106 protein-coding genes and 2 tRNA genes (2 of these 108 cut by a window edge) are annotated in these 114,139 nt (G+C 64.8%); 56 read left to right on the plus strand and 52 right to left on the minus strand.

What is annotated here, in order from left to right:
• The 4 genes from astD to AWB83_RS06855 all read left to right on the plus strand — a co-directional run.
• A protein-coding gene (gene astD / locus AWB83_RS06840; protein ID WP_087043587.1) for a succinylglutamate-semialdehyde dehydrogenase crosses the window boundary here: on the plus strand, positions 1-118 show its 3' portion. It extends 1,355 nt beyond the left edge of the window; the window shows 118 of its 1,473 coding nt (coding positions 1,356-1,473); its start codon lies beyond the left edge, outside the window; its stop codon occupies positions 116-118.
• Positions 119-133: 15 nt separating this feature from the next.
• Positions 134-1,483: an N-succinylarginine dihydrolase gene (gene astB, locus AWB83_RS06845; RefSeq protein ID WP_087043589.1), complete on the plus strand. Its 1,350-nt coding sequence runs from the start codon at positions 134-136 to the stop codon at positions 1,481-1,483.
• On the plus strand, positions 1,467-2,483 hold the full coding sequence (gene astE / locus AWB83_RS06850; protein WP_087043591.1) for a succinylglutamate desuccinylase: 1,017 nt from the start codon (positions 1,467-1,469) through the stop codon (positions 2,481-2,483). The genes astB and astE overlap by 17 nt, the downstream gene beginning before the upstream one ends.
• 290 nt (positions 2,484-2,773) lie before the next feature.
• Complete coding sequence (locus tag AWB83_RS06855) at positions 2,774-3,586, plus strand: ABC transporter substrate-binding protein (protein WP_096059357.1); 813 nt, start codon at positions 2,774-2,776, stop codon at positions 3,584-3,586.
• Between the two features lie 75 nt (positions 3,587-3,661).
• On the opposite strand, the gene AWB83_RS06860 is transcribed toward AWB83_RS06855, so the two are convergent.
• Both AWB83_RS06860 and AWB83_RS06865 read right to left on the minus strand, forming a co-directional pair.
• Positions 3,662-3,907: a hypothetical protein gene (locus AWB83_RS06860; RefSeq protein ID WP_087043593.1), complete on the minus strand. Its 246-nt coding sequence runs from the start codon at positions 3,905-3,907 to the stop codon at positions 3,662-3,664.
• A gap of 114 nt (positions 3,908-4,021) precedes the next feature.
• Positions 4,022-5,530 carry an MFS transporter gene (locus AWB83_RS06865; protein ID WP_087043595.1) on the minus strand — a complete coding sequence of 503 codons (1,509 nt, stop codon included), beginning with the start codon at positions 5,528-5,530 and terminating at the stop codon, positions 4,022-4,024.
• A 111-nt stretch (positions 5,531-5,641) separates the two neighbouring features.
• Between AWB83_RS06865 and AWB83_RS06870 the strand changes: the two genes are divergently transcribed.
• Positions 5,642-6,547, plus strand: coding sequence for a LysR family transcriptional regulator (locus AWB83_RS06870; protein ID WP_087043597.1), 906 nt, complete (start codon positions 5,642-5,644; stop codon positions 6,545-6,547).
• Between the two features lie 15 nt (positions 6,548-6,562).
• On the opposite strand, the gene AWB83_RS06875 is transcribed toward AWB83_RS06870, so the two are convergent.
• From AWB83_RS06875 to AWB83_RS06890, 4 genes are read right to left on the minus strand one after another with little or no spacing between them, the layout of a single operon-like run.
• A complete protein-coding gene (locus AWB83_RS06875) occupies positions 6,563-7,426 on the minus strand; it encodes an efflux RND transporter periplasmic adaptor subunit (RefSeq protein ID WP_087043599.1) in 864 nt (287 codons plus the stop codon).
• A 39-nt stretch (positions 7,427-7,465) separates the two neighbouring features.
• Positions 7,466-7,669 carry a DUF1656 domain-containing protein gene (locus AWB83_RS06880; protein ID WP_087043602.1) on the minus strand — a complete coding sequence of 68 codons (204 nt, stop codon included), beginning with the start codon at positions 7,667-7,669 and terminating at the stop codon, positions 7,466-7,468.
• Positions 7,656-9,857 carry an FUSC family protein gene (locus AWB83_RS06885; protein WP_087043604.1) on the minus strand — a complete coding sequence of 734 codons (2,202 nt, stop codon included), beginning with the start codon at positions 9,855-9,857 and terminating at the stop codon, positions 7,656-7,658. Before AWB83_RS06885 ends, AWB83_RS06880 begins: the two co-directional genes overlap by 14 nt.
• A gap of 11 nt (positions 9,858-9,868) precedes the next feature.
• Positions 9,869-11,398 (minus strand): efflux transporter outer membrane subunit, encoded by a 1,530-nt coding sequence (locus AWB83_RS06890; RefSeq protein ID WP_087043606.1) that lies wholly within the window; start codon positions 11,396-11,398, stop codon positions 9,869-9,871.
• A gap of 180 nt (positions 11,399-11,578) precedes the next feature.
• Between AWB83_RS06890 and AWB83_RS06895 the strand changes: the two genes are divergently transcribed.
• Positions 11,579-12,517, plus strand: coding sequence for a LysR family transcriptional regulator (locus AWB83_RS06895; RefSeq protein WP_087043609.1), 939 nt, complete (start codon positions 11,579-11,581; stop codon positions 12,515-12,517).
• Positions 12,518-12,639: 122 nt separating this feature from the next.
• Complete coding sequence (locus AWB83_RS06900; protein WP_087043611.1) at positions 12,640-12,828, plus strand: hypothetical protein; 189 nt, start codon at positions 12,640-12,642, stop codon at positions 12,826-12,828.
• Between the two features lie 24 nt (positions 12,829-12,852).
• On the opposite strand, the gene AWB83_RS06905 is transcribed toward AWB83_RS06900, so the two are convergent.
• From AWB83_RS06905 to wrbA, 5 genes are all read right to left on the minus strand, one after another.
• Positions 12,853-13,563, minus strand: a complete 711-nt coding sequence (locus AWB83_RS06905) for an SOS response-associated peptidase (RefSeq protein ID WP_087043613.1) — start codon at positions 13,561-13,563, stop codon at positions 12,853-12,855.
• A 62-nt stretch (positions 13,564-13,625) separates the two neighbouring features.
• The gene (locus AWB83_RS06910; RefSeq protein ID WP_087043615.1) at positions 13,626-14,429 is read right to left on the minus strand and encodes a metallophosphoesterase; all 804 of its coding nucleotides are present in this window, start codon (positions 14,427-14,429) and stop codon (positions 13,626-13,628) included.
• Positions 14,426-15,880 (minus strand): FAD-binding oxidoreductase, encoded by a 1,455-nt coding sequence (locus AWB83_RS06915; RefSeq protein ID WP_087043617.1) that lies wholly within the window; start codon positions 15,878-15,880, stop codon positions 14,426-14,428. Before AWB83_RS06915 ends, AWB83_RS06910 begins: the two co-directional genes overlap by 4 nt.
• A 161-nt stretch (positions 15,881-16,041) precedes the next feature.
• On the minus strand, positions 16,042-16,440 hold the full coding sequence (locus tag AWB83_RS06920) for a DUF2069 domain-containing protein (RefSeq protein ID WP_087043909.1): 399 nt from the start codon (positions 16,438-16,440) through the stop codon (positions 16,042-16,044).
• An 8-nt stretch (positions 16,441-16,448) separates the two neighbouring features.
• A complete protein-coding gene (wrbA, locus tag AWB83_RS06925; protein WP_087043618.1) occupies positions 16,449-17,069 on the minus strand; it encodes an NAD(P)H:quinone oxidoreductase in 621 nt (206 codons plus the stop codon).
• 99 nt (positions 17,070-17,168) lie between these two features.
• Here wrbA and AWB83_RS06930 point away from each other — a divergent pair, with 99 nt between their 5' ends.
• Positions 17,169-18,476, plus strand: coding sequence for a YihY family inner membrane protein (locus tag AWB83_RS06930; RefSeq protein ID WP_087043620.1), 1,308 nt, complete (start codon positions 17,169-17,171; stop codon positions 18,474-18,476).
• Between the two features lie 4 nt (positions 18,477-18,480).
• Here AWB83_RS06930 and AWB83_RS06935 read toward each other — a convergent pair whose 3' ends face one another.
• The 3 genes from AWB83_RS06935 to AWB83_RS06945 all read right to left on the minus strand — a co-directional run bounded on the left by AWB83_RS06935 (position 18,481) and on the right by AWB83_RS06945 (position 21,125).
• Entirely contained in the window at positions 18,481-18,801 is a 321-nt protein-coding gene (locus AWB83_RS06935) for an Mpo1-like protein (protein ID WP_087043622.1), read from the minus strand.
• Positions 18,802-18,948: 147 nt separating this feature from the next.
• Entirely contained in the window at positions 18,949-19,791 is an 843-nt protein-coding gene (locus tag AWB83_RS06940; protein ID WP_087043624.1) for an alpha/beta fold hydrolase, read from the minus strand.
• Positions 19,788-21,125: an O-acetylhomoserine aminocarboxypropyltransferase gene (locus AWB83_RS06945; RefSeq protein ID WP_087043911.1), complete on the minus strand. Its 1,338-nt coding sequence runs from the start codon at positions 21,123-21,125 to the stop codon at positions 19,788-19,790. Before AWB83_RS06945 ends, AWB83_RS06940 begins: the two co-directional genes overlap by 4 nt.
• Positions 21,126-21,377: 252 nt before the next feature.
• On the opposite strand from AWB83_RS06945, the gene AWB83_RS06950 reads away from it, so the two are divergent.
• The 3 genes from AWB83_RS06950 to aroC all read left to right on the plus strand — a co-directional run bounded on the left by AWB83_RS06950 (position 21,378) and on the right by aroC (position 25,178).
• Entirely contained in the window at positions 21,378-21,830 is a 453-nt protein-coding gene (locus AWB83_RS06950) for a CBS domain-containing protein (RefSeq protein ID WP_087043626.1), read from the plus strand.
• A 242-nt stretch (positions 21,831-22,072) separates the two neighbouring features.
• The gene (locus tag AWB83_RS06955) at positions 22,073-24,013 is read left to right on the plus strand and encodes an MFS transporter (protein WP_087043913.1); all 1,941 of its coding nucleotides are present in this window, start codon (positions 22,073-22,075) and stop codon (positions 24,011-24,013) included.
• A gap of 58 nt (positions 24,014-24,071) precedes the next feature.
• The gene (aroC, locus tag AWB83_RS06960; protein WP_087043628.1) at positions 24,072-25,178 is read left to right on the plus strand and encodes a chorismate synthase; all 1,107 of its coding nucleotides are present in this window, start codon (positions 24,072-24,074) and stop codon (positions 25,176-25,178) included.
• A 67-nt stretch (positions 25,179-25,245) separates the two neighbouring features.
• On the opposite strand, the gene AWB83_RS06965 is transcribed toward aroC, so the two are convergent.
• The gene (locus tag AWB83_RS06965) at positions 25,246-26,919 is read right to left on the minus strand and encodes an electron transfer flavoprotein-ubiquinone oxidoreductase (RefSeq protein ID WP_087043630.1); all 1,674 of its coding nucleotides are present in this window, start codon (positions 26,917-26,919) and stop codon (positions 25,246-25,248) included.
• A gap of 204 nt (positions 26,920-27,123) precedes the next feature.
• On the opposite strand from AWB83_RS06965, the gene AWB83_RS06970 reads away from it, so the two are divergent.
• Both AWB83_RS06970 and AWB83_RS06975 read left to right on the plus strand, forming a co-directional pair.
• The gene (locus AWB83_RS06970; protein WP_050328344.1) at positions 27,124-27,897 is read left to right on the plus strand and encodes an SDR family oxidoreductase; all 774 of its coding nucleotides are present in this window, start codon (positions 27,124-27,126) and stop codon (positions 27,895-27,897) included.
• A 57-nt stretch (positions 27,898-27,954) separates the two neighbouring features.
• Positions 27,955-28,392, plus strand: a complete 438-nt coding sequence (locus AWB83_RS06975) for an acyl-CoA thioesterase (RefSeq protein ID WP_087043632.1) — start codon at positions 27,955-27,957, stop codon at positions 28,390-28,392.
• Positions 28,393-28,402: 10 nt separating this feature from the next.
• On the opposite strand, the gene AWB83_RS06980 is transcribed toward AWB83_RS06975, so the two are convergent.
• Positions 28,403-28,948, minus strand: coding sequence for a LuxR C-terminal-related transcriptional regulator (locus tag AWB83_RS06980; RefSeq protein ID WP_087043634.1), 546 nt, complete (start codon positions 28,946-28,948; stop codon positions 28,403-28,405).
• A gap of 219 nt (positions 28,949-29,167) precedes the next feature.
• On the opposite strand from AWB83_RS06980, the gene AWB83_RS06985 reads away from it, so the two are divergent.
• The 15 genes from AWB83_RS06985 to AWB83_RS07060 all read left to right on the plus strand — a co-directional run bounded on the left by AWB83_RS06985 (position 29,168) and on the right by AWB83_RS07060 (position 43,574).
• Positions 29,168-29,872 (plus strand): CoA transferase subunit A, encoded by a 705-nt coding sequence (locus tag AWB83_RS06985; protein ID WP_087043635.1) that lies wholly within the window; start codon positions 29,168-29,170, stop codon positions 29,870-29,872.
• Between the two features lie 2 nt (positions 29,873-29,874).
• Entirely contained in the window at positions 29,875-30,516 is a 642-nt protein-coding gene (locus AWB83_RS06990) for a CoA transferase subunit B (protein WP_087043637.1), read from the plus strand.
• Positions 30,517-30,718: 202 nt separating this feature from the next.
• Entirely contained in the window at positions 30,719-31,639 is a 921-nt protein-coding gene (locus AWB83_RS06995; RefSeq protein WP_087043640.1) for an alpha/beta fold hydrolase, read from the plus strand.
• A gap of 62 nt (positions 31,640-31,701) precedes the next feature.
• A complete protein-coding gene (locus AWB83_RS07000; protein WP_087043642.1) occupies positions 31,702-32,055 on the plus strand; it encodes a RidA family protein in 354 nt (117 codons plus the stop codon).
• 42 nt (positions 32,056-32,097) lie between these two features.
• A complete protein-coding gene (locus AWB83_RS07005) occupies positions 32,098-34,317 on the plus strand; it encodes a RelA/SpoT family protein (RefSeq protein ID WP_087043644.1) in 2,220 nt (739 codons plus the stop codon).
• A 140-nt stretch (positions 34,318-34,457) separates the two neighbouring features.
• Positions 34,458-34,534 (plus strand) — tRNA-Val (locus tag AWB83_RS07010).
• A 292-nt stretch (positions 34,535-34,826) separates the two neighbouring features.
• Positions 34,827-36,734: a threonine--tRNA ligase gene (thrS, locus tag AWB83_RS07020; RefSeq protein WP_087043646.1), complete on the plus strand. Its 1,908-nt coding sequence runs from the start codon at positions 34,827-34,829 to the stop codon at positions 36,732-36,734.
• A 47-nt stretch (positions 36,735-36,781) separates the two neighbouring features.
• Positions 36,782-37,315, plus strand: a complete 534-nt coding sequence (infC, locus tag AWB83_RS07025) for a translation initiation factor IF-3 (protein WP_087043648.1) — start codon at positions 36,782-36,784, stop codon at positions 37,313-37,315.
• Positions 37,316-37,539: 224 nt separating this feature from the next.
• The gene (gene rpmI, locus AWB83_RS07030) at positions 37,540-37,737 is read left to right on the plus strand and encodes a 50S ribosomal protein L35 (protein ID WP_087043650.1); all 198 of its coding nucleotides are present in this window, start codon (positions 37,540-37,542) and stop codon (positions 37,735-37,737) included.
• 28 nt (positions 37,738-37,765) lie between these two features.
• Complete coding sequence (gene rplT, locus AWB83_RS07035) at positions 37,766-38,125, plus strand: 50S ribosomal protein L20 (RefSeq protein ID WP_050328332.1); 360 nt, start codon at positions 37,766-37,768, stop codon at positions 38,123-38,125.
• Between the two features lie 189 nt (positions 38,126-38,314).
• A complete protein-coding gene (pheS, locus tag AWB83_RS07040; protein WP_167389082.1) occupies positions 38,315-39,328 on the plus strand; it encodes a phenylalanine--tRNA ligase subunit alpha in 1,014 nt (337 codons plus the stop codon).
• An 83-nt stretch (positions 39,329-39,411) separates the two neighbouring features.
• Complete coding sequence (gene pheT, locus AWB83_RS07045; protein ID WP_087043654.1) at positions 39,412-41,844, plus strand: phenylalanine--tRNA ligase subunit beta; 2,433 nt, start codon at positions 39,412-39,414, stop codon at positions 41,842-41,844.
• 64 nt (positions 41,845-41,908) lie between these two features.
• Positions 41,909-42,319, plus strand: a complete 411-nt coding sequence (locus AWB83_RS07050) for an integration host factor subunit alpha (RefSeq protein ID WP_087043656.1) — start codon at positions 41,909-41,911, stop codon at positions 42,317-42,319.
• Positions 42,320-42,405: 86 nt separating this feature from the next.
• Complete coding sequence (locus AWB83_RS07055; protein WP_087043658.1) at positions 42,406-42,786, plus strand: MerR family transcriptional regulator; 381 nt, start codon at positions 42,406-42,408, stop codon at positions 42,784-42,786.
• Positions 42,787-42,974: 188 nt separating this feature from the next.
• Complete coding sequence (locus AWB83_RS07060) at positions 42,975-43,574, plus strand: short chain dehydrogenase (RefSeq protein ID WP_087043916.1); 600 nt, start codon at positions 42,975-42,977, stop codon at positions 43,572-43,574.
• On the opposite strand, the gene AWB83_RS07065 is transcribed toward AWB83_RS07060, so the two are convergent.
• The 10 genes from AWB83_RS07065 to AWB83_RS07110 all read right to left on the minus strand — a co-directional run bounded on the left by AWB83_RS07065 (position 43,564) and on the right by AWB83_RS07110 (position 54,590).
• Positions 43,564-43,848 carry a hypothetical protein gene (locus AWB83_RS07065; protein ID WP_087043660.1) on the minus strand — a complete coding sequence of 95 codons (285 nt, stop codon included), beginning with the start codon at positions 43,846-43,848 and terminating at the stop codon, positions 43,564-43,566. The genes AWB83_RS07060 and AWB83_RS07065 overlap by 11 nt on opposite strands.
• 204 nt (positions 43,849-44,052) lie before the next feature.
• Positions 44,053-44,295 (minus strand): hypothetical protein, encoded by a 243-nt coding sequence (locus AWB83_RS07070; protein WP_087043662.1) that lies wholly within the window; start codon positions 44,293-44,295, stop codon positions 44,053-44,055.
• 197 nt (positions 44,296-44,492) lie between these two features.
• Positions 44,493-46,574, minus strand: a complete 2,082-nt coding sequence (locus AWB83_RS07075) for a glycosyltransferase (RefSeq protein ID WP_087043664.1) — start codon at positions 46,572-46,574, stop codon at positions 44,493-44,495.
• Positions 46,564-48,153, minus strand: a complete 1,590-nt coding sequence (locus AWB83_RS07080) for a class I SAM-dependent methyltransferase (protein WP_087043666.1) — start codon at positions 48,151-48,153, stop codon at positions 46,564-46,566. Before AWB83_RS07080 ends, AWB83_RS07075 begins: the two co-directional genes overlap by 11 nt.
• Before the next feature lie 59 nt (positions 48,154-48,212).
• Complete coding sequence (locus tag AWB83_RS07085; RefSeq protein ID WP_087043668.1) at positions 48,213-49,937, minus strand: acyltransferase family protein; 1,725 nt, start codon at positions 49,935-49,937, stop codon at positions 48,213-48,215.
• A gap of 478 nt (positions 49,938-50,415) precedes the next feature.
• Positions 50,416-51,555: an acyltransferase family protein gene (locus AWB83_RS07090; protein WP_087043670.1), complete on the minus strand. Its 1,140-nt coding sequence runs from the start codon at positions 51,553-51,555 to the stop codon at positions 50,416-50,418.
• A 46-nt stretch (positions 51,556-51,601) separates the two neighbouring features.
• Positions 51,602-52,690 carry a hypothetical protein gene (locus AWB83_RS07095; RefSeq protein WP_087043672.1) on the minus strand — a complete coding sequence of 363 codons (1,089 nt, stop codon included), beginning with the start codon at positions 52,688-52,690 and terminating at the stop codon, positions 51,602-51,604.
• Between the two features lie 278 nt (positions 52,691-52,968).
• A tRNA-Pro gene (locus AWB83_RS07100) sits at positions 52,969-53,045 on the minus strand.
• Between the two features lie 89 nt (positions 53,046-53,134).
• The gene (locus AWB83_RS07105; protein WP_244197611.1) at positions 53,135-53,608 is read right to left on the minus strand and encodes a hypothetical protein; all 474 of its coding nucleotides are present in this window, start codon (positions 53,606-53,608) and stop codon (positions 53,135-53,137) included.
• A gap of 91 nt (positions 53,609-53,699) precedes the next feature.
• Positions 53,700-54,590 carry a LysR family transcriptional regulator gene (locus AWB83_RS07110; protein ID WP_087043675.1) on the minus strand — a complete coding sequence of 297 codons (891 nt, stop codon included), beginning with the start codon at positions 54,588-54,590 and terminating at the stop codon, positions 53,700-53,702.
• Positions 54,591-54,692: 102 nt separating this feature from the next.
• Between AWB83_RS07110 and AWB83_RS07115 the strand changes: the two genes are divergently transcribed.
• Positions 54,693-55,106 (plus strand): DoxX family protein, encoded by a 414-nt coding sequence (locus tag AWB83_RS07115; protein WP_087043677.1) that lies wholly within the window; start codon positions 54,693-54,695, stop codon positions 55,104-55,106.
• A 3-nt stretch (positions 55,107-55,109) separates the two neighbouring features.
• On the opposite strand, the gene AWB83_RS07120 is transcribed toward AWB83_RS07115, so the two are convergent.
• Together AWB83_RS07120 and AWB83_RS07125 are read right to left on the minus strand one after the other, a co-directional pair.
• Positions 55,110-56,033 carry a LysR family transcriptional regulator gene (locus AWB83_RS07120; RefSeq protein WP_087043679.1) on the minus strand — a complete coding sequence of 308 codons (924 nt, stop codon included), beginning with the start codon at positions 56,031-56,033 and terminating at the stop codon, positions 55,110-55,112.
• A 104-nt stretch (positions 56,034-56,137) separates the two neighbouring features.
• The gene (locus AWB83_RS07125) at positions 56,138-56,956 is read right to left on the minus strand and encodes an IclR family transcriptional regulator (RefSeq protein WP_087043681.1); all 819 of its coding nucleotides are present in this window, start codon (positions 56,954-56,956) and stop codon (positions 56,138-56,140) included.
• Between the two features lie 229 nt (positions 56,957-57,185).
• Between AWB83_RS07125 and AWB83_RS07130 the strand changes: the two genes are divergently transcribed.
• Genes AWB83_RS07130 through pcaC form a run of 6 tightly spaced genes read left to right on the plus strand, consistent with a single transcriptional unit; the run spans position 57,186 to position 62,329 of the window.
• Entirely contained in the window at positions 57,186-57,878 is a 693-nt protein-coding gene (locus AWB83_RS07130) for a 3-oxoacid CoA-transferase subunit A (RefSeq protein ID WP_087043683.1), read from the plus strand.
• 15 nt (positions 57,879-57,893) lie between these two features.
• Positions 57,894-58,550: a 3-oxoacid CoA-transferase subunit B gene (locus AWB83_RS07135; RefSeq protein ID WP_087043686.1), complete on the plus strand. Its 657-nt coding sequence runs from the start codon at positions 57,894-57,896 to the stop codon at positions 58,548-58,550.
• Between the two features lie 26 nt (positions 58,551-58,576).
• Positions 58,577-59,779 carry a 3-oxoadipyl-CoA thiolase gene (gene pcaF, locus AWB83_RS07140; protein WP_087043687.1) on the plus strand — a complete coding sequence of 401 codons (1,203 nt, stop codon included), beginning with the start codon at positions 58,577-58,579 and terminating at the stop codon, positions 59,777-59,779.
• 4 nt (positions 59,780-59,783) lie between these two features.
• Positions 59,784-61,151 (plus strand): 3-carboxy-cis,cis-muconate cycloisomerase, encoded by a 1,368-nt coding sequence (locus AWB83_RS07145; RefSeq protein WP_087043689.1) that lies wholly within the window; start codon positions 59,784-59,786, stop codon positions 61,149-61,151.
• Between the two features lie 3 nt (positions 61,152-61,154).
• Positions 61,155-61,943: a 3-oxoadipate enol-lactonase gene (gene pcaD / locus AWB83_RS07150; RefSeq protein ID WP_087043691.1), complete on the plus strand. Its 789-nt coding sequence runs from the start codon at positions 61,155-61,157 to the stop codon at positions 61,941-61,943.
• Positions 61,944-61,945: 2 nt separating this feature from the next.
• Positions 61,946-62,329 (plus strand): 4-carboxymuconolactone decarboxylase, encoded by a 384-nt coding sequence (gene pcaC / locus AWB83_RS07155; RefSeq protein WP_087043693.1) that lies wholly within the window; start codon positions 61,946-61,948, stop codon positions 62,327-62,329.
• Positions 62,330-62,408: 79 nt separating this feature from the next.
• Here pcaC and AWB83_RS07160 read toward each other — a convergent pair whose 3' ends face one another.
• Positions 62,409-63,689: a DUF3443 domain-containing protein gene (locus AWB83_RS07160; protein ID WP_087043696.1), complete on the minus strand. Its 1,281-nt coding sequence runs from the start codon at positions 63,687-63,689 to the stop codon at positions 62,409-62,411.
• A gap of 8 nt (positions 63,690-63,697) precedes the next feature.
• Positions 63,698-64,159: a DUF2844 domain-containing protein gene (locus AWB83_RS07165; RefSeq protein WP_244197612.1), complete on the minus strand. Its 462-nt coding sequence runs from the start codon at positions 64,157-64,159 to the stop codon at positions 63,698-63,700.
• A 415-nt stretch (positions 64,160-64,574) separates the two neighbouring features.
• Here AWB83_RS07165 and bamC point away from each other — a divergent pair, with 415 nt between their 5' ends.
• Positions 64,575-65,792 carry an NlpB/DapX family lipoprotein gene (gene bamC / locus AWB83_RS07170; RefSeq protein WP_087043700.1) on the plus strand — a complete coding sequence of 406 codons (1,218 nt, stop codon included), beginning with the start codon at positions 64,575-64,577 and terminating at the stop codon, positions 65,790-65,792.
• A gap of 488 nt (positions 65,793-66,280) precedes the next feature.
• Positions 66,281-66,571, plus strand: coding sequence for a putative quinol monooxygenase (locus tag AWB83_RS07175; RefSeq protein ID WP_087043702.1), 291 nt, complete (start codon positions 66,281-66,283; stop codon positions 66,569-66,571).
• Between the two features lie 17 nt (positions 66,572-66,588).
• Here the strand turns inward: AWB83_RS07175 and AWB83_RS07180 are convergent, their stop codons facing one another.
• The 3 genes from AWB83_RS07180 to AWB83_RS07190 form a co-directional block, all read right to left on the minus strand.
• The gene (locus tag AWB83_RS07180) at positions 66,589-66,849 is read right to left on the minus strand and encodes a DNA-binding protein (protein ID WP_087043920.1); all 261 of its coding nucleotides are present in this window, start codon (positions 66,847-66,849) and stop codon (positions 66,589-66,591) included.
• Positions 66,850-66,993: 144 nt separating this feature from the next.
• Complete coding sequence (gene aceB / locus AWB83_RS07185; RefSeq protein ID WP_087043704.1) at positions 66,994-68,604, minus strand: malate synthase A; 1,611 nt, start codon at positions 68,602-68,604, stop codon at positions 66,994-66,996.
• A 77-nt stretch (positions 68,605-68,681) separates the two neighbouring features.
• Positions 68,682-69,485 (minus strand): haloacid dehalogenase type II, encoded by an 804-nt coding sequence (locus AWB83_RS07190; protein ID WP_087043706.1) that lies wholly within the window; start codon positions 69,483-69,485, stop codon positions 68,682-68,684.
• 138 nt (positions 69,486-69,623) lie between these two features.
• Here AWB83_RS07190 and AWB83_RS07195 point away from each other — a divergent pair, with 138 nt between their 5' ends.
• Both AWB83_RS07195 and AWB83_RS07200 read left to right on the plus strand, forming a co-directional pair.
• The gene (locus AWB83_RS07195) at positions 69,624-70,526 is read left to right on the plus strand and encodes a LysR family transcriptional regulator (protein ID WP_087043708.1); all 903 of its coding nucleotides are present in this window, start codon (positions 69,624-69,626) and stop codon (positions 70,524-70,526) included.
• A gap of 275 nt (positions 70,527-70,801) precedes the next feature.
• Positions 70,802-71,236, plus strand: coding sequence for a universal stress protein (locus tag AWB83_RS07200; protein ID WP_087043709.1), 435 nt, complete (start codon positions 70,802-70,804; stop codon positions 71,234-71,236).
• Between the two features lie 136 nt (positions 71,237-71,372).
• On the opposite strand, the gene aceA is transcribed toward AWB83_RS07200, so the two are convergent.
• The 3 genes from aceA to AWB83_RS07215 all read right to left on the minus strand — a co-directional run bounded on the left by aceA (position 71,373) and on the right by AWB83_RS07215 (position 75,413).
• Positions 71,373-72,680, minus strand: a complete 1,308-nt coding sequence (aceA, locus tag AWB83_RS07205; RefSeq protein WP_087043711.1) for an isocitrate lyase — start codon at positions 72,678-72,680, stop codon at positions 71,373-71,375.
• Between the two features lie 392 nt (positions 72,681-73,072).
• Positions 73,073-74,680, minus strand: a complete 1,608-nt coding sequence (locus tag AWB83_RS07210) for a DEAD/DEAH box helicase (protein WP_087043712.1) — start codon at positions 74,678-74,680, stop codon at positions 73,073-73,075.
• A gap of 463 nt (positions 74,681-75,143) precedes the next feature.
• Complete coding sequence (locus tag AWB83_RS07215) at positions 75,144-75,413, minus strand: acyl-CoA-binding protein (protein ID WP_087043714.1); 270 nt, start codon at positions 75,411-75,413, stop codon at positions 75,144-75,146.
• 168 nt (positions 75,414-75,581) lie between these two features.
• Between AWB83_RS07215 and tsaB the strand changes: the two genes are divergently transcribed.
• From tsaB to AWB83_RS07235, 4 genes are read left to right on the plus strand one after another with little or no spacing between them, the layout of a single operon-like run.
• A complete protein-coding gene (gene tsaB / locus AWB83_RS07220; protein WP_087043716.1) occupies positions 75,582-76,361 on the plus strand; it encodes a tRNA (adenosine(37)-N6)-threonylcarbamoyltransferase complex dimerization subunit type 1 TsaB in 780 nt (259 codons plus the stop codon).
• Positions 76,358-76,852 carry a ribosomal protein S18-alanine N-acetyltransferase gene (gene rimI / locus AWB83_RS07225; RefSeq protein ID WP_087043718.1) on the plus strand — a complete coding sequence of 165 codons (495 nt, stop codon included), beginning with the start codon at positions 76,358-76,360 and terminating at the stop codon, positions 76,850-76,852. Before tsaB ends, rimI begins: the two co-directional genes overlap by 4 nt.
• The gene (locus AWB83_RS07230; RefSeq protein WP_087043719.1) at positions 76,839-77,753 is read left to right on the plus strand and encodes a uracil-DNA glycosylase; all 915 of its coding nucleotides are present in this window, start codon (positions 76,839-76,841) and stop codon (positions 77,751-77,753) included. The genes rimI and AWB83_RS07230 overlap by 14 nt, the downstream gene beginning before the upstream one ends.
• Positions 77,753-78,730 carry a DUF1853 family protein gene (locus tag AWB83_RS07235; RefSeq protein WP_087043721.1) on the plus strand — a complete coding sequence of 326 codons (978 nt, stop codon included), beginning with the start codon at positions 77,753-77,755 and terminating at the stop codon, positions 78,728-78,730. The genes AWB83_RS07230 and AWB83_RS07235 overlap by 1 nt, the downstream gene beginning before the upstream one ends.
• Before the next feature lie 12 nt (positions 78,731-78,742).
• Here AWB83_RS07235 and thiD read toward each other — a convergent pair whose 3' ends face one another.
• The 4 genes from thiD to lplT are packed head-to-tail and all read right to left on the minus strand — an operon-like array spanning position 78,743 to position 82,383.
• Positions 78,743-79,555 carry a bifunctional hydroxymethylpyrimidine kinase/phosphomethylpyrimidine kinase gene (thiD, locus tag AWB83_RS07240; RefSeq protein ID WP_087043724.1) on the minus strand — a complete coding sequence of 271 codons (813 nt, stop codon included), beginning with the start codon at positions 79,553-79,555 and terminating at the stop codon, positions 78,743-78,745.
• 7 nt (positions 79,556-79,562) lie between these two features.
• Positions 79,563-80,210: a thiamine phosphate synthase gene (gene thiE, locus AWB83_RS07245; protein ID WP_087043726.1), complete on the minus strand. Its 648-nt coding sequence runs from the start codon at positions 80,208-80,210 to the stop codon at positions 79,563-79,565.
• A 14-nt stretch (positions 80,211-80,224) separates the two neighbouring features.
• The gene (gene thiM, locus AWB83_RS07250; protein ID WP_087043728.1) at positions 80,225-81,040 is read right to left on the minus strand and encodes a hydroxyethylthiazole kinase; all 816 of its coding nucleotides are present in this window, start codon (positions 81,038-81,040) and stop codon (positions 80,225-80,227) included.
• A gap of 35 nt (positions 81,041-81,075) precedes the next feature.
• Positions 81,076-82,383 (minus strand): lysophospholipid transporter LplT, encoded by a 1,308-nt coding sequence (gene lplT / locus AWB83_RS07255; protein WP_087043730.1) that lies wholly within the window; start codon positions 82,381-82,383, stop codon positions 81,076-81,078.
• Between the two features lie 280 nt (positions 82,384-82,663).
• Here lplT and alr point away from each other — a divergent pair, with 280 nt between their 5' ends.
• From alr to AWB83_RS07270, 3 genes are all read left to right on the plus strand, one after another.
• Positions 82,664-83,734, plus strand: coding sequence for an alanine racemase (gene alr, locus AWB83_RS07260; RefSeq protein WP_087043732.1), 1,071 nt, complete (start codon positions 82,664-82,666; stop codon positions 83,732-83,734).
• Positions 83,735-83,768: 34 nt separating this feature from the next.
• Complete coding sequence (gene radA / locus AWB83_RS07265) at positions 83,769-85,154, plus strand: DNA repair protein RadA (RefSeq protein WP_087043734.1); 1,386 nt, start codon at positions 83,769-83,771, stop codon at positions 85,152-85,154.
• Positions 85,155-85,353: 199 nt separating this feature from the next.
• Entirely contained in the window at positions 85,354-85,617 is a 264-nt protein-coding gene (locus AWB83_RS07270; RefSeq protein ID WP_087043736.1) for a DUF2866 domain-containing protein, read from the plus strand.
• On the opposite strand, the gene AWB83_RS07275 is transcribed toward AWB83_RS07270, so the two are convergent.
• Together AWB83_RS07275 and AWB83_RS07280 are read right to left on the minus strand one after the other, a co-directional pair.
• On the minus strand, positions 85,614-86,645 hold the full coding sequence (locus tag AWB83_RS07275; protein WP_096059360.1) for a CaiB/BaiF CoA transferase family protein: 1,032 nt from the start codon (positions 86,643-86,645) through the stop codon (positions 85,614-85,616). The two genes, AWB83_RS07270 and AWB83_RS07275, sit on opposite strands and share 4 nt — an antisense overlap.
• Before the next feature lie 35 nt (positions 86,646-86,680).
• The gene (locus tag AWB83_RS07280; protein ID WP_087043740.1) at positions 86,681-88,621 is read right to left on the minus strand and encodes an ATP-binding cassette domain-containing protein; all 1,941 of its coding nucleotides are present in this window, start codon (positions 88,619-88,621) and stop codon (positions 86,681-86,683) included.
• Positions 88,622-88,792: 171 nt separating this feature from the next.
• Between AWB83_RS07280 and AWB83_RS07285 the strand changes: the two genes are divergently transcribed.
• On the plus strand, positions 88,793-89,284 hold the full coding sequence (locus AWB83_RS07285; protein WP_087043741.1) for a glutathione peroxidase: 492 nt from the start codon (positions 88,793-88,795) through the stop codon (positions 89,282-89,284).
• Positions 89,285-89,297: 13 nt separating this feature from the next.
• On the opposite strand, the gene cls is transcribed toward AWB83_RS07285, so the two are convergent.
• From cls to dapC, 6 genes are all read right to left on the minus strand, one after another.
• Entirely contained in the window at positions 89,298-90,788 is a 1,491-nt protein-coding gene (cls, locus tag AWB83_RS07290; protein WP_087043743.1) for a cardiolipin synthase, read from the minus strand.
• A 122-nt stretch (positions 90,789-90,910) separates the two neighbouring features.
• Positions 90,911-91,795 (minus strand): 50S ribosomal protein L3 N(5)-glutamine methyltransferase, encoded by an 885-nt coding sequence (prmB, locus tag AWB83_RS07295; protein WP_087043744.1) that lies wholly within the window; start codon positions 91,793-91,795, stop codon positions 90,911-90,913.
• Between the two features lie 41 nt (positions 91,796-91,836).
• Positions 91,837-92,973, minus strand: a complete 1,137-nt coding sequence (gene dapE / locus AWB83_RS07300) for a succinyl-diaminopimelate desuccinylase (RefSeq protein ID WP_087043746.1) — start codon at positions 92,971-92,973, stop codon at positions 91,837-91,839.
• Between the two features lie 97 nt (positions 92,974-93,070).
• Entirely contained in the window at positions 93,071-93,430 is a 360-nt protein-coding gene (locus tag AWB83_RS07305) for an ArsC family reductase (RefSeq protein WP_374729092.1), read from the minus strand.
• A gap of 2 nt (positions 93,431-93,432) precedes the next feature.
• On the minus strand, positions 93,433-94,260 hold the full coding sequence (gene dapD, locus AWB83_RS07310; RefSeq protein WP_087043748.1) for a 2,3,4,5-tetrahydropyridine-2,6-dicarboxylate N-succinyltransferase: 828 nt from the start codon (positions 94,258-94,260) through the stop codon (positions 93,433-93,435).
• Between the two features lie 43 nt (positions 94,261-94,303).
• Positions 94,304-95,521, minus strand: a complete 1,218-nt coding sequence (gene dapC / locus AWB83_RS07315; RefSeq protein WP_087043750.1) for a succinyldiaminopimelate transaminase — start codon at positions 95,519-95,521, stop codon at positions 94,304-94,306.
• 230 nt (positions 95,522-95,751) lie between these two features.
• Here dapC and AWB83_RS07320 point away from each other — a divergent pair, with 230 nt between their 5' ends.
• The 5 genes from AWB83_RS07320 to def all read left to right on the plus strand — a co-directional run bounded on the left by AWB83_RS07320 (position 95,752) and on the right by def (position 104,615).
• Complete coding sequence (locus tag AWB83_RS07320; RefSeq protein WP_087043752.1) at positions 95,752-96,729, plus strand: DMT family transporter; 978 nt, start codon at positions 95,752-95,754, stop codon at positions 96,727-96,729.
• 123 nt (positions 96,730-96,852) lie between these two features.
• Entirely contained in the window at positions 96,853-100,368 is a 3,516-nt protein-coding gene (gene smc / locus AWB83_RS07325; RefSeq protein ID WP_087043754.1) for a chromosome segregation protein SMC, read from the plus strand.
• Between the two features lie 178 nt (positions 100,369-100,546).
• Positions 100,547-101,812, plus strand: a complete 1,266-nt coding sequence (locus tag AWB83_RS07330; RefSeq protein WP_087043756.1) for a cell division protein ZipA C-terminal FtsZ-binding domain-containing protein — start codon at positions 100,547-100,549, stop codon at positions 101,810-101,812.
• Between the two features lie 194 nt (positions 101,813-102,006).
• Entirely contained in the window at positions 102,007-104,085 is a 2,079-nt protein-coding gene (gene ligA, locus AWB83_RS07335) for an NAD-dependent DNA ligase LigA (RefSeq protein ID WP_087043758.1), read from the plus strand.
• Positions 104,082-104,615, plus strand: a complete 534-nt coding sequence (gene def / locus AWB83_RS07340) for a peptide deformylase (RefSeq protein WP_087043760.1) — start codon at positions 104,082-104,084, stop codon at positions 104,613-104,615. Before ligA ends, def begins: the two co-directional genes overlap by 4 nt.
• Before the next feature lie 68 nt (positions 104,616-104,683).
• On the opposite strand, the gene AWB83_RS07345 is transcribed toward def, so the two are convergent.
• The 4 genes from AWB83_RS07345 to map all read right to left on the minus strand — a co-directional run bounded on the left by AWB83_RS07345 (position 104,684) and on the right by map (position 110,506).
• The gene (locus AWB83_RS07345; protein ID WP_062606840.1) at positions 104,684-104,920 is read right to left on the minus strand and encodes a hypothetical protein; all 237 of its coding nucleotides are present in this window, start codon (positions 104,918-104,920) and stop codon (positions 104,684-104,686) included.
• Between the two features lie 258 nt (positions 104,921-105,178).
• A complete protein-coding gene (locus tag AWB83_RS37830; protein ID WP_087043762.1) occupies positions 105,179-107,032 on the minus strand; it encodes a pseudouridine synthase in 1,854 nt (617 codons plus the stop codon).
• Positions 107,033-107,038: 6 nt separating this feature from the next.
• On the minus strand, positions 107,039-109,624 hold the full coding sequence (locus AWB83_RS07355) for a [protein-PII] uridylyltransferase (RefSeq protein WP_087043764.1): 2,586 nt from the start codon (positions 109,622-109,624) through the stop codon (positions 107,039-107,041).
• 72 nt (positions 109,625-109,696) lie between these two features.
• Positions 109,697-110,506: a type I methionyl aminopeptidase gene (gene map, locus AWB83_RS07360; protein ID WP_087043766.1), complete on the minus strand. Its 810-nt coding sequence runs from the start codon at positions 110,504-110,506 to the stop codon at positions 109,697-109,699.
• A 397-nt stretch (positions 110,507-110,903) separates the two neighbouring features.
• Between map and rpsB the strand changes: the two genes are divergently transcribed.
• The 4 genes from rpsB to frr form a co-directional block, all read left to right on the plus strand.
• Entirely contained in the window at positions 110,904-111,656 is a 753-nt protein-coding gene (gene rpsB, locus AWB83_RS07365) for a 30S ribosomal protein S2 (RefSeq protein ID WP_087043768.1), read from the plus strand.
• Between the two features lie 142 nt (positions 111,657-111,798).
• Positions 111,799-112,680, plus strand: a complete 882-nt coding sequence (gene tsf / locus AWB83_RS07370; protein ID WP_087043923.1) for a translation elongation factor Ts — start codon at positions 111,799-111,801, stop codon at positions 112,678-112,680.
• Between the two features lie 242 nt (positions 112,681-112,922).
• A complete protein-coding gene (gene pyrH, locus AWB83_RS07375; RefSeq protein WP_087043770.1) occupies positions 112,923-113,636 on the plus strand; it encodes a UMP kinase in 714 nt (237 codons plus the stop codon).
• An 88-nt stretch (positions 113,637-113,724) separates the two neighbouring features.
• Positions 113,725-114,139, plus strand: partial view of a ribosome recycling factor gene (gene frr / locus AWB83_RS07380; RefSeq protein WP_087043772.1) — the 5' portion only. The gene runs 146 nt beyond the window's last position; the window shows 415 of its 561 coding nt (coding positions 1-415); it begins with the start codon at positions 113,725-113,727; its stop codon lies beyond the right edge, outside the window.

The raw sequence follows: 114,139 nt of genomic DNA on the forward strand, positions 1-114,139 counted from the left end.
GGGCAATCAGCGGCCGAGCGCGTATTACGCGGCGGACTATTGCTCGTACCCGATGGCCTCCGTCGAAAGCGCGCAATTGCAGATGCCGGCGAGCGTGTCGCCGGGCCTTACGTTCTGACAAGCGGGATTGCATATGCAGGCATCGAAAGCAAACGAGGCGAACTTCGACGGGCTGGTCGGCCCGACGCACAACTACGCGGGACTCTCGTTCGGCAACGTCGCGTCGCGCAACAACGAGAAGTCGGTGGCCAATCCGAAGGCCGCGGCGAAGCAGGGCTTGCGCAAGATGAAGCGGCTCGCGGATCTCGGCTTTGATCAGGGCGTGCTGCCGCCGCTCGAACGGCCGTCGCTCAGGCTGTTGCGCGATGTCGGCTTCAGCGGCGACGACGCCACCGTGATCGCGCGCGCCGCGCGTGAAGCGCCCGAGCTGCTCGCGGCGGCAAGCTCGGCGTCGGCGATGTGGACGGCGAATGCCGCGACCGTCAGCCCGTCGGCGGATACGGAAGACGGCCGCGTGCATTTCACGCCCGCGAATCTCGCCGCGAAGCTGCATCGCGCGATCGAGCATGGCGAAACGCGCCGCTCGCTCGCCGCGATCTTCGCCGATGAAGCGCGCTTTCGCATTCATCATGCGCTGCCCGGCACGCCCGCGCTCGGCGACGAAGGCGCGGCCAACCATACGCGCTTCGCTCGCGAGTACGGCGAAAAGGGCGTCGAGTTCTTCGTCTATGGGCGCAGCGAGTACGGCCAAGGCCCGCAGCCGCAGCGCTATCCCGCGCGCCAGACGCTCGAGGCGAGCCGCGCGGTCGCGCGTCTGCACGGCCTCGCCGACGATGCGACCGTGTTCGCGCAACAGTCGCCCGAAGTGATCGATGCCGGCGTGTTTCACAACGACGTGATCGCGGTCGGCAATCGCACGACGCTCTTTTGCCACGAGCGCGCGTTCGTCGACCAGCACAAGGTCTACGACGAGCTGCGTGCGAAGCTCGAAGCGCATGGCTCGCCGTTTGCCGCGCTCGAAGTGCCGGAAAGCGAAGTGAGCGTGGCAGACGCGGTTTCGTCGTATCTCTTCAACAGCCAGTTGCTTTCGAGCGCGGACGGACGTCAGGTGCTCGTCGTGCCGCAGGAGTGCCGCGAGAACGCGCGCGTGGCGGCGTATCTCGATTCGCTCGCCTCGCGTGCGACACCGATCGACGAAGTGCTCGTCTTCGATCTGCGCGAAAGCATGAAGAACGGCGGCGGTCCGGCTTGCCTGCGCCTGCGCGTCGTGCTGAACGAGGCCGAGCGCGCCGCGGTCAATGCGCGCGTGTGGATGAACGACGCGCTGTTCACGCAACTCGATGCGTGGATCGACACGCACTATCGCGACCGTCTCTCTCCCGCGGATCTCGCCGACCCGAAGCTGCTCGACGAATCGCGCGCCGCGCTCGACGAACTGACGACCCTTCTCGGACTTGGTGCCGTGTATGACTTCCAGCGCTGATACACGTCTGCTCGAAGACTTCCTCGCATTCACGCTCGCGGGCGAGCGTCCGGCGGCGAGCTCCGGAACCGCGCCTTCGGGCGTGCGCTGGACGTGGCAGGGCGAGGGTGTGCTGTTGCTGGAACCCGCACGAGCGCCGACATCGAGCGTGCTCGCATCCGCGGGCGTTCATGGCGATGAAACCGCGCCCATCGAGATGCTGTCGCGTCTGGTCGCCGATATCGGCAATGGCCGCGCCCCGCTCGCCGCGCGCGTGCTCGTGATCCTCGGCAACATCCGCGCGATGCGCGCGGGCGACCGTTATATCGACGACGATCTCAATCGCCTCTTCAGCGGCCGCCACACGAGTCTGCGCGATAGCCGCGAAGCGCCGCGCGCCGCCGAACTGGAAAACGCCGCGTTGCGATTCTTCGATGACGCCGCGCATCCGAAGTGGCACATCGACATGCACACGGCGATTCGCGCGTCGGTGTTCGAGCAGTTCGCGTTGCTGCCGCACACGGGCGAGCCGCTCGCACGCGCGATGTTCGACTGGCTGCGCGATGCCCGCCTGCAGGCGGTGCTGCTGCATCGGGAGAAGGGCAACACGTTCACGCACTTCACGGCGCAGGCGGCGGGCGCGCTCGCGTGCACGCTGGAACTCGGCAAGGTGCGGCCGTTCGGCCAGAACGATCTCGCGCGTTTCGCGGCATCGGATGCGGCGTTGCGCCGTCTGATCGCGGGAGAGCCAGCGGCCGAAAGCGCGCCGCTGCGTGTGTTCACCGTCGTCGCGCAGATCGACAAGCACAGCGAGCACTTCATTCTGAACGTCGCGAGCGACGTGCCCAACTTCACCGCGTTCCCCGCGGGCACCGAACTGGCGCGCGACGGCGATTATCGCTATCGCGTGTCGCACGACGAAGAGCGCATCGTGTTCCCGAATCCGAAGGTGAAGCCGGGTTTGCGCGCCGGACTGATGGTCGTCGATACCACCGACGCGACGCTCGAATCGCTCGGCTGACACTGACACTTTCTTCATCCGCTCACGCGAGTCACACACTTGCATGAGCGCGACACCGGTTTGCCAAATCACTTTCTCAGTTCGTTCATGCGCCGGGGCCTCGCGTTCGCCGCGCGCCTCGGGCGTCGCGGGGTTCGCGCGCGCTACAATCGCGCCCCAGTGTTTGATGCGATGCATCAATTCGCGGCCCCGGGTTTGAGCGTGGATTTTTGTGCCGCGATGCTTCACGGGCTGCAATGAGCCGCATCAGGACACGTGTATCGAACTGCAATGGAAGGAGAGGGAAGTTGATGAATTCGCATAGGATCAGCCGCAAGCTCGCCGCATTCGCGGTGCTGGGCGCCACGATTGCCACGGGCATCGCCACGCTGAACGCGCAGGCGGCCGATAACATGAAGGAACTGCGCTTCGGCGTCGAGGCGTCTTACGCACCGTTCGAATCGAAATCGCCGAGCGGCGAGCTGATGGGCTTCGATATCGACATCGGCAATGCGGTGTGCGCGAAGCTGAAAATGAAGTGCGTATGGGTCGAGAACTCGTTCGATGGGCTGATTCCCGCCTTGCAGGCGCGCAAGTTCGACGGCATCAACTCGGACATGACGATCACCGACAAGCGCAAGCTCGCCGTCGACTTCACCGATCCGATCTACACGATCCCCAACCAGCTGATCGCGAAGAAGGGCAGCGCGATCCAGCCGACCGTCGACGGGCTGAAGGGCAAGCGCGTGGGCGTGCTGCAGGGCTCGATCCAGGAGACGTACGCGAAGGCGAAGTGGGCGCCCGCGGGCATCGACGTCGAGTCGTATCAGGCGCAGGACCAGATCTACGCCGATCTGGCGTCGGGCCGTCTGGATGCGGCGTTTCAGGATGCCGAGGCGGCGTCGAAGGGTTTTCTGAAGCAGCCGCAGGGCGCGGGTTTCGCCTTCGCGGGCCCGGCCGTCACGGATGACAAGCTGCTCGGCTCCGGCGTGGGCTTCGGCGTGCGCAAGAACGACAAGGCGCTCCAGGAAGCGCTCAATCGCGCGCTGAAGGAACTGAAGGACGACGGGACCATCGATCGCTTCGCCGCGAAGTACTTCGACGTGAAGGTGGTGCTGAAGTAACGCCGTAGATGCGCCAGCCGCGCCCGCTCCGGCGAAAGCCGGCGCGGGCGCGGCGCGTGTGCTGAAGCGGATCGCTTACTGATCCGGCGGCGACGGTTCGTCCTGGACGAACAGCATCGAAATATAGAGAACGGTGGAGACGGCGATTATCCCGACGCCCACCAGGACTTTCGTTCGATTGAATTCCAGGCCGCCGTTGATCGCGATGCCGATTCCGACGCAGGCGGCCAATGTTCCGGCGGCGGCAAGTCCGACATGCGCCTTGCTCAGGAACAGTCGGCGCCGTCTGCGGCCCGCCTCGCTGAACGGTCCTCGTTTCATCGCATCCTCCGATTGAGTCAGCCGCGTCCCGGGCCACCTGGCTTTGCATCACCAATATCACAATTGTGATCGGGGTTCTCAGGCGTCCGTCGCCGGCGCTCCGGTGCCGGCATGTCAGGTGTCGGCCGCGGTACTTGCGACCCTTCCCGTCGCGCCGAACACGATGAAACTCAGCGCCGCAAGCGCCCACACCGCAGCCCCTCCATAAAGCAGGACCCAGCCGAAGCCATGCACGAGCGCATCGTGCGCCACGGCATGATCGAGCGGGACGGCGTGCCCGGCGGCAAGGGCTTCCCCGAGCGCATGGAGTTGCGTCGCGTCGTGCCCGCCCGCTGGCGTGCGCATCAGAAACGCCTCGATGCCTGCCCCGAGAATGAACCCCATCAGCGCGATGTTGATCGCGAGGGCGATCATTCTCGCGCTCATGTCGATGCCCGAGGCCATGCCTGCCCGCGCGCTCGACACGGCACCCGTCGTCGTATTCGTGACGGTGGTGTTGGTGAGACCGAGCCCGATGCCCGCGACGACGCAGCCGGGCAGCATCGTCAGCCAGCTGGCGTGTTCCGCGCCGCTGCCCGCGCGCATCAGAAAGAAGCCCAGCCCGATGGTGAACAATCCGCCCGGTATGACATAGCCGGGACGATAGCGATGCGCGAGCCGCTCCGCCACGGGCGGCACGATCAGCGTAGGCAGCGTATAGGCGAGCAGCGCGAGGCCCGCGCCGACGTCGCCGTAGCCGAGCGCCTCGTGGAAGTACACGGGCAGATAGATCATGAACGGCCAGAAGCTGAAGTTCATGGCCGCCGATCCGATGAGCGCGCCCGAGAAATTGCGGATGCGGAATACGGAAAAGTCGAACATCGGATGGGGGCTCAGGTTTTCGGCGATGACGAACGCGCTCAGGCAGAGCGCGCTCGCGGCGACGATGCCGAGCGCGCCTGGACTGGTGAACCCCAGATCCGGGCACTGAGTGATGTAGAAGGCCAGACCGAACACGGCGAGCGACAAGGTCACGACGCCCCATGCATCGAGTCTTTGCGCATGCGGATCGCGCGATTCGCCGACGCCCGCGAGCGCGAGCGCGAGTGTCGCCAGCGCGAGCGGTGCGTGCACGAGAAAGACCCATTGCCAGCCGGCGAGCGCGGCCATCGCGCTGCCGATGATCGGACCGAACCCAAGCCCGATGCCGAAAATGATGCCCCACGCGGCGAACGCCCTGACGCGCGCACGTCCCTGCTGAAACTGATGCGACAGCACGGCGACCTGGCAGATCAGCATCGCGCCGCCGCTCGCGCCTTGCAGGGCACGGCCGGCAATCAGCACGGCCATGGTCGACGCCAGTCCGCACAGCAAGGACGTGATGCCGAACAGGGCGATGCTGATCATGAACACGCGCCTGCGGCCGAAGCGGTCGGCGAATGTGCCCGTCGCCATCAGCACGGTGGTGCAGGCGATCGTATAGGCGTTCATGACCCACTGGATGTCCTTGAAGCCTCCGTGCAATACCTGTTCGAGCGCCGGCAGGATGGCGGGAACGCTGGATATCTCGAGACCGAACATGAGGGACGACAGACAGGCGGCCAGCAGGGCAAGCGTGTTCTTGCGCGGAGGAGAGAAAGGCATGTCGGCAAGCGCGAAATGAGGAAGAGCGCTTAATATATCGGGAATGGTGGTCCCGATTGGCGCGCTGAAATCGGATGAATGTGTCTGCTATGGAACCAATGAGACAAGGCGATGAATGAGCGGCTAAACGGCGTGGAGACGTTCGTGCAGGTCGTGGAGGCGGGCAGCTTCGCGCTCGCCGCCGATCGGCTGAACCTCACGCGTTCGGCCGTGGGGAAGATCATTGCACGCCTGGAGACACGCCTGGGCGTGCGCCTGATCCATCGCACGACGCGCAGCCAAAGCCTCACCGAGGACGGCCAGGCGTACTACGAGCGCTGCGTGCGCGCGCTGACCGAACTCGACGCCGCCGAGGCCGAGCTTGACGGCGGCCGCCGCATGCCGCGCGGGCGCCTGCGGGTGAGTCTGCCGCTCGCCTTCGGCCAGTTGTGCGCCGCGCCCGTGCTGATGGATCTGGTGCAAGCGCATCCGCAATTGCAGATCGACATGTCGTTCACCGACCGGATGGTCGATCTCGTGGACGAGGGCTTCGATCTCGCCGTTCGCATCGGCGAACTGCGGGACAGCGCGAGTCTCGCGGCGCGGCGCCTCGGCGTGCAGCACACCTGCATCTGCGCGTCGCCGGCGTATCTGGCGCGTCACGGCACGCCAGATACGCTCGACGACCTGAACGGCCACGCCGGCGTCGTGTATTCGCGCGCGGGCATGCTCCTGCCGTGGGATCTGCGCGACGAAGAAGGGCGGGTGAAGCGCGTCGACATTCGCGCGCGGGTGAGCCTGGACGACGTGCAGGCCATCGCTTCCGCCGCGGTGGCGGGCTTCGGGCTTGCGCGCATCCCGTCATGGCTGCTCGCGCGCTATCTGAAAACCGGTGAGCTCGTGCTGGTCCGCGGCCAGTGCAGCCTGCCGCCGCAGGAGATCAACGTAGTCTGGCCGCAGACGCGCTACATGCCTTCGAAAACGCGCTGCGCGATCGATGCGCTCGTCGCCGGAATTCCCGCATTGATCGATGCATGAACGTGCCTCCCGCGGCTACATCGACGGCGCAATCACCACGGTCGCCGTCGTCCCTGCACTCAGCAGCACGCCATCCGGCACTTCGTCGATATGCACCCGCACCGGCACGCGCTGCGCGAGCCGCACCCAGTTGAAGGTCGGGTTCACGTCCGCGAGCAGCTCGCGGCTTTGCGGATTGTCGCGATCATAGATGCCGCGCGAAATGCTCTCCACGTGCCCCTTCAGCTCGCCGCCGCTCATCAGCCGAATCGACGCCTTGTCGCCCACGCGCACGTGCGGCAGCTTGGTTTCCTCGAAGTAGCCGTACACCCAGAACGAGTGACTGTCGACGATCGCGAGCTTCGCCGCGCCCGCCGTCGCATAGTCGCCGCGGAACACGTTCAGGTTGGTCACGTAGCCGTCCACCGGCGAGTACACCTTCGTGCGCTCGAGGTTGAGCTTCGCGGCATCGAGCGCCGCCTGCGCCTGCTGCAACTGCGCCTCGGCGGTCGATGCGGTCTGCAGCGCGTTCTCGCGCGCTTCCTTCGACACGACGAGACTGTCCATGTCGGCCCGGCGCGCGGCGTCCGCACGGCGCATGCGCAGCTCGGCCGCGCGCGCCGCGACGTTCGCCTGCGCCTGCTCGACCGCGATCTGATAGTGCGACGGATCAATCTCCATCAGCAGATCGCCTTTCTTCACGAGCTGGTTGTCGCGGACCGGCAACTGTACGACCGCGCCCGACACGTCCGGCGCCACGTTGACGACGTCCGCGCGCACGCGGCCGTCGCGCGTCCATGGCTCGTCCATGTAGTGCACCCACAGCACGCGCCCGATGATGAGCGCGGCGGCGAAGATGGCGATCGTCAAGACAAGGCCGATGATTTTCCTGAGAATCATGATGCAACTCTTTTTCAGCTTGTATGAATGTGATACTGCTCAGCGATACGCGACGAGCCCGAGCGTCCCGCAGATGCAGACGAGCAGGCTCGCGCGAAACAGCGCGGGATGCCAGACCACGCGATAGAGGCCGGTCAGCGCGAGCAGGCGGTCGACGATCCAGGTGATCATCGCGCCGGCGATGAACAGCAACAGGATGGTCGGCACATAGGCTTCGAGGATCGCGACGTTACGCGGCAGCATGGGGCGCTCCTTCGGTCGTTGGGTTCCGGGCAGGCGCGAACTGCGCGAACGGTGATTCGTGATCGAGCAGCGCGGCCCGGATGAAATGCAGGTGACTCACGATGCGCTGCAGCCGGTGTCTTTCCTCGCGCGGCGGGCCGAGCCGGGCAAGCAGGTCCTGGGTGTGGCCGATCGCGCGCCCGGTCGCCGCGAGGGCGGCGTCGAAGCGCGCGGCCTTCGGGCGATCGAAGAGCCGCGCGACGGCATCGAGCGTCGCGTCGACCGAGCGGCGCCACGGCATCGACGCGGCATGGTGCGGCGTGCTCGGCAGCCCGGCGATCTCGTGCCGCAGGTCGATGACCGCATTGCCGAACTCGAGCACGGCGAAGAGCCACTGCAGCGCGTCGCGTTGCAGATCGGGACGGCCGCCCGCGAGCGCGTTGATCTGCGAAAGCAGGTCGCGCGTGCGGCTCTCGAAGTGCGTCTTGAGGCGGGCGAGACGTCCGCGGCGCGCGCTCACCACCTCGCGGCGCAAGTCGCCGAGCAGGAGATGCCGCAGCCACGGCGCATCGGTCGGCAGCAGCACGGCGAAGGCGATCGCCGCGACGATCATCGACAGCACGAGCGCGAGCGCATCGTTCATGAAGCCGGTCGGATCGTAGTGGACGAGATTGTCCGGCCCCGCGAGAAAGCAGAAGAAGATGCAGAAGCCTACGCCCACGCCCGCGAGCGCGCTCCGCGTGCTGAGATACGCGCCGAGCAGCAGCGCGGGCGCGAGCGCGGCGCACATCAGCGCGAAGCCGTCGATGTGGGGAAACACGCCGAACACGACGATCATCCCGATGACGGCCGCGAGCATCGTGCCGATCGCCATTTGCGCGGACATGAGCGTCGGGCGCGGCGACGACGACGCGAGCGCGCACACGGCGGCCGCGTTGAGCACCATCGTGCCGCCGCTCGGCCACGCGGTCCCGATCCAGAACGCGGAGAGAATGAACATCACGACCGCGCCGCGCAGCCCGGAGATGGCCGCGGCGAACATGTTGGTCTTCGGCACGTAGCGCGCGACCCAGCGCTCGCGCGCGTGCGAGGGCGACGTCAGCGACGCATAGGTTTCGGCGTACGCGAGCATGTCGTCGACGAAGCGGTACAGCAGTTCCGCCGCGGTATCGAACTCCAGCAGCACGAAGTCCGGATTCGCCTCGAGCGCGGCGCGGGCCGCGCGCACGCGCCTCGGCAGGGCCGCCTTGTACCCGCGCAGCTGCGCGGCGGCGTGCGCGGCATCGGCGGCGTTGCGCACGGGTTCGCCCGCGATCGAGAAAAGCGGCGGCACTTCACGGAAGAACGGTTCGAGTGCGGCGATGGTCGTGACCGACCCATTCTCGCGCAGCCGGTTCATCAACTGATGCAGCGCGTGAAAGCGCGTGGACGCGCTCATGAACTCGCTGTTCAGGCGCGCGAGCCGGCCGCCGCGCATGCGCGACTCGGGATTCTCGAATACCGCGACGCTGCGCGCGGCCTCGAAGCCGACGATGTCCGACACGAACGCGAGATTGGTCCGCTCGATCTGCGAACGCTCCATGTTGCCGGAGAGCGCGCGGCACACGTAATCGACGAACTGCGTGAAGCCGCGCCTGACCGTTGCGCGGACCTGCTCGCCCGCATGTTGCGGAAAGACGAGCGCGCTCACGGCGCCCGCGCACACGATGCCGAGCGTCACTTCGCCGACGCGCGTGAGCGCCGAGAGATACGCGCCTTCCGGATGCTGCGCGGCCGGTATGCCGATCAGCGCGGCCGTGTAGCCCGCGAGCACGAAACCGTACGAGCGGAAATTGCGGTTGCGCGCCGCGCCCGCCGTGCAGACGCCGACCCAGAGCGCGGTCGCCGAGAGGAACAGCACCGGCTGCTGCGAGAACAGGCTGATGAGGATCATCATTACCACGAGACCCACCATCGTGCCGCAGAAGCGGTAGAAGCTCTTGGCCAGCACCATGCCGCTTTGCGGCTGCATGACGACGAACACGGTGGTCATCGCGGTGCGCGGCTGCTGCATGTCGAGGCGCATCGCGATCCAGAGCGACAGCAGCGCCGCGAGCACGGCCTTGAAGATGTAGACCCACGCGAGGCCGTCGGTGCGCGCCCAGACAGCGAAGGCTTGGGCGAGCGACTCGCGCGGCGGTTTGTCGAAGGTTGTGGAAGGAGTGGACATCTGCGTTGGCCTTACTTCTGCGCGCTCTTCGCTTCGTTCTTCGCTTCGCTCGGGCGGCTGAACGGACCGATGTGCTTCGATGGCGCGAGCGCGATCTCCTCGGGTCCGTTCGACGGATCGTCGATGCCGCCGCCGAGCGCGGAAGTGAGCGTCGCGTAAGCGGCGAGCCGTTGCGCCCGCACGCGCGCCTGGCCGTCCTCGGCGCGCAGCAATTGCGTCTGCGCGATGAGCACGTTCAGATAATCGGTGAGCCCGCGCCTGTAGCCTTCGTTCGCGAGCTCGTAGTTCTTGCGCGCGGCGGCCACCGACCGGCCGGAGGCTTCGAGCTGCGTGTCGAGCGAATGCACGCGCACGACCTGATCGGCGATGTCCTTCAGCGCCGCGACGAGCGTGGCGTTGTAGTGATCGACGGCCTGATCGTATTGCGCCGACGCCGCGCCGAGCTGCGCGCGCAGGCGTCCGCCTTCGAAGATCGGCAGCGAGATCGCCGGACCGAAACTGTAGCCCGACGCCTTGCTCGTCAGGAAGCTCAGCAGCGCGCCGCCCGCGAACGCCTGCGAGAGCGACGCCGCGAGATTGATGTTCGGATAGAAGCCGGCCTTCGCGACGTCGATGCCGCGCGCCTGCGCCGCGACCATCCAGCGCGCCGCGACGATATCGGGCCGATGGCCGACCAGTTCGGCCGGCAGCGCGGAGGGCAGGGGCAGCGGGGTCGCGAGCGACAGTTGCGGACGCGTGAGCGCTTCGCCCGCGCCAGGACCTTCGCCGGCGAGTGCGGCCAGCTGGTTGCGCGCGAGCTGGATCTCCTCCTTGTAGACATCGACCTGACGCTCGTATTCGGGTAACGGCGCTTCGGCCTGGCTCACCTCGAGCTGCGTGCCGATGCCGCCCTGCAGGCGCCGCCGCGCGAGATCCGCGATGCGCTCCTGCTGCTCGAGCGTTTCCTGTGCGATGTCCAGCAGCGCGAAGGCCTGCGAGAAACCGATGTATGCGCGCACGACGTTCGTCTCGAGCTCGAGCTGCGCGGCGCGTGCATCGGCGGCGCGCACGTGGGCGACGTCGAGCGCGCGCTCGGCGTTGTTGTCGTCGCGGCCCCACAGGTCGAGGTTGTACGAGAGGTTGAGGCCGGCCGTATTGTCCCAGGTCGTCGTGTCGGCGTACGGACCGGGGCCGTAGAAGTCGTTATCGGGCCAGTTCTTGCGCGAGACGCTCATTGCGGCGTCCACATGCGGATACAGCTCGGAACGGGCGACGCCAGCCTGTTCGCGCGCTTCACGCACCCGCGCCGCCGCCATGGCGAGCGTGGGACTGCCGCTGGTCGCCCGCGTGATCCACTGGTCGAGCTGCGGGTCGCGATAGGCGCGCCACCATTCCTGCCCGGGCCATTGGGCGTCCGCGTTGGCCGCGCGGATGGCGCTGCCGGCGTCGAGGGTCGATGCATCCTTGAGCGAGTCCTGCGGCGCGATCTTGCCGGTGCTGGCGCACCCGGCAATTGTTAAGATTGCTGTAAGAACCGCGGCTGAAGCAGTCTTACGGAACACTCGCCCTCGCACGATTCACTCCCGAATTCGAATTAGATTCCAGGAGCTGATTATATTTTTGCGAGGATTGTCGAATAACCAGTAAGGATGTAAAGCATTTTTACGCGCAATGTGATAATCGTTGTTGCTAGTCGTGCAACAATTCAGCCACAAACAAGTCTCTAGAGTCGGAAAAGCGCTATGGACACGCTTCAAAACATGCGCGTATTCGTGCGCGTCGTCGAAGCCGGCAGTTTCACGGCGGCCGCGCAACATCTCAATACGACGACGGCGTACGCTTCGCGGGCCGTGTCGGATCTCGAAGCGCATCTGCGCACGCGCTTGCTCAATCGCACGACCCGCCGCATCGCGCTCACGGAGGCGGGCGAGCGCTATCTGCAACGCTGCGAGCAGATCCTCGCCTATGTGGATCAGGCGGAAGCCGAGGCGAGCGACGCCCACGCGCGCCCGTCCGGCAAGCTCAAGGTCCATTCGATGACGAGCTTCGGCCAGCACTACATCGTGCCGATGATCTCGCGCTATCAGCAGCGCCATGCGTCGGTGCAGGTGGATCTGACGCTCGCGCAGCGCGTGCCGGATCTGCTCGACGAAGGCTACGACGTCTCGGTGGTGCTTGCCTCCGATCTGCCCGATTCCGGGCTCGTCTCGGCGCGGCTCGGCTCGGTGTTCAGCATCGCGTGCGCGTCGCCGGCCTATATCGAAAGGCACGGCGCGCCGCACGTGCTCTCCGATCTCGTGCGCCACACCTGCCTGCACCTGATGACGCCGGTTTTTCCGCCGGATCGCTGGGTGTTCGACGGCCCGAACGGTCAGGAGACGGTGAGCCTCGGCCCGTCCACCTTCACGGTGAACGTCGCCGAGGCGATGGTGGTGGCGATCCGCGAGAGCATGGGCATCGGCGTGCTGCCGACTTCGTCCGCGCTGCCGGGCCTGCGCGCGGGCACGCTCGTGCGCGTGCTGCCGCAATACACGATGCAGGAGCTGAACGTGTACGCGCTCTATCCGTCGCGCCAGTATCTCGACGCGAAGATCCGCACGTGGGTGGAATTTCTGCGCGAAGCGCTGCCCGACACGCTCGCCGCCGATGCCGAGTCGCTCAAGGAGTTCGTTGTTACCTGAGAGACGGGCGAATGCGCGTTGTTACGAAAAAAGCGGCGGAGCAACACTTGCTTACCCACGGTTTGTCCGCAGCTTGATACTTTCAGCACTCGATCATTCGCCTCTCTTATCGGGAAAGTCATATGAGTACGCCACTTCTCCTCGCACTCGCCGCGCTCTTGGTGCTGATCGCCGTTCCGGCCTCGCGCGATCTCCTCAACGCCATCCGCGCCCAGTCGCCGCGCGACGCGAAACGGCGTCTCGTGCCGGTGCGCATCGACGATGACCGCGACGCGCGTGCGCGCCGCATGCGCGATCCGTACGAGCGCTGAGCCCTTACCTTACGCGGGGCGCGTTCAGAGCAGCGATTCCAGCGGCTCGATGAGCCGCGGTTCGTCGTTGGTCGCGCGAGTCACGTCGTCCGACACGCGATGCCAGACGAAGTGCGACGCCGGCACGCCCTCGGACTTGGCGAGCACGGCGAGACTCTCGGGCGACGCGCCGGGATCGAGCCAGCGCCGCGCGGCGGCGGGCGCGAACACGAGCGGACGGCGATCGTGCACGTCGACGAGACCTTCATCGGCGGCGGCCGTCACGATGACGAAGCCGGCACCGGGCACGGCGGCGTCCTCGTCGCGCATGACGCTCGTGAGCGCGGCGAGAAACATCGGCTCACCGTCCGCGCGTTGAATGAAGTAGGGCTGCTTGAGGGGCGTCGCCGCCGCGTCGCCGGGGCGCGGCTCGATGCGCCATTCGAACCAGCCGTCCGCCGGCACCAGAATGCGCGCTTTTTTCCACAGATGCTTGAAATATGCGCTCGTCGCGGCGGTTTCGACGCGCGCATTGATCGTCTGCGGCAGTTTTTTCTGAATGGCCCAGGGCGGGCAATAGCCCCAGTGCACCGCGCGGATGGTTTCGTCGGGATAGACGGCGAGCGGATGCGTGCCGGGCGAGAGGTTATAGCCTGGACGCCTGTCTGCGGCATCCACGAGCACGAACGGTTTTTTCAGATGCAGACGTTGCGCGTAATGCATCGGCAGTCGGTACTGGCTGATTCGGCCGCACATGGCGTTCCTCCGCAAGGTCCAACAGAGTTCCGTGCTTCCTCGTTCGTCGCTGCTCTTTGCTCTTATATCTCGACGACCTTGTCCCACGCGAATTGCTCGTTTTCCCAGCGTCCGCTGCGACGGTGGAAGTATCCGCGCGGATTGCATACGATGCGCGTGCCGTCGACGACATAATCGAACGACGTATGCGTATGGCCATGAATCCACAGCGACGCGGGGGCGCGCGCGAGCGTCGGCAGGTGATTGACGAAGCCCGCCGACACGAGATCTTCGGCATAGCGCGGCGCGAGGCTCTCGCGCATCGGCGCGTGATGCGTGACGACGATCGTCTGTCCCGCGAAGGGCTTAGCAAGTTCGCCTTCGAGCCAGGCGCGCGCCTGTTCGTGTAGCGCGAGCGAATCGTCGGGGGCGAACTCGCGCGGCTCGCCGTCCGGTTCCGGCCAGGCAAGTTGAATCAGGCCGCGATAGTCCAGCATCACTTTCGCGCAAGCCTCTTTTGCCTTCTCGAGGTCCGCCTCGCCCGGACCGAACAGCGCAAAGCCGGTCCAGAGCGTCGTGCCGAGCACGCGCCACGCGCCCCTGCGATCGACGAGCGCCGCGTTGTTCAGATAGTGCACGTTATCGACGCTGCGCGCGGCGTCCTGCATCGCCGCTTCCATCGCGCCGAATTCGGCGTCGTAGTACTCGTGATTGCCGGGCACGTAGACGACGGGCACATCCGGATCGAAATTCTCCGCCGCCCAGCGCAAGCCTTCGGCGTGGTTGTGGATGTCGCCCGCGAGCACGACGAGGTCGGCCTCCGCATACGGAATCGCAAGCGGCTCGTCGCACTCCAGATGCAGGTCCGACAGCACGCGAATCTTCATGCGAGGTTCTCCGTGGGCGAAGTCGCGTTCCAGCGCACGACCTTGCCGGGGTTCATCAGGTTGTCCGGATCGAGCGCGGCCTTGATGGCCTGCATGAGCCGCACCTCGACCGGCGATTTGTAGTGCATCGCCTCGTCCACCTTCAACTGGCCGAGCCCGTGCTCCGCGCTGATGCTGCCGCGATGCCGGTGCACCTGGTCATAGACGAGCGCGTTGACGGGCGTCTGGAATTCGGCGAGGAACCGCCTTGCATCGACGCCCTCGGGCGCCTGCACGTTGTAATGCAGATTGCCGTCGCCGAGATGGCCGAACGTCACCATGCGCGCGCCGGGCGCGGCTTTCGCGATGATCGCGTCGGTTTCGTCGATGAAGCGGCCGATGCTCGAGATCGGCACGGCGATGTCGTGCTTGATGTTCAGCCCTTCCTCGGCCTGCGCGAGCGGAATGTGCTCGCGCAGATCCCAGAACGCCTGCGACTGCGCGAGACTCTCCGCGACCACCGCGTTTTCCACGATGCCTTTTTCCAGCGCTTCTTCCATCAGCCGCTCGAAGAGGGCGCGCGCGTGCTCGTCGCTTTCGCTGTCGGAGAGTTCGAGGAGCACGGTCTGGGCGTGCGGCTCGCCGAACGGATAGCGCAGTTGCGGAAAATGCCGGCCGACGAGGCGCATCGAGAAATCGGACATCAGTTCGAAGCCCGTCAGGAGGGCGCCCGCATGATGCTGCGCCATCGAAAGAAAATCGAGCGCGGCGTGCGGCGAGGCGAGCCCGGCCAGCGCCGTGACCTTCGCGACCGGCGCGGGATGCAGCTTCATGACGGCCGCCGTGATGATGCCGAGCGTGCCTTCCGCGCCGATGAAGAGATCGCGCAGATCGTAGCCGGTGTTGTCCTTGCGCAGCCCGCGCAGGCCGTCCCAGATTTCGCCTTGCGGCGTCACGACTTCGAGCCCGAGACAGAGCTCGCGCGTGCTGCCGTAGCGCAGCACGCCGGTGCCGCCCGCGTTCGTCGAAAGATTGCCGCCGATCGTGCAGCTGCCTTCGGCGGCGAGGCTCAAGGGGAACAGGCGCTGCTCGCTTTCGGCGCGCGCCTGGATGTCCGCCAGCACCACGCCGGCTTCGACCGTGATCGTGTTGTTGTGCGGATCGACGCCGCGGATGCGGTTGAGCCGCTTCAGGCTGATGACCGCCTGCGCGCCGCTGGCGTCGGGCGTCGCGCCCCCGGCGAGCCCGGTGTTGCCGCCTTGCGGAACGATCGCGATGCGATGCGCGCGCGCGAGACGCACGATCGCGGCGACCTGCTCCGTGTCGGCGGGCAGAAGCACGGCGCACGCGCTGCCGCGATAGCGCTTGCGCCAGTCGACGAGATAGGGCTCGGTGTCGTGGGCGTCGGTCAGTACGTGCGGCGTGCCGAGCAGTTCGGCGCAGGCGGCAGTGAAAGCTTGAGATGCGGTCATGGGCAATGAGGCAAGGGATTACGGTAGAGCGTAGACCACAGTATCGCGCAGGGATGCCGCGCGCGAATCTCGTCCGAATGGCATAGGCACGCGCGCGGCGCGTGGTTTCGTGCTACAAAGCATCACGTCACGGCGGCGCAGCCGTCAAAAAAGCGAACGCGTCAGCTTTTTCTCGCACGCGCGTTCAAGCGGGCGGCCCGCTTGAAGGGCGCGACGTAAGCCAGCGCGAAGGCGAAGAACGCGAGCGCAAGCAGCGCTTCGAGCCAGCCGAGCGACGCCGCGAGGCGCGCATCGGTCATGCCGCGCACGATGCCTTCGGCGAGATAGAGCAGCACGAGCATCGAGGCCCATTGCAGCGTGTAGACGTTTCTGCGCGCGACGCCCGGCAGCGCGTATGCGAGCGGCAGCGCCTTCAGCGCGAGCGCCCAGGCGCCGGGGTGCAGCGGCGCGAGCCAGAGCTCCCAGAGCAGCGCGAGCACGATGAGCGCGGCGAGGCTTGCGAGCGCGCCCAGTGCGCATGCGGCGTTGGGCCGTGATCCGGAAGCGGCGGGCGCGTTCATCGTCCGGCTCATGCGGCGCGCGCGCCGCGCACTAGATCGAGCGCGGTGCGGGCGAGGCGCGCACCCAGCGCGATGGCGAGCGCCTTCTCGTCGGCGGAGATGCCGTGGCGCTGGTTTTCGTCGCCGCCCGCGCGCGCATGATGCGACGCGCCGTAAGGCGTGCCGCCGCTTTGCGTCGTGGTGAGGCGCGACTCCGTGTACGGAATGCCGACGATCAGCATGCCGTGGTGCAGAAGCGGCAGCATCATCGAGAGCAGGGTGCTTTCCTGGCCGCCGTGCAGGCTGCCGGTGGACGTGAAGACGCTCGCCGGCTTGCCTACCAGGGCGCCTGCGAGCCACTGCGGCGTGGTGCCGTCGAGGAAATACTTGAGCGGCGCGGCCATGTTGCCGAAACGCGTCGGCGAGCCGAGCGCGAGACCGGCGCACTCCTCGAGATCGCGCAATTCGGCGTAGGGCGGGCCGTCCGCGGGAATGTCGGGCCGGGTCGCTTCGCAGACGGTCGAGACCGGCGGCACCGTGCGCACGCGCGCCTGCATGCCGGGCACGCTGTCGACGCCCTGGGCGATCGCGAGCGCAAGCTCGCGGGTCGCGCCATGGCGGCTGTAATAGAGCACGAGGATGTCGTTCATAAGGCTTTTTTAGTGAACGGCTATTATAGGTATTGGGGTGATTTTCGTGGCGTGGCGCTTCGTTGCGTAGGGAATCGAGCCACGACGAGGAGAACGCGTTTGCAGCACTTTTCCATCGATCTCGCGGCAGTCAAGCGTCTGGCCGGCTTCGTTGCGCGGCGTTTCGGCGAGGACCGCGTCGCGCAAGTGGCGGGCAGCCTCACGTTCACGAGCGTGCTGTCGCTCGTGCCGCTCGCGACGGTCGCCTTCGCGCTCTTCACCGCGTTTCCGATCTTCGGCTCGTTCCAGGCGTCGCTGCAGGATTTCCTCGCGGTGCACCTGATGCCGCCGCAGATCAACGACCAGATCTTCAAGTATCTGAACCAGTTCGCGTCGAAGGCGAAGGGACTCACGACCGTCGGCATGATCATCCTGTTCGTGACCTCCGTCATGACCATGATGACGGTCGAGTCCGCGCTCAACGTGATCTGGCGCGTGCGCAAGGCGCGCCCGTTCGCGCAGCGCGTGCTCGTCTACTGGTCGATCATCACGCTCGGGCCGATTCTCTTCGGCTGCAGCCTGTCGATCTCGTCGTATGTGTTCGCGCATTCGGTCGCGTTCGCGGGCTCGCACAACCTGATGCCGCCGATCCTCGAATGGGCGCTGACGGGCGTCTCGCTGCCCCTCACCGTGGTCGCCTTCACGATCATTTACGTGTACATGCCGAACTGCAAGGTCGCGTGGCGCGATGCGCTCGTCGGCGGCCTGATCGCGGCGGTCGCGTTCGAACTCGGCAAGCGCGGCTTCGGCTATTACGTGCGGCGCATTCCCACCTATACGGCCGTGTACGGCGCATTCGCCGCGCTGCCGGTGTTTCTGCTCTGGGTGTATCTCTGCTGGATGATCGCGCTCGTCGGCGCGATGGTGACCTCCGCGCTGCCCGCCATTCGCACCGGGCAGTATCATCGGCGCGATTTTCCCGGCAGCGATCTGCTCGACGCGCTGGAAATCCTCGCGCGGCTCGTCGAGGCGCGCGAGGAGGGCAAGCCCGGCTACACGGCATTGCAGCTTTCCACGATGGCGCGCTGCGATCTCGACACGTCGACGCGTCTCATTGCGCGGCTCGACGCGCTCGGCTGGATCGGCCGGCTGGAGGATGCGAGCATGCCGCGCTATGTGCTGATCGCCAATCCGCATCAGATCACGGTGACGATGTTGTTCGAGCAGTTCGTGATCGACCGCGCCGAACTGGAGTATCAGTTGAAGCTGGACGCGGCGCAGGTGGATTGCGCCGCGCTCATGAATGCGCTCGACAACGAGAAATTGGAGATCACGCTCGGCTCGCTGATCGCCGCGCGCGCTTCGGCGCTGACGAATGCGCGGCTGCGCGAGGCGCCGCGCTCCTCGATGCCGCAGCAGACGGCATGAGCCCTCAAAGCGAAATCTTGCCGGTGCAGATGTCCCTGAACATCACCCAGTCGCCCATCAGGCTATAGACCGGATGGCGAAACGTGGCGGGGCGATTCTTCTCGAAGAAGAAATGGCCGACCCACGCGAAGCCGTAGCCGCACACGACGGCGGCGGGCAGCCAGAGCCAGTCGCCCGTCGCGATCGCCATCGCGAGGCAGCCGATCACGCCGAGCGAACCGACGAAATGCAGCCTGCGCGAGACCGGATTGCGGTGTTCCTCGAGATAATAGGGATAGAACTCGGCGAAGTTCGCGAAATGTTCTCCGTGTACGGTGTGCGCCATGACGGCCTCCCTGTTGATGCCCGCTGGTGTCGCGCAAGGCGGATCGCGCCTGTCTGACCACTACCCCGGCAAGAATCATTCTGCGACCGCGAATCGCGCCATGCAAGCGGGCGCGGCAGGTTTCGGCGGCCTGCCGCACGCGCCATTTCAGCTGGATTTCGCTTCCGCCCCGACGCATGTGAGCGCAAAGGCGAACAGCGCGTCGAGGGTGGCGTCCGGCTGCTCGGACATGAGCGCGTGCCCGGCATCCAGCTCCACCGTCTGCACCGAAGCGCCGGCTTTCCTCAGCGCATCGACGACGGGCCGTGCGGCGCGCGGCGGCGTCATCACATCGCGCCTGCCGCTCACGACGCACACCGGGCAACGCACGGCGGCGGCGCGTTCGAGCGCATCCGCGTAGGTATTGCAGGCGCTGAAATCGGTATGGAAAAGCTGCGCTTCGCCGAGCAGGCTCACGCGCTCCATGAGCCGCTGATTCACGCCTTGCAGCCAGAAGCCCGGCGCTGGGCTCGACGGCTTCGCGGCGATCGTCGAATGCGACCACTGGTTGACCATGTCGATCGCCTCGGGCTCGTGCTCGCGGGCGGCGTCGAGCAGCGTGTCGGAGACGGCCATGGGCGCGGCGGTCGCCAGGAGCGCGAGGCCCGCCGCGCGCGCGGGATGACGGGCCGCCGCATCGAGCGCGATCAGCGAGCCCATGCTGTGACCGACGAAGATCGCCCTTTGCACATTCGCCGCGTCGAGCACGCCGATGGCCCAGTCGGCGAGCGCGCCGAGGGTGGAAAGCGCCGGCCCTTCGCTGCGTCCGTGCCCCGGGAGATCGAGCGCCAGCACGCCGAAGCCGTGGTGCGCGAAATAGCGCGTCTGCAAGGCCCAGACGCTATGATCGTGCTCGGCGCCGTGAATGAACACGACGGCGGGCCGCGCGGCGTCGAAAGGCTTGCCGCCGGTATAGGCGTAGGCGGCGCGGCCGTGGATGTCGAGGATCATGCGCGACTCCCGGGCGGCGCGGCGGCGCCCGCGTCCTGGCCGCTTTCGGCCGCTTTCTGCGCGGCCTTCAACCCGCGCTTGAGATCGTCGATCAGGTCGTCCGGATCTTCCAGTCCGATCGAAAGACGAATGCGCCCCGGCCCGATGCCCGCGGCGGCGAGCGCGGCGGCATCCATCCGGAAATGCGTCGTCGAGGCGGGATGGATCACGAGCGAGCGCGCGTCGCCGACATTCGCGAGATGCGAGAACAGCGTGAGCGTCTCGATGAAGCGCCGCGCCGCCGGCACGCCGCCCTTCAGGTCGAAGCTGAACACCGCGCCCGCGCCGCGCGGCAGCAGGCGCTCGGCGAGCGCGTGATCGCGGTGCGTCGGCAGTTCGGGGTAGGCCACGCCCTCGACCGCGGGCGAGCCCAGCAGGAATTCGATCACCTTGCGCGTATTGGCGACATGGCGATCCATGCGCAACGGCAGGGTTTCGATGCCTTGAACCAACTGCCACGCCGCTTGCGGATGCAGGCAGGCGCCGAAATCGCGCAGGCCTTCGCGCCTGGCGCGCAAGAGGAATGGCGCGACGGTGCTTTCCTCGGCGAACACCATGCCGTGAAAGCCGTCGTAAGGCTCGGTGAACTCCGGGAAGCGTCCGCTGGCCGCGAAATCGAAGGTGCCGCCGTCGACGAGCACGCCGCCGATCGTCGTGCCGTGCCCGCCGAGGAACTTGGTCGCCGAGTGATAGACGAGGTCGGCGCCGTGCTCGAACGGACGCAGCAGATAGGGTGTCGTGAAGGTGGAATCGACGAGCAGCGGCACGCCGTGCTCGTGCGCGATCTCGGCGACGCCCGCGATATCCAGCACGTCGAGGCCCGGATTGCCGAGCGTCTCGCCGAAAAACAGCCGCGTTTCCGGCCGCGCCGCCACGCGCCATGCATCGAGATCGTGCGGCGGCACGAACGTCGTCTCGATGCCGAAGCGCCGCAGCGTGTAATGCAGCAGATTGTGCGAGCCGCCGTAGAGCGCGCTCGACGCGACGATATGCGAGCCCGCGCCCATCAGCGTGGCGATCGCCAGATGCAGCGCGGCCTGGCCGCTCGCCGTGCCGATCGCGCCGACGCCGCCTTCGAGCGCGGCCACGCGCTCCTCGAACACCGCGACGGTCGGGTTCGAGATCCGCGAGTACACGTGCCCGGAGCGCTCCATGTTGAAGAGCGCGGCTGCGTGATCGGTGTCGCGGAAAGTGAACGAGGTGGTCTGATAAATGGGCGTCGCGCGGGCGCCGGTGGCGGGATCGGGCGCGGCGCCCGCGTGCAGCGCGAGCGTGTCGAAACGGTTGGCTGGCATCATAGGCGGCCGGCGCGCGGGGCGGCGCCGGCATGCGGCGGAAATGAGGGTCAATCATCGTAACATCGGATGCGCGTGCCCAAACCTAGGGCGAACGCGGGCCGCCGAATCGCGCAAAGCCTTGTCCGTTCGGCCGGCGCGGGCGGATCGGCGGCCCGGTCGGCTTTCCTTTTGCGGGCCTTTCCGATAGCATCGAAGCATGGTTTCATCAACGTTTTGGCATCTGCACAGGCATTTCGCGAGGAGACAGTCATGCGAGTCAGCGACATTCTGAAGGTGAAGGGCAACACCCTGTTCACCGTGACACCCGATACGCCGCTCACCGACGCAGTCGACACGATGGCGGCGCACGACATCGGCTCGCTCGTCGTGATGGAGTATGGCGACCTGGTCGGCATGCTGACCTTCCGCGAGATCATCCTGACCTTGCGCGACAACGGCGGCTCGGTCGGCACGACGACCATCCGCAAGATCATGGACGACCATCCGCTCACCTGCACCCCGGAGACGGACGTAAACGAGGTGCGGCGCATGATGCTCGAGCATCACGTGCGTTATCTGCCGGTCATGGAAAAGCGTGCGCTGATGGGCGTCATCTCGTTCTATGACGTGGCCAAGGCGGTCGTGGAAGAGCAGGGCTTCGAGAATCGCATGCTGAAGGCCTATATCCGCGACTGGCCCGAGCAGCAGGAAGAGGCACGCTGAGATTCGTCGCCATGCCGCGGGGCTTTGCGCTTCGCGGGGTCGCCGATGCATTGCTCAAAGTCAGCGATTTGTTCGTTCCCGTCATCCGCAGCGCGCCCGAACGGCGCGCTTTTTTTCGTCCGGCCTGAGGGTTGCGATTGCAGCTTCAGGCCCCGTTCTCGTTCCATTCGGATTCGATCGCGGCGCGCGCGCGACGTGCGTTCATCCTGCGGTCGACACCGAAGCTCGATATCCCGAAAGACATGAGTGACAACCCGCTGCGCGCTCAATCGCGCGCTTCCCGACGTTCGCACGCCGAAGGCGAAAGCCAGTTTCGTCTGTTGCGCGAGCGCCGTTTCGCCCCGTTCTTCTGGACGCAGTTTCTGGGCGCGATGAACGACAACGTCTTCAAGGTGGGCTTCACGTCGCTCGTGACGTTTCAGGCCGCGCGCTTCTCGGGCGTCGATCCGAAGATGGCCGCGTTCCTCATCTCCGCCATTTTCATCGTGCCGTTCGTGCTCTTTTCCGCGACGTCCGGCCAGGTTGCCGACAAATACGACAAGGCCGTGCTCGCGCGCCTCGTGAAGAGCTTCGAGATCGTCGTGATGCTGGTCGGCGCCGCGGGCTTCCTGTTGCACAGCGCGCCGCTGCTCTACGCGTGCACGTTCCTGATGGGCGTGCATTCGACGGTCTTCGGCCCGGTGAAATACGCCTATCTGCCGCAGCATCTCGATTCGACGGAGCTCGTCGGCGGCAACGGGCTCGTCGAGATGGGAACGTTCGTCGCGATCCTGATCGGCACGATCGTCGGCGGCGCGGCGGCGGGCGCCTCGGAGCACGGCGCGATGCTGCTCGCGATCGCCTGCATCGGGTTCGCGATCATCGGGCGCGTCGCGTCCGCCTTCGTGCCGAAGTCGGCGGCCCCGCAGCCGGATCTACGCATCAACTGGAATCCGGTTTCGGAGACCTGGCGCAATCTCAGGCTGGCGAGGTCGGACCGGACCGTGTTCCTGAGCCTGCTCGGCATCTCGTGGCTGTGGTTCGTCGGCGCGACTTTTCTCACGTCGTTCTTCAACTTCGCCAAGGACGTGCTGTCCGCCAATCCCGATGTTGTGACGATTCTGCTCGCCACGTTTTCCATCGGCATCGGCACGGGGTCGCTGTTGTGCGAGCGGCTCTCGAAGCGCCGCGTCGAGATCGGGCTCGTGCCGCTGGGCTCCATCGGCATCAGCGTGTTCGCGATCGATCTGTTTTTCGCGAGCCATCGCATCGCGCCCGCCGGACACTTGCTCGGCGTGTCGGAGTTCCTGCTCGCACTGCCGCACTGGCGCATTCTCGCGGACCTGTTCCTGCTCGCCATGTTCGGCGGCTTCTATAGCGTGCCGCTCTACGCGCTCATTCAGGCGCGCAGTCAGCCGACTCATCGGGCGCGCATCATCGCCGCGAACAACATCCTCAACTCGTTCTTCATGATCGTCTCGGCGCTGATGGCGCTCGCGCTCACGTCGTTCGGCGTCGGCATTCCGGGGCTGTTTCTCACGACGGCGCTGCTCAATGTCGTAGTCGCCGTGTATATCTACGCGCTCGTGCCGGAGTTTCTGCTGCGCTTCATCGCGTGGATGCTCGTGCATACGTTCTATCGCATCCGTCTCGTCGATGCGCAGCGCATTCCGTCGCATGGCGCGGCGGTGCTCGTCTGCAACCACGTGAGCTTCGTCGATGCGGTCATCATCATGGCCGAGAGTCCGCGGCCGATTCGCTTCGTGATGGATCATCGCATCTTTCGCACGCCGATCCTCGGCTGGCTGTTCAAGCACGTGAAGGCGATTCCGATCGCGCCCGCGCACGAGGACGCCGCCTTGCTCGAACGGGCCTACGCAGCCTGCGTCCAGGCGCTGGAGGAGGGCGATCTCGTCTGCATCTTTCCGGAAGGCAGGCTGACGCGCTCGGGCGAGGTCAATCCGTTCCGGCAAGGCATCTCCGAGATCCTGCGGCGCCATCCCGCGCCCGTCGTGCCGATGGCGCTGCGCGGGCTCTGGGGCAGCGTGTTCTCGCGCCACGAGGATGCGCGATGGCCGCGACCGATCCAGCGCGGCGTGATGAGCCGCCTGACGCTCGCGGTCGGCGAGCCGATCGCGCCCGCCGACGCGACGCCCGGGCATTTGCAGCAGGTCGTGACCGCGCTGCGGGGCGCAAGGCGCTGAGAACGGTGGCGCTGGCATAATAGCGTTTTCCCCCGACACACCATTCAGGTCGACGCTCATGTCCGGCAATACCCTTGGCACGCTCTTCACCGTCACGAATTTCGGCGAGTCCCATGGTCCGGCGATCGGCTGCGTGATCGACGGCTGTCCGCCGGGCATGGCGCTCACGGAAGCCGATATCCAGATCGAACTCGATCGACGCCGCCCCGGCACGTCCCGCCACGTCACGCAGCGCCAGGAAGCGGATCAGGTCGAGATTCTCTCCGGCGTGTTCGAAGGCGTGACGACCGGCACGCCCATCGCGCTGCTGATCCGCAACACCGATCAGCGCAGCAAGGACTACGGCAACATCGCGCAGACGTTCCGTCCCGGTCACGCGGACTACACCTATTGGCAGAAGTACGGCGTGCGCGACTATCGCGGCGGCGGCCGTTCGTCGGCGCGTCTGACCGCGCCGACCGTCGCGGCTGGCGCGGTCGCGAAGAAGTGGCTGCGCGAGAAGTTCGGGCTCGAGACGCGCGGCTGCATGAGCGCGCTGGGCGAGATCGAGATTCCGTTCGTCGGCTGGGAGCATGTGCGCGAGAACCCGTTCTTCTCGCCGAATGCCGAGATCGTGCCGCAGCTCGAGGAATACATGGACGGCCTGCGGCGCGACGGCGATTCGGTCGGCGCGCGCATCGAAGTCGTCGCGTCCGGGGTGCCGGTCGGACTGGGCGAGCCCCTTTACGACCGGCTCGACGCCGATATCGCCCACGCGATGATGGGTCTGAACGCCGTGAAGGCCGTGGAGATCGGCGCGGGCTTCGCGAGCGTCGCGCAGCGCGGCTCGCAGCACGGCGACGAGATGTCGCCCGAAGGCTTCGCGACCAACAACGCGGGCGGCATTCTCGGCGGCATTTCGAGTGGGCAGGACATCAGGGTGTCCATCGCGATCAAGCCGACGTCGAGCATTCGCACGCCGCGCCAGTCGATCGACAAGGAAGGCGCGCCCGCCACTGTCGAAACCTTCGGCCGTCACGATCCGTGCGTGGGCATTCGCGCGACGCCGATCGCCGAAGCGCTGCTCGCGCTGGTGCTGATGGATCACGCGCTGCGTCATCGCGCGCAATGCGGCGATGTCGTGGTCGGCACGCCGAAGATCGCGGCTCAGGCGCCTTCGAAATAAGCCGAGACATAAGGAAAACGGGCGCCGGTCTGAACAACCGGCGCCCGTTTCATTTGCATGGTGAAAATCACATGTTCGGATAGTTCGGCCCGCCGCCGCCCTCCGGCGTGACCCATACGATGTTCTGCGTCGGGTCCTTGATGTCGCAGGTCTTGCAGTGCACGCAGTTCTGCGCGTTGATCTGCAGGCGCTCGTTGCCGTCGTCCGACTTGACGAACTCGTAGACCGCGGCCGGGCAGTAGCGGCCTTCCGGACCGGCATAGGTGCGCAGGTTGACGTTGACCGGCACGCTCGGGTCCTTCAGCGTCAGGTGCGCGGGCTGGTTCTCTTCGTGGTTCGTGTTCGAGATGAACACCGACGAGAGCCGATCGAACGTGAGCTTGCCGTCGGGCTTCGGATAGACGATCGGCTTGCACTGCGACGCCGGTTTCAGCATCTCGTGATCCCAATGCTGGTGATGGAGCGTCCACGGCACGTTGCCGCCCATCACCTTTTGCTCCAGGCCGACCATGAACGTGCCGAGGTAGAGGCCCTTGCTCATCCACTGCTTGAAATTGCGCGCGCGATGCAGCTCGGTCTTGAGCCACGACGTATCGAAGGCTTCCGGGTAGGCGGTCAGCTCGTCGCTCTGACGGCCCGCCTGCACCGCTTCGAATGCGGCTTCGGCGGCCATCTTGCCGGACTTGATCGCCGCGTGGCTGCCCTTGATGCGCGATGCGTTCAGGAAGCCCGCGTCATCACCCGCCAGCGCGCCGCCGGGGAACGTGAGCTTCGGCAGCGACATCAGGCCGCCCGCGGTGATCGCGCGCGCGCCGTAGGAAATACGCTTGCCGCCGTCGAGGAACGGGCGAATCGACGGATGCGTCTTGTAGCGCTGAAACTCCTCGAACGGCGACAGATACGGATTCGAATACCCCAGCCCGACGACGAAGCCGACCACCACCTGGTTGTTGTCCATGTGGTAGAGGAACGAGCCGCCGTAGGTGTCGGGTTCGAGCGGCCAGCCGGCGGTATGGATCACGAGCCCCGGCTTGTGCTTGACCGGATCGATCTCCCACAGCTCCTTGATGCCGATGCCGTACACCTGCGGATCGGAGTTCTGGCTGAGCTTGAACTTCTCGATCAGCTGACGGCCGAGATGCCCGCGCGCGCCTTCGCAGAAAAGCGTGTACTTCGCGTGCAGCTCCATGCCGAGCTGGAAATTCTCGGTCGGCTCGCCGTCCTTGCCGACGCCCATGTTGCCGGTGACGACGCCGCGCACCGAGCCATCTTCCGCGTAGAGGATTTCAGCGGCCGGAAAGCCCGGGAAGATTTCGACGCCCAGCGCCTCGGCCTGTTGACCGAGCCAGCGCGTGACGTTCGCGAGGCTGATGACGTAGTTGCCGTGATTCTTGAAGTTGTCGGGAAGCAGCCAGTTCGGCACCTGCTTCGCGTCGTTCTGCGACAGGAACAGGAAGCGGTCCTCGGTCACTTCGACGTCGAGCGGCGCGCCTTTTTCCTTCCAGTCGGGAATGAGCTCGGACAGGCCGCGCGGGTCCATCACCGCGCCGGACAGGATGTGCGCGCCGATCTCGGAGCCTTTCTCCAGGACGCACACGCCGATCTCGACGCCTTTTTCCTCCGCCAGTTGCTTCAACCGGATGGCCGCCGACAAACCGGCTGGTCCGCCGCCGACGATGACGACGTCGTATTCCATCGATTCGCGGGGACCGTATTGCTCGATGAGGCTCGCCGGGGTCATCAATGCTCCTATGTGCCGTTAGAATGCCCTTTCGGGATCGCGTATTGTCAGGGAAGCTCAGGCGGGCTGCAACCGACGCTCGCCAATTTAGCACGATCGTACTATTATTGCGGCGCCTGCGCCACCGGTGCCGACGCTGATCGTCCGCGGTGACGCGCCGGAGCGCCAGCCGAGGCTGAACCAACCACAGAACAAGGAAGCACAATGGGCCGTTCGATCAACCTGGAAGGGAAGGTCGCGCTGATCACCGGCGCGTCCAGTGGACTCGGGAAGCGTTTCGCGCAGGTGCTGTCGCAGGCGGGCGCCAAGGTGGTGCTCGCGAGCCGTCGCACGGAGCGCCTGAAGGAATTGCGCGCCGAGATCGAGGCGTCGGGCGGCGCGGCGCACGTGGTCACGCTCGACGTGACCGACTACCAGAGCGTGAAGGCGGCGGTCGCGCACGCGGAGACGGAAGCGGGTACCATCGACATCCTGGTCAACAACTCGGGCGTCTCGACCACGCAGAAGCTGACGGACGTCACGCCCGCCGACTTCGAATTCGTCTTCGGCACGAACGTGCGCGGCGCGTTCTTCGTCGCGCAGGAAGTCGCCAAGCGCATGATCATGCGCGGCAACGGCGCCGCGAAACCCGCGTACCGCATCATCAACATCGCGTCGGTGGCGGGCTTGCGCGTGTTTCCGCAGATCGGCCTCTACTCGATGAGCAAGGCCGCCGTCGTGCAGATGACCCGCGCGATGGCGCTGGAATGGGGCCGCCACGGCATCAACGTGAACGCGATCTGCCCGGGCTATATCGACACCGAGATCAATCACCATCACTGGAAAACCGAGCAGGGGCAGAAACTCGTTTCGATGCTGCCGCGCCGCCGCGTGGGATCGCCGAACGATCTCGACGGCTTGCTGCTGCTGCTCGCGGCCGACGAATCGCAGTTCATGAACGGCTCGGTGATCTCGGCGGACGACGGTTTTTCCCTCTGACCGGCTCGCCGGCACGAGCGGCCGTTTTTTTCACACAGCAGGCAGGTAACGCGGTAAATGAGCACCGACAGCGATTTTCACACCGTCTTCGAATTGTCCATGCCGATCCGCTGGGGCGACATGGACGCCTTCGGGCACGTCAACAACACCGTCTATTTCCGCTACATGGAGCAGGTGCGCATCTCGTGGTTCGAGCGAATCGGCATCGCGGGCGGCAACGGCGAAGGCCAGGGGCCGGTGATCGTGAACGCGTCGATGGAGTTTCTGAAGCAGCTTCACTATCCGGGCGACGTGATCGGCCGGATGTCCATCGGCAAGCCCGGACGCAGCAGCTTCGATACGCGCTTCGAGCTCTATCGCGCCGATGCGCCCGGTACGCTCTACGCGCGCGGGGCGGCGAAGATCGTGTGGATCGACTATGCGGCCGGCAAGTCCGTGCCGATTCCCGATGCGCTGCGGCAGACCCTCGAGACGGGCGCGCCCATCGCACTCTGATCGGTGCACGTCAGGTGCCGAGCAGACGTTGCAGGAGCTCGGTGGCGTTGCCCGTGTCGTACTTTCTCATGAGCCGCGCGCGGTAGATATCCACCGTGCGCGGGCTGATATCGAGCACGCGGCCGATCTGCTTGCTCGTCTTGCCCGTCACGAGCTGCGCGGCGATTTCCCGCTCGCGCGGCGTCAGCTCGATGGCGACGCGCCGCGTCGCGCTCAGATCTTCGAACGTCCAGACGCCCGCGGCGTGCGGCGCGGCCTGGTCGAGCGCCCGGCCGGTCACGTGGCACCAGAACAGTTCGCCGTTCCTGCGCCTCATGATGCGGTCGTCGCTGTACGTGCCTTCCTTGCTGATGTGCGCGGCGATGCGCTCGCCGATGCGCGCGAACTCGTCCGGCGACGGATAAATCACCTCGAACGACTTGCCGATGAGCGCCTCGCGCGCAAAGCCGAAGATCGCGCAGACCTGCTCGTTGCAATCCTCGATGATGCGCTCGCGCGAAAGCACGAGCCCGACGGGCGCGAGATGAAACGCGGTTTGATAGTCCAGTTCACGCATGTGGAATCGGGTGCCGGGCGTCTGTGTTTCGCGGCTGACGCCGCCGGGAACCAAACGGGCGCGGGCAATGACTTATGTATTTTTGCGTATTGTGCCGGATCGTCCGCGCAGCGTACTCTTTTGCCACGCCAACAGGCCGCCTGACGCACGCATGACAGCGCCGCGGCGGCTTCAAAAAGCCGATTTTCAGTTGGTTTCACACATGGAAGGGACACACAGATGAACAAGGTCTATCCCAGCGCGAAAGCGGCGCTCGAGGACATCGTCAAGGACGGGCAGACGTTCGCCGTCGGCGGTTTCGGGCTGTGCGGCATTCCCGAGGCGCTCATCGCCGCGCTGCGCGACACGGGCGTGAAGGACATCACCTGCATCAGCAACAACGCGGGCGTCGACGGCTTCGGCCTCGGCCTCCTGCTCGAGACGCGCCAGATCAAGAAGATGATTTCGTCGTACGTGGGCGAAAACAAGGAGTTCGAGCGGCAATATCTCGCCGGCGAGCTGGAGCTCGAATTCACGCCGCAGGGCACGCTCGCCGAGAAGCTGCGCGCGGGCGGCGCGGGCATTCCGGCGTTCTTCACCAACACGGGCTTCGGCACCGTGATCGCCGAAGGCAAGGAAACGCGCCAGTTCGGCGAGAACCACTACGTGCTCGAGCATTCGCTGACTGCCGATGTCGGCCTCGTGAAGGCATGGAAGGCCGACAAGTCGGGCAACCTGATCTATCGCCGCACGGCACGCAACTTCAACCCGATGTGCGCGATGGCGGGCAAGATCACCGTCGCCGAAGTCGAGGAAATCGTGGAGGTCGGCGAGCTCGATCCGGACGCGATCCACACGCCCGGCATCTTCGTGCAGCGCCTCGTGCTGAATGCGCACCCGGAGAAGCGCATCGAACAGCGCATCGTCCGCGCGAAAGGAGAGTAATCATGGCTTGGACTCGTGACCAGATGGCCGCGCGCGCGGCGCAGGAACTGCAGGACGGCTTCTACGTGAACCTCGGCATCGGCCTGCCGACGCTCGTCGCCAATCACGTGCCGGACGGCATGGAAGTGTGGCTGCAATCGGAAAACGGCCTGCTCGGCATCGGCCCGTCGCCGTATGAAGACGAAGTGGACGCCGACCTCATCAACGCCGGCAAGCAGACCGTGACGACGCTGCCGGGCTCGTCGATCTTTTCGTCGGCGGATTCGTTCGCGATGATCCGCGGCGGCCACATCAACCTGGCGATCCTCGGCGCGATGCAGATCAGCAAGAAGGGCGATCTCGCCAACTGGATGATCCCCGGCAAGATGATCAAGGGCATGGGCGGCGCGATGGACCTCGTCGCGGGTGTGAAGAAGGTCGTCGTGCTGATGGAGCACGTCGCCAAGGGCGACCAGCACAAGATCCTCGAAGAGTGCACGCTGCCGCTGACGGGCGTGGGCGTCGTGGATCGCATCATCACGGACCTCGGCGTGATCGACGTCACCGACAACGGGCTGAAGCTCGTCGAGCTGGCCGACGGCGTGACGGTCGAGGAAATCCAGAAGAAGACGGGCGCGCCGCTCGATGTCACGAGCGTGAAGTGACGTCGGATTGACACGGGCGCCGCTTGGGCGGCGTCGGCGCGAATCGGGGCGGGCGAGGCTTTTGGGCTTCGCCCGCTTTGCTTTTTGCGCGCACGGCCGCATCTGCTCGAGTGAAACCGGGGTCGTCCGTTCGGCCAGCGCCCGCTCGATCCGGCGCGAGGCGCTTTACAATCGTCTGGACCCTTGCCACGAGGAATTCTCCATGACCGCACCCATCGTCGTCGAAGCAGTCCAGTCAGACCTGAGCGAGCCGCGCCAGCGCTTCGTGCAATGCGCGAGTCCGGCGGGCCTGCATCGCATGGCCTATACGGAGTGGGGCGATCCGGCGAATCCGCGGGTGCTGCTCTGCGTGCACGGCCTGACGCGCTCGGGGCGCGATTTCGACCGGCTCGCGCAGGCGTTCGCGCATGACTATCGCGTCGTATGCCCGGATGTGGTCGGTCGAGGCCTGTCGGACTGGCTTGCCGATTCGCGCTACTACGGCGTGCCGCAGTATGTCGCCGACATGGTCACGCTGATCGCGCGCTTGAACGTGGAGACGGTGGACTGGTTCGGCACGTCGATGGGCGGACTGATCGGCATGGCGCTCGGCGGGCTGCCCAATACGCCGATCCGCAGGATGCTGCTCAACGACGTCGGGCCGCACATCGAGCCCATCGCGCTTGGCCGCATCGGCGACTATCTCGGCAAGCCCGCGCGCTTTGCCTCGCTCGACGAAGGCGTGCGCTACGCGGCGGCGCTCGCCGCCTCGTTCGGGCCGTTGACGGACGAGGAGTGGGCGAGCATCAACACGCCGCTTCTGCTCGAACGCGACGGCGCATGGGGTTTCCGCTACGACCCGGGTATCGCGACGCCCTTCACGTCGGCCACCGACGAGCAGAACGCGGCCGGAGAAGCGTTCCTGTGGCAGTCGCTCGCGTCGATCAAGACGCCGGTGCTGGTCGTGCGCGGCGAAAGCTCGGACCTGCTGTCGCGCGAGACGGTCGCGCAAATGATCGAAAAAGGCCAAGCCGTGACGAGCGTCGAGATTCCGGGAGCGGGCCACGCGCCGGCATTCCTTGCCGAAGATCAAATCGCCATTGCCAGGGGGTTCTTTCTCGGGAATGGCGGTAGCGGGGCATAATGTCGGGTTGAGCGCCCGGCGCTTCACCTGTTTTTTCACCATTCATCGATCAGGAACACACAATGGCAGTCATTCGTCATCACGTCGGCCCGCGTCTTTCCGAGATCGCGATCCACAACGGCACGGTGTATCTCGCCGGCCAGATCGCCGAAGACACGAACCAGGACATCACCGGCCAGACGCGCGAAGTGCTCGGTCACATCGACCGCTTGCTCGAGGAAGCGAACAGCGACAAATCGCATTTGCTGTCGGTGCAGATCTATATCTCCGACATGGTGCATTTCGCCGGCATGAACGCCGTGTGGGATTCGTGGGTCGCCGAAGGCAGCACGCCGCCGCGCGCCACGGTCGAGGCGAAGCTCGCCAATCCCGCGTGCCTCGTCGAAATCGTGGTGATCGCGGCTCAACGCGGCTGATTCATCGCTTAGTCGAGCTTCGAAAGTAGTGGCATCACCCGCATGACCGAGACCGCCGTCCACGCCGAAACGCTGCCCGAGCCGTCCATCGACGACGCGCTCGCGTTCGTGCGCGAGCACGCGAAGGACGCGCGGCTCTCGACGGGCGAACTGCTCGCCGAGCACGCCGCCGGCACCGCGCGCATCATGCAGACGCTCAACGTCGATTCGCACGCGATCGCCGCGGCGGCGCTCTTCGCGCTGGCGCCGCATCTGGACGATCCCGAGAAGGTGATCACCGAGCGCTTCGGGCCGGAAGTGCAGCGGCTCGTCGGCGACGTGCGCAAGCTTCTGCGGCTGGGCTCGGTCAGCTCGCGCGCCACGCTCGCGGAATTGCCCGACACGCGCGATGCGCAGGCCGCGCGCCGCGCGCAGGTCGAAGCGCTGCGCAAGATGCTGCTCGCGTTCGCGCAGGACATCCGCGTCGTGCTCATCAGGCTCGCGTCGCGGGTGCAGACGCTGCGCTATCACGCCGCGCACAAGCTCGATCCCTCGCCGGACGTGCCGCGCGAGACGCTCGAAATCTACGCGCCGCTCGCCAATCGACTCGGTATCTGGCAACTCAAGTGGGAACTCGAGGATCTGTCGTTCCGCTTCGAGGACCCGGTCACGTACAAGCGCATCGCGAAGCTGCTGGACGAGAAGCGTGTCGAGCGCGAGACCTATGTGACCGAGGCGATCGCGCGCCTGCAGAAGGAACTCGACACCGCGCACATCAAGGCGGAGGTGAGCGGGCGGCCGAAGCACATCTACAGCATCTGGAAGAAGATGCGCGGCAAGCATCTCGATTTCTCCGAGCTGAACGACGTGCGCGCGTTTCGCGTGATCGTCGGGGACATCAAGGATTGCTACACCGTGCTCGGCATCGTGCACAACCTGTGGCAGCCCGTGCCGCGCGAGTTCGACGACTACATCTCGCGCCCCAAGCCCAACGGCTACAAATCGCTGCACACGGTGGTGATCGGCGACGACGGCCGCGCGTTCGAAGTGCAGATCCGCACGCAGGAAATGCATCAGTTCGCCGAATACGGCGTGGCCGCGCACTGGCGCTACAAGGAAGCGGGCACGCGCGGCTACGCGGGCCAGGTGACGGCGAGCGAGAAATACGACGAGAAGATCGCGTGGCTGCGCCAGCTTCTCGCCTGGAAGGACGATGTCGAAGGCGAGCGCCCGGGCTGGCAGCAACTGCGCGACGCCACGCTCGACGACGACCACATCTACGTGCTCACGCCGCAGGCGCGCGTGATCGCCTTGCCGCAGGGCGCGACCGCCATCGATTTCGCGTATCACCTGCACAGCGAGCTGGGACACCGCTGTCGCGGCGCGCGCGTCGACGGCGCGATGGTGCCGCTCAACACGCCGCTGCAGAACGGCCAGACGGTCGAGATCGTCGCGGTGAAGGAGGGCGGGCCGTCGCGCGACTGGCTCAATCCGCAGCTCGGCTATCTGCACAGCGCGCGGGCGCGGCAGAAGGTGCGGGCGTGGTTCCATGCGGCGGACGCGGCCGAGAACATCGCGGCGGGACGGACGATCGTCGAAAAGACCTTGCAGCGCGAGGGGAAGACCTCGGTCAGCCTGGAGCAGCTCGCGACGAAACTCGGCTTCAAGGCGCCGGAAGATCTCTACGCGGCGGTCGCCAAGGAAGAGTTCAGCCTGCGCAACATTGAGCAGGCGCTCTCCGATACACCGCCGCCCGAGCCTGAGCCGGAAGCGCCCGAACAGTTCGAGAAGCGCAGCAGCGGACAGAGCGTCGCGCACGGCGCATCGACGGGCGTGCTCGTGGTCGGCGTGGATGCGCTACTCACGCAGCTCGCACGCTGCTGCCGGCCCGCGCCGCCCGATCCGATCGCCGGGTTCGTCACGCGCGGCAAGGGCATGTCGGTGCACCGCACGGATTGCGAGACGTTCAAGCGCATGGCCCAGCGCTCGCCCGAGCGGGTGCTGCATACGACATGGTCCGCCGACGTGATGAACGGCCGCGGGTCGTCCGTGTACCCGGTGGATCTGTCGGTGGAATCGGCCGACCGGCAGGGTTTGCTGCGCGATATCTCCGAAGTGTTCGCGCGCGAGAAAATCAATGTGATCGGCGTGAAGAGCCAGAGCCGCAGGAACATTGCGTATATGCAGTTCACTGTGGAAGTGTCGAACGCCGCGCAGATTCAGCGCGCGTGCACGCTGCTCGGGGAAGTGCAGGGCGTGATTCGCGCGTCGCGGCGCGCCTGACGGGCGGCTGATTTGTGGCTAAATGCTTGATGCGGCAACGCATTCCACGAGAAGTTGATCGGATTAGCGAATATTTCTGATTTTTCCGCAGACAAACACTTGCCAAGATCCGAAACGCTCCATATAATCTCACTTCTTTCAGGCTCGTAGCTCAGCTGGTTAGAGCACCACCTTGACATGGTGGGGGTCGTTGGTTCGAGTCCAATCGAGCCTACCAACGAAAACGAAATTCGGCGAACTCCGGTTCGCGGGGTTTCAGACCGCAAGAAGCGCTCAGCGCAAAAGGCAAAAAATGGCCCGTCGAACGTTGACCGAAACAACTTCGGAGCGACGCTAGTCGAGGACCTTATTCGCCTTCTGCCAAATTGTTTCGCGGTATGTGTGAAAAGTGAATGCGGCCCCTCGATAGCGGGGCCGCATTTTTTTTGTCTCCCGGTTTTCGAAACGAAATCGCGGGGGCAATGCTTAATCGAAATCGCTCGGCGTGCGCCGGCGTCCTGGAGAACGATATGGTTTCGGTACGTTTGCCTGATGGGTCGGTCCGAAAATACGACCACCCGGTGACCGTCGCGGAAGTCGCGGCATCGATCGGCGCGGGCCTCGCCAAGGCGGCGCTCGCCGGCAAGCTCAACGGCGAACTCGTCGATACCTCCTTCCTGATCGACCGCGATTCGTCGCTCGCGATCGTCACCGACAAGGACCCGGAGGGCGTCGATGTCGTGCGGCACTCGACTGCGCACTTGCTGGCGTACGCGGTGAAGGATCTCTTCCCCGAAGCGCAGGTGACCATCGGACCGGTCATCGATAACGGCTTCTACTACGACTTCTCGTACAGCCGTCCCTTTACGCCCGAAGATCTGGAAAAGATCGAAAAGCGCATGCAGGAACTCGCCAAGAAGGACGAGCCGGTGTCGCGCCGCATCGTTTCGCGCGACGAGGCGGTCGAGTACTTCAAGAGCATCGGCGAGAAGTACAAGGCGGAGATCATCGGTTCCATTCCGGATAGCGACGAGATCAGGCTCTATGCGCACGGCAACTTCATCGACCTGTGCCGCGGCCCGCACGTGCCGTCCACCGGCAAGCTGAAGGTCTTCAAGCTGATGAAGGTCGCGGGCGCGTACTGGCGCGGTGATTCGAAGAACGAGCAGTTGCAGCGCATCTACGGCACGGCCTGGACCAAGAAGGAAGATCAGGACGCGTACCTGCACATGCTGGAAGAAGCCGAGAAGCGCGATCACCGCAAGCTCGGCAAGCAGCTGGACCTGTTCCATCTGCAAGATGAAGCGCCGGGTATGGTGTTCTGGCATCCGAAGGGCTGGTCGCTGTGGCAGCAGGTCGAGCAGTACATGCGCCGCCGCGTGAACGAGGCGGGCTATCTCGAGATCAAGACCCCGATGGTCATGGACCGTTCGCTCTGGGAAGCGTCGGGCCACTGGCAGAACTATCGTGAAAACATGTTCACGACCGAGTCGGAGAAGCGCGACTACGCGATCAAGCCGATGAACTGTCCGGGTCACGTGCAGGTGTTCAATCACGGTCTGCGTTCGTATCGCGATCTGCCGCTGCGCTACGCGGAATTCGGGTCGTGCCATCGCAACGAGCCGTCGGGCGCGCTGCACGGCCTGATGCGCGTGCGCGGCTTCGTCCAGGACGATGCGCACATTTTCTGCACGGAAGACCAGTTCATCGCCGAATCGATCGCCTTCAACACCCTCGCGATGAGCGTGTACAAGGATTTCGGGTTCGATCACATCGACATCAAGCTGTCGCTGCGTCCCGAGCAGCGCGCGGGCACCGATGAAATCTGGGATCGTGCGGAGCAAGGCCTGCGCGACGCGCTCACCGCCTGCGGCCTGCAGTGGGAAGAACTCGCGGGCGAGGGCGCGTTCTATGGTCCGAAGATCGAGTACCACATCAAGGACGCGCTCGGCCGTTCCTGGCAGTGCGGCACGCTGCAGCTCGACATGGTGCTGCCGGAGCGTCTCGGCGCGGAATACGTCGCCGAGGACAACAGCCGCCGTCGCCCGGTGATGCTCCACCGCGCGATCGTCGGCTCGATGGAGCGCTTCCTCGGGATTCTGATCGAGCACCATGCTGGTGCAATGCCGCCGTGGCTGGCGCCGACCCAGGCCGTCGTGCTCAATATTGCCGAAAGTCAGGCGGAATACGCCGCAAATCTGGCCCAATCGTTGCAAAAACAAGGGCTTAGAGTCGAGTGCGATTTGCGCAATGAGAAGATTAGCTATAAAATACGCGAGCACACGCTGCAAAAGGTGCCGTATTTGCTGGTTGTCGGCGACAAGGAGCGTGATGCACAAACTGTGGCCGTGCGTGCTCGTGGCGGTGTCGATCTGGGCGTGATGCCCGTCGACGCATTTCTCGAGCGCTTGCAGCAGGAAGTGCGGGCGTTCAAGTAAGCCACTCGCAGCGCGGCTTGTTTTTTCATTTTTAGAGGAAACGTAACATCGCTACTGATAAGTCGTCACATCGCATCAACGGTGAAATTACCGCGCCGGAAGTGCGCTTGGTCGGAGTGGACAACGAGCCGCTCGGAATCGTGAAGCTGGCCGAGGCTTTCCGCCTGTCGGAACAGCACGACGTGGATCTCGTCGAAATCGCGCCGCAGGCGTCCCCGCCTGTCTGCCGTTTGATGGACTACGGCAAGTTCAAGTACTCGGAAGCGAAGAAGCAGCACGAGGCGAAGCTCAAGCAGAAGATCGTGCAGGTGAAGGAAGTCAAATTCCGCCCCGGCACGGATGACGGTGACTACAACGTCAAGCTGCGCAACCTCACGCGCTTCCTTGAAGACGGCGACAAGACGAAAATCACGTTGCGTTTCCGTGGTCGCGAAATGGCGCACCAGGAAATCGGCATGCGCATGCTCGAACGCCTGAAGTCGGATCTCGACGAATACGGCCAGGTCGAGCAGATGCCGAAGATGGAAGGGCGCCAGATGATCATGGTGCTTGCCCCGAAGAAGAAGGGTAAGCAAGCATAAGTAGTGAAGCAATGGATCGCGCGCCGTCGCAAGGCGGCTGGCGCGGCATTGCCGGCGGTTTCAGAGTGGCGTCATTTCGGTGACGCCGCTCATGAAAGGCGGCGGTTCTTCAGAACCGTTCGCACACAAGTGGAGCGTGGGTTTCGAAGGGCGGGCAGGGATCCGACGTGGTTTGATCGGATCAGCCGCACACCCATGACCATCAAATAAACTGGAGTTGTTTCATGCCGAAGATGAAGACCAAGAAGAGCGCTGCGAAGCGCTTCGTGGTGCGTCCGGGCGGTACCGTCAAGCGCGGTCAAGCGTTCAAGCGCCACATTCTTACCAAGAAAACCACCAAGAACAAACGCCATCTGCGTGGCATCACGGCCGTTCACGAGTCTGATCTGAACTCCGTCCGCGCAATGCTGCCGTTCGCCTAACCTCAACTAACACTCCAAGGAGAGCAACATGCCTCGAGTAAAACGTGGGGTTACCGCACGGGCCCGTCACAAGAAGATCATCGCGCTGGCCAAGGGTTACCGCGGCCGTCGCAATAACGTCTATCGCATCGCCAAGCAGGCGGTCATGCGCGCTGGCCAATACGCCTACCGCGATCGCCGCAACAAGAAGCGTGTGTTCCGCGCACTGTGGATCACGCGTATCAACGCTGCGGTGCGTCAGCACGACATGACCTACAGCGTGTTCATCAACGGCCTGAAGAAGGCTTCGATCGAACTCGACCGCAAGGTGCTGGCTGACATGGCTGTGTTCGACAAGGCTGCTTTTGCTGCGATCGTGAAGCAGGTGAAAGCCGCCGTTGCAGCCTAATTGCGAAATTAGTACTGCGTGGTTCGCCTTCGCGTCACCGGGTTGTTGACGGTGGTGCGAAGGCAGAAAACGGGGCTCTCACCGAGCCCCGTTTTTGTTGGTCGGACGGTTTTGCGCATGGCTTGAAGGGCTCAGGACGAGCGCAAAACCGAACCTCAGTTTGAATTTGACGTAGAGAAGATGGGATCAATGGATCTGGATCAGATTGTCGCCGACGCGAAAAGCGCCTTTGAACACGCCACCGATGCCAACACGCTCGAAAACGAGAAGGCGCGGTTTCTCGGCAAGTCGGGCGCGCTGACGGAATTGCTGAAGGGTTTGGGCAGGCTCGATCCGGAAGCGAAGAAGACTGAAGGTGCGCGCATCAATCAGGCAAAGCAGCAGGTCGAAGCCGCGCTGAACGCGCGCCGTCAGGCGCTCGCGGATGCGCTGCTGAACCAGCGTCTGGCGGCCGAGGCCATCGACGTCACGCTGCCGGGCCGCGGTATGGGCGCGGGTACGCTGCATCCGGTGATGCGCACGTGGGAGCGCGTGGAGCAGGTGTTCCGCACGATCGGCTTCGACGTCGCCGATGGTCCCGAGATCGAAACCGACTGGTACAACTTCACCGCGTTGAACAGCCCGGAGAATCATCCGGCGCGTTCGATGCAGGACACTTTCTACGTCGACGGCAAGGATGCCGACGGCCGCCCGCTCTTGCTTCGCACGCACACGAGTCCGATGCAGGTGCGCTACGCGCGCATGAACAAGCCGCCGATCAAGGTGATCGTGCCGGGCCGCACGTATCGCGTCGACAGCGACGCCACCCACTCGCCGATGTTCAACCAGGTCGAAGGCCTGTGGATCGAGGAGAACATCAGCTTCGCCGATCTGAAGGGCGTCTACACCGATTTCCTCAAGAAGTTTTTCGAGCGCGACGACATTCTCGTGCGCTTCCGTCCGTCGTATTTCCCGTTCACGGAGCCGTCGGCCGAGATCGACATGATGTTCGAGCATGGCAAGAACGCGGGCAAATGGCTGGAAATCTCCGGCTCGGGTCAGGTGCATCCGACCGTCATCCGCAACATGGGCCTCGACCCGGAGCGCTACATCGGCTTCGCGTTCGGCAGCGGCCTCGAGCGTCTGACCATGCTGCGCTACGGCGTTCAGGATCTGCGCCTGTTCTTCGAGAACGATCTGCGTTTCCTGCGCCAGTTCGCCTGATAGCCGCACGCATCGCCCGCGACGTCCGGCTTGCAACGAAAGAGCCGAACGAGAGACTCCAAACATTTCGAACGTAGACACACATGCAATTCCCCGAATCCTGGCTCCGCAGTTTCGTCGATCCCAAGCTCTCCACCGATGAGCTCGCGCATGCGCTGACGATGGCCGGCCTCGAAGTCGAAGACCTGCGCCCGGTCGCGCCGCCGACCACGAACATCGTGGTCGGGCAGGTGCTCGAAGTCGCGAAGCATCCGAACGCCGACAAGCTCAATGTCTGCCAGGTCGATGCCGGCACGGGCGAGCGACTGAACATCGTGTGCGGCGCGCCGAACGTGTCGCCGGGCATCAAGGTGCCGGTCGCGCTCATCGGCGCCGTGTTGCCACCGGTCGAGGCGGGCGGCGAGCCGTTCGCGATCAAGCCGACCAAGCTGCGCGGGGTCGATAGCCAGGGCATGCTGTGCTCGGCGCGCGAGCTGAAGCTCTCGGAAGATCATAGCGGCCTGCTCATTCTTCCTGCGGACGCGAAGATCGGCCAGGACATCCGCGAAGCGCTCAATCTCGACGACACCGTCTTCGAGATCAAGCTCACGCCGAACAAGGCGGATTGCCTCTCGGTATTCGGCGTCGCGCGCGAAACCGCGGCGATCACCGGCGCGCCGTTGAAGGCGCCCGACATGCCGGCGGTAGAAACGAAGCTCGACGAAAAGCTGCCCGTGAAGATCCTCGCGCCGGACCTGTGCGGCCGCTTCTCGGGCCGCGTGATTCGTGGCGTGAACGCGCACGCGAAGACGCCGCAATGGATGGTCGAGCGTCTGGAGCGCGCGGGCCAGCGCAGCATCTCCGCGCTCGTCGATATCTCCAACTACGTGATGCTCGAACTGGGCCGTCCGTCGCACGTGTTCGATCTCGACAAGATCCACGGCGTGATGGAAGTGCGTTGGGGCAAGAAGGGCGAGTCGCTCAAGCTGCTCAACGGCAACACCATCGAAGTCGATGAAACCGTTGGCGTGATCGCCGACGATCACCATCTCGAAAGCCTCGCGGGCATCATGGGCGGCGATAGCACGGCCGTGTCGCTCGACACGACCAACATCTATCTCGAGGCCGCCTTCTGGTGGCCGGACGCGATCCGCGGCCGCGCGCGCAGGTACAACTTCTCGACCGACGCGGCGCATCGCTTCGAGCGCGGCGTCGATTACTCGACGACCGTCGAGCACATCGAACGCATCTCGCGCCTGATCCTCGACATCTGCGGCGGCGAGGCCGGCCCGGTGGACGATCAGATCGTCAACGTGCCCGAGCGCAATCCGGTGTCGATGCGCGTGTCGCGCGCGCATCGCATCATCGGCGTGGAAATCGGCGCCGAAGAGATCGCGCAAATTTTTACGCGACTGAACCTCGCGTTCGAACGCGACGGCGACACCTTCAAGGTCACGCCGCCGCCGTATCGATTCGATATCGAGATCGAGGAAGATCTGATCGAGGAAGTGGCGCGCATCTACGGCTTCGAGAAGATTCCGGCACGGCCGCCGGTCGCGCGCAGCGAAATGCGGATCACGAATGAAACGAAGCGTTCGATCCACACGCTGCGCCACGCGGTCGCCGCGCGCGACTATTCGGAGACGGTCAACTTCAGTTTCGTCGATGCCGAATGGGAGCAGGATTTCGCCGGCAACGACAATCCGATCAGGCTGCTCAACCCGATCGCGAGCCAGCTTTCGGTCATGCGCACGACTACGTTCGGCAGCCTGATCGAAGTGCTGCGCCACAACCTGAACCGCCGCGCCGACCGCATTCGTGTGTTCGAGGCGGGGCGCGTGTTCCATCGCGACGCGAAGGTGTTGGCGGGCGAGCTGACCGTCGAAGGTTTCGCGCAGCCGAAGATGATCGGCGGCCTCGCTTATGGCCCGGTGGTCGAAGAGCAGTGGGGCGCCGCATCGCGCAACGTCGACTTCTTCGACGTGAAGGGCGACGTCGAAGCGCTCTTCGCGCCTGTCGTGCCGCGCTTCGTGAAGGCCGAGCATCCGGCGCTGCATCCGGGACGCAGCGCGCGTATCGAAGTGGCGGGGCGCGCGGTCGGCTGGATCGGCGAACTGCATCCGCGCTGGCTGCAGAAGTATGACCTGCCCAACGCGCCGATCGTCTTCGAAATCGATGCCGAAGCGCTGATGGATCGCGCGCTGCCCGCGCCGGCCGAAGTGTCGAAATTCCCGCCTGTGCGGCGCGATATCGCGGTTGTCGTAGATCAACACGTTCCGGTTCAGGCGCTTCTCGACGAGTTCGAAAACGCCCGCTCGGAGGCCGCGTGCAAGCACGTTACGAGGGTTGCGCTTTTCGATGAATTTCGTCCAAAATCAAATACTTCCGGTGGGTTGGGAGCGCACGAGAAAAGTCTTGCCTTCCGTGTAACGTTGCAAGATACTGGCGGCACGCTTCAGGACGAAACGGTCGATACGGCCATCAAAACGCTGGTGGATCGTCTGGCTCGAGTACACGGCGCGCGGTTGCGCGGATAGCCTGCAGTTGGCCGGTCCGTCTTAATCGCCAAGTCTTAAACGTGTTAGGCGCCGTTTTACCGATATGAACCAAATGAACTCGAGTGATTTCGAAGCCCTTCTTTCGGCGCAGCGCAGCGCCATGACCCGAGATACCACGACTTCGAACGGCGGCGCGTCCGGTGACATGCCGACGCTCACGAAAGCCGAACTGGCGGAGATGCTGTTCGACCACGTCGGTCTGAACAAGCGCGAGGCGAAAGACATGGTCGAAGCCTTCTTCGAAGTCATTCGCGATGCGCTGGAGAGCGGCGAGAGCGTCAAGCTTTCCGGATTCGGTAATTTTCAACTGCGCGACAAACCTCAGCGTCCGGGCCGCAACCCGAAGACGGGCGAGGCCATTCCCATTGCCGCGCGGCGGGTCGTCACGTTTCATGCAAGTCAGAAGCTGAAGGCGCTGGTCGAAACGGGAGCAGAGACGGATCTCGCACGCTGATCCGTTCAGGCGCGGCATCGATCGCGCGCTCCGCTGCTGGCCACCGCGCTTCAATCGACATCACCTACCACGATGGTTGATCGACGATGGAAAAAGTCGTCTTGCCTCCGATCCCGGCCAAGCGTTATTTCACGATTGGCGAAGTCAGCGAGCTGTGCGGCGTCAAGCCTCACGTGCTGCGCTATTGGGAGCAGGAATTCACGCAACTGAGGCCGGTGAAGCGGCGAGGCAACCGCCGGTACTATCAGCATCACGAGGTCTTGCTGATCCGGCGTATCCGTGAGTTGTTGTACGAGCAGGGCTTCACGATCAATGGTGCGCGCAACCGGCTCGACTCGCAGGGGCGCGCAAGTGTCGGCGAAGCCGAGATGGCCGAAGCGCAAGCCGCGCCGCAAGCCCAGCCGGGGGTCGATGTCGATCAGTTGCGCAAGGATATTCTTCAGGTGATCGACTTGCTGGGCGGATGAGCGCCTGCGTTGAAGTGTCGGAAAATGCCGCGATTCGTCGCGGCATTTTTTTCGCCTGCGCATTGCGGCGCATGAATGCCTGCGCTGCACGCTGCGCGCAGCGGCAGTACGATAAGCGCTTGCTCGTTCCACGTCTTTCGCGCCGTGTAAGCACGGCGCGGCCTTGTCACGTCGAATCAGGAGGGCTTATGCGAGTGCTGCTCGTTGGCGCAACCGGCTTGTTGGGCACTCAGATCAAACGGATTCTCGAGCCGCAGCATGAAGTGATCACCGCGAGCCGCAAAGGCTCCGACGTGTCGGTCGATTTGTCGGATAAGGCGAGCATCGTCGCGATGTTCGACAAAGTGGGGAAGGTCGGCGCGGTGGTGTGCGTCGGTGGCGCGGCAAAGTTCGCGCCGCTCGATTCGCTCAGCGATGGCGACTACGCATTCAGTCTCGCGAACAAGTTGATGGGGCAGGTGAACCTCGTGCGCTGCGCGATCGGTCATGTCGATGAAGGCGGGTCCGTCACGCTGACGAGCGGCGTGCTGGCTCAGCAGCCGATGGTTGGCAGCGCGGCCGTCAGCATCGTGAACGCGGGTGTCGAAGGATTCGCCCGTGTGGCCGCGCTGGAGCTGCAAGGCAAGATGCGCGTGAACGTCGTGAGTCCGGGTTGGGTCGCGGAGACGCTGGAATCGATGGGCAAGGATCCTTCGCAAGGCATCCCTGCTGCGGAGGTGGCGAAGGTCTACAGGCGCACGATCGATGAAACGATCACCGGGCAGACGCTGCTTGCCGCTAAGACTTGATCGCGGCGCGCAAGCGCTTCTTTGGGGGGGCGGTCGCGTTGCTGCCCGCCGTCTTCGCATCGACTGACCAGTAGACGATGCTCGGGCCTACGCCCCAGGGCGGATAGATACGCCAGTCGCCACCGCCATGGTGGAAGAAGTACAGCGCGAACGTTCCGCCAGGTTTCGATGCGCTCACGCACATGTAGCGGCTGCCGCCTGGATAGATGCGCCCGAAACGCGTGACGCGCGCACGGCTCGTCGAGGCGAACCATCTTGCGACTTCCGCGCGCAAGGGGGAGCGGATTCGATCCGTGTGGATGCGCCGATGCGGCATAGGCGCTGGGACGGGGAAAGGCATGGTGCACCGACTCTTATGTGTCACATTAAGATTAGAGCTTAAATTACTGACACACAAGTATTTTTGGCGTTTATGTCTGAATGATACGTCCCCGGGAGAAGTCGCTTCCGACGATGCAAGCCGTACGCTTCGCAGACCCTATACGCGCAAGCTCATCACTGCACTGGCGTTGGTCAGCGCTTCGTCTTCCGCGCGGACTTTGAGCATCACATCGGCCAGCCGGTAGTAAAACTGCGCGCGCTCTTCGAGAAGGGCGGGCGATGCATCGATCGGCAATGCATCGCCGGCCAAAGCCTGGCCTGCAAAGTAGTCACGTAGCGACATTCCGAAGTTGCTGTTGCCGGGGAATGCGCGGGGGTTGTTGAGCTTGCTGTATGCCATTGTTGTTGCTCGCAGTTCTTGTACGTGACGATGCTCGAAGAACAAAAGGGCTCTGCGCCGGAGGCCGGAGAGCCTTTTTGATCAGAACTTTCGGGCGGTGTGCTCGTTCAAAATCCCCTGCTGGTCGAAACAGCGCGTGGGATGCAGCACGTCCGCTTCCCGCAGATCGAAGTCGAACGCACCGCCCGGAAAGGTACTTACGCGGCCTGGTGCGCGGACGGGAGCCGGGCAGGCTGTCGGGCCTTGATGTGATGCCTGAACAGACGCCTGTATGCATCGGTTCGGATGCTCCAATCCCAACGCTTGATCCACTGCAGGTTCTCTTGAGACAGCACATGCAAAAGATGCCGCTTTTTCACCAGTTCTTCAATGGCGTCGGCCAGAAGGACGGCATCGCGCTCCTTGAGGATGAAATGCTTTTGCTGAGGACCGAATGCCTCGGACACAATGCCGACGTTGGTGGTGATGACCGGCACGCCGCACGCCATCGCTTCGAGCACCGGATTGGGCGTGCCCTCGGCTTCTGAACAGCAGATCAGAACATCCAGTGCGTTGTAGTAGTCGGGCATCCTGTCATGCGAGATCTGGCGAATCTGCCGATCCGCGAAGTATTCGTCGACGACGATGCCCCGCGATTTCAGCTGATCCAGTGCCGGACGCAGGATGGTGTGGAAACCCTTCGGGTCTCGCAGGCGACCTTCTTCGGTATGCGTACCCCACGCACTGTTGCCGGACCAGCCCACACGCAAGGGCCGATGCTCGTTCCCGATGAAGCGCTCTGTCGCAGCCGGCTTGAATTTGGTCAGATCGACACCGTCCGGCGTTTCCAGATCCGGATTCGGATAGCTTGGGATGCCTTGATAGATGCGCTGCAATATGCGTGAGCTAACGGTGTATCCGTTCGAAAGCTGAGTGAAGAGCGGGATGCGATGTTCGATTTCCGCCTGGGTCAGGAACAGATGGTCGAATACAGTTAGCGTGATTGGCCGGGGCGCGATGACCTGCGACACGAAATTGTTCCAGCTGCCGTAGAGCTGATCGATTCTCTGACGCTCCCACGGCTCGCAAACGAGGGACAAGGGTTCACGCCAAAGATAATGGACCAGGTCGTGCTCCTTGGTCATTTCCAGAAGCATGGTCGGTTGCTCGACATCCTGAGACGTCAGGATGTCGAATTCGAACTCGTCGGAGACGTATTTGATGATCTGCCGCGCGATGTTCGCGAGGGCCCAGGTATTCATGTCGACGATGAGGGCGACACGCGGTCGACGCGGTCCCGATCCAGTCGAAACGGTGTCGCGCTGGCGACCGTTGTGAACGTCCAGCCCAAGATCCTGCTCTCGTTGACGCACCCACGTGTCCACTCCGTCGGTCCACACCTTGTATCCGTGCTTCTTCTCGAAGTGAACGGCAGCGGCCTCGAGGCGTGCGCGCGCAAAGCGAGCGCGCTCGTAGTCCTTGTCGTCTGTCGTCTCCGGCTTCAGGTGATCATGGACCAGGGCTCTGACATCGCTCGCTCCGACTTTCAGCCCGGCACGGAACAACCGTACCGAAAACTCGAAGTCTTCGAATCCGACGAACATTCCCTCGTCGAATCCACCCTGGGCCAGGAAAGAGTCCTTGCGGAAAACCGACGCGCATCCCGACATGAACGTACCCAGATAGCCCGGGCCATCGTAACCGGTATGGCTCTGACGATGAGCCGTACCGCCGCCGATGATGAACTCGTTCATGTCGAACGTGAGGTAAAGATGCCCGCCACGAATGAAGTTGGTGTTGGCGTCCTCGTTGAGCACGGCCATCGTCATGAAATGGCAGCCGAGAACGGCGAGGTCGTGCTGAATCTCGGGAAGCGGGTTCTTGATGAAGTAGACGTCGTTGTCCAGGCTCATCACCCACTCGGTGCGCACGTGGGGCATCGTCCTGTTGCGCCCGCCCGCCACCCCGTAGTTTTGTCCGAGCACCTCGATGCGCCAGCGAAACGGCATTCCTTCCAGATAGCGTCGAAGCGCTTCGCGTTCCTCTTCGCTCGATCCGTTGTCGATCACGAGGACTTCGCCCTTGAAATTCGGAATCTGATCAGCGATCGAACGGCAGAGCTTGATGGACAGCCTGCTGCGATTCAGCGACAGGAACGTGATCGTGAGATGCTCGCCGTTCAGCCCGATGTTCGGTCCTTCTCTCCGCCCGGAGTCGGCATTCAGGAACTCGTGGTAACGATGCGTGACGTAGGGCCTTGCCTCGAGGCCGCTTTCCAGATTTTCGATATTAAATTGCATGGCTTCGACGCACGGAATTCAGAAGAGCACCGACAACTTTGAGGACGGCGTTGGGAATGGCCTTGCGAATCAGCCACCAGGCTCTGACGACGTTCCAGGGCACGCGCGCCAGGTGTCCGTTCGCTGTCTGGATCGCGAGGCGATGTTCGTCGAGCATTCGGTTGTGCAGTTGGTTCGTCGCCGCTGCATCTTGCTGCATTGAGTTCAACTGCCTTCGTGTCGATTCGAGTTCGCTGCGCGCAGCATCGAGTTCGCGACGTGTGGCGTCGAATTCGCGACGTGCAGCGTCGGCGTCGTGTCGAGCATGCTCTGTTTCTTGTCGAGCGTGATCGAGCGTCGCGCGCAATTCCGAGGCGGAGTGCTCGTGCCGATAAATCGCTCGCCAGGCCGCCGCCACCTCCGCTTGTGCGGCACGGCGGGACATTCCCAGGCGCTCGACTTCCTTTTCCGTGAAATGCAGCTTCTCGCTGTAAGACTCGACGGATTTCGTCAGAACCACCAGCTCGCTGTTCATCACCGCTTCTTGCGCCTTCGCCTGTTCGAGTTGTTCGGTACTCGCAATCAAGGAAGCATTCAGCGATTCGATCTGACCGGTTAGTGCCAGTTCGCGCGTGCGCGCTTCTTCTAGCTTCCTGATTTCCGAGTTCACGGCGTCTTGCAGGGCTGCTAGTTGTTCTTTCTGCGCGGATTCCCGCGCCAGGGTTTCTTCAAGCTCTTTTGCGAGCAATCGCCGCACGGATTCATCATTCTTGCGGCTCAATGGATCGGGTTTGATGGCCCAAATACCATCGCGCGGGAAGAGTACCTGGCGCCCCAGATTCATCGATACCGGATATCCGGCGAAGATCGTTTTCTTGTTTGCCGCTGCGCCCCACACACCTACGTAGAACGCGGCCTCTGCGGGCGTGGCATCGCTCTCGATCTGCGACGGAACGTACACGGCTGAATCGATCGACTGGAATTCAAGCATGGCATCCTGCGGCGTCGAAGCGTCGCCGCTCTTCAATTTGCCATGTTGCTCGGCTACGGAAAAGCCGATGCCCAGCGTGCCCAGGTTCCACGAATCGGCCTTGCCAAGAACCTTCTCGGCAAGAGCCTGGAACTCTTCGAGTGTGAAGCGGCGCTTGTGGAATTCGTTCTGGCCACCGAGATCGTAGTACCAGTAGTCGTTCGGCGCGGAAATGATGATCGTGGCGTTCGGAGCTGCGACGTCGCGGATGTTCTTCAGGAACAGTTCCGGATCGTCGACGTGCTCGATCGTCTCCAGCGAAACGATCAGATCGAATTTCTGTTCTTGAGTGATCTGCGTCAGTTGCTCGCCGGGGCTTGCAACAAAGCGGACGCGCTCATTCGAAAATCGCTTGTTGGCCGCGGCGACCGCCTCCGGCGATACGTCCACACCCAGAACCGACTGCGCTCCCCATTCGGCCATGAGCCAGGATCCGTAGCCTTCGCCACAGGCGATATCCAGAACCTTGCGGCCCGAACACAGATCTTTCGCCGTCAGGTAGCGAGCGATGTGGATCGCTGCCTCGATCGCGATATAGCGGGACGAGCCGCCGAACTCTAAACGCTCCATGATCTTTTGCTGTCTGTATCAGTTAAAAAACAAATGGCTTGACGGGACTATCGAGCGACTTACGCAGCGACTTCTTGACGTGCGGCTTCTCTCGCTTCGGCAGGATGTGGGCGCACGTTTCCAGCGTGCTCCGGCTGAGATACATAACGAACCTTGAACGCGAAGAAGGGGCGTTCAATCAGGCAGTAAGTCAGACCCGAAAGCAACAACACACCGGGCAGGGCGATGAAAACCCCCGTAATGAGCACGTTCAATGTCCAGTCGCTGGTGAGCGGGACAACGCCGATATAGCGTTGCAGTTGCGGGATCGCGACGTACTGCATGACGTAGACCGAGAAACTGACTGCGCCGAATTTGGCCAGAAGGTCATCCAGCCCTGATGGAATGCGCACTCTCCATGAAAGGTAGGTCAGCGTGAACAACATCCATACTGACGCTTCGAGCGCGGGCCAAATGATCCACACCGACGAGCCCGCCGTGCCGCTGTATCCGCCCAGTTGCAGGTTGAATACGGTCATCACGCCGAGCAACAGGAGCGCCGACAGGGGAAACGCAAGGACGTTTCCGAGCAAGCGATGACGCTTGTTATAGGCGATCGCGCCGAGCATGCCGATGATGAACTGATCCATTCGGCCGAGGATGGTCCAGTAACCGAAATCCCGACCATCGCTGTACAGGTTGAAGTAACAGGCCTTGATCAGAATGAAGAGACCAAGCAGTCCAACGAGGTACCGGGGGCCGCGTGTGTTGGTGAATTTGTTGAGAAACGGAAAGATCGAGTAAAACTGAAATTCGACGCCGATGGTCCAGAGCTGGCCGAAGTAGGGAACCGCCTGAACTGAGTAGAAGTTGGCCATGGGTATGGCGAACAAGACGATGTCCAGGGGTTTGAAGTCCCAGCGCTTGGTGCTGAAAGCGATCACCAGGGCAAAGACATAAAGCGGGAAGATACGAATTACGCGTGCAAGAAGAAACCGTTTGTAGTTGATTTCCTTGCCGCGGCCGATGTGGGCGAAGATAAAGCCGCTCAACACCATGAACAAGCCCACGCCAGTGTGGCCGTCAGCGATTAGCGCGACCAGCGGGTTATGCGAGCGGTACGCGTTGGTGATGAAGTTGTGAAAGAAGTGATAGAGCAGGACGAGTGCGGCCGCAACGAAGCGTAGATGGTCGAGGCGCGAGAAATAGGCCGTGCTGACCAGCGGACCGTGGCTGCTGGCCGCCGCGGCTTGCCTGGGCATTGCCCACTTCAAGCCCAACAGTGCGACGATGATCACGGCAATGAATATCCCAAACGCTTCGGAGGCTTCATCGAATCCGATGATGCTCGACCAAGGCGCCAACGAGATCAGCTTGATGTAAAAGGTCTTGCCAAAGGGGTCGTAAAGGTCGAGATGAGTACGCTTGCCGTCAACGTCGATATCCAAGGTTCCGCTTTTCGGCGTCGCGTTCAGCTGCACATAGTCCAGCGTGAAAATGTCACCTCTCCAGCGCAAGCTGGGAGTCGTTCCGGCCGTCGGGGCAGAGGCCGCAAAGGTATTATCAGTGCGGGCCCAGCCGTCCGCGACGACCGAATTTGCAATGCGAGCGGGCAACGTCAGGGAAACGTCATTGGCGGAAGAGAGCAGATCGCGATCGGCCGTCGGGACGATGTTGATGTGCAGAGTCGATTTGGCCGATGTGACGAGGTAACCGAAGCTTGCGAGTAGCGCGAGAGAGACTGCTATGCACCAACGAAGGAACGCATCTGAGCGTCCGTTGCTGTACGAATTCGTAACTTGCATTTCATAGCCGCTCCACGCTGGAAACGGTCATTTGTTTCAAAGCGGCATAGTTTATAGGAAACTGCTTAATTGTAACGTGACATTACAGAGAAAAGCCAAGTAAGGTAAAAAATACCGGTAATAATTACGTTTATACCCTTGATGGTCGATGTGTCTGTCTGGACAAACGAACTCGAGAGGTCCCATGCAAACGCAAAAACTTTCGAAAAATCGGTCGAAGATGGTAATTTATTTTGTAATAATGGCGATGATAGGTGAGATCCGCGCGTTATACTAGCTCCCAAGTCAATGCGTTACCGCTTGATGGCGGGTGCTTCGAGGTGTGTTGCCAAGACGCAACGACCCGAATGCGGCAAATTTTGCGCGAACACTCGTTTGCACACGGGGCTGCGGCCGCAGTTCAAGTCGTCAGTGTTGGTTATTTTTAGGAAAACGGCTGAGGTCAAACGATGACGGCGTGATGAGATCGGACTTTTGCTCACTGCCTGGCGGCATCTGCAACCGCGCGCTCACGTCTTGGTTGATCGCCTTCCGCGTCTGCGGTCAGCATACGCTCAGCCCGTCTCCGGCCTTTATTTCGGCACGGGACCTCGATGACGCGATATGAGAATTCTGTGAGCACGATCGTCAATAAAATGGCAATTGCCACCACGCTCGAGATTTGAACCGGGCCTTCCACCGACATAGTGCGGAGGCGCGCATAGAGTTCGCGCGCTGCGAAGAAGGCCAGGAGATGTGTCAGATACAGGGAAAATGATCGCGCGCCGAGCCAGTTCGTCACTCGTTTCAGTAGGTTGCTTTGGACGATGTAATCGCGATCGAAAGACGCGATGAACACGAGCGCGGCCGCGATCAATGCGATGGCGCCGTTATAAAAAGGCACGACACCGGGCGAAGCGACACCAATTAGCGCAATAAGAAGCGCTCCTACGAGCGTCGCTCGCAAAATCTTCCGGTCCAGAATGGAGTGCGCCACTCTGATAATCGCGGTTTTCTCCGATGTCAGGCCGATCAAAACGCCGAAACAGAGCGCGTCGGTCCTGAAGAACCATAGAGCGGATGGCCAATCGCGCGTGAGAAACAATTGACTTCCGGCGATCAAAATGAGTAACAAGACAAAGAACTTGCGTGGGAGAAACAACAATGCGAATGGAGCAAGCAGATAGAACTGCTCCTCTAGGGAAAGACTCCAGTAGACGGCCAGGCTGGAGAATTCACATGGGTGAGTTGCATTTGGAGCCGAGCAGACGGCCCCATAGAGATTCGCGAATTGTCCAATGCCCGCCAGGGCGAATGTCAGCGTACCTTCAACCGTTCCGAACAGGCCGAGTCGATTGAAGAAGATCGAAAGAATGACAGAGGCGAAAGCCCAGCAAATAGCGGCGGGCCAAAGACGATAAATGCGCCGGATCCAGAACGGTTTGATGATCGAGAGAATGGACGGTCTGGCTGTCCGGCGTTTCAGGTCAAGAAGTGACCTCGTAATGACGAAGCCGGAGATGGCGAAGAACAGATCGACGCCGCCTCCGAGCCAGAATGCATAAACCCAACGGTCCCACGATGGCTCGAGTCGTGCCAAATGCGCGCAGATCGTCAGCGCAATAGCGTAGGCGCGCAAAGCTTAGATGTCTGAATTCTTCCGCATCTTCGAGTGAGTTCGCTCGTCAGGCAAAAGGACGCTTGAGGATGCGTCGAAGCCAGTTGTTGCTGAAAGCGCGTGGTTGTCTGGTTGCGCGCGAGTCCATCGGGGTGAGGAGTCTTCGGAGCGTGTCGAAAGCATATTCGACGCGTTGCCCCGCGCGCCCGGTATACGCTTCCAATGTCTTGTTCAGTTGCGTGCGGAACGAAGGCTCCTTGAACCGATCGAGAATCTGCAGTATCGGAGAAGCAGCCATCTCGTCGGCGACGATTCCAAACGGCTCGTATTCTTCGCCGCCCAAGTGAGGTACGACCGCCGTCGGTATGTTCATCGAAAGGGACGCTAGCGCCAGTGTGCTTCCCGAAGTGATCACTCCAGACACGCGTTGCAGTGCTCGACTTAGTGGTTCGGTCGGATCTGAAAACGCGAACGTCTGTCGAAGTCCGTCATAGTTTGCAACGTGCTCCGGATGGGGTCGGAGAACCACCTTCTTGCCTGAGGAAGCCTCGATCTCAGAACTTAGTCGCTTCACCACGTCGGGCGTCAGATCTTTTTGAAGCGCGAACAATACGATCTCGTCGTCGGGTTGCCGGTCAATCCTGTATGAATCCAGCAGCGGAAGGGAGAGTGCTGTGGTTCGCTCTCTGAACTGCGGTGAAAGCCGATCCACGAAGGCTTGCCCGAACACGCCGAGGTAGTCGAACGAATCAAACAAGGTTTCGTAATAACCCCAAGGCTGCACGAATCCATGCTGAAGTCCGATGACTCGCGTTCGCGGGGACACGGCTTGCACCCATTCTTTTAATTTCAACTCAGGCCCGACATGACAGGTCGTCAATAAAATGCCGTCGTAGTGCTCCTCCGTGACGCAACGCTGAATCGCGGCGACGCACGCGGACTCCGTGGTCTCGCAAAAAGCAAAATCTTTATCGATGGGCGCGGTTATCCGCGCGAAGGACTGAATGTCGCTCCGATAGAGGGCTGCATGATCGGGATCCGAAAGGCGCGGAAAGAGAAGGAAGCTGCAACGCCCATCCTTCGAGCGGACTTTGTCCGCGAGCGGCAACCAATTCATCAGGCAGCGGCCTGTAAACGCCGAAATCAGAATGTTCAAGACGTAGAGGTACCTTTGATTGCGCCGTACGGAGACGCGCCGCGGTGGGAGTCACCGGTCGGTGCATTGTTTTAGTCGCTGTCCATGATGCCGGAGCGCACATATCGCTTCGCCGACGCAAGTTGGGCCCGGCAGACGAATCGAGCGCGAACGATACCTTATATCCACTCAGTAAGCCGAGTTTCTTGCCCTGTGATTCTGACTCGGCGTCCCATGCAACTACAGGCGCTTCAGCCAAAAAAAACCCGCGAGAGCCTTAGCTGTCGCGGGTTTGGATCTGGTCGGGGCGAGAGGATTTGAACCTCCGACCACCTGCACCCCATGCAGGTACGCTACCAGGCTGCGCTACGCCCCGAAAGAGCGAAAGTATATCAGAGAGAAACGAAGAGTAGAACTGCTTCAGTGCATTTTACGACTTGGCTCTTCGAATTCACTCACGGACCGTCAGAGCGGCAACTCGGACTGGGTATATGGAGAGGTCTGAATCGTCAGCGAATCCTCGCGGTTGCCCGGCTTGCATCCGCGCGCAAGCTCATGCGCCAGACGCCGACGCCTGCGAAACCTCAGCGCCAGCAACAGCGACACCGCGCATGGGATCAGATACGTGAATACGCGCTCGCTCCATGCGGTGCGCGATGCCAGGTCGTCATACTGCGTCCGGTCATGGAAGCTCGCCGATGCGAAGACCATCGTCAGCGTGAAGTCCAGCAGCATCGCCAGAAGGCAGAGGACGAAGAACAGCAGCGCGCCGTTCCACCGCAGCATGCCTTGACTCGCGTTGATCGTGCGGCAGATGAAGAGCATCAGGCCGAGCAGGGTCAAGCTGAATGCCAGCGGAATCCAGGGGAAATCCATATCGCGCATACCTCGCGTGCGAATCGTGCGAATAACAACGGGAACGATCCCGGCGGCGCGCAAGGTGAAAATCTGTTGCGTATCGAGCGCCCGTTCCGGAAGCGGGCGCGATCATTACACGCGGCAAATCACGCAAGAATAAGAGTAATCCTAATCATAATGGCCGATCCGTCAGCGACTCCGACAGGAAGTCGATGAAGGTCCGCACCTTGGTCGTCATGTACTTGCGGCTCGTGTAGACCGCGTACACGGACGGCGCGAATGCCGTGTAGTTCGGCAGCACGCGCAAGAGCGAGCCCGAGGCCAGCTCCGGCTCGACGATCCACGCCGGAAAATACGCCAGCCCGAGCCCGGCGCGCACGAGTTGCAGCGCCATCGACGTATCGTTGGTTTTCAGGACGGCATGATTCTTCACGGTGAACACGCCGTCCGGACCCGTGAGCGTGACTGACTCGATGTTCGTGTAGGTCGGCAGCACCATGCGATGCCGCGCGACATCATCCGGATGCCGCAGGTTGCCGTGCTGTTCGAGATAAGCGCGCGACCCGGCGAGCACGAAGGGCATCTTGCACAGCGGCCGCACGATCAGCGACGGCGATGGTTCGGAAGTCGCGCGCAGCGCCATGTCGTAGCCTTCCTCGACCAGATCGACGAAGCGGTTCTCCAGTCTGAGATCGACCAGCACGCCTGGATAGCGCGCCTGATACGCGACGAGCAGGTCGGCGAACTTGCGGTTGGCGAACCAGCCTGGCGCGGTCACCTTCAGCACGCCCTGCGGCTGCGCCGTCTGCACGCCGACCGCCGCCTCGGCGGCCTGAAGGATGTCGAGCGCCTCGCTGCACTGCTCGTAATACACGCTGCCGGCTTCGGTGAGGCTCAGATGGCGCGTCGTCCGGTTCAGGAGCCGCACGCCCAGTTGGCGTTCCAGATTGGCGACATGCTTGCTCGTCATCGCGGTCGAGATGTCGAGCCGCTCGGCGGCCTTGACGAAGCTGCCTGCCTCGACGACCTCGCGGAACACCCGCAGGCTGGTCAGAGCATCCATCGATCATTTCCTGTCGGGAAACAAAACGCTAATGGTAGCCGGATTTATCGACGGGCAATGTCTGCATAGACTGCCCGCAATGACCTTCACAGGAGTATTCCGATGTCCACTCAAGTCCGCTCCGCCGCGCCCAGCGTGCCCGCTCTGGCCGCTTGCGCCCACGCGCTGCTGCGCATCGTCGCGTCGTATCTGCTGCTCGCGCATGCGTCGGCGAAGCTGTTTCACGCGCCGCACATCGCCATGTTCGATGGCTTGCCGCTGTTCTCGCTGCTCGGCGTGGCGGGGATCATCGAACTGGTCGGCGGGGCGCTCGTGCTCGTCGGCTTCTTCACGCGCGCGGCCGCCTTCGTGTTGTCGGGCGAACTGGCGTTTGCCTATTTCATCGGCCATGCGCCGCAGGGCCATGTTCTGCTGCCGCTGCTGAATCAAGGCGAGCCGGCGGTGCTGCTCTCGTTCATTTTCCTGTTCATCGCAGCCGCGGGGCCGGGCGCATGGAGTGTCGACGCCCGGCGCTGAACCTCACTTCGGCCACTCGTCGAGCTCGTCGTTGAAGAGTGACGCGACGATGCCGCGCAGCCATATCGTGCGCGCGTCGTTGTGGAACTTGCGATGCCAGTGCTGCTTCAGATCGAAGCGCGGCAGCGCGAGCGGCGGCTCGGCGAGCGTGATCGACGCGTGCTCGGCGACATAAGCAAAACCGATCGCATGCGGCACCGTCGCGATCAGATCCGTGCGCGACAGGATGAACGGCAGGCTCATGAAGTGCGGCGTTTCGAGCACCGCGCGGCGCCGCACGCGCTCCTTGTCCAGATAGTTCTCAAGGATTTCCTGGCTGCGGCCTTCGGCGCGCACGACCGCGTGACCGCACGCCAGAAACCGTTCGAGCGTGAGCGGCTCGTTCGCAAACGGATGATCGCGCCGCATCAGACAAATGAAGCGGTGCGAGAAGAGCCGCTGCTGAAAGAAGTTGTTTCCGCGCAGGTCGGGGAAATAGCCGACCGCGAGATCGATCTCGCCGGCTTCGAGCCCGCGCTCCACGTCTCCGTGCGAGGCCGAGACCGAGCGCAGGTTCGCGTGCGGCGCTTCCTTCGCGAACGCCTGCAGCAGCCGCGGCAGAAACACGATTTCGCCGACGTCGGATAGCGCGATCGAGAACGTCTCGGCACTCGCGGACGGATCGAAATGCTGCCTGTCGAGCAATCCGCGCTCGATGCGGGCGAGCGCGTCGCGGGCGGCGGGCACGAGCGCGATGGTGCGCGGCGTCGGCTCCATGCCGCGCGAAGTGCGCACGAAAAGCGGATCGTTGAAGTATTCGCGCAGCCGTGCGAGCGCGGTCGATACGCGCGGCTGGCTCACGCCGAGCCGCTCGGCGGCGCGGCTCACGTTGCGCGTTTCCTCGATGGCGACGAGGTAAGGGATCAGGTTCAGGTCGAGGTCGTTCATGGTTACGGTCGTCATGTCGGACGAGATATAACGAAAAACGTGATGCCTCGCCAATGATCTTGGCGCGCGCCACTCATCGCGTCAACGCGTGCCATTGTCATTGGTCAGCCGCGCCGCGCGACCATGTCCGACACGCGCTGCGCGGCCTCCTGCAACGGCTCGAGGAACGCCTTCACCATCTGCTTCGCATTCTTGCGCTGCGCATTGCCGCTGATGTTCAACGCCGCGATCACGCGGCCCTGCCGGTCGCGGATCGGCGCGGACATCGAAATCAGTCCTTCCTCCAGTTCCTGATCGACGATCGCCCAGCCTTGGCGGCGCACGACCGCGATCGCCTCCTTGAGCGCGTGCCTGTCGACGATCGTGCGCGGCGTGCGCGCGACGAGCGAACTCGCGTCGAGCGCCTCGTCGAGGCGGGCTTCGTCGAGGGCGGCGAGCAGCACGCGGCCCATCGACGTGCAGAACGCGGGCAGGCGGCTGCCGATCGACAAATTCTGCGTAATGATCTTGTGCGTAGGCACGCGCAGCACATAGACGATTTCCGCGCCGTTCAGCACGGCCGCCGAGCAGCTCTCGTGCACCTGTTCAACGAGCTCCTCCATCACCGGCTCGGCGAGATTCCAGAAGGGCATCGAGGTCAGATACGCGAAACCGAGGTCGAGGATTTTCGGCGTAAGTTGAAAGAGGCGTCCATCCGCTTCGACGTAGCCGAGCGCCTGCAGCGTCAGCAGGATGCGGCGCGCGCCCGCGCGGGTGAGCCCCGCCGCGGCGGCGACGTCCGTCAGCGTCTGGGCGGGGCGGTTCGCATCGAAGGAGCGGATCACCGCGAGCCCGCGCGCGAACGACTGAACGTACGCGTCGCCGGGCCGCGATGGCGCGTCCTGCGACCCGGCATCCTGTTTGAGCGGAGCTGGATTCTTCATAAGGCTTGTCCGGAAAGCGCGAACGGGCGGCGACCCCGTGAAAACCCGCAGTTTGCACATGCTTCGTTGACACGACAACGAATGCAGGACTACCATGCCGATGTTCGCTAAACGAATCCATGTTCGCATGACGAACATTTTGATGCAAGTCTGATTTCGAGCAGGTAAACCCCGAGTTCGGGACGGGCGCGTGAAGGCAAAGCGGCGCTCAGACTGGAGAAGAACGGCAATGATCAACAAGATTTTCGATTCGCTCGCCTCGGCCGTGGCCGACGTCAACGACGGAGCGACCATCATGATCGGCGGTTTCGGCACGGCGGGCATGCCGTCCGAGCTGATCGACGCGCTCATCGAGCAGGGCGCGCGCGAGCTCACGATCGTCAACAACAACGCCGGCAACGGTGATACGGGCCTGGCGGCGTTGCTCAAGGCGAAGCGCGTGCGCAAGATCATCTGCTCGTTCCCGCGTCAGACCGATTCGTACGTCTTCGACGCGCTCTATCGCGCGGGCGAAATCGAGCTGGAGCTCGTGCCGCAGGGCAATCTCGCGGAGCGCATCCGCGCGGCCGGCGCGGGCATCGGCGGCTTCTTCACGCCGACGGGCTACGGCACCAGGCTCGCGGAAGGCAAGGAAACGCGCGTGATCGACGGCAAGCACTACGTGCTGGAGGCCCCGCTGCACGCGGATTTCGCGCTCATCAAGGCATTCAAGGGCGACCGCTGGGGCAATCTGGTCTATCGTAAGACTGCGCGCAACTTCGGCCCGATCATGGCGAGCGCCGCGAAGACGGCGATCGTGCAGGTGTCGAAGGTCGTGCCGCTCGGCGAGCTGGACCCCGAAAACATCGTGACGCCGGGCATTTTCGTGCAGCGCGTCGTGGAAGTGCCGCAAGCGGTGCATGCAGCCGAACTCGCAGCCTAAGAAGGACGAAAAGCCATGAAGAAACTCACTCGTGACGAAATGGCCAAGCGCGTGGCCGCGGACATTCCCGAAGGCGCATACGTGAATCTCGGCATCGGCGTGCCGACGCTCGTCGCCAATCATCTCGCGGCCGACCGCGAAATCTTCCTGCACAGCGAAAACGGCCTGCTCGGCATGGGCCCGGCGCCCGCCAAGGGCGAGGAAGACGACGAACTCATCAACGCCGGCAAGCAGCACGTGACGCTGCTCACGGGCGGCGCGTATTTCCATCACGCGGATTCGTTCGCCATGATGCGCGGCGGCCATCTCGACTTCTGCGTGCTCGGCGCGTTCCAGGTTTCGGCGACGGGCGATCTCGCCAACTGGCACACCGGCGCGCCCGACGCGATTCCGGCCGTCGGCGGCGCGATGGACCTCGCGATCGGTGCGAAGCAGGTTTACGTGATGATGGAGTTGCTCACGAAGCAGGGCGAAAGCAAGCTGGTCGCCGAGTGCTCGTATCCCGTGACGGGCGTGCAGTGCGTGGACCGCGTCTACACCGATCTCGCCGTGTTCGACGTGACGCCGGAAGGCTTCGTCGTGCGCGAGATCGTGGAAGGGCTGTCGTTCGAAGAATTGCAGAAGCTGGCCAAGGTGCCGCTGCAATACGCGCCGCTGTCCGAAGCCGCCTGAAAGATACAAGAGAACCGGAGCAAGAGATGAAAGAAGCTTTCGTATGTGATGCCATCCGCACGCCGATCGGCCGTTACGGCGGTTCGCTGTCCTCCGTGCGCGCCGACGATCTCGGCGCCGTGCCGCTGCGCGCGCTCATCGAGCGCAACAAGGAAGTGGACTGGGAAGCCATCGACGAGGTGATCTACGGCTGCGCGAATCAGGCCGGCGAAGACAACCGCAACGTCGCGCGCATGTCCGCGCTGCTGGCCGGCCTTCCGGTCGGCACGCCGGGCTCGACGGTCAACCGCCTGTGCGGCTCGGGCATGGACGCGATCGGCGTCGCGGCGCGCGCGATCAAGGCGGGCGAGACGAGCCTGATGATCGCGGGCGGCGTCGAAAGCATGAGCCGCGCGCCGTTCGTGATGGGCAAGGCGACGAGCGCATTCTCGCGTCAGGCCGAGATCCACGATACGACCATCGGTTGGCGCTTCATCAATCCGCTGATGAAGAAGCAGTACGGCGTCGATTCGATGCCCGAAACCGCCGAGAACGTCGCGGACGACTACAAGGTGAGCCGCGCCGATCAGGACGCGTTCGCGCTGCGTTCGCAGCAGAAGGCGTCGCGCGCACAGAAAGATGGCACGCTCGCACAGGAAATCGTCGCGGTGACGATCCCGCAAAAGAAGGGCGATGCGATCGTCGTGTCACAGGACGAGCATCCGCGCGAGACGAGCCTCGAAGCGCTCGCGAAGCTGAAGGGCGTCGTGCGTCCGGACGGCACCGTGACGGCGGGCAACGCCTCGGGCGTAAACGACGGCGCGGTCGCCCTGCTCATCGCCGACGAGGAAACCGCGAAGCGCAACGGCCTCACGCCGCGCGCGCGCATTCTCGGCATCGCGACCGCCGGCGTGCCGCCGCGCGTGATGGGCATCGGTCCGGCGCCGGCGTCGCAGAAGCTGCTCAAGCGCCTCGGCATGACCATCGACCAGATGGACGTGATCGAGCTGAACGAGGCGTTCGCCTCGCAGGGTCTCGCGACGCTGCGCATGCTCGGCGTCGCCGACGACGATCCCCGCGTGAATCCGAACGGCGGCGCGATCGCGCTCGGCCATCCGCTCGGCGCTTCCGGCGCGCGTCTCGTGACCACCGCGAGCTATCAGCTCCAGCGCACCGGCGGCCGTTTCGCGCTGTGCACGATGTGCATCGGCGTGGGCCAGGGCATCGCGATGATCATCGAGCGTGTCTGACGGCATGTTCTCGTCGACCGGACGTCTCACCGACCTGATCTGCGGCAACGCGGACTCGAACGCCGTGTGGTCGCCGCGCGCGACCGTGCAGGCGATGCTCGACGTCGAAGCCGCCCTCGCGCGCGCTTCGGCGCTGCATGGCGTGATTCCCTCGAGTGCCGTGGACGCGATCGTCGCGGCGTGTCGCGCGGACAACATCGACGCCGACGCGTTGATGACCGGCGCGGCGGCGGGCGGCAATCTCGCGATTCCGCTCGTCAAGCAACTGACGGCCGTCGTGAAGGCGAGCGATGCCGAAGCCGCGAAGTACGTGCACTGGGGCGCGACGAGCCAGGACATCATCGATACGGGCCTCGTGCTGCAGTTGCGCGCGGCGCTCGATCTGCTCGATGCCGACCTGCGCTCCCTGGCCGACGCACTTGCGCAGCAGGCAAACCAGCATCGTGCGACGCCGATGATCGGCCGCACGTGGCTCCAGCAGGCGCTGCCGATCACGCTGGGTCTCAAGTTCGCGCAATGGCTCGATGCAATCACGCGCCATCGTGAACGTCTCGGCGAGTTGAGGGCGCGCGCGCTCGTGCTGCAGTTCGGCGGCGCGGCGGGCACGCTCGCGAGTTTGCGCGAGAAGGCACTGCCGGTCGCGAAAGCGCTTGCGGACGATCTCGGCCTGAAGTTGCCCGCGCTGCCGTGGCATACGCAGCGCGATCGCATCGCGGAAGCCGCGTCGTTTCTCGGCATGCTGACCGGCACGCTCGGCAAGATCGCCCGCGACATCTCGCTGATGATGCAGACGGAGCTCGGCGAAGTGGCCGAGCCGGCGGCGGCGGGCAAGGGCGGTTCGTCGACGATGCCGCACAAGCGCAATCCCGTGGGCTGCGCGGCGGTGCTGACGGCGGCGACGCGTGCGCCGAACCTGGTCGCGACCATCTTCGCGGGCATGGTGCAGGAGCACGAGCGCGCACTGGGCGGCTGGCAGGCCGAGTGGGAAGCGTTGCCGGACCTCGCGCGTCTGACGGCGGGCGCGCTGACAAACATCAAGGGCATCGTCCCGGCGATGGAAGTCAACGTCGAACGTCTCGCGCGTAACCTGAACGTGACCAACGGCCTCGTGCTCGGCGAAGCGGTGATGCTCGCGCTCGGCGACGCCATCGGCCGGCTCGACGCGCACAAGCTCGTCGAACAGGCGTCGAAAGCGTCGGTCGCGAACGGCACGTCGCTCTTCGACGAACTCGTCGCGAACGAAACCGTCGCGCGCCATCTCGCGCAGGACCAACTGAAACGATTGCTCGATCCGGCGAACTACGTCGGCCAGGCGCAGGCGTTCGTCGCTGCGGCGATCGCACACGCTAACTCAAAGGAACAGGAGCGGTAAAACATGCCTCTTGCCGAAGTGAACGGTACCCGGATTCACTATCGCATCGATGCCACGGCGGGCGACAATGCGCCGTGGCTCGTGCTGTCGAATTCGCTCGGCGCCGATGTCTCGATGTGGGCGCCGAACATCGAGGCGTTCGCGCAGCACTATCGCGTCGTACGCTACGACACGCGCGGCCACGGCCATTCGGACGTGCCACCGGGGCCGTACACGATCGATCAGCTGATCGGCGACGTGATCGGCCTGATGGACCATCTGAAAATCGAGCGCGCGAACTACTGCGGCCTGTCGATGGGCGGGCTGACCGGCATCGGCCTCGCCGCGCGTCACCCGGAGCGCTTCTCGCGCGTGGTGCTCTCGGACACCGCCGCGCTGATCGGCTCGGACGCCGTGTGGACGCCGCGCGCCGCGAAGGCGCGCGAGCCGGGCGGCATGCCCGCGCTCACCGACGCCGTAATCGCGCGCTGGTTCACCGCGCCGTTCATCGAGCGCGAGCCGCTCGTGCTCGCCAACATCCGCGACGTCTTCCGTCACACCTCGGGCGATGGCTACGCGTCGAACTGCGAAGCGATCCGCGACGCCGATCTGCGCGATGAAGCGAAAACCATCAAGCTGCCGGTGCTCGTCATCGCGGGCACGCACGACCTGTCGACGACAGCCGAGCAGGGCCGCGAGCTGGCGGGTTACATCGACGGCTCGCGCTACGTCGAACTCGACGCGGCGCATCTGTCGAACATCGAAAAGCGCGACGATTACACGCGCGCCGTCCTCGACTTCCTCGGAGCATGACAATGACCGACGACGAACGCTACGAAGCCGGGATGAAGGTCCGCCGCGCGGTGCTGTCCGACGCGCACGTGGACCGGTCGCTCGCGAATCGCACGGAGCTCACGACCGAGTTCCAGAACTTCATCACGCGCTATGCGTGGGGCGAGATCTGGACGCGCGAGGGCCTGCCGCGTCATACGCGCAGCCTCATCACGATCGCGATGATGGTCGCGCTCAACCGCGGCGAGGAACTCGCGCTGCATCTGCGCGCCGCGAAGAACAACGGCGTCACGCAGGACGAGATCAAGGAAGTGCTGCTGCAAACGGCGGTTTATTGCGGCGTGCCGGCGGCGAATTCGGCGTTCCATCTCGCGCAGAAGATCTTCGACGAGGAGCGCAAGGCGTAATTGCCCGGCTGCTCGACAAGCGCGACGCGAAGCCGTCTCCGGGAATCCGGAGGCGGCTTTTTTTCTGATCCTTCACGGCTCAGAACGCATAGTACGGTCCGGCGCCCGCGGGCGTCGCGCGGCCCTCGATCGCCGTGAAGACGCGTCGGCCGTAGAAAAACGGCAAGCCCCAGTCGAAGTAGCCGCTGGCGGTGCCGGCGAGATTGTCGAAGGCGAAGTTGCCCGTGCCAAACAGCGCCGTCGACTGGGCCACCGAGAAGCTGACCGCGCTTTGCGCGCCGCTGGGCGAGCGGATCGTGGCGGAGAAGGTTTGCGTCGTCGCCGGGCAGTACCACGCGCCGCATAGGGCGAGCGTCGTCGACGGGAAGAAGAAGCCGTTCGATCCGCTATCGATGAAGCTCGATCCGTACTGGCTGCCGCCGAAATCCGTCGTGACATAGCCCGTGACCGAGTCCGACTCGAGCACCGTCGCCGAGCCGAGCAGATTGTTCGACTGAGAGCCGATGCCGAAGGTCATCGTCCCCGTCGCGGTGGATGCGCCGTTGTCCGGCACGTCGGGCAATTCGATCAGCACGCCGTTGTTGTCACTGGAAAAGTTCGCGACCGGATTGGTGACCTGCTGCGTCACCGCCATCGTGCTCGCCGCGCAGCCGTCCGGGCCGCAGCGGTAATACCAGCGCGGCATGGCCGAGGCCGCGCAACTGCCGCCGCAATCGGCGACGAACGGGCCGATGCCGAGAATGCCGTTGCCGCGCAACGACGACGCAGTGAGCATCGGCAGACCGGACTGGCCGCAGTCCTGGGCGGCGCCGGGCACCGCGCTATCGGCGATGACCTGCACCGAGGTCGAGGCCGCGACCTGGCCTGCGAGCTTCACGTCGGCCTGGCGCACTGCGCCCCAGGTATAGCCCGAGCCGAACACGGCGCATTCGGCGATGACCGAGTTCTGGCTGCTGCCCGAAACGAGCGGAAGCGAAACCGACGGACCGAGCGCCGACGCCAGGATTCGCAGGCCGTGCGAACCCGTATCGACCTGAATGCCGTCGATGGTCTGGCACGTGTTCGTGCCCGGGACGCAGATCGTCACGCTCGTTTGCAGCATGTTGCGCGTGCTGGTCGGCGTGCGGGTGACGGTGACCGGCTGGACGTTGGGCGTCGTCGATTGCGTCACGGTCGTGCCGGCGGCGTGCGGCGCGGGGGGCGCGCTCGCGGGCTGCGCGGGGACGCCTGCCGTCGCCGGTGCGCTCGCCTGAGCGGGACTCGTCGTTGTGCCGCCGCCCGAGCCTCCACCTCCGCCACAGGCCTGGAACAGCGCGCAGAGTGCGAGCGCGGGCATCGCAAGAAGGGCGCGTGCGTTCATCTCGCCTCCTACTGGATGTCCGTTGCGCTCACGCCGGGCGGCAGCGCGCTTGCGAGCCAGGCGCGGCCGCTGAACTCGCGCAGGCGCACGCGATTCTCGACGACGAGATCGCCCTTCGCCACGCGCGCCGTATGCAACCCCGCTTCGCCGATCGCCGCATTCGCGCCTTCCCTGAAAGTCTCGAAACAGGTGCCCAGAAGAGATCGCACATCGGGCATCGCCGGTCCACGCCAGGACACGGCGTACACCGTGCCGCTCGAATCGAGGTACTGACGCACGACGATACCGTTCGCGTCGGTCGTCTCGTGATAAGCGACGAGTCCGCCTTGCGCCCGATGCGTCACGGCGCCCTGCGACGCGTCCCCGGCGCGCCCGGTCGAGCCGAGTTGAGCGTGGGCAGCGGTCGTCACGCCGAATGCGACCATCGCCAGAACGGTTGCGATGTAGTCAGGATTTCTTATTGATTTCATCCCTTTCTCTCCGTAAGTCGAGACTCTTCTTATTTTCAAGATGAGATCTTAAGGTGAAGGCGGAGCAAAGCGATATACGATGCAAGCACCGTCGAGGCGGCCCGGAAGGTGAGAAGCGATGCCGATTTTCTCTACGAATCAAAGCGTTGCGAAAAGCTAAAGACCAAATTGCTGTTTTTGGTGAATGTCATAAATTGTCAAGGCGGCGCGGAGCGAATCTAATATGGTTTTCGGACATGTCATTTGCTGTGCGTACGCAGCTTTCCAAGTCGAAAAGCAACATTTCCATGAGCGCGATGAACGCGGCATTCGAGGGCATGTGCCTCTCTTTTTGCACGGCGGAGCGCCGGACCGGTAAAATAACGGGTTGATCCACGGAAGAACGCCCGTGGCGTAGCGGAAGGACTTTCCAGACATGACAGATTTTCGTGTAACCAAGCGGATGGCTGCGCTTTTCGCGGTGGCCGGAATCGTGACGGGATGCGGTACCTCCAATCCCAACGCGTTCAACTACAAGAGCGATCAGCGTTCGAAACAGGTGTCTCTCGCCGTTCCGCCGAACCTGCTCGACGAAGCGGCCGACCAGCGCTCGCTGCCGCCGCAGGGCGGACAGGCAACGCTCTCCGATCTGCAGCAGATTCAGAAAGTCGCACCGAACGCGCCCACGGTGGTTCCGCCGGTGTCGGGCATGCGCATTCAGCGCGACGGCGCCGAACGCTGGCTCGTCATCGACGGCAAGACGCCCGACCAGGTGTGGCCGCAGATTCGCCGCTTCTGGCAGGAGCAGGGCTTTCTGCTCGTCGTCGATCAGCGCGACAAGGGCGTGATGGAAACCGACTGGAACGAAACCCATCCGCAGATTTCCGACGGCCTGATTCGCGACACGCTCGCCAAGGCAACCGGCAACTCGTACGTCACGGCCGAGCGCAACAAGTACCGCACGCGGCTGGAGACCGGGCCCGCCGGCGGCACCTACGTGTTCATCAGCCAGAAGGGCATGCGCGAGGCGCTGACCGGCGTGAACAACGATTCCAGCCAGTGGCAGGCGCGTCCGAACGATCCGGCGCTAGAGAACGAATATCTGAAGCGCCTGATGTCCTCGCTCTCGATGGCCGATCAGCGTCAGGCTTCGGGTGGCGCGACGCCGCTCGATACGTCGGCCGCGGCCGGCGCAACCGGCGCGAGCGCGCAACCTGCGAAGAGCGGCGATTCGAAGGCTGCCGCCGTCGCCGCGCAGAACGCCACGAACGCGGGCAACTCGCCGATCAGGAACGAGGTCGTGCCGGAGGCCGAGTCCTCGCAACTGACTTTGCCGGAGGCTTACGACCGCGCGTGGCTGCGCGTGGGCATCGCGCTCGATCGCGCCAACTTCACCGTGGACGACCGCGACCGCACCAAGGGCGTCTACTACGTGCGCTACGTGGATCCGACCGACAAGTCGTCGGCTCAGCAGGGCTTCTGGAGCCAGGTCTTCCATGGCCGCAAGGAAATGAAGGCGAAGCAGTATCAGATCAACGTGCGCGCGATCACCGAGCAGCAGACGCGCGTCGCGATCGTCGACGGCAAGGGCGAAGTCGATTCGTCGCCTCAGGCGCGTCAGATCATGGCGCTGCTTGCGGACCAGATCAGCTGATCGCTTCCTCCGCCGGATTCCTTCGGCTCGATCCCGTAAAAACCGCCTCCTTCGCGAGGCGGTTTTTGTTTGCGCCATCCGCCAGGACCGCCCCGCAAACGATCGTCAGACGATCGTTTTCACGATGCACGCTAATGCGACGCTCGGAATCGAATTGCGCAGACAATTCTTTCTATCGCGAAATGTGCGCAAAAGCTTATAGGAAAGGGACGGGCGGACAGTACATTGCATCAACGGCGCGCTGCACCGCTCGAAGGGTTCTCGGACGCGATTCACCGGGCGGCTTGCACGACGCACAGACGATTGGTTCGCCGCGCGCGGACCCCGATGGCCCCGTCGCCTATCCTCGTAGGGCGACGGTTTTTGCCCGCGTTTCCAGTGGAACGCGGGCTTTTTCTTGTGCGCGCGCGATCGAGCGTTTCGGCAACGCCCGCCGCGCGCGGTTATGCTCGTGCTTTCGTCGTTTCATTGAAGAAAGGAGAACGCTCATGTCGGAAGTCGCCGTCGTCGCCATCTTTGTCGCCAAGCCGGGCCGGGAAGACGAACTGAGGCAAGTGCTCGAAGCCAATGTCGAGCCGACGAGAAAGGAGGCGGGCGCGCTGCAGTACGACTTGCACCGCGACATCAAGGAGCCGCGGCGCTTCATCTTCGTCGAACGCTGGGAGAGCGAGGCCGCGCTGGCGAAGCACGGCGAGTCGGCACATATTCAGGCGTTTCGCGCCAAGTCGCCGGAGCTGTGCGAGCACGGCGAGGTCCGCGTCGCGAGCAAATTGCTCTGAGCGATGAACGACCGCGTTCAGTGTGTCTCGTGCGGGACGTCGAGGATCAGGATGATGGTCCAGTCGGCGTCGCCGTCGTGATGATACTGGCGCTCCGCGACGATGAACGGCTGCTGCTTGCCCGCCGGCCCGAGAAAGAGCACGTCGCCTTCGCTCGGCAGGCATTCGATTGGCGGCAGCGCCAGATACGCGTCCTTGTTCGCGTTGCGCGGCATCAGTTTTTCGATCTTGCGCGATGCCGCTTCGGTCCATTCGATATCGAGCTGGATGTTGCTCATGCTGTCGTTCGCACGGTGAGTGCGCTCCACGGTTGAATCGTTGAAAAGACGATGCGCAATGTAGCACACGCCATGCTCGATCCATGGGACGCCTGAAACGAAAAAACGGCCCGAAGGCCGTTTTTTCCCGTCGTACCCGAACGCTCAGATTTCTTCGTAGAGCGGCAAGGTCAGGAACTCCGTGAAACGCTCGGCGGTGGACATCTCCTCGAAGATCTTCGCCGCGCGCTCGTAGGGCTTCGTATCGGTGCCCGCGCCGCCGACGCTCTGCTTCACCTTCTCCAGTTCGTCGATGGTGATTTCGCGCACCATCGCGGCCGTGACCTTGCGGCCGTCGTCGAGCTTGCCCTTCGGCGAGCGGATCCACTGCCACACCTGCGAGCGCGAGATTTCCGCGGTCGCGGCGTCTTCCATCAGATTGTGGATCGGCACGCAGCCATTGCCCGCGAGCCACGAGCCGAGATAGTGGATGCCGACGCTGATGTTGTTTCGCAAGCCGGCTTCGGTGATCGGCGCTTCCGGACGGAAGTCGAGCAGATCGTGCGCGGTCACCTGGACGTCGGTGCGCTGCTTCCCGATCTGGTTCGGCTTGTCGCCGAGCACCTTGACGAACTCCTCCATCGCGACCGGCACGAGACCCGGATGCGCGACCCAGCCGCCGTCGTAGCCGTCGGTGGCATCGCGCGCCTTGTCGGAGCGCACGCCGCCCATGGCGCGGTCGTTCGCGGCCGGATCGTTCTTGATCGGGATCAGCGCGGACATGCCGCCGATCGCCGGCGCGTTGCGCTTGTGGCAGGTCTTCAGCAACTCGAGCGCGTAGGCGCGCATGAAGGGCACGGTCATCGTGATCTTCGCGCGGTCCGCGAGGCAGAAGTCCGGATCGTTCTTGAACTTCTTGATCGCCGAGAAGATGTAGTCCCAGCGGCCCGCGTTGAGGCCGGAGCTGTGCTCGCGCAATTCATACAGAATCTCGTCCATTTCGAACGCGGCGAGAATGGTCTCGACGAGCACCGTCGCGCGGATCGTGCCGCGGGCAATGCCCACGCCTTCCTGCGCCGCGACGAAGATGTCGTTCCACAGACGCGCTTCGAGATGGCTTTCCATCTTCGGCAGATAGAAGTAGGGGCCGCTGCCGCGCGCGATCAGCTCCTTCGCGTTGTGGAAGAGAAAGAGCGCGAAATCGAAAATGCCGCCCGATACGCGCTGTCCGTCGACGGTGACGTGCTTCTCATCCAGATGCCAGCCGCGCGGCCGCACGATCAGCGTCGCGACCTGGTCGTTCAGCCTGTACGTCTTGCCGTTCTGCTCGAGCGAGATCGTGCGGCGCACCGCATCCTTCAGGTTGATCTGGCCGACGATCTGGTTGTCCCAGTTCGGCGCGTTCGAATCCTCGAAGTCGGTCATGTACGAATCCGCGCCGGAGTTGAGCGCGTTGATGATCATCTTGCGCTCGACCGGACCGGTGATCTCCACGCGGCGGCACTGCAGGTCCTTCGGCAGCGGCGCGACCTTCCAGTCGCCTTCGCGGATCGATTTCGTCGATTCGAGGAAGCCGGGACGCTCGCCCGCATCGAGACGTTTGGTGCGCTCGACCCGCGCGGCGAGCAGTTGCTGGCGACGCGGCTCGAACTGGCGATGCAGCGTCGCGACGAATTCGAGCGCCTCGGGCGTCAGGATGGCCTCGTAGCCGGGCTTGATCTCGGCCGAGATTGCCATGCCCTTCGGAAGCGTGAGCGGATTCGACGATTGCGACATTGTTTTCTCCTTGGTCGGTCAGACGGTTTTGCTAGTGGTTTTGCTTGATGCAATGAAACGATGACGATGCGGCGCCGCTAGGTGCCGGGTGGCCGGCGCGCGCTGCCTGCCCTGCGGCTGCGGGAAACGGTTTGCGCTTGCGCGCAGCCGCCTTCGACGAACGCGACGAGTTCGGCCATCCCGCGGCCGATGCCGTGCGGTGCGATGCCCAGTTCCTCGATCGGCAGCCCGGCCCGGTTGATCCAGAAAGTCGTGTAGCCGAACCACGTCGCGCCGACGACATTCCAGCCGTTGCTCGAGACGAAAATGATGTCGCGCGCCGCCGCGCCGAACGCGCGCGCGCCGAGCGCGTACGCGGCGGCGGCGGGCTTGTAGGCGCGCACGGCGTCGACCGACAGCACATGTTCGAAGAGGCCGCTCATGCCCGCGCTCTTCACGGCGACATCGAGCATCGGCGGATTGCCGTTCGAAAGAATCGCGAGGGGAATGCCCAGGCCGTCGCGCAATGACTTGAGCGCGGGCACGGTGTCGGGGAATGCGGAGAGGCACGCGTATTCGTCCATCAGCCGCTTCTCGGCGGCGCTCGTGAGCGCGTCGGCGAGCTTCAGGCGGGCGGCCGCGAAGCGCAGCGCATCGATCGTGATCTTCCAGAACGGCTCGTAATGGCCGCCCGCCGGATCGGCGAGCGTGCGCAGTTGCGTGTATTCGATCTGCTTCCGGCGCCAGAGCTGCGAGAGCGCGTCGCCGTGACCGGGAAAGAGCTGCTCGGCGGCCGCGACGACCGAGTGGACGTCGAAGAGCGTGCCGTAGGCGTCGAAGATGACTGCGCGGGGAGGTCTGGACGATTCGGGGGACGATGCGTGTGTCGTTATGGCCGACATAGCCGTGCGCTCCAGTTAGAGGTCGGAATCGATTGTATTCGTGATCTGCGTGATGGAAAAAGCACCGCAGCATCACTTGATCTTTTACTTTTTAATACCTAATCTATGCGCGAACACTTCGACTGACGACGAACACGCATGGATCGATTCAAGCAGATAGAAACGTTCGCCTCGGTCGCGGCGAAAGGCAGCCTGTCGGCGGCGGCGCAGGCGGAAGGCATCGCGCCGGCCGTGATCGGGCGCCGGCTCGATGCACTGGAGGAGCGGCTCGGCGTCAAGCTGCTCGTGCGCACGACGCGCAGAATCACGCTCACGTTCGAAGGCTCGGCGTTTCTCGAGGATTGCCAGCGCATCATCAACGACATGCAGAACGCCGAGGCGAGCGTGTCGGCGGGCGGCGTGAAGGCGAGCGGGCATTTGCGCGTGTCGGCGCCCGCCGGTTTCGGGCGGCGGCACGTCGCGCCGCTCGTGCCGAAGTTCACCGCGCAACATCCGGATGTCTCCGTGAGCCTCGATCTGACCGATCGCATGGTCGATCTCGTCAACGAAGGATTCGACTGCGCGGTGCGTCTGGGCGAGTTGCCGGATTCGTCGCTGGTTTCGTTGAAGCTGGGAGAAAACCGGCGCGTGTGCGTCGCGTCGCCGGACTATCTCGCCCAGCGCGGCAAGCCCGCCGATCTCGCGGCGCTCGCGCACCACAATTGCCTTGCGCTCGGGGCGTCGGCGAATCAGCAGCGCGGCTGGGTGTTTCAGCAGGACGGCAAGATCGTGACGATCAAGGTCTCCGGCACGATGGAATGCTCGGACGGCGCGGTGCTGCATGAGTGGTGTCTGGAAGGCCGCGGGCTTGCATGGCGCTCGTGGTGGGAGGTCGGCGAGGACATCGGCGGGGGCCGGCTCGTGAGCGTGCTCGATGCGTTCGCCGCGCCGCCGATCGGCATTCATGCGGTGTTTCCGCAGAGAAGGCATTTGCCGTTGCGCGTGCGGTTGTTTCTCGACCTGCTCAAGCATACATACAACGCTCCGGGATATTGGGGATAGGCCGTCCGCCGGGATGCGCCGGCAATCGTCCGGTACCCATGCACCGGACGAACGATACGGATTCCTATGCAAGCTCCGTCGTCACGAAATCGGTCCGGCCAGCGGCATCTCGCCCGTGCCTGCCGTGCAGGCGCTTGCCGCCGACGCACTCCGGCAGGCGCGGATACGTTCTGCCCCGGAGCGACGCTTCGCCGCGCCAATGCGTCGAAATTTCCTCCGCTCCCGCCCCCGTTACTACAATAAGAGCGTGCCACCGACGTTCCAAGGAGGACGCCATGTTCAAGCACATCCTGGTGCCGACCGACGGCTCCGAGCTGTCGCAGAAAGCCATCGACGGCGCGATCGATCTCGCGCAATCCGTTGGCGCGCGCATCACGGCTTACGCGTGCCTGCCGCAATATCCTTACTCGCCGTTCGCGGATGTCGCCGTCGAGCCGCCCGACGACTTCCACGCCCGCGCCGAGAACGAAGCGCGTGAACATCTGCGCGCGGTGGAGCGCGCCGCCGAAAGCGCCGGCGTGCCCTGTACGAGCGTGACGAGCATCGAGGCCGCGCCGTATATCGGCATCATCGACGCGGCAGAGCAGAATGGTTGCGACGTGATCCTGATGGCTTCCCACGGACGGCGCGGGCTCGGCAGCCTGCTCATCGGCAGCGAGACGCAACGCGTGCTCACGCACACCAAGATTCCCGTCATCGTTTATCGGTGAGACCCCGATCTCAAAAGAAAGCGCGCCGCGTTCGCGATGCGCTTGCTTTTGAGCAGCGGCCGCGGCGCGATCCTGCATGCGCCGCGGCCGCCGCCGCTTTCACCGCTCTCCCTGATTCAACCTGCCGGGCCTGCCCTCAGGCAACTTTCTTGTCGAAGAACTGCTCGTCTTCGGTCGAGCCGTGCAGGGCGGTCGTCGATGCTTCGCGCTCGACCGTCTGCGTGACCGCGTCGAAATAGCCCGTACCCACTTCGCGCTGATGCTTGACCGCCGTGAAGCCCTTGTCGGCGGCGGCGAACTCGGCCTGCTGCAGCTCGACGAACGCGCTCATCTGCGAGCGGGCATAGCCGTGCGCGAGGTTGAACATCGAGTAGTTCAGCGCGTGGAAGCCCGCGAGCGTGATGAACTGGAACTTGTAGCCCATCGCGCCCAGCTCGCGCTGGAACTTGGCGATGGTCGCGTCGTCCAGATTCTTCTTCCAGTTGAACGACGGCGAGCAGTTGTACGACAGCAGCTTGTCCGGGAATTCCTTGTGGATCGCCTCTGCGAACTTCTTCGCGTATTCGAGATCCGGCTTGCCGGTTTCGCACCACACGAGGTCGGCGTAGGGCGCATAGGCGAGACCGCGCGACACCGCCTGCTCCAGACCCGGGCGCGTGCGGAAGAAACCTTCCACGGTGCGCTCGCCGGTGAGGAACGGCTTGTCGTTTTCGTCGATGTCGGACGTGACGAGGTCCGCGGCTTCGGCATCGGTGCGCGCGACGAGCAGCGTCGGCACGCCGCAGACATCCGCCGCGAGACGCGCGGCCGTCAGCTTCGCGACGTTCTCGCGCGTCGGCACGAGCACCTTGCCGCCCATGTGGCCGCACTTCTTGACCGAGGCCAGCTGATCCTCGAAGTGCACGCCCGCGGCGCCGGCTTCGATCATCGCCTTCATCAGCTCGAACGCGTTGAGCACGCCGCCGAAGCCCGCTTCGGCATCGGCCACGATCGGCGCGAAATAGTCGATGTAGCCTTCATCGCCCGGGTTCTTGCCTTCCGACCATTGAATCTGATCGGCGCGCGTGAGCGTGTTGTTGATGCGCTTCACGACGAGCGGCACCGAATTCGCCGGATACAGCGACTGGTCCGGATACATTTCACCCGCGACGTTGGCGTCGCCGGCCACTTGCCAGCCCGACAGGTAGATCGCCTTGAGGCCGGCCTTGACCTGCTGCATCGCCTGGTTGCCGGTCAGCGCGCCGAGCGCGTTGACGAACGGCTCCTCGTGGATCGACGCCCACAGCTTCTCCGCGCCGCGGCGCGCGAGCGTGTGCTCGATCGGCACCGAGCCGCGCAGGCGCACGACGTCATCCGCCGAGTAGCCGCGCTTGATGCCCTTCCAGCGCGGATCGGTTTCCCATTGCTGCTGGAGTTGCTGAGCTTGTTGTTGACGAGAGGTCATGGCGTTTCTCCTTGAGATTGGACTGAACGGCGAATCCTGAATCGATGTTCGACGACTTGAGCTCCGACGCGCCGTATCCGGCAGCCTGCGTTTGCTCAACTCTTATATAAGAGTCTAGGCAACCGAGTCCTCGCGAAACACCCCTGGGAAGAAGAAATGTGGAATATTTTTATCTAATAAATTCAATGCCTTATGTTTTTCATTCCGTATTGCGGAACGTTGTTTTCTATCTTGCAACGGATGAGTTTGTGCCGCGCAGCACATCTTTTGCGACGCAAAAGGCCATTGCGTATCGTGAAATATGGCGACGGGGCGAAAAAAAACCGATGCACGAGGCATCGGTTTGTTTTGCGGCCGTGGAAACGGTGTACGAAACCGTTTCCCGGAGCGGCTTAGCTGCCGCGTCGCGGTGCGCGCGGGCCGTCGTTGCGGCGCGCGCCGTAGCCGTCGCGCTGACCGTAGCCGCCTTCGCTGCGATTGCCGCCGCGATAGCCGCCGTCGCCGTTGCCGCCACGGTAGCCGCCGCCGTCGCCGCGGTAGCCGCCTTCACGGGCGCCGGCGCTCGACTTGTTGCCGTAGCCGCTGGCGCTGCCCGAACCGTAGCCGCGACCGCCGCCATTGCTGCCGTTGCCGCCGAAGCGGCGTCCGCCATTGCCCGGACGACCGCGACCGCCGCCGAAGCCGCCCTTGGGCGGCGCCTTGCGCGGCTCGAAGCCCGCCACGACGTTCACCGGCAGCGGATTACGCACGAAGCGTTCGATACGCTTCAGCGCGCCCATCTCGGCGTAATGCACGAGGCTCACGGCGATGCCGCTGCGGCCCGCGCGGCCCGTGCGGCCGATGCGGTGCACGTAGTCTTCCGCGAACTTCGGCAGGTCGTAATTGAAGACGTGCGTGATGCCCGGAATGTCGATGCCGCGCGCGGCGACGTCCGTCGCCACGAGCACGCGCACGCGACGCTCGCGCAGCGCGCGGATCGTGCGGTTGCGCGCGCCTTGCGGCAGGTCGCCGTGCAGCGCGGCCGATTCGAAGCCCGCGTCGGCGAGACGATTGGCGATGAGGTCGGCGTCGCTCTTCGTCGCCGTGAAGACGATCGCCTGATCCAGCCCGGCGTCGCGCAGCAGGTGATCGAGCAGACGATCCTTGTGGTCGCGGTCATCGACGTAATGCACGGTCTGCGCGATGTTGCCGCTCGCTTCCAGCTTCTGCACGATCTCGATGCGCTCCGGATCCTTCAGCAGGCGTCCGGTCAGCGACGCGATCTTGCCGTCGATGGTCGCGGAGAACAGCAGCGTCTGGCGCGTGGCCGGCGTCGCGTCGACGATCTTCTCGATGTCGTCGATGAAGCCCATGTCGAGCATGCGATCGGCTTCGTCCAGAACGAGCATGTTCAGGTTCGACAGGTCGATACGGCCGCGCTCGAGGTGATCGATGAGACGGCCCGGCGTCGCGACGAGAATCTCCGGATTCTTCGCGAGGAGCATCAACTGCTGACCGTACGCGACACCGCCGAGAATGCTGACGGTGCGCAGGCGGCGCAGGTGCTTGCCGTACGCGGTCGCGGCGGTGGAAACCTGCATTGCGAGTTCGCGCGTCGGCGTGAGCACGAGCAGCTGCGGGCGTGCGACCGGCTGCGGACGACGGCCGCGGGCCGCGTTCGCGTCGCGCGGCGGGCGCGGTTGCTGCGCTTCCAGCTTCTGCAGTTGCGAGAACTTCTCGATGGCGGGCAGCATGAATGCCGCCGTCTTGCCCGAACCGGTCGGGCTGGAGACGAGCAGGTCACGGCCGGCGAGCGCGGCGGGAATCGCGCGCTGCTGCACGGGCGTCGGGGATTCGTAGCCCGCGGCGGTCAGCGCGGACAGGATTTCGGCGCAAAGGCCGAGTGATTCGAAAGTGGGGCCGGCGGGCTTGTCTGCGGCCGGGGCGTCGGTGGCGGGCGTGATGCCGATTGCTTGTGCTGCGATGTTGTCCAACGGGCTAGCGGTGAAGCTCGAAGTCATGTCGATCCTTGAAACGGGGAATAAGGCGTCGGCGCCAATCGGCATACCCAAGTCGTTGGATTCAGCGAGCGAAGAAACAGCGTGCAAATCGAAAAACGGGGGCCACTCGCGCGAACATGCGGCGAGTATCTTTGTTAGAAGCTGTATCGGATACGACAGGCCCAGTCGATCGACGGGAGCTGACGTCAGCCTGATGCATGACGGGCCGCGAAACACTTTGCGCGCAAACTTCGGCGCAACGGCCTAGCAGGGAGGGGACAGTTTCTAAACTGGATTGGAGCGAAACGCTACGAAGCGCCTTGCTGCGCGAGGCTTTGCTGATGAAGCTTGCAACTCGCAGTCGGGCACCGAATCGCAAGTATATCGGATTTTGCTGCACCGCGCCACATTTTGACGCATTCCCGCGCCATCTCCGGGCATCGGAGGGCGCGGTCATGGTTCATGCCGGGGTCCGGCCGCCCGCTCAGGCCGCTTCGCCCCGCTTGAGCGACTCGACGAGATCGACGTAGCGCGCCTTGGCGTCATCGGCGGGCGTGCCCTTCAGCGCTTCCCACGCTTCGTACTTGTACTTGCCGGCGATGTCCGTGAAGCCGGGCTTGTCGCCTTGCACGTCGCCGAGGCTCGCCTGCTTGAAGAGCGCGTAGAGACGCAACAGCGTGAGATTGCCGGGGCGCTCGGGCAGTTGAGTCACATCGGTCTGGGCTTGCGCGAATTGCTGATCGATATCGGTCATGCGTGCTCCGTTGTTGTAAATACAGGCGCGGACGATCTTAGCAAGCCGGCCGCGCGCGGCCCGTCGAGGCTTTCCTCCAACCGAGGACGTCTTCCAGGTGCGATTCGGATCGGTCCGCTTGCGTCGATGGCGCAAATCCGGCGCATGTCCCGCATTACAATACCGGCTATGACACGCACCGTTCTGCTCGCCCTCGACACCTCGACGGAGTTCTGCTCTGTCGCGCTCCTGCTCGACGATTCCGCTTCCGCCTCCATCCGGTCCGCCGCCGCGCCGCAATACGCGAGCGGCAACACGCGCGTCTGGTTTCGCCACGAGGTGACCGGCGCGGTATCGAGCACGCGTCTTTTGCCCGCCGTGCGCGAGCTCTTCGACGCCGCCGGCTTGGCGCTCGCCGACTGCGCCGCAATCGCGTTCGGCGCGGGCCCGGGGTCGTTTACCGGCCTGCGCACCGCGACGGGCGTCGCGCAGGGGCTGGCGTTCGGCCTGAGCGTGCCGGTCGTGCCGGTGAGCACGCTGCTCGCATGCGCGGAAGCGGCACGGCTCCACGATTCCGCGTTGCCGCCGCGCGTGCTCGCGGCGCTCGATGCGCGCATGGACGAGGTCTATTGGGCCGACTACGAATTCGACGCCGCCACCGGCGATTGGCGCACGCTGCATCCCGCATCGCTCGATGCTCCGGACGCGCTGCCGCTGCCCGCTGCGCCGTTCGCGCTCGCCGGCAACGCCGCGGCCGCGTTCGGCGATCGCCTGCCGGCGGTGGCAGCGGCAGCGCGCGTCGATCGCGAGGCGCTGCCGCATGCGCTGCCCGTCGCGCTGATCGGCTTGCGCGCGCTGCTGGCGGGCCGCACGGTCGCGCCCGAACACGCCGCGCCGGAGTATGTGCGCAACAAGGTCGCCCAGACCACGGCCGAGCGCATGCAGGCACGCGAGGAGGCGCTGCGGTGAGCGGCGTGCTGCTGGCGGATCGGTATCTCACGCCGATGACCGAAGCCGACCTCGACGAAGTCGCCATCGTCGAGAAGCTCGCCTACGAGTTTCCCTGGAGCCGCGGCAATTTTCAGGATTCGCTGCGCAACGGCTACTACGGCGTCTGCCTCCGGCACGTGACCGGTGCACTGATCGGGTATTGCGTGCTGATGCCCGTCGTCGACGAGATGCATCTGCTCAACCTGTGCGTCGCGCCGTCCGCGCAGCGCGCGGGCGCGGGTCTCACGCTGCTGCGCGAAGCGGTGCGCATCACGCGCGCGGAAAAGCTCGAAGGCGTGCTGCTCGAAGTGCGGCCGTCCAATCCTCGCGCGATCCAGCTTTACGAGCGCTTCGGCTTTACCGCCATCGGGCGCCGCAAGAACTATTACCCCGCGCGGCATCGCTCGCGCGAGGACGCAATCGTCATGCGTCTGTCGTTTTCGAAGGAGAGTGCGCATGGCGCTCGATGAATCGCTGGTTGAGGAGCTGGGAATCGGGCCGGTCTGGGTCCGGCGGCAGGCCGTGCCGGCGGCGCCGCGCGAGACGGACGCCGTGGCGAGCGCGCCGGCTGCGCCCGCGATGCCGTCAGCAGCGCCGGCGGACATGTCACGCGAGCCGGCGCCGCCCGATGCGGCGCGCAGCGAAGCGCCGCAAGCCGCATCGGGCGATACCGAAGCACCGCCCCTCGACGCCTACGACGATCTCCCCTGGACCGACGATGTTCCGGCCCATGTGGAACCCGTCGTCGTCGATACGCCCAGCGACGTCCACACGCTCGACTGGAACGCCCTCGCCGAGCGCGTCGCGAACTGCGAGCGCTGCCGCCTGTGCGAACGGCGCACGAACACGGTATTCGGCGTCGGCGACCGCGAGGCCGACTGGATGCTGATCGGCGAAGCGCCGGGCGAGAACGAGGACAAGCAGGGCGAGCCGTTCGTCGGCCAGGCGGGCAAGCTGCTCGACAACATGCTGCGCGCGCTCACGCTGTCGCGGCAATCGAACGTCTATATCGCAAACGTGATCAAGTGCCGCCCGCCCGGCAACCGCAATCCCGAACCCGATGAAGTCGCGCGCTGCGAGCCCTATCTGCAGCGGCAGGTCGAGCTCGTGAAGCCGAAGGTGATCGTCGCGATGGGGCGCTTCGCCGCGCAAAGCCTGCTGAAGAACGAGGCCAGCATCGCGTCGATGCGCGGGCGCGTGCATGAGTACCGCGGCGTGCCGGTCATCGTCACGTATCACCCGGCATATCTGCTGCGCAGCCTTCAGGACAAGTCGAAGGCCTGGGCCGATCTCTGCCTCGCGCGCAATACCTACCGCGATGCGCTCGCGGCGCTCGGCGTCGAGCAAGGGGCGGAGAAGGGCGGCGTCTGATGGCCGCCCAGGCGAGCGAGCTCGCGCGTCTCGTCGATCGTTTCGGCGACGTCACGGTTCGGGATCTCGCCTGGCTGCTCTTCGCGCCCGATTTGCTGCGCGAAGGCGACGCCGCCCTGGCGCGGCCGTTCGCGACATCGGCCGAGCGGGACGCCACGCTCGCGTGGCTCGCATCGCTCGATGCCGCGCCCCAGGCGCTTCACGATCACGCGCGCAATCCCAAGTTCACGCGCCTCGGCATCTATGCCGAAAGCCTTCTCCGATACTTCCTCGCTCACGGACCGGCGGCGCGCCTCGTCGCGGCGAACGTGCCGCTGCGGCGTCAGCGCCGCACCATCGGCGAATGCGATTTTCTGCTCGAAGCGGCGAGCGGCGAGCGCCTGCATTGGGAGCTGGCGGTGAAGTTCTACCTGCACATCGGCGACGGCGAGGCTTCACGGGCGGCGCGTCTGTCGGATTACGTCGGGCCGAATCTTCAGGATCGCTTCGATCTGAAGCACGCGCGGCTGCTCACGCATCAACTCGCGTTGACCTCGCGCGCTGAGTTCGCCGGGCTCGGCTTCGCCGGGCCGTGGCACGCGCAGCTGTATATAAAGGGCAGGCTGTTCTATCACGGACTGCACGGCGATGGCGTCGCGCCCGCGCGGGAGATCGGCGACGATCATCTGCGCGGATGGTGGCTGACGGCGTCCGAATGGCGCGAGGCCCGCGCCGAAGACGCGAACGACGACCGCGCATGGGTCGTGCAGCCGCGCATGGCATGGCTCGCGTCGCGGCGGCTCGACACGACGGCCGCCGAGTCGCTCGTGGCGGAGTCGGTGGCGATCCGGGCGCGTCTGGAAGCCACCGTCGCGCCGACGATGATCGCCGCCTACGCGCGAGACGAGTCCGGCGGCTGGGTCGAGGAATCGCGCGGTTTCATCGTGCCGGACGACTGGCCGGAACAGGCGCGCGCGTTCGCCGCATCGACGCCCTGATCAAGCCGCGCGTCACCACCAGCGGAAGAAGTGATGCACCGGCCCGACGCCATGGCCGACGTCGAGCCGCACGCTCGCCTCGATCGCGCCGGTCAGATAGCGCTTTGCCTCGGCGGTGGCGCTCGCGAGATCGTCGGTCTGCGGAATCAGCGCCGCGATCGCCGACGACAGCGTGCAGCCCGTGCCGTGCGTGTTCCTGAGCGGCACGCGCGCGCCGCCGAGCCTCAGCGCGCCGCTCGGCTCGATCAGCCAGTCGGGACTTTCGGACGAGGCGAGATGGCCGCCTTTCATCAGCACGGCCTGCGCGCCGAGCGCGCGCAGTGCTTCGCCCTGACGGACCATCGCGTCTTCCTCGGCGGCGGTCTCGGCTCCGAGCAGCGCCGCCGCTTCGGGCAGATTCGGCGTGACGAGCGTCGCGAGCGGCAGCAGTTCGTCGCGCAGCGCGGCGACGGCCTCCGGCGCGAGCAGCGCGTGATTGCTCTTCGAAATCATCACCGTGTCGAGCACGACATGCTGCGGCCGGTGGCGCTCGAGCGCATCGGCGACCGCGCGCACGATGCCCGCGTTGGCCAGCATGCCGATCTTCACCGCGTCGATGCGGATGTCGTCGAACACGGCGTCGAGCTGTGCGCTGACGAACGACGGCTCCGGCGCATGGACCGCCCTGACGCCGCGCGTGTTCTGCGCCGTGAGCGCCGTGATGACGCTCGCGCCGTATGCGCCGAGCGCGGAGAAGGCCTTCAGATCGGCCTGGATGCCCGCGCCGCCGCCCGAATCGGAGCCGGCGATCGTGAGCACATTGGGAATGGGTTTCGTTGCGGCCATGGCAGGATCAGGTTTGAGCGCGCGCGATGGTGGCGCGCAGGGCCGCGGCTGCATCGCGCGGGTCGGCCGCCTTGCAGATCGCGGAGACCACGGCGAGGCCGGCGGGTTTCGCGCGCATCACGTCGGCGGCGTTGTGCGTCTGGATGCCGCCGATCGCGACGGTCGGAAAGCGCGTGGCGGCGCGGATGGCGGCGAGTCCGTCGATGCCGCACGGCGCGGAGGCGTCGGTCTTGGTCGGCGTCGCGTACACCGGGCCCGCGCCGAGATAGTCGACGACGCCCGCGAGCCCTTGCGCGTCCGCGGCTTCGACGAGATTCGACACCGAAAGGCCGATCAGCGCAACCGGCCCGAGCAGGCGCCGCGCGAGGCCGGCGGGCAGATCGCGCTGGCCGATGTGCACGCCGTCGGCGCCGACGGCGAGCGCGACGTCGACATGATCGTTGATGACGAACGGCACGCCGTGCGCGCGTGTGATCGGCAGAAGCTCGCGCGCGAGGTCGAACCACGCGCGCTTGTGCCATTCCGGCGCGCGCAATTGCACGAGCGTCGCGCCGCCTTCGAGCGCCGCGCGTGCGACGCCGAGCGCCGCGTCATGGCCGCCGCACTGCACGGGATCGAGCACGAGATAGAGCGAAAGATCGAACGAATGGCGCATGGCGGTCTCGCGATTCAGGACGTCGCGACGTCGCGCTGCATGAGCGTCTTGCCGAACGCCGCGTCATCGAGCGACGCGAGCCTGTCGAGATACGCGACGGCGAAGCTGCCGGGCAGGGCGGCGTCGCGCGCGGCGAGCTCGCCTGCGATGGTCGAGTACGCGATCGCGGCGACGGCCGCGCTCCAGAACTCGTCGCGGTTCGATGCCGTGCCGACGAACGCCGCGACCGTCGCGGAAAGGGCGCAGCCGACCCCCGTCACGCGCGTCATCAGCGGAGAGCCGTTGGAGAGCGCGATCACGCGCCGTCCGTCGGTCACGTAGTCGGTCGGGCCCGTCACCGCGACGACGGCCTGCGTCTTCAGCGCGAGGATCTGCGCGGCATCGAGCGCGGCGTCGGTGGCGGCGGTGCTGTCGACGCCGCGTCCGCTCGCGGCACCGCCGGACAAGCTGATGATCTCCGACGCGTTGCCGCGAATCACCGCGGGGTTCGAATCGAGCAGATCGAGGGCGAATTCCGTGCGAAACGCAAGCGGCCCGACCGCGACCGGGTCGAGCACCCAAGGCCTGCCCGCGCCGTTGGCGGCATCGACGGCGGCGCGGATGGCGCGCGTCTGCGGCACGTCGAGCGTGCCGAGGTTCACCGACAGCGCATTGGCGAGCGGCGCGAACTCGCCGACTTCCTCGCGCGCGACGACCATCGCCGGCGCGGCGCCGATGGCGAGCAGCACGTTGGCGGTGAAGTTGGTGACGACGAGATTCGTCAGACAATGCACGAGCGGCACGCGTTCACGCACGCGGGTGACGAACGAGAAGAGGTCGGCGGCGAGCATGATGGATTTCGGGAAAAAACGCGGCGCGCGAAGGATCAGTGCCGCGCTTCGCCGATCAGCGCGACCGAATCGAAGGCGCGCTGATTGGCCTGATGCCGCCGCATCACGAAGTACATCATCAGGCACACGAACGAGCCGAACAGCACGATGACGAACTGGATCGGCATGTCGAGCCACACGAGCACCGCGTACAGGCACAGCATCACGAGCACCGAAAGATTCTCGTTGAAGTTCTGCACGGCGATGGAATGCCCGGCGGAGAGCAGCACGTGCCCGCGATGCTGGAGCAGCGCGTTCATCGGCACGACGAAGAAGCCCGACAGGCCGCCGACGATCATCAGGAACACGTACGCGATCAGCAGATAGCCGGGAAAGTGCATCCTGCCGAAATAGATGCCCCAGTGCGCGGGAAAGAGATGGCGCGTGTAGAACGCCATCAGCATGACGGCGAGCCCCATGACGATGCCCACCGGCAGCACGGAGAGCGAGCGCTTGAGCGGCACGCGCGCCGCCGCGAGCACGGCGCCGGCAGCCACCCCGACCGCGATCACCGCCTGCAGGATGGCGGCCTGCGAAAGCGTCATGCCGAGCGACACTTCGGCCCATTTCAGCACGATGAACTGCAGCGTCGCGCCCGCGCCCCAGAAGAGCGTCGTGACGGCGAGCGAGATCTGGCCGAGCTTGTCGCGCCAGAGCGTGAGGAAGCAGTCGGCGAAATCGGTGATGAGCTTGAGCGGCCGCGTTTCCTGCTTCGGATAACGCGCGCCGGTGTCCGGAATGCGCAGATTGAAGATCGCGGCGATCACGTACATCAGCATGATGACGAGCATCGCGGCCTCGGCGGGCGTGTTGATGCGCGGAACATGCAGCGACAGCAGGTGACTCGCGATATGCGGACTGATGAGCGCGCCACCCATCACGGTGCCGAGGATGATCGAGCCGACGGTCGTGCCTTCGATCCATCCGTTCGCCGCGACCAGACGGTCAGCTGGCAGAAGTTCGGTGAGAATGCCGTATTTTGCCGGTGAATAAGCAGCGGCGCCGAAGCCGACGATGCCGTACGCGAGCAGCGGATGCGCGCCGAAAAGCATGGTCACGCAGCCGAGCACCTTGATCGAATTGGTCACGAACATCACGTGCCCCTTGGGGCGGGAATCCGCGAAAGCGCCGACGAACGCTGCCAGAATCACATAGGAGAGCACGAAGAACAGCTTGAGCAGCGGCGTCATCCAGTTCGGAGCGTGAAGGTCTTTCAGCAGTGCGATGGCAGCGATCAGGAGCGCGTTATCGGCCAGCGATGAGAAAAACTGCGCGGCCATGATGGTGTAAAAACCTTTTTTCATCTGATCCGAAGCTTTCCTCACTGCGGGTGATCCGCCCCGGGCACCTGTCGTGCACTCGGGCTTATGCCTTTCGAAATGGGTTGTGCGCACGGCTTTATAACACGAAAATAGGTGCATTCTGACTAGCAGTAATCTCGATGACGTGCGAAAAGGCACGCTCGTCCATGAGATTCCTCATAAGATACTGATCCACAAGGCGCCCGGTCGGCGCAGCAAGACGCGTCCCGCTGTCGTATGCTCGCCGTTCCCACCGCTCTCACCGCATTGCCACCAAACGCTCATGCCGCGCCCCTTATCTGCAACGATCCACACCGCCGCACTCGCCAACAACCTCGCCGTCGCGCGAAAGTACGCCCCGAAATCCAAGATCTGGGCCGTCGTCAAGGCCAATGCGTATGGCCACGGGCTCGCGCGGGCGTTTCCCGGACTGCGCGCGACGGACGGCTTTGGCCTTCTCGACCTCGAAGAAGCCGCGAAGTTGCGTGAATTGGGCTGGGCGGGGCCGATTCTTTTGCTCGAAGGCTTCTTTCGGCCGACCGACATCGACGTGATCGACCGCTACAGCCTGACCACGGCCGTGCACTGCGACGAGCAGTTGCGCATGCTGGAAATGGCGCGTCTTTCGAAGCCCGTCAACATCCAGTTGAAGATGAACAGCGGCATGAACCGCCTCGGCTACACGCCGGAGAAATTCCGCGCGGCGTGGGAGCGGGCGCGTGCCGTGCAGGGCGTCGGCCAGATCACGCTCATGACCCATTTTTCCGACGCCGACGGCCCGCGCGGCATCGCGCATCAGCTGGAAGCGTTCGAGCGCGGCGCGGAGGGTATCGCGGGCGCGCGCAGCCTCGCGAATTCGGCCGCGGTGCTGTGGCATCCGGATGCGCATTTCGACTGGGTGCGGCCCGGCATCATGCTGTACGGCGCGTCGCCGTCGGGCGTGACCGCCGATATCGCCGGTACGGGGCTCAAGCCCGCGATGACGCTCCAGTCCGAGCTGATCGCCGTGCAGACGGTCGAGGCGGGGAGCAGCATCGGCTATGGCTCGACTTTCACCGCGGGCGAATCGATGCGCATCGGCGTGGTCGCATGTGGCTACGCGGACGGCTATCCGCGCGTGGCGCCGGAAGGCACGGCCGTCATCGTCGATAGCGTGAAGACGAAGCTCGTCGGCCGCGTGTCGATGGACATGCTCACCGTCGATCTGACGCCCTGCCCGAATGCGGGCATCGGCTCGCGCGTCGAGCTGTGGGGCGCGAACCTGCCGATCGACGATGTGGCGAGCGCCGCCGGCACGATCGGCTACGAACTCATGTGCGCGGTCGCGCAACGCGTGCCGGTGCGCGCGGAATGACCCTCAACAACGAAAACTCGAAGCAAGGCAGCGCGTGGCAAAAGTAGCGAAGGCGAAGACGCTCTATACCTGTAGCGAATGCGGCGGACAGGCGCCGAAATGGACCGGCCAGTGCGCGGCGTGCGGAGCGTGGAACACGCTGGTGGAATCGGTGGAGCAGGCGGCATCGAACCATCGCTTCCAGGCGCTCGCCAAAAGCTCGCCGGCGCGGCGGCTCGCCGAAATCGAGGCGTCCGACGTGCCGCGCTTCACCACCGGCGTCGGCGAATTCGATCGCGTGCTGGGCGGTGGTCTCGTGCCGGGCGGCGTCGTGCTGATCGGCGGCGATCCGGGCATCGGCAAATCGACGCTGCTTTTGCAATCGCTCGCCGAAATCGCGCGCGAGCGGCCCGCGCTCTACGTGAGCGGCGAGGAATCCGGCGCGCAGATCGCGCTGCGTGCGCAGCGGCTCGGCCTGGTCGGCGGCACGAGTGCGGCGGGCGATCTGGCGCTGCTCGCGGAAATTCAGCTCGAAAAGATTCAAGCGACCATCGACGAGCAACGGCCCGAAGTCGCCGTGATCGACTCCATCCAGACGATCTACTCCGAAGCGCTGACCTCCGCGCCCGGCTCCGTCGCGCAGGTGCGCGAGTGCGCGGCGCAGCTCACGCGCATCGCGAAGCAGACCGGCACATCGATCATCATGGTCGGCCACGTGACGAAGGAAGGCAGCCTTGCGGGGCCGCGCGTGCTGGAGCATATCGTCGATACCGTGCTGTATTTCGAGGGCGACACGCATTCGTCGTTCAGGCTCGTGCGCGCGTTCAAGAACCGCTTCGGCGCGGTCAACGAACTGGGCGTCTTCGCAATGACGGAGAAGGGCCTGCGCGGCGTCGCCAATCCGTCGGCGCTCTTTTTGTCGCAGCACGAGCAGAGCGTCGCGGGATCGTGCGTGCTCGTCACGCAGGAAGGCTCGCGGCCGCTGCTCGTCGAAGTGCAGGCGCTCGTCGATACCGCGCACGTGCCCAATCCGCGCCGGCTTGCGGTCGGGCTGGAGCAGAACCGGCTCGCGCTCCTTCTCGCCGTGCTGCATCGGCATGCGGGCATCGCCTGTTTCGATCAGGACGTGTTTCTCAACGCGGTCGGCGGCGTGAAGATCACCGAGCCCGCGGCCGATCTCGCCGTGCTGCTCGCGATTCACTCGTCGATGCGCAACAAGCCGCTGCCCAAGGGCCTCATCACGTTCGGGGAAGTGGGGCTGGCGGGCGAGATCCGGCCGTCGCCGCGCGGGCAGGATCGTCTGAAGGAAGCGGCCAAGCTCGGCTTCTCGGTCGCGCTGATTCCGAAGGCGAACGCGCCGAAGCAGGCGATCGACGGCCTGAAGGTGGTCGCGGTGGATCGCATCGAGGAAGCGATCGACCGGGTTCGGGATCTCGAATGATCGCGGACGATACGGACGCTGCCGACGAGGTGATAGGGCCCCTCGTAACGGGTCGTAAAAATGTCGTTGCGCAATGTAACCCAAGCGACGCCTGGTTTTCTTATCCTTTCAGAGTACCTCATTGGGGTAACTTCGCGGTCAACCTCGCTAAGGGCATCTCAAGAAGCGAAGTGACCGGAAGGATCGAGAGGACCACGCATTGAAACACTCAAAATCAGCCAGGCCGAAGCCCGCGTTCCATCTGCGCGGATGCCGCGTTTCCGCGCCGCTGCAACAGCCCTGGGGCAGCGGATGCCGGATAGTCGAATGGATCGACGAGCAAGGCCAGATTTCGCGCCGCGCCGTCGCGGCCGATGTCACCGAGGATGAAGTCGTCGCGACCATCCGCCGGCATGTGACGGGCCGCAAGCACGTGCTCGTCGACGACGAGCGCGAGCCGCGTCAGGTCCTGCCGCGCCGTTAGGCCTCTGCGCCGCGAAAGAGCGGATGCGCCGCCGCCTCGGCGGGCGTGAGCACCGGCGCGACGCAGCAATCGAGCGGCTCCAGCAGCGTCATCCATTCGTCGCGCGTGCGCTCGCGAAAGCGCGCGGCCAGTTCCGCGGACAATTGCGCCGCGTCCGCGCCGCCGATCGCCTGCCCGAGGCTCCAGTGCCGCGTCGCCCAATCGGGGCGGCCGAGCGCCTCGCACAAGGTTTGCCAGAACTTCAGCTCCAGGGCGCCCACGGCGATGAAGCGGTCATCGCGCGTGCGATACACGTCGTAGCAGGGTACGCCGCCGTTGAGCAGGCCCGCGCCCGCGCGCGTGCTCGCTTCATTCGCATTGGCGAGCGCGATGTGCGCCATCACGTTGTGCGCGTGCATGGCATGCGTCATCGACACGTCGATGCATCGCCCTGCGCCGCCACGCGCGACATGCCACGCCGCGGCGAGTATTTCCATGACGGCCGAGAGCGCGCCGCCGAGCAGATCCGCGAGCTGAAAATTGGGCACGACGGGCGTGCCGCCGCGCGCCGCGAGCTGATCGAGCACGCCCGCATAGGCGATGTAGTTCAGGTCGTGACCGGCTTTGTGCGCGAACGGCCCCTCGCTGCCAAAGCCGGTGATCGCGCAATAAACGAGCTTGGGATTCGCCTCGCGCAGCACCTCGTAGCCGACGCCCAGCCGCGCCATCACCGATGGCCGGAAGCTCTCCACCAAAACATCCGCGTTGCGCGCGAGCGCGATCAGCTTTGCGCGGCCTTCCCCGGTCTTGAGATCCAGCGTGAGCGCCCGCTTGCCGCGATTGACGATGCGATAGAACGCGCTCGGGGCGCCGCTTTGCCGGTCGGCTTCGCCTTGCAGCATCATGCGCGCGTAGTCGCCCGCGCCGGGCGGCTCGATCTTGAGCACATCGGCGCCCAGCTCGGCCAGCCGCAGCGTGGCGACGGGTCCGGGCAGCAGCCGCGTCAGATCGAGCACGCGAAGGCCGGAAAGGGCGGGTTGAGTCGTCAAGGCGGCGGCCTCCTGCGGCAAGAATCAAGCGATGGTTATGAGCCGATCTGCTCCAGCTCCTCGTGCGCCTCGAGCCATTCCATTTCGAGCGTTTCGAGGCGCGCGTTGACTTCGCCCTGGCGGCGGATCGTCTCGGTGAGCTTCTGCTTCATCGCGGCCTCGTAGCTCGCCGGATCGGCGACGAACGCGTCGAGTCCGGCCTTCTCCGCGTGAAGCTTCTCCATTTCCTTGTCGATCTTCGCGATGCGCGACTGCAGCGGCTTCTTTAGATGCGCGAGCTTCTGCCGCTCCTGCGCCTCCTGACGGCGCTGCTCGCGGCGATTGAGCCCGCTGTCCTGCGCCTCGCCCGATGCCGCGGCGCTCGCTTCCTTCGCCGCCGCGCGGGTTTCGGCGGCGTGCTGCAGGAGCCAGTCGCGATAATCGTCCAGATCGCCGTCGAACGGGCTCAGGCGATGCTTCGCGACGAGCATGAAGGTGTCGGTCGTCGCGCGCAGCAGGTGCCGGTCGTGCGACACGAGAATCAGCGTGCCTTCGAACTGGGCGAGCGCCATCGTGAGCGCGTGGCGGGTTTCGAGATCGAGGTGGTTGGTCGGCTCGTCGAGCAGCAGCAGATTCGGCTTCTGCCAGATGATGAGCGCGAGCGCGAGCCGCGCCTTTTCCCCGCCGGAGAACGGCGCGATCTTCGCGGTCGCCATGTCGCCGGAGAAATTGAAGCCGCCGAGGAAATCGCGCAACTCCTGCTCGCGGATGTCGGGGGCGAGGCGGGCGAGGTGCTGGAGCGGCGAGTCGTCCGGACGCAGCGTTTCCAGCTGATGCTGCGCGAAATAGCCGATCTGCAAACCCTTGCCCTGGCGCACGCCGCCGGACAGCGGCTCGAGCGTCTGCGCGAGCGTCTTGATGAGCGTCGACTTGCCCTGGCCGTTGGCGCCCAGCAGGCCGATGCGCTGGCCGTTCTGGATCGACAGCGACACGTCCTCGACGATCGGAATCTCGCCGCCCTCGTCATTGCGGTAGCCGCAGCGCACGTCTTCCATGACCATCATCGGATTGGGCGCGGCGTCGGGCTCGCGAAACTCGAACGTAAAGGGCGAGCTCGCATGCGCGGGCGCGATCAGCTCCATTTTCTCGAGCGCCTTCACGCGGCTTTGCGCCTGCTTCGCCTTGGTCGCCTTGGCCTTGAAGCGGTTGATGAAGCTCTGCAGATGCTGCACGGTCTTCTGCTGCTTTTCGTACGCGCTCTGCTGCAACGCGATCTGCTGCGCGCGCAGCACCTCGAACTGGCTGTAATTGCCGCCGTAACGCTTCACCTGACGATTCTCCAGATGCAGCGTGACATTGCACACGGAATCGAGAAACTCGCGATCGTGCGAAATGACCACGAGCGTGCCCGCATAGCGCCCGAGCCAGTCCTCCAGCCAGACGATGGCGTCGAGGTCCAGGTGGTTCGTCGGTTCGTCGAGCAGGAGCAGATCGGACGGGCACATCAGCGCCTGGGCGAGATTCAGGCGCATGCGCCAGCCGCCCGAGAAACTCGATACCGGCTCGCGCGTCTGCGCGAGCGTGAAGCCCAGGCCGAGCAGAAGGGTTTCGGCGCGCGCGGGCGCGGTGTAGCCGTCGGCGTCCGCGAAGGCGGCGTGCGCTTCGGCTTCGGCGGCGCCGTCGTGCGCGGCCGAAGCCGACGCGATGCGCGCCTCGATCGCGCGCAGATTCGTGTCGCCGTCGAGCGTATAGTCGAGCGCGCTGCGGTCGACGGCCGGCGTTTCCTGCGCGACGTGCGCGATGCGCCACGACGGCGGCATCGAGAAATCGCCGCCGTCCGCGTGCAATTCGCCGCGCAGCACGGAAAAGAGCGTGGACTTGCCCGCGCCGTTCGCGCCGATGAGGCCGGCTTTCTCGCCCGGATTGAGCGTGAAGCTCGTCTCTTCGAAAAGCGGCTTGGTGCCGCGGGACAGGCTGAACTGGTTGAAACGGATCACGTCGAAATGGCGGCGAAAAGGGCGCGGCTTGGAAGGAAAGCGCTATTTTAGACCGGACGGATCGCGAAGCAGGGGTCGGCCGTTCGGCCGATGGCGGGCGAACGCGCGTCGCGGTAGCATCGCCTGAATTTCATCGAATTCACCGCATCGGACTCACTCAAGGAGCACGCCATGAGCGCAGCCAACGAAGGCATCTACGGCTTTTCGGCCGAAACACTCGACGGCGCCACCGTCAGCCTCGACAAATATCGCGACAAGGTGCTGCTCATCGTGAACACGGCGAGCGAATGCGGTTTCACGCCGCAATACAGGGGCTTGCAGGACGTCTACCAGCAGTTCTCGGCGCGCGGCTTCGAGGTGCTCGGCTTTCCGTGCAACCAGTTCGGCAAGCAGGAGCCGGGCGACGCCGCGCAGATCGGCAGCTTCTGCGAGAAAAATTTCGGCGTCACGTTTCCGATGTTCGCGAAGATCGAGGTGAACGGCGCGAACGCGCATCCGCTCTACAGGTATCTGAAGGACAAGGAGCCGGGCCTGCTCGGCATCGAGGCGATCAAATGGAACTTCACGAAGTTTCTGGTCGACCGCAAGGGCAACGTGGTGAAGCGCTATGCGCCGCAGACGAAGCCCGAGGCGATCACGGACGACATCGAAAAGCTGCTCTGAACGCTGCGCGCGCTCAGAGAATCGGCGAGAACAGCCGCGCGACGTGCATCGCCATGCGCCGCCAGAACGCCGCGCCGCGATAGTCGTTCGCGTCGATCTCGAAGGAATGCGCGAAGTCCGCGAGCAGCATCGACTCCACTTCGCTCGCGAACGCGCGATCGACGGTGAGCACCGTGATCTCGAAATTCAGTCGGAACGAGCGATTGTCGAGATTCGCGCTGCCGATGGACGCGGCGATATCGTCGACGAGCACGACCTTCTGATGCAGGAATCCCGGCTTGTAGCGGAAGATGCGCACGCCCGCCTGCACCAGATCGAACGCATAGAGCTTCGACGCGGCGAACACCACGCGATGATCGCGCCGGCTCGGAATCAGGATGCGCACGTCCACGCCGCGCATCACCGCGAGCCGGAGCGCGGAGAACACGGCTTCGTCGGGAATCAGATAGGGAGAGGTGATCCAGATGCGCTCGCGCGCCGCGTTGATCGCCTCGACGAAGAACAGCGAGCAGGTTTCCTGCTTGTCGGCGGGGCCGCTCGACAGCACCATGCAGTGCATGTTCTCGTCCGAATGCGGCGCGGGGCCGAGTTCGGGCAGGCGCTGCGTCGCCCAGTACCAGTCTTCGGTGAAGACGAACTGGATGCTGGCCACCGCCGGCCCGCGCACCTCGACGTGCGTATCGCGCCAGGGCGAGAGCCGCGGATTGCCGCCGAGATACTCGACGCCCACGTTGTGCCCGCCGACGAAGGCGCGCTTGCCGTCGACGACCACGATCTTCCGATGATTGCGGAAGTTGATCTGGAAGCGGTGCACGAACTTGCGCTTGGCCGCGAACGGGTGCGCCTCGACGCCGCCCGCACGCAGCGCGTTCACGTAGCGATGCGGCAGATCGAAGCTGCCGATGCTGTCGTAGAGGAAGTACACGCGCACGCCCGCCTGCGCTTTCCTGATCAGCGCGTCCTTGAGCATTTCGCCGAGCGCGTCGGCGCGCACGATGAAGAACTGCACGACCACGTAGCGCTCGGCGGCGGCGATCGCATCGAGGATCGCGGTGAACGTGGCGTCGCCGTTGACGAGCACGCGCACCGAGTTGCCGCGCAGGAACGGCATGCCCGAGAGGCGCTGCAGCGTGCGGATGGTCGGATTGCCGAGGTAGGCGGCCGGTCCCGGTGCGATTTCGCCGCGCACGCCCGAGGCGTCAGTGAGCGCGGTGTCTTCCAGCGTGTCGCTGCGGGCGCCCGAGTCCCATTCGGCGGGCTTCGAGCGGCTGCGCAGAATGTCGATTTCGAGCCGCCGCTCGTCGATGTAGCCTGCGAACTTGCTGCGGCCCAGAAAGAGGTAGGGGATGAGCGTGAAGTAGGGCATCGCGACGAGCGACACCGCCCACGCCACCGCGCCTTGCGACGTGCGTGTGTTGATGACGGCATGGATCGCGGCGATCACGCCGAGCACATGCGCGGCCATCACGAGCGTGCCGAGGTGGAGCCAGTCTGATGCTTGCATAGAGGCAGAAGGTGGGAGGGTCTTCGCTGACGGCGATTCGCCATATTACCCAAGCCTTCCGCGCGAAGTGTCAGCAATCGTTGCGGCGGATTGCGCCGCCGCAACGATCGCCTGGAGGCGAATCAGGCCGGCAGGTCGGCGGCCTGGATCAGGAACACGTTGTCGTCGCCGGCGCTGGTCGAGAGCCAGACCAGATCGAGGCCGCCCAGCGCCGCCTCGACGTTCGGCCGCTCGTTGCCGATCTCGACGACGAGCACGCCGTCCTCGGTCAGCCACTTGCGCGCGTCGCGCACGATGCGCCGCACCACGTCCATGCCGTCCGCGCCGCCCGCGAGCGCGAGCGCGGGCTCGTGCCGGTATTCCTCCGGCAGCGCCTGCATCGCCTGCGCGTTGACGTACGGCGGATTCGTGATGATCACCTCGTAGCGCTCCTGCGGCAACGGCGCGTACAGGTCGCCTTCGTAGAGGCTCACGCGCTCGCCGAGCCCGTAATCGTCGACGTTGCGGCGCGCCACCGCGAGCGCGTCCGGCGAGATGTCGACGGCATCGACATCGGCGTTCTCGAAGGCCTGCGTCGCGAGAATCGCGAGACACCCCGAGCCGGTGCAGAGCTCGAGCACGCGCGTGACCTGGTCCGGATCGGCGACATACGGCTGCAGGCCGTCCTGCAGCAGCTCGCCGATGAACGAACGCGGCACGATCACGCGCTCGTCGACGTAGAAGCGGCGGCCGTGCATCCACGCTTCCTGCGTGATGTACGCGGCGGGAATGCGCTCCGTCGCGCGACGCTCGATCACCTTCATGACCGCGTCGATTTCGGTGTCGAGCAGGCGCGCGTCGAGGAACGGATCGAGCGTGTCGAGCGGCAGATGCAGCGTATGCAGGATCAGATACGCGGCTTCGTCGTAGGCATTGGCCGAGCCGTGGCCGAACGACAGGCCCGCTTCGGTGAAGCGCGAAACGCCGAAGCGCAGCAGGTCGCGCAAGGTGGTGAAGGGCAGCGCCATCGAAGGCTCCTCTTTATTGTCGGAGTGATTGTGTGGTGAGTTCAGGCGATCAGTGCTTCGAGCACGCGCCGGTACACGTTCTTCAACGGCTCGATGAAGCGCACTTCGACATGCTCGTCGATCTTGTGGATCGTGCCGTTCGGCGGACCGAACTCCACCACCTGATCGCAGATCCGCGCGATGAAGCGGCCATCCGACGTGCCGCCCGTGGTGGACAGTTCGGTGCGCACGCCGGTTTCGTCGAGGATGGCTTTCTCGAGCGCGTCCGAGAGGGCGCCGCGCGGCGTGAGAAACGGCAGGCCGCTCACGATCCACTGCAGGTCGTAGTCGAGGCCGTGCTTGTCGAGGATCGCGCGCACGCGGCTTTGCAGGCTCTCGACCGTGCTCGCGGTCGAGAAGCGAAAGTTGAACATCAGGTCGGCTTGGCCGGGAATGATGTTGGTCGCGCCGGTGCCGGAGTGCAGGTTCGACACTTGCCAGGTGGTCGGCGGGAAGTATTCGTTGCCTTCATCCCAGCGAACGGCCACGAGATCGGCGAGCGCGGGCGCGAGCAGATGCACCGGATTCTTCGCGAGATGCGGATACGCGATATGCCCCTGCACGCCCTTGACGACGAGCTTGCCGGTCATGGAGCCGCGCCGGCCGTTCTTGACCATGTCGCCGAGCGTGGCGTTCGACGTCGGCTCGCCGACGATGCAGTAATCGAGCCGCGTGCCGCGCGCCTTCAGCGCCTCGACCACTTTCACGGTGCCGTCAGTCGCCGGGCCTTCCTCGTCGCTCGTGATGAGAAACGCGAGCGAGCCGCGATGCGCCGGATATTGCGCCACGAACTCCTCGCTCGACACGACGAACGCCGCGAGCGACGCTTTCATGTCCGCCGCGCCGCGCCCGTAGAGCTTGCCGTCGCGATGAGTCGGCGTGAACGGCGGCGAGCTCCATTGCTCGAGCGGCCCGGTCGGCACGACGTCGGTGTGGCCGGCGAACGCGAGCAGCTTGCCGTTGGCGTCCGTGCCGCGCTTCACGGCCCACAGGTTGGTGACGCCGCCCGATTCGATGGTTTCGCATTCGAAGCCGAGCGCCGCGAGCCGCTCGATCATGAGCGCCTGACAGGCCTGATCGTCGGGCGTGACGGATGCGCGTTCGATCAGCGCTTCGGTGAGGGAGAGGGTGCCGGACATGGTCGTTTCAGGTTGATGCGATAAAAAATGCCGGCGCAGCGGCCGGCACTCGTAGCGATTCCGCAATGGCCGTCGAGTCGGCAGCCATTGCGCGAACTCACGCAAAGAGCGTTTCGTACTGCTCGGCGGAAAACCCGAGCGTCTTCACGCGCCCGTTCACGACGACGACCGGCCGCTTGATGATCGACGGCTTGTGGATCATCAGCGCGATCGCGCCGGCGGTCGTGTCGGCTTCGGCCTTGTGCACGTCGGACAAGCCGCGCCAGGTCGTGCCGCGCTTGTTGATGAGCTGATCGAGCGACACATCTTTCAGCCAGTCCTGGAGCAGCGCGTTCGACACGCCGGCTTTCTTGAAGTCGTGGAACTCGAACGGCACGCTGTGCGCTTCCAGCCACACGCGCGCCTTCTTCACGGTGTCGCAGTTCGGAATGCCGTAGACGACGGTCGTCTTGGCCACGATCAGTCGCCTCGCAGCAGCTCGTTCAGGCCGACCTTCGCGCGCGTCTTGGCGTCGACCTTCTTGACGATCACGGCGCAGTACAGGCTGTGCGAGCCGTCCTTCGACGGCAGATTGCCCGCGACCACGACCGAGCCCGCCGGAATGCGGCCGTAGCTCACTTCGCCGGTCTCGCGGTCGTAAATCTTGGTCGACTGGCCGAGATACACGCCCATCGAGATGACCGAGTTCTCCTCGACGATCACGCCTTCCACCACTTCCGAGCGCGCGCCGATGAAGCAGTTGTCCTCGATGATGACCGGGTTCGCCTGCAGCGGCTCCAGCACGCCGCCGATGCCCACGCCGCCCGACAGGTGCACGTTCTTGCCGATCTGCGCGCATGAGCCGACGGTGGCCCAGGTATCGACCATCGTGCCTTCGTCGACATAAGCGCCGATGTTGGTGTACGAGGGCATCAGCACGACGTTCTTCGCGATGAACGAGCCGCGGCGCGCGATGGCCGGCGGCACCACGCGGAAGCCGCCCGCCGCGAAGTCTTCGGCCGTGTAGTTCGCGAACTTCGAGGGCACCTTGTCGTAGAACTGCGAGTAGCCGCCGGCGGCCATCGGCGCGTTGTCTTCCAGGCGGAACGACAGCAGCACGGCCTTCTTGAGCCACTGATTCACGATCCACTCGCCGTCGCGCTTCTCGGCGACGCGCATCTGACCTTTGTCGAGCTGCTCGATCGCGTGAGCGACGGCTTCGCGGACTTCCGCGGGCGCGGCCTTGGCCGACAGCTCGGCGCGGTTGTCCCAGGCGGTATCGATGATGCTCTGAAGTTGTTGCGACATAGTGATATCAAGGATGGAGAGATTGGACCGGCGACGCCCGGGATCAGGACTCGAGCGTGCGGCAGAATTCGACGATGCGGCGAGCCCCTTCGACGCATTCCTCGGTCTCGGCGACGAGCGCGATGCGCACGAACCCGACGCCCGGATTCGTGCCGTGCGCCGCGCGAGCGAGGAAAGAGCCCGGCAGAACCGTCACATTATAGTCGGCGTACAGGCGCGCCGCGAACTCGGTATCCGTGAGGCCCAAGCGCGAGACGTTCGCCCAGAGGTAGAACGCGGCGTCGGGCAGGCGGACGTCGAGCACGTCGGCGAGCATCGGCGTGACCGTCTGGAATTTTTTCAGATACTTCGCGCGGTTGTCGCGCACGTGCGTTTCATCCTGCCACGCGGCAATGCTCGCGCGCTGGAACACCGTCGAAAGCGCCGCGCCGTGATACGTGCGATAGAGCAGGAAGTCCTTCAGGATCGACGCATCGCCCGCGACGAAACCCGAGCGCATGCCCGGCACGTTCGAGCGCTTCGACAGGCTCGACAGCATCACCAGGCGATCGAAGCCGCGGCCCAGCAGGCGCGCCGCTTCCAGTCCGCCGAGCGGCGGTTTCGTCTCGTCGAAGTAGATCTCCGAATAGCACTCGTCCGACGCGATCACGAAGCCGTGCTTGTCCGACAGCGCGAACAGTTCGCGCCAGTTGTCGAGCGTGAGCACCGCGCCCGTCGGGTTGCCCGGCGAGCACACGTAGAGCAGCTGCGTGCGCGCCCAGATGTGATCGGGCACGACCGAGTAGTCGCAGGCGAAGTTGCGCGCCGGGTCGCTGTTGACGAAGTAGGGCTCGGCGCCCGCAAGCAGGGCCGCGCCTTCGTAGATTTGATAGAAGGGGTTCGGACAGAGTACGATGGGCGGTTCCGCGCCGTCCGTGCTTCGGCTGTCGATGATCGTCTGCGCGAGCGCGAAAAGCGCTTCGCGCGAGCCGGAGACGGGCAGCACCTGCGTCGCCGGATCGATCGATTCGAGGCCGTAGCGCTGCGTGACCCAGGCCGCGATCGCTGCGCGCAGCGGCTCGCTGCCGAGCGTGGCCGGATACGCGGCGAGGCCGCCGAGCGCATCGGTCACCGCATCGCGGATGAGCGCCGGCGTCGGATGCTTCGGCTCGCCGATGCCGAAGCTGATCGGCGTGAATCCCGCGCGCGGCTCGATGCCCTTGAAGAGCGCGCGAAGCTTTTCGAACGGATAAGGCTGAAGTTTCTTGAGAAGTGGATTCACGGCATGACCGGTAAGCAGTGAGCGATGCACGCGGCGCCGAGCGCCTGCCGCAGCGGCATCGGAAGACATCGAACGGACGCGAAACAAGCTCACGATTATAGCGCGCGCCCCTGCGCCCCAAGCGAGCGGCGGCGCGCGGCACGAAGGACGAAAGATCGAATGATGAAGCTCATAGGCCACGAAATGGGCGCGATGGCGGAGACGAGGGCAACGAGGAACGGAGCGCCGCAATGACCCGCGGTCTTCACAACGCGTGGCCGACGCTCGCGATCATGCTCGGCGCGTCGGTGTGGGGCCTCGTCTGGTACCCGATGCGCATGCTCGCCGCGATGGGCCTGACGGGCACCGCCGCCAGCGCGACGACCAGCGGCGCCGCATGCGTCTTCGTGCTGCTGGTGAAGCGCCGCTCGATCAGCACGCTCTCTTGGCACTGGCTGCTCGTCGCGCTCGGCGTGGCGGCGGGCGTGACCAGTATCGGCTTCGTGTGGGGCGCGATCCACGGCCAGGTGATGCGGGTCCTGCTGCTCTTCTATCTGACGCCCGCCTGGACCGCCATCTTCGCGCACTTCATCCTGAAGGATCGCCTGACGCGCGCCGACGCCGCGCTGTCGCTCCTCTCGCTCGCGGGCGCCGTGACGATGCTCTGGTCGCCCGAGCTCGGCATGCCGCTGCCCGCCGATCTCGCCGAATGGGCGGGTCTCGTGGGCGGCATGGGCTTCGCGATGAGCAATGTGCTCGTCGTGAGGATCACGCGCACGCTCCCTGCAATGAAGGCCGAGATGCGCACCGCGGTGATCTTCGGCGGCGCGGCGCTCGTCGCCTCGCTCGCCACGCTGTTCGAGCCGATGCCGACGCCGCCCGCCGCCGCGCAGCTTCCCGCCGTGACCCTCATCGTGATCGGTCTCGGCATCGTGCTCGCGGCCAACAACGTGATCGTGCAGGTGGGGCTCGCGCGCGTGCCGGCCAATCGCGCGTCGATCATCATGCTCTTCGAGCTCGTGGTCACGGCGCTGTCGTCGTGGCTCTTCGCGGGCGAGGTGCCCGGCCCGCGCGAATGGGCGGGTGGCGCGTGCATCGTCGCGGCGTGCGTGCTGTCGGCGTGGGTGCACCGCACGCGCGCATCGCATGCGCCGTCCGGGCCCGAACCGCCCGACATCGCCGGACGCGAGCCGGAAAGCAAAAAGAAATCGACTCGCGCGATGGTATGATGGTGTCCGCTTCGCCGGGCCCCTCGCGCAGTGATGCGCGAGGGGCCGAATGCGATTGACGGGCCGCGCTGCGGCCTGTCCGCTATTCATCCTCCGTCACCAATTCCAAACAGCGATATCGCCGTGCGTCTGACCTCGATAAAACTCGCTGGCTTCAAGTCCTTCGTCGATCCCACGCATTTTCAGGTCCCCGGCCAGCTCGTCGGCGTCGTCGGGCCGAACGGCTGTGGCAAGTCCAACATCATCGATGCCGTGCGCTGGGTGCTCGGCGAATCGCGCGCCTCGGAGTTGCGCGGCGAATCGATGCAGGACGTGATCTTCAACGGATCGACGGCGCGCAAGCCCGGCAGCCGGGCAAGCGTCGAACTGATCTTCGATAACGCCGAAGGCCGCGCCGCCGGTCAATGGAGCAGCTACGGCGAAATCGCCGTGAAGCGCGTGCTCACGCGCGACGGCACCTCCAGCTACTACATCAACAATCTGCCCGCGCGCCGCCGCGACATCCAGGACATCTTCCTCGGCACCGGTCTCGGCCCGCGCGCGTACGCGATCATCGGGCAGGGCATGATCGCGCGCATCATCGAGGCGAAGCCGGAAGAGCTGCGCGTATTTCTCGAAGAAGCCGCGGGCGTGTCGAAGTACAAGGAGCGCCGCCGCGAGACCGAGAACCGCCTGCACGACACGCGCGAGAATCTGACGCGCGTCGAGGACATCGTCCGCGAGCTGGGCACGAATCTCGAGAAGCTCGAAGGGCAGGCGGTCGTCGCGACGAAGTACAAGGAACTGCAGGCGGAAGGCGAAGAGAAGCAGCGCCTCCTGTGGCTCTTGCGCAAGCGGGAAGCGGGCAGCGAAGCCGAGCGCCAGCAGCGCGCCATCCGCGAGGCGCAGGTCGAGCTCGAAGCGCAAACCGCGCGCCTGCGCGAAGTCGAGGCGCAACTGGAGACGCTGCGCGTCGCGCACTACAGTGCGAGCGACGCGATGCAGGGTGCGCAGGGCGCGCTCTATGAAGCCAACGCCGAAGTGAGCCGCCTGGAAGCGGAGATCCGCTTCATCGTCGAGTCGCGCAATCGCGTGCAGGCGCAGATCGCCGCGCTCACCGCGCAGCGCGAGCAGTGGCAGGTGCAGGCGCAGAAGGCGCGAGACGAAATCGACACCGCCACCGAAGCGCTCGCCGAAGGCGAGGAGAAAGCCGCGATCGCGCAGGAAAATGCCGCCGCGAAGCACGACGCGCTGCCCGCGCTCGAAGCCCGCTGGCGCGATGCCCAGGCGCAACTGAACGACGAGCGCGCGGGCATCGCGCGCGCGGAGCAGGCGCTGAAGCTCGAAGCGGCGCATCAGCGCAACGCCGATCAGCAGCTTCAGCAATTGCAGCAGCGCCAGGAGCGCCTGAAGAACGAAGCGAGCGGCCTCGACGCACCCGACGAAGCGCAGCTCGAAGAGTGGCGCTCGCAGCTCGCCGAAAACGAAGAAGTTCTCGCTGAAGCGCAGGCGCGGCTTGCCGATGCGCAGGAAACCGTGCCGCGTCTCGACGCAGAGCGCCGCGCCGCGCAGGAGCGCGTGCAGAAGGAAAGCGCGCAGATCCATCAGCTCGAAGCGCGCCTCGCCGCGCTCAAGGCATTGCAGGAGAGCGTGCAGACCGAAGGCAAGATCCAGCCGTGGCTCGACAAGCACGAGCTCGGCGCGCTGCCGCGCCTGTGGAAGAAGCTGCACGTCGAGACCGGCTGGGAAGCGGCGCTCGAATCCGTGCTGCGCGAGCGTCTTGCCGCGCTCGAAGTGTCGAATCTCGACTGGATCAAGGCCTTCGCCACCGATGCGCCGCCCGCGAAGCTCGCGTTCTATTCGCCGCCCGTCGCGGGCAAGCCGGTCGAGACGCCGCAAGGCTTGCGCTCGCTGCTCTCGCTGGTGCGCATCGACGATCCGGGCCTGCGCGCCGTGCTCAACGAATGGCTCGGCACGATCTTCGTGGCCGACGATATCGCGCAGGCGCTGGCTTCGCGCAATCAGTTGCCGGAAGGCGCCGCGTTCGTCGTGAAGGCGGGGCATGTCGTGACACGGGTCGGCGTGCAGCTCTACGCGTCGGACTCCGAGCAGTCGGGCATGCTCGCGCGCGCCCAGGAAATCGAGAATCTCACGAAGCAGGTGCGCGCGCAGGCGCTGCTTTCCGACGAAGCGAAAGCGAACGCCGTGCGCGCCGATGCCGCGCACACGCAAGGCTCGCAGGCGCTCGCGGAAGCGCGCGCCGCCGCGGAGCGTGCGACGCAGCGCGTCCACGCCTTGCAGATGGACGTGCTGAAGCTCGCGCAGGCGCACGAGCGCTACACGCAGCGCAGCACGCAGATCGGCGAGGAACTGGAAGAGATCGTCGCGCAGATCGAGGAGCAGCGTGCGCTGCGCGCGGAATCGGAAGCCGCGTTCGAACGCCACGATGCCGAGATCGCGCAGTTGCAGGCGCGTTTCGAGGACAACCAGCTCGCGTTCGAAGCGCTCGACGAGGAGCTCACGAACGCGCGCCACGAACTGCGCGAACTGGAGCGCGCCGCGAGCGACGTGAGCTTCGCCGTACGTGGGCTCGCCGCGAAGATCGACGAGTACCGGCGCAACATCGACACGGCGCACGAGCAGAGCGAGCGCATCGCGGGCGCGCTGGAAGACGCGCGCGCCGAGCTCGAGACCATCAACGAGCAGACGGCGCAAACCGGCCTGCAGGCCGCGCTCGAAGTGCGCGCGGCGCGCGAGGAATCGCTGCACGCGGCGCGCGTCGAACTCGACGATCTCACCGCGCGCCTGCGTCAGACCGACGAGCAGCGTCTGATGGCCGAACGCTCGCTGCAGCCGCTGCGCGACCGCATCAACGAATTGCAGCTGAAGGAACAGGCCGCGCGCATCAGCGGCGAGCAGTTCGTCGAGCAGTTGCAGGCGTCGGGCGTCGACGAAGCCGAGCTCGCGGAGAAGCTCACGCCGGACATGAAGCCGTCGTATCTGCAGGGCGAAGTCACGCGCCTGAACAACGCGATCACGGCGCTCGGGCCCGTCAACATGGCCGCGCTCGAAGAGCTCGCGGCGGCGACCGAGCGCAAGCACTTCCTCGATGCGCAGTCGGCGGACCTCAACGACGCCATCAACACGCTGGAAGACGCGATCCAGAAGATCGACCAGGAAACGCGCGCCCTGCTGCAAGGCACGTTCGACGAGGTGAACCGTCATTTCGGCGAGCTGTTCCCGCGTCTTTTCGGCGGCGGCCAGGCGAAGCTCATCATGACCGGCGACGAAATCCTCGACGCCGGCGTGCAGGTGATGGCGCAGCCGCCCGGCAAGAAAAACTCGACGATTCACCTGCTCTCGGGCGGCGAGAAGGCGCTCACCGCAACCGCGCTCGTGTTCGCGATGTTCCAACTGAATCCGGCGCCGTTCTGTCTGCTCGACGAAGTGGACGCGCCGCTCGACGACGCCAACACCGAGCGCTTCGCGAACCTCGTGCGCGCGATGGCGGCCAAGACGCAGTTCCTGTTCATCTCGCACAACAAGATCGCGATGGAAATGGCGCAGCAGCTGATCGGCGTGACGATGCAGGAGCAGGGCGTGTCGCGCATCGTCGCGGTGGATATGGAATCGGCGGCGGGTTTTGCGCAGAACGGCTGACGCATCGTCGCCAGTCGCGGAGTTTTGAATGAGTGGCAGGCCGGATCGTGATCCGGCCATTGCGCGAAGGCGCGGAGTGGCGCGCATCGGCCAGGCGGTGGCGAGAAGCCGGAACGCGGCGCGATGCGTGCGACAGATCGCGCGGCGCTTCGTAACTTAAAAGAATGATGGAGCCTGCATGGACGAGTTGACACTCGGTTTGATTGGAGCCGGAGCCGTGGTGGTGGGCGGCGTGGTCGTGTACAACGCGTGGCAGAGTGCGAAGGTGCGGCGCAAGATGCCGCGCCCGATGCCCGACGAAGCGGCCGATGCGCTCGCGCGCCAGGAGACCGACGACGAGCAGCCGTTCATCGAGCCCGTGCGCCAGCCGCGCCGCGAGCCGGAGGCAGGAGACGGTGGTGGCGATCAGCCGCGCGATACACGCAATACACGCGTAGAACCGAGTTTCGGCGGCACGAGCTCGGCGACGACGGCGCCGCCGCCGGTCGCGCCCGCCGATACCGCCGTCGATCTTCAGGCCGAGGCGACGTCCGCCAATGGCGTCTCCGAGGAAGCCGAAAGCAGCAGTGAAGACGAGCGCACCGAACCGGTGATGCCCGCCGCGACGACCATTTCGTCGGCACCGCCGGCGGTCGTGGATCGCCGCATCGACTGCGTCGTGCCGATCCGCCTCGCCGCGCCGGTCGCGGGCGACCGCGTGATTCCGCTCGCGCAGCGTCTGCGTCGCGCAGGCACGAAACCCGTCACGATCGAAGGCAAGGCCGAAGGCCAGAGCACGTGGGAATTGCCGCGCAACGGCGTGCGTTATGAAGAGCTGCGCGCGGCCGCGCAACTGGCGAACCGCAGCGGTCCGCTGAACGAGCTCGAATTCTCGGAGTTCGTGACCGGCGTGCAGCGTCTCGCCGATGCCATCGACGGTTCGCCCGAATTTCCCGACATGATGGAAACCGTCGGCATGGCGCGCGAACTCGACGCGTTCGCCGCGCAGTGCGACGCGCAGCTCTCGATCAACATCCTCTCCGACGGCGCGCCTTGGTCGGCGAACTACGTGCAGGCGGTGGCGTCGCAAGACGGCCTCTTGCTCTCGCGCGACGGCACGCGCTTCGTCAAGCTCGACGCGAAACAGAATCCCGTCTTCATGCTCCAGTTCGGCGACACCAACTTCCTGCGCGACGACCTCACCTACAAGGGCGGCCAGATGATCACGCTGGTGCTCGACGTGCCCGTCGCCGACGAGGACATTCTGCCGTTCCGCCTGATGTGCGATTACGCGAAGTCGCTGTCGGAGCGCATCGGCGCGCGCGTCGTCGACGATCAGCGCCGGCCGCTGCCGGAGTCCGCGCTGCTCGCCATCGAAAAGCAGTTGATGACGCTGTACGCGAAGCTGGAGCAGGCGGGCATCCCTGCCGGCTCGCCCGCGACGCGGCGGCTCTTCAGCCAGTAACGCCGATGCGCGCGCGATTTCCCGGCGCGCGCTTGCTGCCAGCGGATCGCGCCCCATCCGGGGCGCTTTCTTTTGCGTGCGCGCCGCCGCACGCCGGCCCGCACTTGAGCCGTTCGGCCGATGCCCCGATTTACCGATCTTCTGAGACAATCGAACGATCGATTGACCGATTTACCTCATTCATTCGAAGCCGCATGTCCGCAAAAACGAAAGCCGAATCCGCCGCCGCCCGCCGATCGGGAGCCGCCGTGCCCAGCGCCGATCGTCCGGCCGAGCGCGCGGCGTGGCTGCGCTCGGAACTGGAGCGCGCGAACTACGCGTATTACGTGCTGGATCAGCCGGATCTGCCCGACGCCGAATACGACACGCTTTTCAAGGAGCTTCAGGCCATCGAGGCCGATCACCCGGATCTGATCACGCCGGACTCGCCGACGCAGCGCGTGGGCGGTGAAGTGGCCGAGGGTTTCACGCCGGTCGTCCACGACGTGCCGATGCTCTCGCTCAACAACGGTTTCGCGGACGAGGACATCGTCGCATTCGACAAGCGCGTGTCGGACGCGCTGGGCCACACGCCCGTCGAATACGCGTGCGAGCTGAAATTCGACGGCCTCGCCATCTCGCTGCGCTACGACGACGGCCATTTCGTGCAGGCCGCGACACGCGGCGACGGCGCGACGGGCGAAGACGTGACGGCCAACGTCCGCACGATCCGCTCGATTCCGCTGACCTTGAAGGGCAAGAACGTGCCCAAGCGGCTCGACGTGCGCGGCGAGGTGCTGATGTTCAGGCGCGACTTCGAGCGCCTGAACGCGCGGCAGCGCGAAGCGGGACAGCGTGAATTCGCCAATCCGCGCAACGCGGCGGCGGGCGGGCTGCGCCAGCTCGATCCGAAGATGACCGCGCAACGCTCGCTGTCGTTCTTCGCTTACGGCATCGGCGTGCTGGAAGGTGCCGCGATGCCCGGCACGCACGCGGACCTGCTCGATTGGTACAAGGAAATGGGCTTGCCGGTGAATGCGGAGCGCGCGGTCGTCGAGGGCGCGGACGGCCTGCTGGGTTTCTTCCACAAAATCGGCGAGAAGCGCGACAAGCTGCCGTACGACATCGACGGCGTCGTCTACAAGGTCAACAGGCGTGACGAGCAGGACAGACTCGGTTTCGTGTCGCGTGCGCCGCGCTTCGCGCTCGCGCACAAGTTCCCGGCGCAGGAAGCGCTGACGCAGCTGCTGGCGATCGACGTGCAGGTCGGCCGCACGGGTGCGATCACGCCGGTCGCGCGGCTCGCGCCGGTGTTCGTCGGCGGCGCGACGGTTACCAATGCGACGCTGCACAATGAAGACGAGGTTCGCCGCAAGGACATCCGCATCGGCGACACGGTCACGGTGCGCCGCGCGGGCGACGTGATTCCCGAAGTCGTCGGCGCGATTCTGGATCGCCGTCCGGCAGACGCCCGCGAATTCGTGATGCCGACGGAGTGCCCGGTCTGCGGCTCGAAGATCGAGCGCCTGCCGGACGAAGCGATCGCGCGCTGCACGGGCGGGCTCTTCTGCCCGGCGCAGCGCAAGCAGGCGCTCTGGCACTTCGCGCAGCGCCGCGCGCTCGACATCGACGGGCTTGGCGAGAAGATCATCGACCAGCTGGTCGAAGAGAATCTCGTGCGCACGCCGGCCGATCTTTTCAATCTGGGCTTCTCGACGCTCGCGGCGCTCGACCGTTTTGCGGACAAATCCGCGCAGAACCTGCTCGACTCGCTGGAAAAGGCGAGAAACACGACGCTCGCGCGCTTCATCTACGCGCTCGGCATCCGGCACGTCGGCGAGTCGACCGCGAAGGATCTCGCCAAGCACTTCGGCTCGCTCGATCCGATCATGTCGGCGTCGGTCGAAGAGCTGCTCGAAGTCAACGATGTTGGCCCGGTGGTGGCCGAGGCCATTCACAATTTCTTCAGCGAAGAGCACAACCAGCACGTGATCGAGCAGTTGCGCGCGAAGGTGTCGTGGCCGGAAGGGCCGCCCGCGCCCAGGGCGCCGCAGGGCGTGCTGGCCGGCAAGACGGTCGTGCTGACGGGCACGCTGCCCACGCTCTCGCGCGAGGAAGCGAAGGAAATGCTGGAGGCGGCCGGAGCGAAGGTGGCCGGCTCGGTATCGAAGAAGACCGACTACGTCGTGGCGGGCGCGGAAGCGGGCAGCAAGCTCGCGAAAGCGGAGGAACTCGGGGTTTCCGTTCTCGACGAAGACGGCATGCGTAAGCTTTTGGAAGGAGTCACTCCATGATCCGAGAAATCCTGAAGATGGGCGATCCGCGGCTTTTGCGCATCGCGCAGCCGGTCGAGCATTTCGACACGCCGGAACTGCACGCGCTCGTGCAGGACATGTTCGATACGATGCGCGACGCCAACGGCGCGGGGCTGGCCGCGCCGCAGATCGGCGTCGATCTGCAGGTGGTGATTTTCGGCTTCGGGCATAACGAGCGTTATCCCGACGCGCCGTCGGTGCCGGAGACGGTGCTCATCAACCCGATCATCACGCCGAACGGGCACGACATGGAGGAGGGCTGGGAAGGCTGCCTGTCCGTGCCGGGCCTGCGCGGCGCGGTGCAGCGCTTCTCGATGATCCGCTACCAGGGCTTCGACCAGTCCGGCAACGCGATCGAGCGGCTCGCCGAGGGCTTTCACGCGCGCGTGGTGCAGCACGAGTGCGACCATCTGATCGGCAAGCTCTATCCGATGCGCATCACCGACTTCTCGAAGTTCGGCTTCACGGAAGTGCTCTTCCCGGGGCTCGATCCGGTGCGCGACGAGTAGCGCCGCGCGTATCGAACCGCGAGGGCATCACCACGCAGAAGGCCGTTCCGCGGGGAGCGGCTTTTTCTTTACGCCAGGGTTTTCGGATTGCCGCTGATATCGGGCTGGCGGAACAGTGCGACGTGCTCCGGATTTGCGGACGCCTGCAAGCGTCCGTCCGGCAGGCGGGCGATCACCATTTCGCCGACGCCGGGACTCATCACGACGACTTCGTCGCGCAGGGCGAGCAGGGCTTCGAGCCGTCGTCGGCCGCTCACGATCTCAAGACCGGTTCCCGTCTCACGAACGATGATCTCAACTGACATGCCGATTCTCCCTCAATGCCGTTCAATGCTGATCCTGCTGCCGTCCACCTGAAGCCGAGCGGTGCGGCCGCGCGCATCCGCCTGACCGGTGTAACGGATCGATGATTCATTTTCTTTAGCCAAAAAACGGCCAAAAACGAAAAGGCACGATCGGGGCTGCATCGTGCCGATTTCTTCGCTGGAACGTCGCATTTTTGCGACGCAGCAGAATCCAGCACGTACGTTCGATCGGACGTACGCGCGGGATTTTCGGTTTACTCAGAAGCTCTCGTTCGGCGCGAGGTAGCGCCACTGCCCGGGCGGCAGCGCGCCGAGCGCGACGCGCCCCATGCGGATGCGTTTCAGGCCGACGACTTCCAGCCCGACGAGTTCGCACATGCGGCGGATCTGGCGTTTCTTGCCTTCGCGCAACACGAAGCGAAGCTGCTCGCCGTTTTGCCAGCTTACCTGCGCCGTCTTGAGCGGCACGCCGTCGAGCTCGAGGCCATGACGCAGCAGCGCGAGCTTCTCGGCGGGCAAGTGCCGGTCGACGTCGACCGTGTGCTCGCCGAAGCGCACGCGCACGAGGTACTCCTTGTCGACTTCCGAATGGCCGCCGATCAACTGCTTCGCGATGCGGCCGTCCTGCGTGAGCACGAGCAGGCCCGTCGAATCGATGTCGAGACGGCCCGCCGGCGCGAGCGTGCGCAGATGGCCCGGCGAGAAACGGATGCCCGAGCGGTCCTCGTTCCAGTGATTGGCCGGATTGATGAGCGTCACGGCCGGCTCGTAGCCGTCTTCCGCCTGGCCCGACACGAAGCCCACCGGCTTGTGCAGAAGGATCGTGACCCGTTGCGATTGCGCGGAGTGCGCGGCGGGCAGGATCTCGATGTTCTGCGTCGGGCGGATGCGTGTGCCGAGCGTGTCGATGACTTCTCCGTCGACGAGCACCCAGCCTTTCTCGATCCATTCGTCGGCTTCGCGGCGCGAGCAAAGACCGAGTTCCGACATGACTTTCGACAGGCGCACGAGACCGTCGTCATGGGCGCGGTGCTTCGGCGCGGACTCGGCGGCCGGCGCGGGGGCGACCGGTTTGGCTGCGGCTCTCGGCGCCGGCTTGCGTGCTTCGCTGCGTTCTTCGCGCCGAGCAAATGGGCGCTCGTTTTCTTCGCGGCGCGCCGTGCGCGGACCGCGATCGCCGAATGCGGGGCGCGAATCATCGCCGCGCGGTTTGAACCTGCGGCGCTCGTCGCTGCCCGATGGGCGCTCACCACGCGCCTGCGGACGACCTTCGGACGGCTTGCGCGGACCGCGATCGCCGAAAGCAGGGCGCGAATCATCGCCAGGCGGTTTGAACGCGCGACGCTCCTCGCCGCCCGATGCACGCTCGCCACGCGCCTGCGGACGACCTTCGGACGGCTTGCGCGGACCGCGATCGCCGAAAGCAGGGCGCGAATCATCGCCACGCGGTTTGAACGCGCGACGCTCCTCGCTGCCCGATGGGCGCTCGCCACGCGCCGGCGGACGGCCTTCGGACGGCTTGCGCGGACCGCGATCGCCGAAAGCGGGGCGCGAATCATCGCCGCCACGCGGTTTGAACGCGCGGCGCTCGTCGCTGCCCGACGCGCGCTCGCCACGCGCCGGCGGACGGCCTTCGGACGGCTTGCGCGGACCGCGATCGCCGAAAGCGAGGCGCGAATCATCGCCACCACGCGGTTTGAACGTGCGACGCTCGTCGCCGCCCGATGGGCGCTCGCCGCGCGCCTGCGGACGACCTTCGAACGGCTTGCGCGGGCCGCGATCGCCGAAAGCAGGGCGCGAATCATCGCCACGCGGTTTGAACGCGCGACGCTCCTCGCCGCCCGACGCGCGCTCGCCACGTGCGGGCGGGCGGCCTTCGAATGACTTGCGCGGACCCGAACCCGGACGCGAATCGTCGCCGCGCGATTTGAACGCACGCGATTCGCGCGGCGCATCCGCGCGCTTGTCCGCGGCCGGCTGGCTCGCGCGCTTCGGGCGCGCTTCCGCCGGCGGCGCATGAACAGGCTTGCGCCCGGTGGCACTGCCGGAACGAACCGGCGTTCGCGTCGCCGAGGTGGGACGCGGATGTTTGGCTGTCAGTTTGACGCGCATAAAGTATCAGGCTGCGATCGCGCGCAGCAGTTCGGTCTCGACCTGGATCTGGGTGCGGTTGTTCGACAGGCTCTTGCCGTCGAGCAGGAACACGTCCTCGACGCGTTCGCCGAGGGTGTTGATCCGCGCCGCCTGCACGCCGATCCGGTGTTGCGCGAGAACGCGCGCGATCGAATAAAGAAGGCCTTGCCGGTCGTTGGCCGACACGGAGAGGATGTAGTACTGGCCGCGGTCGTCGGGACGCAGGTCCACGCGCGGCGTGATCGGAAACGTGCGCACGAGCCGCGACACGCGGCCCTTCGACGGCTCCGGCAGAATGCGCTCGTCCGTCAGTAGCGCGGCCAGTTGCTGCTCGACGAGATTGGCGATGTCGCGATAACTCCCGTCGTGATCCGGATGCGCGACGAGAAAGTTGTCGAGCGCGTAGCCGTGGCGCGTCGTCGTCACGCGTGCATCGAGCACGGAGAGGCCGTTCCGGTCGAAGTACGCGCAGATGCCGGCGAAGAGATCCGGCCGGTCCTTCAGGTACACGAGCACCTGCAGCGCCGCGCCGATGGGCGAGGGCCGCGCGCGCACGATCGGCTCGTCGCTCTCGACGTGACGGTACAGCACGCGCGTCTGCCAGGCGATGTCGGCCGGATCGTGCCGCAGGAAATAGCCGACGTCGAGCTGGTCCCAGAGCCGCTTCTGCGCGTGTTCCGGGACGGTTTCGAGCCGCAGCAGCGCGAGTGCGGCTTCCTGGCGCGACTTGAGTTCCGAATGCGTATCCGGCTCGGCGCCGCCCAGCACGGCCTGCGTCGCGCGGAAGAGGTCTTCGAGGAGCTTGCCCTTCCAGTTGTTCCACACTTTCGGGCTCGTGCCGCGGATATCCGCGACGGTCAGCAGATACAGCGCGGTGAGCCGCCGCTCCGTCGTCACGACCGATGCGAAGTGCTTGATCACTTCGGGATCGCTCGTGTCCTGCTTCTGCGCGACCTGGCTCATCGTCAGATGCTGCTGCACGAGCCAGACGATCAGCTCCGTGTCTTCCTGCCCGATGTCGTGCTCGCGGCAGAAGCGCCGGGCGTCGGCCATGCCGAGCGTCGAATGATCGCCGCCGCGGCCTTTCGCGATGTCGTGGAAGAGCGCCGCGACGTAGAGCACCCACGGGCGCTCGAAGTTGCCCATCAGCTGGCTGCAGAACGGGTACTCGTGCGCATGCTCGGCGATCGCGAAGCGCCGCAGGTTGCGCAGCACCATCAGGATGTGCTGATCGACCGTGTAGACGTGATAGAGGTCGTGCTGCATCTGCCCGACGATGCGCCGGAAGTTGAGCAGATAGCGCCCGAGCACGCTCGTCTGGTTCATGAGCCGCAGTGCGTGCGTGATGCCTTCGGGCTGCTTCAGGATCTCCATGAAGAGCCGCCGGTTTTCCGGATCGCGCCGCCAGTCGCGGTCCGTCAGGTCGCGCGCGTTGTAGATCGCGCGCAGCGTGCGCGCGGAGAGGCCCTTGATGCCGCGCGTCTGCTCGTAGAGCAGGAATGCTTCGAGAATCGCGTGCGGCTCGCGCTCGAACACGTCGTCACGCGCGATTTCCAGCATGCCTTGCTTCTCGACGAAGCGCCCGTTGATCACGCGCGTGATGCCGCTCGTCGAAGGAAAAAGCTGTGCCTCGACGTTCTGGATGAGGATGGTCGCGAGTTGCGTGACGGCTTTCGCCGCCCAGTAATAGCGGCGCATCAGCTGCTCGCTCGCGCGCTTGGCCGTCGTCGCCTCGAAGCCGAAGCTCTCGGCGAGCGGCGTCTGCAAGTCGAAGACGAGAATGTCCTGGCGGCGTTTCGCGATCACGTGCAGCCGCGCGCGCAACGCCTTCAGAAAGCCTTCGTTGCGGCGCAGCTCGCGCGCCTCGCGCTCGGTGATGAGCCCGCGCGAGTCGAGCTCGCGCCAGCTGCTGCCGAAGCCCGCCGCGCGCGCGATCCACAGGATCAGCTGGAGATCGCGCAGGCCGCCGGGGCTTTCCTTGATGTTCGGTTCCAGGCTGTACGGCGTGTCCTGGAACTTCGCGTGACGCTGGCGCATTTCCAGCACTTTTGCCTGGAAGAACGCGCGCGGGTCGAGCGTCTCGTGGTAGCGCTCCGAAAAGCGCTTGAACAGCTGCGTGTCGCCGCAGATGCGCCGCGCTTCGAGCAGCGAGGTCTGCACGGTGATGTCGTTGTCCGCCTCGGCGATGCACTGCGCGACCGAACGCACGCTGCTGCCGATATCGAGCCCCAGATCCCACGCCATGCCGATGAAGCGCTCGACGCGCCCGTTGAGATCGGCGTCGTCGCTCTGGGGCGCCGTGTCGGGCAGCAGGACGAGGATGTCGACATCGGAATAGGGCGCGAGCTCGCCGCGTCCGTAGCCGCCGACCGCGACGAGCGCGGCGTTGTCCGGCATCTCGCAGGCGGCCCAGGCGCCCGTGAGGGCGTCGTCGGTGGCGCGGGCGAGGGCGTGCATCAGCGGCTCGACGTTCGACGCCGTCTGAAAGCGTTCGATGAGCGCCGCCTTCGCCGCCTTGTAGGCGGCGCGCAACGTTTCACAGGGCGTGGCGACGGCGGCGGTGACGCTCATAGATGGAAAGTGGCGAGGACGACAGGGGGTTGCACCCGCGTGCAGACGCGGCGGGCGCCGGAAGACGCGAAATCAGGCGGTCGCCGCGATCAGCTGAGACGGCGCCTGCGTGCCCGTCGAGACGGTCAGCACTTCGTAGCCGGTCGGCGTGACGAGCACCGTGTGCTCCCACTGCGCGGACAGGCTGCGATCGCGCGTCTTGACGGTCCACTGGTCCGGCATGGTGCGGATTTCGCGGCGGCCGGCGTTGATCATCGGCTCGACGGTGAAGATCATGCCCGCCTGCAGTTCGATGCCCGTGCTCGGACGGCCGTAGTGCAGCACCTGCGGCTCCTCGTGGAACACCTGGCCGATGCCGTGGCCGCAATACTCCCGCACGACGCTGTAGCCCTGCGCCTCGGCGTGCTTCTGGATGGCGTGCCCGATATCGCCCAGATGCGCGCCCGGGCGCACCTGATCGATGCCGAGCCACATGCAGTCGAAGGTGGTCTGCACGAGGCGCTTCGCAAGGATCGAGCCCTCGCCCACGATGAACATGCGGCTCGTGTCGCCGAAATAGCCGTTCTTGATGACGGTGATGTCGATGTTGAGGGCGTCGCCGTTCTTGAGCACCTTTTCGCCGGGAATTCCGTGACAGATCACGTCGTTCACCGAGATGCAGGTGGCCTTCGGGTACGGCGGGTAGCCGGGCGGCTGGTAATTCAGCGGTGCGGGAACGGTGCCCTGTTCCTTCACCATATAGTCGTGGCAGAGGCGATCGAGTTCTTCGGTCGTCACGCCGGGAACGATGTGCGGCGTGATGAAATCGAGCACTTCGCTGGCGAGCCGGCAGGCGACGCGCATCTGCGCGATATCGTGGTCGTTTTTCAGCGTAATGGACATGACTTGGCTCGGAATTGCGTGTATGCGGCCGTGCGCCGCGAAAGCGGCATTATCGCACCTTAAGAAATGCGCCGCACCCGGATAGTTGGGAGCTGGCGGCCCGGAGACAAGGGGCGGCGCGTCAGCCGCGCCTCGGCCGCACCTGACAGGCGGCTTGAGCCTCGCAATCCTCACATGCTATACTTACGGGCTAAGTCGTAATCCATATCGCCGTCATGATTTCCTCGGATAATCGATAATCGGGGCAGCGTTGCGGATCTCGGCTTGGAAACATCGTTTTAGTCGAATCGCAAGCCGGCGCACCCAGGGTGTCCGGCGCTCGGGAGGCGGGTCAGCCGCAGGAACCGGGTGCTGGATGCGGCAGCCGGCTTAAGACCCAACCCTCGCGGAGAATTTCATGGCAGTCACGATGCGTCAAATGCTGGAAGCCGGCGTCCACTTCGGTCACCAAACGCGCTTCTGGAACCCCAAGATGGCCCCGTACATCTTCGGTCATCGCAACAAGATTCACATCATCAACCTCGAAAAGACGCTGCCGCTCTACAACGACGCGCTGAAGTACGTGCGTCAGTTGGCAGCGAACCGCGGCACGATTCTTTTCGTCGGCACGAAGCGCCAGTCGCGCGACACCATCGCGCAGGAAGCGCAGCGCGCAGGCATGCCTTTCGTCAACGCCCGCTGGCTCGGCGGCATGCTGACCAACTTCAAGACGCTGAAGGTTTCGATCAAGCGCCTGAAGGACATGGAAGCGGCAGTGGAATCGGGTGAAACCGAGCGCATGAGCAAGAAGGAAGCGCTGCTATTCGAACGCGAAATCGCCAAACTGCAAAAGTCGATCGGCGGCGTGAAGGACATGGGCGGCATTCCTGACGCGATCTTCGTGATCGACGTCGGCTACCACAAGATCGCTGTCACGGAAGCGAAGAAGCTCGGCATTCCGGTCATCGCCGTGGTCGACACGAACCACTCGCCGGAAGGCATCGACTACGTGATCCCGGGTAACGACGACGCGAGCAAGGCCGTGGCGCTGTACGCCGAGGGCGTCGCGGACGCGATCCTCGAAGGCCGCGCGAACGCGGTGAACGACGTGGTCCAGGCCGTGCGCAACGGCGAAGGCGACGAGTTCGTCGAGGTCAACGCAGAGGCGTAATCGAGCCCTGCGGCCGACAAAAAAGGGGGCTTTGCGAAAGGCCCCTTTTTTTTAAGCCGGCGCGATGGCAGTAACCCATTTTTTTGCCGTGGGCGGTTTTTCGAGCCGGCGGCACGTATCAAACAGACTCAAGGAGCGAATGATGGCGGCAATTACCGCAAGCATGGTGGCAGAACTGCGCGCGAAGACCGATGCGCCCATGATGGAATGCAAGAAGGCGCTGACGGAAGCCGACGGCGACATGGCGCGCGCGGAAGAGTTGCTGCGCGTGAAGCTCGGCAACAAGGCGAGCAAGGCGGCGTCGCGCGTGACGGCGGAAGGCATCGTCGTGGCGCACGTCGAAGGCGGCGTGGGCGCGCTCGTCGAGCTGAACTGCGAAACCGACTTCGTCGCGAAGAACGACGACTTCATGACGTTCGGCAAGGCCGTCGCCGAACTGGTCGCGAAGCAGAACCCGGCCGACGTCGCCGCGCTGTCGGCGCTGCCGCTGGAAAGCTCGACGGTCGACGCCGTGCGCCTCGCGCTCGTCGGCAAGATCGGCGAAAACCTGTCGATCCGCCGTTTCGTGCGCTTCGAATCGGCGAACAAGATCGCGTCGTACCTGCACGGCACGCGTATCGGCGTGCTGGTCGAGTTCACCGGCGCGGACGATCAAGTGGGCAAGGACGTGGCGATGCACGTCGCCGCGATGAAGCCGGTCTCGCTGTCGTCGGACGAAGTGCCGGCCGACCTGATCGCCAAGGAGCGCAGCATCGCCGAGCAGAAGGCGGCTGAATCCGGCAAGCCGGCCGAGATCGTCGCGAAGATGGTCGACGGCAGCATTCAGAAGTACCTGAAGGAAGTGTCGCTGCTGAACCAGCCGTTCGTGAAGAACGACAAGCAGACGATCGAGCAGATGCTCAAGGCAGCCAACGCCTCGGTGCAGAAGTTCGCGCTGTTCGTGGTCGGCGAGGGCATCGAGAAGCGTCAGGACGACTTCGCGGCGGAAGTCGCGGCACAAGTCGCTGCGGCGAAGCAGTCCTAAGGCAATCTTAAGAAGCGTGTGCTGCCATAGCGCGGCCACGCGTCGGGCTTGGCGGTACTCGGGCGGTGCTCCGCCGCACGAATTCAGCGATCCGGTTCGCACAACGCAGCGGGCGCGGTAGATTGGGGGTTAACCCTTATCTACCGCGCCCGCCGCCCGATCCGGCCCGCTTGCGGTAAATATTGTTTCACCCCTACAGTTCTAAGTTGTTGCAACCTTCCTCGGCGCGATCGGAACCTCATATGCCCACAGCCTACAAACGCGTACTCCTCAAACTCTCCGGCGAAGCCCTCATGGGCGACGATGCTTTCGGCATCAATCGCGCAACGATCGAAAGGATGGTGGCGGATATCGCGGAGGTAGTGCGGATCGGAACGCAATTGGCCGTCGTGATCGGCGGCGGCAACATCTTCCGTGGTGTCGCGGGTGGCGCGGCCGGCATGGATCGCGCAACCGCCGACTACATGGGCATGCTCGCCACGATGATGAACGCGCTCGCGCTGCAGGATGCGATGCGCCACGCGGGCATCGAGGCGCGCGTACAGTCGGCGCTGCGCATGGATCAGGTGGTTGAGCCGTACATCCGTCCGCGCGCGATCCGTCAACTGGAAGAGGGCAAGGTCGTAATCTTCGCGGCCGGCACGGGCAACCCGTTCTTCACGACGGACACGGCGGCCGCGCTGCGCGGCTCGGAGATCGGCGCCGAAGTGGTGCTGAAGGCGACGAAGGTCGATGGCGTATACTCCGCCGACCCGAAGAAGGATCCGAGCGCGACGCGCTACGGCACGATCAGCTTCGACGAGGCGATCAGCCGCAATCTGCAGGTGATGGACGCCACGGCGTTCGCATTGTGCCGCGACCAGAAGCTGCCGATTCGCGTGTTCTCCATCACGAAGCCGGGCGCATTGAAGCGCATCGTGCAAGGCGACGACGAAGGGACGCTCGTCCACGTGTAAACTCTCGCGGTATCGGGCGCGGCGCGCGAGGCACGGGCCATGCGCGCCAGGCGCTGCTTGTCGCATAAAACCAGGTTTGGAGGTTCAAATGAGTGTGGCTGACATCAAAAAAGGCGTCGACCAGAAAATGCAGCGGTCGATCGAGGCGTTCAAGGCCGATCTCGCCAAGATTCGCACGGGCCGCGCCCACACGGGCCTGCTCGATCACATCCAGGTCGACTACTACGGCTCGAACGTACCCATTTCCCAGGTGGCGAACATGACGCTCGTCGACGCCCGCACGATCGGCGTGCAGCCGTGGGAAAAGAAGATGGTCGCGGTGATCGAGAAGGCGATCCGCGAATCGGATCTCGGCCTGAACCCGGCCACGCAGGGCGACCTGATCCGCGTGCCGATGCCCGCGCTCACCGAAGAGCGCCGCCGCGAGCTCTCGAAGGTCGTGAAGAGCGAAGGCGAGACGGCGAAGGTCGCCGTGCGCAACCTGCGCCGCGACGCGAACGATC

The sequence above is a fragment of the Caballeronia ptereochthonis genome, from assembly GCF_001545075.1.
GTDB lineage: Bacteria > Pseudomonadota > Gammaproteobacteria > Burkholderiales > Burkholderiaceae > Caballeronia > Caballeronia ptereochthonis.

Coding starts and splice junctions, on each gene's coding strand:
- astB (WP_087043589.1), top strand. CDS start 134: ATGCAGGCATCGAAAGCAAACGAGGCGAACTTCGACGGGCTGGTCGGC.
- astE (WP_087043591.1), top strand. CDS start 1,467: ATGACTTCCAGCGCTGATACACGTCTGCTCGAAGACTTCCTCGCATTC.
- AWB83_RS06855 (WP_096059357.1), top strand. CDS start 2,774: ATGAATTCGCATAGGATCAGCCGCAAGCTCGCCGCATTCGCGGTGCTG.
- AWB83_RS06860 (WP_087043593.1), bottom strand. CDS start 3,907: ATGAAACGAGGACCGTTCAGCGAGGCGGGCCGCAGACGGCGCCGACTG.
- AWB83_RS06865 (WP_087043595.1), bottom strand. CDS start 5,530: ATGCCTTTCTCTCCTCCGCGCAAGAACACGCTTGCCCTGCTGGCCGCC.
- AWB83_RS06870 (WP_087043597.1), top strand. CDS start 5,642: ATGAATGAGCGGCTAAACGGCGTGGAGACGTTCGTGCAGGTCGTGGAG.
- AWB83_RS06875 (WP_087043599.1), bottom strand. CDS start 7,426: ATGATTCTCAGGAAAATCATCGGCCTTGTCTTGACGATCGCCATCTTC.
- AWB83_RS06880 (WP_087043602.1), bottom strand. CDS start 7,669: ATGCTGCCGCGTAACGTCGCGATCCTCGAAGCCTATGTGCCGACCATC.
- AWB83_RS06885 (WP_087043604.1), bottom strand. CDS start 9,857: ATGTCCACTCCTTCCACAACCTTCGACAAACCGCCGCGCGAGTCGCTC.
- AWB83_RS06895 (WP_087043609.1), top strand. CDS start 11,579: ATGGACACGCTTCAAAACATGCGCGTATTCGTGCGCGTCGTCGAAGCC.
- AWB83_RS06900 (WP_087043611.1), top strand. CDS start 12,640: ATGAGTACGCCACTTCTCCTCGCACTCGCCGCGCTCTTGGTGCTGATC.
- AWB83_RS06905 (WP_087043613.1), bottom strand. CDS start 13,563: ATGTGCGGCCGAATCAGCCAGTACCGACTGCCGATGCATTACGCGCAA.
- AWB83_RS06910 (WP_087043615.1), bottom strand. CDS start 14,429: ATGAAGATTCGCGTGCTGTCGGACCTGCATCTGGAGTGCGACGAGCCG.
- AWB83_RS06915 (WP_087043617.1), bottom strand. CDS start 15,880: ATGACCGCATCTCAAGCTTTCACTGCCGCCTGCGCCGAACTGCTCGGC.
- AWB83_RS06920 (WP_087043909.1), bottom strand. CDS start 16,440: ATGAACGCGCCCGCCGCTTCCGGATCACGGCCCAACGCCGCATGCGCA.
- wrbA (WP_087043618.1), bottom strand. CDS start 17,069: ATGAACGACATCCTCGTGCTCTATTACAGCCGCCATGGCGCGACCCGC.
- AWB83_RS06935 (WP_087043622.1), bottom strand. CDS start 18,801: ATGGCGCACACCGTACACGGAGAACATTTCGCGAACTTCGCCGAGTTC.
- AWB83_RS06940 (WP_087043624.1), bottom strand. CDS start 19,791: ATGATCCTCGACATCCACGGCCGCGCCGCCTACGCCTATACCGGCGGC.
- AWB83_RS06945 (WP_087043911.1), bottom strand. CDS start 21,125: ATGCCAGCCAACCGTTTCGACACGCTCGCGCTGCACGCGGGCGCCGCG.
- AWB83_RS06950 (WP_087043626.1), top strand. CDS start 21,378: ATGCGAGTCAGCGACATTCTGAAGGTGAAGGGCAACACCCTGTTCACC.
- AWB83_RS06955 (WP_087043913.1), top strand. CDS start 22,073: ATGAGTGACAACCCGCTGCGCGCTCAATCGCGCGCTTCCCGACGTTCG.
- aroC (WP_087043628.1), top strand. CDS start 24,072: ATGTCCGGCAATACCCTTGGCACGCTCTTCACCGTCACGAATTTCGGC.
- AWB83_RS06965 (WP_087043630.1), bottom strand. CDS start 26,919: ATGACCCCGGCGAGCCTCATCGAGCAATACGGTCCCCGCGAATCGATG.
- AWB83_RS06970 (WP_050328344.1), top strand. CDS start 27,124: ATGGGCCGTTCGATCAACCTGGAAGGGAAGGTCGCGCTGATCACCGGC.
- AWB83_RS06975 (WP_087043632.1), top strand. CDS start 27,955: ATGAGCACCGACAGCGATTTTCACACCGTCTTCGAATTGTCCATGCCG.
- AWB83_RS06980 (WP_087043634.1), bottom strand. CDS start 28,948: ATGCGTGAACTGGACTATCAAACCGCGTTTCATCTCGCGCCCGTCGGG.
- AWB83_RS06985 (WP_087043635.1), top strand. CDS start 29,168: ATGAACAAGGTCTATCCCAGCGCGAAAGCGGCGCTCGAGGACATCGTC.
- AWB83_RS06990 (WP_087043637.1), top strand. CDS start 29,875: ATGGCTTGGACTCGTGACCAGATGGCCGCGCGCGCGGCGCAGGAACTG.
- AWB83_RS06995 (WP_087043640.1), top strand. CDS start 30,719: ATGACCGCACCCATCGTCGTCGAAGCAGTCCAGTCAGACCTGAGCGAG.
- AWB83_RS07000 (WP_087043642.1), top strand. CDS start 31,702: ATGGCAGTCATTCGTCATCACGTCGGCCCGCGTCTTTCCGAGATCGCG.
- AWB83_RS07005 (WP_087043644.1), top strand. CDS start 32,098: ATGACCGAGACCGCCGTCCACGCCGAAACGCTGCCCGAGCCGTCCATC.
- thrS (WP_087043646.1), top strand. CDS start 34,827: ATGGTTTCGGTACGTTTGCCTGATGGGTCGGTCCGAAAATACGACCAC.
- rpmI (WP_087043650.1), top strand. CDS start 37,540: ATGCCGAAGATGAAGACCAAGAAGAGCGCTGCGAAGCGCTTCGTGGTG.
- rplT (WP_050328332.1), top strand. CDS start 37,766: ATGCCTCGAGTAAAACGTGGGGTTACCGCACGGGCCCGTCACAAGAAG.
- pheS (WP_167389082.1), top strand. CDS start 38,315: ATGGATCTGGATCAGATTGTCGCCGACGCGAAAAGCGCCTTTGAACAC.
- pheT (WP_087043654.1), top strand. CDS start 39,412: ATGCAATTCCCCGAATCCTGGCTCCGCAGTTTCGTCGATCCCAAGCTC.
- AWB83_RS07050 (WP_087043656.1), top strand. CDS start 41,909: ATGAACCAAATGAACTCGAGTGATTTCGAAGCCCTTCTTTCGGCGCAG.
- AWB83_RS07055 (WP_087043658.1), top strand. CDS start 42,406: ATGGAAAAAGTCGTCTTGCCTCCGATCCCGGCCAAGCGTTATTTCACG.
- AWB83_RS07060 (WP_087043916.1), top strand. CDS start 42,975: ATGCGAGTGCTGCTCGTTGGCGCAACCGGCTTGTTGGGCACTCAGATC.
- AWB83_RS07070 (WP_087043662.1), bottom strand. CDS start 44,295: ATGGCATACAGCAAGCTCAACAACCCCCGCGCATTCCCCGGCAACAGC.
- AWB83_RS07075 (WP_087043664.1), bottom strand. CDS start 46,574: ATGCAATTTAATATCGAAAATCTGGAAAGCGGCCTCGAGGCAAGGCCC.
- AWB83_RS07080 (WP_087043666.1), bottom strand. CDS start 48,153: ATGGAGCGTTTAGAGTTCGGCGGCTCGTCCCGCTATATCGCGATCGAG.
- AWB83_RS07085 (WP_087043668.1), bottom strand. CDS start 49,937: ATGCAAGTTACGAATTCGTACAGCAACGGACGCTCAGATGCGTTCCTT.
- AWB83_RS07110 (WP_087043675.1), bottom strand. CDS start 54,590: ATGGATGCTCTGACCAGCCTGCGGGTGTTCCGCGAGGTCGTCGAGGCA.
- AWB83_RS07115 (WP_087043677.1), top strand. CDS start 54,693: ATGTCCACTCAAGTCCGCTCCGCCGCGCCCAGCGTGCCCGCTCTGGCC.
- AWB83_RS07120 (WP_087043679.1), bottom strand. CDS start 56,033: ATGAACGACCTCGACCTGAACCTGATCCCTTACCTCGTCGCCATCGAG.
- AWB83_RS07125 (WP_087043681.1), bottom strand. CDS start 56,956: ATGAAGAATCCAGCTCCGCTCAAACAGGATGCCGGGTCGCAGGACGCG.
- AWB83_RS07130 (WP_087043683.1), top strand. CDS start 57,186: ATGATCAACAAGATTTTCGATTCGCTCGCCTCGGCCGTGGCCGACGTC.
- AWB83_RS07135 (WP_087043686.1), top strand. CDS start 57,894: ATGAAGAAACTCACTCGTGACGAAATGGCCAAGCGCGTGGCCGCGGAC.
- pcaF (WP_087043687.1), top strand. CDS start 58,577: ATGAAAGAAGCTTTCGTATGTGATGCCATCCGCACGCCGATCGGCCGT.
- AWB83_RS07145 (WP_087043689.1), top strand. CDS start 59,784: ATGTTCTCGTCGACCGGACGTCTCACCGACCTGATCTGCGGCAACGCG.
- pcaD (WP_087043691.1), top strand. CDS start 61,155: ATGCCTCTTGCCGAAGTGAACGGTACCCGGATTCACTATCGCATCGAT.
- pcaC (WP_087043693.1), top strand. CDS start 61,946: ATGACCGACGACGAACGCTACGAAGCCGGGATGAAGGTCCGCCGCGCG.
- AWB83_RS07160 (WP_087043696.1), bottom strand. CDS start 63,689: ATGAACGCACGCGCCCTTCTTGCGATGCCCGCGCTCGCACTCTGCGCG.
- AWB83_RS07165 (WP_244197612.1), bottom strand. CDS start 64,159: ATGAAATCAATAAGAAATCCTGACTACATCGCAACCGTTCTGGCGATG.
- bamC (WP_087043700.1), top strand. CDS start 64,575: ATGACAGATTTTCGTGTAACCAAGCGGATGGCTGCGCTTTTCGCGGTG.
- AWB83_RS07175 (WP_087043702.1), top strand. CDS start 66,281: ATGTCGGAAGTCGCCGTCGTCGCCATCTTTGTCGCCAAGCCGGGCCGG.
- AWB83_RS07180 (WP_087043920.1), bottom strand. CDS start 66,849: ATGAGCAACATCCAGCTCGATATCGAATGGACCGAAGCGGCATCGCGC.
- aceB (WP_087043704.1), bottom strand. CDS start 68,604: ATGTCGCAATCGTCGAATCCGCTCACGCTTCCGAAGGGCATGGCAATC.
- AWB83_RS07190 (WP_087043706.1), bottom strand. CDS start 69,485: ATGTCGGCCATAACGACACACGCATCGTCCCCCGAATCGTCCAGACCT.
- AWB83_RS07195 (WP_087043708.1), top strand. CDS start 69,624: ATGGATCGATTCAAGCAGATAGAAACGTTCGCCTCGGTCGCGGCGAAA.
- AWB83_RS07200 (WP_087043709.1), top strand. CDS start 70,802: ATGTTCAAGCACATCCTGGTGCCGACCGACGGCTCCGAGCTGTCGCAG.
- aceA (WP_087043711.1), bottom strand. CDS start 72,680: ATGACCTCTCGTCAACAACAAGCTCAGCAACTCCAGCAGCAATGGGAA.
- AWB83_RS07210 (WP_087043712.1), bottom strand. CDS start 74,680: ATGACTTCGAGCTTCACCGCTAGCCCGTTGGACAACATCGCAGCACAA.
- AWB83_RS07215 (WP_087043714.1), bottom strand. CDS start 75,413: ATGACCGATATCGATCAGCAATTCGCGCAAGCCCAGACCGATGTGACT.
- tsaB (WP_087043716.1), top strand. CDS start 75,582: ATGACACGCACCGTTCTGCTCGCCCTCGACACCTCGACGGAGTTCTGC.
- AWB83_RS07230 (WP_087043719.1), top strand. CDS start 76,839: ATGGCGCTCGATGAATCGCTGGTTGAGGAGCTGGGAATCGGGCCGGTC.
- AWB83_RS07235 (WP_087043721.1), top strand. CDS start 77,753: ATGGCCGCCCAGGCGAGCGAGCTCGCGCGTCTCGTCGATCGTTTCGGC.
- thiD (WP_087043724.1), bottom strand. CDS start 79,555: ATGGCCGCAACGAAACCCATTCCCAATGTGCTCACGATCGCCGGCTCC.
- thiE (WP_087043726.1), bottom strand. CDS start 80,210: ATGCGCCATTCGTTCGATCTTTCGCTCTATCTCGTGCTCGATCCCGTG.
- thiM (WP_087043728.1), bottom strand. CDS start 81,040: ATGCTCGCCGCCGACCTCTTCTCGTTCGTCACCCGCGTGCGTGAACGC.
- lplT (WP_087043730.1), bottom strand. CDS start 82,383: ATGAAAAAAGGTTTTTACACCATCATGGCCGCGCAGTTTTTCTCATCG.
- alr (WP_087043732.1), top strand. CDS start 82,664: ATGCCGCGCCCCTTATCTGCAACGATCCACACCGCCGCACTCGCCAAC.
- AWB83_RS07285 (WP_087043741.1), top strand. CDS start 88,793: ATGAGCGCAGCCAACGAAGGCATCTACGGCTTTTCGGCCGAAACACTC.
- cls (WP_087043743.1), bottom strand. CDS start 90,788: ATGCAAGCATCAGACTGGCTCCACCTCGGCACGCTCGTGATGGCCGCG.
- prmB (WP_087043744.1), bottom strand. CDS start 91,795: ATGGCGCTGCCCTTCACCACCTTGCGCGACCTGCTGCGCTTCGGCGTT.
- dapE (WP_087043746.1), bottom strand. CDS start 92,973: ATGTCCGGCACCCTCTCCCTCACCGAAGCGCTGATCGAACGCGCATCC.
- dapD (WP_087043748.1), bottom strand. CDS start 94,260: ATGTCGCAACAACTTCAGAGCATCATCGATACCGCCTGGGACAACCGC.
- AWB83_RS07320 (WP_087043752.1), top strand. CDS start 95,752: ATGACCCGCGGTCTTCACAACGCGTGGCCGACGCTCGCGATCATGCTC.
- AWB83_RS07330 (WP_087043756.1), top strand. CDS start 100,547: ATGGACGAGTTGACACTCGGTTTGATTGGAGCCGGAGCCGTGGTGGTG.
- ligA (WP_087043758.1), top strand. CDS start 102,007: ATGTCCGCAAAAACGAAAGCCGAATCCGCCGCCGCCCGCCGATCGGGA.
- def (WP_087043760.1), top strand. CDS start 104,082: ATGATCCGAGAAATCCTGAAGATGGGCGATCCGCGGCTTTTGCGCATC.
- AWB83_RS07345 (WP_062606840.1), bottom strand. CDS start 104,920: ATGTCAGTTGAGATCATCGTTCGTGAGACGGGAACCGGTCTTGAGATC.
- AWB83_RS37830 (WP_087043762.1), bottom strand. CDS start 107,032: ATGCGCGTCAAACTGACAGCCAAACATCCGCGTCCCACCTCGGCGACG.
- AWB83_RS07355 (WP_087043764.1), bottom strand. CDS start 109,624: ATGAGCGTCACCGCCGCCGTCGCCACGCCCTGTGAAACGTTGCGCGCC.
- map (WP_087043766.1), bottom strand. CDS start 110,506: ATGTCCATTACGCTGAAAAACGACCACGATATCGCGCAGATGCGCGTC.
- rpsB (WP_087043768.1), top strand. CDS start 110,904: ATGGCAGTCACGATGCGTCAAATGCTGGAAGCCGGCGTCCACTTCGGT.
- tsf (WP_087043923.1), top strand. CDS start 111,799: ATGGCGGCAATTACCGCAAGCATGGTGGCAGAACTGCGCGCGAAGACC.
- pyrH (WP_087043770.1), top strand. CDS start 112,923: ATGCCCACAGCCTACAAACGCGTACTCCTCAAACTCTCCGGCGAAGCC.